The 110,826-nt window shown below is 59.2% G+C and carries 108 protein-coding genes, 1 tRNA gene, 1 other RNA gene, 3 pseudogenes and 1 riboswitch (1 of these 114 only partly in view); of the genes and pseudogenes, 59 read left to right on the top strand and 54 right to left on the bottom strand.

From position 1 onward, the window contains the following. Nucleotides 1–548: the beginning of a methyl-accepting chemotaxis protein gene (locus ACGJAX_RS01620; RefSeq protein WP_390957266.1), read on the bottom strand. 1,510 nt of this gene lie to the left of the window's left edge; 548 of the gene's 2,058 nt are visible here — the first part of the coding sequence; the start codon lies at nt 546–548; its stop codon lies off the left edge, out of view. Nucleotides 549–879: 331 nt separating this feature from the next. Between ACGJAX_RS01620 and ACGJAX_RS01615 the strand changes: the two genes are divergently transcribed. After that, nucleotides 880–2,097 (top strand): MFS transporter, encoded by a 1,218-nt coding sequence (locus tag ACGJAX_RS01615; RefSeq protein WP_390957265.1) that lies wholly within the window; start codon nt 880–882, stop codon nt 2,095–2,097. A gap of 708 nt (nt 2,098–2,805) precedes the next feature. On the opposite strand, the gene ACGJAX_RS01610 is transcribed toward ACGJAX_RS01615, so the two are convergent. From ACGJAX_RS01610 to phbB, 4 genes are all read right to left on the bottom strand, one after another. Beyond that, nucleotides 2,806–3,072, bottom strand: a complete 267-nt coding sequence (locus ACGJAX_RS01610) for a hypothetical protein (protein ID WP_390957264.1) — start codon at nt 3,070–3,072, stop codon at nt 2,806–2,808. A gap of 149 nt (nt 3,073–3,221) precedes the next feature. Further along, entirely contained in the window at nt 3,222–4,925 is a 1,704-nt protein-coding gene (gene phaC, locus ACGJAX_RS01605) for a class I poly(R)-hydroxyalkanoic acid synthase (protein WP_390957263.1), read from the bottom strand. Nucleotides 4,926–5,079: 154 nt separating this feature from the next. Then, on the bottom strand, nt 5,080–6,258 hold the full coding sequence (locus ACGJAX_RS01600) for an acetyl-CoA C-acetyltransferase (RefSeq protein WP_390957262.1): 1,179 nt from the start codon (nt 6,256–6,258) through the stop codon (nt 5,080–5,082). 64 nt (nt 6,259–6,322) lie between these two features. Continuing rightward, complete coding sequence (phbB, locus tag ACGJAX_RS01595; protein WP_390957261.1) at nt 6,323–7,069, bottom strand: acetoacetyl-CoA reductase; 747 nt, start codon at nt 7,067–7,069, stop codon at nt 6,323–6,325. A 268-nt stretch (nt 7,070–7,337) separates the two neighbouring features. On the opposite strand from phbB, the gene ACGJAX_RS01590 reads away from it, so the two are divergent. Beyond that, on the top strand, nt 7,338–8,465 hold the full coding sequence (locus tag ACGJAX_RS01590; RefSeq protein ID WP_390959782.1) for an AraC family transcriptional regulator ligand-binding domain-containing protein: 1,128 nt from the start codon (nt 7,338–7,340) through the stop codon (nt 8,463–8,465). 64 nt (nt 8,466–8,529) lie between these two features. Here ACGJAX_RS01590 and ACGJAX_RS01585 read toward each other — a convergent pair whose 3' ends face one another. Continuing rightward, a complete protein-coding gene (locus ACGJAX_RS01585) occupies nt 8,530–10,401 on the bottom strand; it encodes a DUF3141 domain-containing protein (RefSeq protein WP_390957260.1) in 1,872 nt (623 codons plus the stop codon). A 194-nt stretch (nt 10,402–10,595) separates the two neighbouring features. On the opposite strand from ACGJAX_RS01585, the gene phaP reads away from it, so the two are divergent. Continuing rightward, on the top strand, nt 10,596–11,162 hold the full coding sequence (gene phaP / locus ACGJAX_RS01580; protein ID WP_390957259.1) for a TIGR01841 family phasin: 567 nt from the start codon (nt 10,596–10,598) through the stop codon (nt 11,160–11,162). Between the two features lie 34 nt (nt 11,163–11,196). On the opposite strand, the gene phaR is transcribed toward phaP, so the two are convergent. Next, nucleotides 11,197–11,730, bottom strand: coding sequence for a polyhydroxyalkanoate synthesis repressor PhaR (gene phaR / locus ACGJAX_RS01575; RefSeq protein WP_390957258.1), 534 nt, complete (start codon nt 11,728–11,730; stop codon nt 11,197–11,199). 317 nt (nt 11,731–12,047) lie between these two features. Between phaR and ACGJAX_RS01570 the strand changes: the two genes are divergently transcribed. Next, a complete protein-coding gene (locus ACGJAX_RS01570; protein WP_390957257.1) occupies nt 12,048–12,230 on the top strand; it encodes a hypothetical protein in 183 nt (60 codons plus the stop codon). A 314-nt stretch (nt 12,231–12,544) separates the two neighbouring features. Here ACGJAX_RS01570 and ACGJAX_RS01565 read toward each other — a convergent pair. From ACGJAX_RS01565 to ACGJAX_RS01495, 15 genes and pseudogenes are all read right to left on the bottom strand, one after another. Beyond that, nucleotides 12,545–12,850 (bottom strand): annotated as a pseudogene (locus ACGJAX_RS01565) (ATP-binding protein); the annotation flags it as partial. Nucleotides 12,851–12,883: 33 nt separating this feature from the next. Next, nucleotides 12,884–13,180, bottom strand: coding sequence for a hypothetical protein (locus ACGJAX_RS01560; RefSeq protein WP_390957256.1), 297 nt, complete (start codon nt 13,178–13,180; stop codon nt 12,884–12,886). Continuing rightward, on the bottom strand, nt 13,177–14,157 hold the full coding sequence (locus tag ACGJAX_RS01555; protein WP_390957255.1) for an integrase domain-containing protein: 981 nt from the start codon (nt 14,155–14,157) through the stop codon (nt 13,177–13,179). The genes ACGJAX_RS01560 and ACGJAX_RS01555 overlap by 4 nt, the downstream gene beginning before the upstream one ends. Continuing rightward, nucleotides 14,144–14,494 carry a hypothetical protein gene (locus ACGJAX_RS01550; RefSeq protein ID WP_390957254.1) on the bottom strand — a complete coding sequence of 117 codons (351 nt, stop codon included), beginning with the start codon at nt 14,492–14,494 and terminating at the stop codon, nt 14,144–14,146. The genes ACGJAX_RS01555 and ACGJAX_RS01550 overlap by 14 nt, the downstream gene beginning before the upstream one ends. Then, the gene (locus tag ACGJAX_RS01545; protein WP_390957253.1) at nt 14,478–15,878 is read right to left on the bottom strand and encodes a DUF3987 domain-containing protein; all 1,401 of its coding nucleotides are present in this window, start codon (nt 15,876–15,878) and stop codon (nt 14,478–14,480) included. Before ACGJAX_RS01545 ends, ACGJAX_RS01550 begins: the two co-directional genes overlap by 17 nt. A 276-nt stretch (nt 15,879–16,154) precedes the next feature. Next, a complete protein-coding gene (locus ACGJAX_RS01540; protein WP_390957252.1) occupies nt 16,155–16,439 on the bottom strand; it encodes a hypothetical protein in 285 nt (94 codons plus the stop codon). A gap of 420 nt (nt 16,440–16,859) precedes the next feature. Next, complete coding sequence (locus ACGJAX_RS01535; protein WP_390957251.1) at nt 16,860–18,134, bottom strand: tyrosine-type recombinase/integrase; 1,275 nt, start codon at nt 18,132–18,134, stop codon at nt 16,860–16,862. A 193-nt stretch (nt 18,135–18,327) separates the two neighbouring features. Further along, nucleotides 18,328–19,428 carry a redox-regulated ATPase YchF gene (gene ychF / locus ACGJAX_RS01530; protein WP_090325143.1) on the bottom strand — a complete coding sequence of 367 codons (1,101 nt, stop codon included), beginning with the start codon at nt 19,426–19,428 and terminating at the stop codon, nt 18,328–18,330. A 22-nt stretch (nt 19,429–19,450) separates the two neighbouring features. Next, the gene (gene pth, locus ACGJAX_RS01525; RefSeq protein ID WP_090325142.1) at nt 19,451–20,035 is read right to left on the bottom strand and encodes an aminoacyl-tRNA hydrolase; all 585 of its coding nucleotides are present in this window, start codon (nt 20,033–20,035) and stop codon (nt 19,451–19,453) included. 169 nt (nt 20,036–20,204) lie between these two features. Continuing rightward, nucleotides 20,205–20,807, bottom strand: coding sequence for a 50S ribosomal protein L25/general stress protein Ctc (locus ACGJAX_RS01520; protein WP_090325140.1), 603 nt, complete (start codon nt 20,805–20,807; stop codon nt 20,205–20,207). A gap of 141 nt (nt 20,808–20,948) precedes the next feature. Beyond that, nucleotides 20,949–21,890, bottom strand: a complete 942-nt coding sequence (locus ACGJAX_RS01515; RefSeq protein WP_003171603.1) for a ribose-phosphate pyrophosphokinase — start codon at nt 21,888–21,890, stop codon at nt 20,949–20,951. Nucleotides 21,891–21,936: 46 nt separating this feature from the next. Beyond that, nucleotides 21,937–22,011, bottom strand: a tRNA-Gln gene (locus ACGJAX_RS01510). Between the two features lie 36 nt (nt 22,012–22,047). Continuing rightward, nucleotides 22,048–22,899 carry a 4-(cytidine 5'-diphospho)-2-C-methyl-D-erythritol kinase gene (ispE, locus tag ACGJAX_RS01505; RefSeq protein ID WP_248916523.1) on the bottom strand — a complete coding sequence of 284 codons (852 nt, stop codon included), beginning with the start codon at nt 22,897–22,899 and terminating at the stop codon, nt 22,048–22,050. Nucleotide 22,900: 1 nt separating this feature from the next. Next, nucleotides 22,901–23,518, bottom strand: a complete 618-nt coding sequence (lolB, locus tag ACGJAX_RS01500; RefSeq protein WP_390957250.1) for a lipoprotein insertase outer membrane protein LolB — start codon at nt 23,516–23,518, stop codon at nt 22,901–22,903. Nucleotides 23,519–23,522: 4 nt separating this feature from the next. After that, nucleotides 23,523–25,247 carry a tetratricopeptide repeat protein gene (locus tag ACGJAX_RS01495; RefSeq protein WP_390957249.1) on the bottom strand — a complete coding sequence of 575 codons (1,725 nt, stop codon included), beginning with the start codon at nt 25,245–25,247 and terminating at the stop codon, nt 23,523–23,525. Between the two features lie 214 nt (nt 25,248–25,461). Between ACGJAX_RS01495 and hemA the strand changes: the two genes are divergently transcribed. The 6 genes from hemA to ACGJAX_RS01465 all read left to right on the top strand — a co-directional run bounded on the left by hemA (nt 25,462) and on the right by ACGJAX_RS01465 (nt 30,832). Further along, on the top strand, nt 25,462–26,751 hold the full coding sequence (hemA, locus tag ACGJAX_RS01490) for a glutamyl-tRNA reductase (protein WP_090325133.1): 1,290 nt from the start codon (nt 25,462–25,464) through the stop codon (nt 26,749–26,751). Then, complete coding sequence (gene prfA / locus ACGJAX_RS01485; protein ID WP_390957248.1) at nt 26,748–27,830, top strand: peptide chain release factor 1; 1,083 nt, start codon at nt 26,748–26,750, stop codon at nt 27,828–27,830. The genes hemA and prfA overlap by 4 nt, the downstream gene beginning before the upstream one ends. Beyond that, nucleotides 27,831–28,661: a peptide chain release factor N(5)-glutamine methyltransferase gene (gene prmC / locus ACGJAX_RS01480; RefSeq protein ID WP_390957247.1), complete on the top strand. Its 831-nt coding sequence runs from the start codon at nt 27,831–27,833 to the stop codon at nt 28,659–28,661. Continuing rightward, nucleotides 28,655–29,410, top strand: coding sequence for a molybdopterin-synthase adenylyltransferase MoeB (locus tag ACGJAX_RS01475; RefSeq protein WP_390957246.1), 756 nt, complete (start codon nt 28,655–28,657; stop codon nt 29,408–29,410). Before prmC ends, ACGJAX_RS01475 begins: the two co-directional genes overlap by 7 nt. After that, entirely contained in the window at nt 29,403–30,194 is a 792-nt protein-coding gene (gene murI / locus ACGJAX_RS01470) for a glutamate racemase (protein ID WP_390957245.1), read from the top strand. Before ACGJAX_RS01475 ends, murI begins: the two co-directional genes overlap by 8 nt. 119 nt (nt 30,195–30,313) lie before the next feature. Then, complete coding sequence (locus ACGJAX_RS01465) at nt 30,314–30,832, top strand: acyloxyacyl hydrolase (RefSeq protein ID WP_090325125.1); 519 nt, start codon at nt 30,314–30,316, stop codon at nt 30,830–30,832. 69 nt (nt 30,833–30,901) lie between these two features. Here the strand turns inward: ACGJAX_RS01465 and ACGJAX_RS01460 are convergent, their stop codons facing one another. From ACGJAX_RS01460 to ACGJAX_RS01410, 11 genes are all read right to left on the bottom strand, one after another. After that, nucleotides 30,902–31,207: a YkgJ family cysteine cluster protein gene (locus ACGJAX_RS01460; protein ID WP_390957244.1), complete on the bottom strand. Its 306-nt coding sequence runs from the start codon at nt 31,205–31,207 to the stop codon at nt 30,902–30,904. A gap of 62 nt (nt 31,208–31,269) precedes the next feature. Continuing rightward, entirely contained in the window at nt 31,270–32,541 is a 1,272-nt protein-coding gene (locus tag ACGJAX_RS01455) for a class I SAM-dependent methyltransferase (protein ID WP_390957243.1), read from the bottom strand. After that, the gene (locus ACGJAX_RS01450; protein ID WP_390957242.1) at nt 32,528–33,343 is read right to left on the bottom strand and encodes a DUF1365 family protein; all 816 of its coding nucleotides are present in this window, start codon (nt 33,341–33,343) and stop codon (nt 32,528–32,530) included. The genes ACGJAX_RS01455 and ACGJAX_RS01450 overlap by 14 nt, the downstream gene beginning before the upstream one ends. Continuing rightward, nucleotides 33,340–34,587 carry an FAD-dependent oxidoreductase gene (locus ACGJAX_RS01445; protein WP_390957241.1) on the bottom strand — a complete coding sequence of 416 codons (1,248 nt, stop codon included), beginning with the start codon at nt 34,585–34,587 and terminating at the stop codon, nt 33,340–33,342. The genes ACGJAX_RS01450 and ACGJAX_RS01445 overlap by 4 nt, the downstream gene beginning before the upstream one ends. Next, on the bottom strand, nt 34,584–35,366 hold the full coding sequence (locus tag ACGJAX_RS01440; RefSeq protein ID WP_248916533.1) for an SDR family oxidoreductase: 783 nt from the start codon (nt 35,364–35,366) through the stop codon (nt 34,584–34,586). The genes ACGJAX_RS01445 and ACGJAX_RS01440 overlap by 4 nt, the downstream gene beginning before the upstream one ends. Next, nucleotides 35,363–35,785 carry a nuclear transport factor 2 family protein gene (locus tag ACGJAX_RS01435; RefSeq protein ID WP_248916534.1) on the bottom strand — a complete coding sequence of 141 codons (423 nt, stop codon included), beginning with the start codon at nt 35,783–35,785 and terminating at the stop codon, nt 35,363–35,365. The genes ACGJAX_RS01440 and ACGJAX_RS01435 overlap by 4 nt, the downstream gene beginning before the upstream one ends. After that, nucleotides 35,778–37,223, bottom strand: coding sequence for a deoxyribodipyrimidine photo-lyase (gene phrB, locus ACGJAX_RS01430; protein ID WP_390957240.1), 1,446 nt, complete (start codon nt 37,221–37,223; stop codon nt 35,778–35,780). The genes ACGJAX_RS01435 and phrB overlap by 8 nt, the downstream gene beginning before the upstream one ends. A gap of 13 nt (nt 37,224–37,236) precedes the next feature. Continuing rightward, nucleotides 37,237–38,178 (bottom strand): MerR family transcriptional regulator, encoded by a 942-nt coding sequence (locus ACGJAX_RS01425; RefSeq protein ID WP_390957239.1) that lies wholly within the window; start codon nt 38,176–38,178, stop codon nt 37,237–37,239. Further along, nucleotides 38,178–39,137: a DUF1722 domain-containing protein gene (locus ACGJAX_RS01420; RefSeq protein ID WP_390957238.1), complete on the bottom strand. Its 960-nt coding sequence runs from the start codon at nt 39,135–39,137 to the stop codon at nt 38,178–38,180. Before ACGJAX_RS01420 ends, ACGJAX_RS01425 begins: the two co-directional genes overlap by 1 nt. 180 nt (nt 39,138–39,317) lie before the next feature. Then, on the bottom strand, nt 39,318–39,533 hold the full coding sequence (locus tag ACGJAX_RS01415) for a TIGR02450 family Trp-rich protein (protein WP_090325111.1): 216 nt from the start codon (nt 39,531–39,533) through the stop codon (nt 39,318–39,320). After that, nucleotides 39,530–40,516, bottom strand: a complete 987-nt coding sequence (locus ACGJAX_RS01410) for an NAD(P)/FAD-dependent oxidoreductase (protein WP_047533123.1) — start codon at nt 40,514–40,516, stop codon at nt 39,530–39,532. The genes ACGJAX_RS01415 and ACGJAX_RS01410 overlap by 4 nt, the downstream gene beginning before the upstream one ends. 198 nt (nt 40,517–40,714) lie before the next feature. Here ACGJAX_RS01410 and ACGJAX_RS01405 point away from each other — a divergent pair, with 198 nt between their 5' ends. Both ACGJAX_RS01405 and hemH read left to right on the top strand, forming a co-directional pair. Next, complete coding sequence (locus ACGJAX_RS01405) at nt 40,715–41,617, top strand: TIGR01777 family oxidoreductase (RefSeq protein ID WP_390957237.1); 903 nt, start codon at nt 40,715–40,717, stop codon at nt 41,615–41,617. A 13-nt stretch (nt 41,618–41,630) separates the two neighbouring features. Next, nucleotides 41,631–42,656 (top strand): ferrochelatase, encoded by a 1,026-nt coding sequence (gene hemH / locus ACGJAX_RS01400; RefSeq protein WP_247256335.1) that lies wholly within the window; start codon nt 41,631–41,633, stop codon nt 42,654–42,656. Between the two features lie 135 nt (nt 42,657–42,791). On the opposite strand, the gene ACGJAX_RS01395 is transcribed toward hemH, so the two are convergent. Further along, entirely contained in the window at nt 42,792–44,066 is a 1,275-nt protein-coding gene (locus ACGJAX_RS01395; protein ID WP_090325106.1) for a uracil-xanthine permease family protein, read from the bottom strand. Nucleotides 44,067–44,068: 2 nt separating this feature from the next. Beyond that, entirely contained in the window at nt 44,069–44,707 is a 639-nt protein-coding gene (gene upp / locus ACGJAX_RS01390) for a uracil phosphoribosyltransferase (RefSeq protein WP_090325104.1), read from the bottom strand. A gap of 175 nt (nt 44,708–44,882) precedes the next feature. Between upp and ACGJAX_RS01385 the strand changes: the two genes are divergently transcribed. From ACGJAX_RS01385 to ACGJAX_RS01370, 4 genes are all read left to right on the top strand, one after another. After that, nucleotides 44,883–45,440: a hypoxanthine-guanine phosphoribosyltransferase gene (locus ACGJAX_RS01385; protein WP_090325102.1), complete on the top strand. Its 558-nt coding sequence runs from the start codon at nt 44,883–44,885 to the stop codon at nt 45,438–45,440. Between the two features lie 4 nt (nt 45,441–45,444). Further along, nucleotides 45,445–45,918 (top strand): WbuC family cupin fold metalloprotein, encoded by a 474-nt coding sequence (locus tag ACGJAX_RS01380; protein WP_090325100.1) that lies wholly within the window; start codon nt 45,445–45,447, stop codon nt 45,916–45,918. Between the two features lie 162 nt (nt 45,919–46,080). After that, on the top strand, nt 46,081–46,566 hold the full coding sequence (locus ACGJAX_RS01375) for a hypothetical protein (protein WP_090325099.1): 486 nt from the start codon (nt 46,081–46,083) through the stop codon (nt 46,564–46,566). A gap of 63 nt (nt 46,567–46,629) precedes the next feature. Further along, entirely contained in the window at nt 46,630–46,917 is a 288-nt protein-coding gene (locus tag ACGJAX_RS01370) for a PA4642 family protein (protein WP_090325097.1), read from the top strand. A gap of 69 nt (nt 46,918–46,986) precedes the next feature. Here ACGJAX_RS01370 and mqo read toward each other — a convergent pair whose 3' ends face one another. After that, a complete protein-coding gene (gene mqo / locus ACGJAX_RS01365; protein WP_390957236.1) occupies nt 46,987–48,495 on the bottom strand; it encodes a malate dehydrogenase (quinone) in 1,509 nt (502 codons plus the stop codon). Between the two features lie 753 nt (nt 48,496–49,248). After that, the gene (locus ACGJAX_RS01360; RefSeq protein ID WP_390957235.1) at nt 49,249–49,467 is read right to left on the bottom strand and encodes a hypothetical protein; all 219 of its coding nucleotides are present in this window, start codon (nt 49,465–49,467) and stop codon (nt 49,249–49,251) included. 204 nt (nt 49,468–49,671) lie between these two features. On the opposite strand from ACGJAX_RS01360, the gene ACGJAX_RS01355 reads away from it, so the two are divergent. Beyond that, nucleotides 49,672–50,256 carry a YajG family lipoprotein gene (locus tag ACGJAX_RS01355; RefSeq protein ID WP_090325093.1) on the top strand — a complete coding sequence of 195 codons (585 nt, stop codon included), beginning with the start codon at nt 49,672–49,674 and terminating at the stop codon, nt 50,254–50,256. Nucleotides 50,257–50,393: 137 nt separating this feature from the next. Here ACGJAX_RS01355 and ACGJAX_RS01350 read toward each other — a convergent pair whose 3' ends face one another. Beyond that, a complete protein-coding gene (locus tag ACGJAX_RS01350) occupies nt 50,394–50,600 on the bottom strand; it encodes a hypothetical protein (protein WP_090325091.1) in 207 nt (68 codons plus the stop codon). 192 nt (nt 50,601–50,792) lie between these two features. Here ACGJAX_RS01350 and ACGJAX_RS01345 point away from each other — a divergent pair, with 192 nt between their 5' ends. After that, a complete protein-coding gene (locus ACGJAX_RS01345) occupies nt 50,793–51,077 on the top strand; it encodes a hypothetical protein (RefSeq protein WP_090325090.1) in 285 nt (94 codons plus the stop codon). Between the two features lie 76 nt (nt 51,078–51,153). Here ACGJAX_RS01345 and ACGJAX_RS01340 read toward each other — a convergent pair whose 3' ends face one another. Further along, on the bottom strand, nt 51,154–52,317 hold the full coding sequence (locus tag ACGJAX_RS01340; RefSeq protein ID WP_174552487.1) for a 1-acyl-sn-glycerol-3-phosphate acyltransferase: 1,164 nt from the start codon (nt 52,315–52,317) through the stop codon (nt 51,154–51,156). Between the two features lie 142 nt (nt 52,318–52,459). Here ACGJAX_RS01340 and ACGJAX_RS01335 point away from each other — a divergent pair, with 142 nt between their 5' ends. From ACGJAX_RS01335 to ACGJAX_RS01325, 3 genes are read left to right on the top strand one after another with little or no spacing between them, the layout of a single operon-like run. After that, nucleotides 52,460–52,642 (top strand): CPXCG motif-containing cysteine-rich protein, encoded by a 183-nt coding sequence (locus ACGJAX_RS01335; protein WP_390959779.1) that lies wholly within the window; start codon nt 52,460–52,462, stop codon nt 52,640–52,642. Between the two features lie 9 nt (nt 52,643–52,651). Further along, nucleotides 52,652–52,912, top strand: a complete 261-nt coding sequence (locus ACGJAX_RS01330; RefSeq protein ID WP_090325085.1) for a putative signal transducing protein — start codon at nt 52,652–52,654, stop codon at nt 52,910–52,912. Between the two features lie 35 nt (nt 52,913–52,947). Next, the gene (locus ACGJAX_RS01325; RefSeq protein WP_090325083.1) at nt 52,948–53,571 is read left to right on the top strand and encodes an SOS response-associated peptidase; all 624 of its coding nucleotides are present in this window, start codon (nt 52,948–52,950) and stop codon (nt 53,569–53,571) included. A 58-nt stretch (nt 53,572–53,629) separates the two neighbouring features. Here ACGJAX_RS01325 and ACGJAX_RS01320 read toward each other — a convergent pair whose 3' ends face one another. Beyond that, a complete protein-coding gene (locus tag ACGJAX_RS01320; protein WP_390959777.1) occupies nt 53,630–54,334 on the bottom strand; it encodes a methyl-accepting chemotaxis protein in 705 nt (234 codons plus the stop codon). A gap of 198 nt (nt 54,335–54,532) precedes the next feature. Then, a pseudogene (locus ACGJAX_RS01315) lies at nt 54,533–54,592 on the bottom strand (hypothetical protein); the annotation flags it as partial. 1,450 nt (nt 54,593–56,042) lie between these two features. Between ACGJAX_RS01315 and ACGJAX_RS01310 the strand changes: the two are divergent. After that, a complete protein-coding gene (locus ACGJAX_RS01310) occupies nt 56,043–56,861 on the top strand; it encodes a M48 family metalloprotease (protein WP_390957234.1) in 819 nt (272 codons plus the stop codon). A 79-nt stretch (nt 56,862–56,940) separates the two neighbouring features. On the opposite strand, the gene ACGJAX_RS01305 is transcribed toward ACGJAX_RS01310, so the two are convergent. The 3 genes from ACGJAX_RS01305 to ACGJAX_RS01295 all read right to left on the bottom strand — a co-directional run bounded on the left by ACGJAX_RS01305 (nt 56,941) and on the right by ACGJAX_RS01295 (nt 59,778). Next, complete coding sequence (locus tag ACGJAX_RS01305) at nt 56,941–57,525, bottom strand: TMEM165/GDT1 family protein (protein ID WP_090325078.1); 585 nt, start codon at nt 57,523–57,525, stop codon at nt 56,941–56,943. Nucleotides 57,526–57,615: 90 nt separating this feature from the next. Continuing rightward, a riboswitch (yybP-ykoY riboswitch) is annotated at nt 57,616–57,739 on the bottom strand. 41 nt (nt 57,740–57,780) lie between these two features. Beyond that, entirely contained in the window at nt 57,781–58,779 is a 999-nt protein-coding gene (locus ACGJAX_RS01300; RefSeq protein ID WP_390957233.1) for a methyltransferase, read from the bottom strand. A 33-nt stretch (nt 58,780–58,812) separates the two neighbouring features. Continuing rightward, entirely contained in the window at nt 58,813–59,778 is a 966-nt protein-coding gene (locus tag ACGJAX_RS01295; RefSeq protein WP_390957232.1) for a 2-hydroxyacid dehydrogenase, read from the bottom strand. 91 nt (nt 59,779–59,869) lie between these two features. Here ACGJAX_RS01295 and ACGJAX_RS01290 point away from each other — a divergent pair, with 91 nt between their 5' ends. Continuing rightward, a complete protein-coding gene (locus ACGJAX_RS01290; RefSeq protein WP_090325073.1) occupies nt 59,870–60,499 on the top strand; it encodes a LysE family translocator in 630 nt (209 codons plus the stop codon). An 11-nt stretch (nt 60,500–60,510) separates the two neighbouring features. Here the strand turns inward: ACGJAX_RS01290 and ACGJAX_RS01285 are convergent. Then, nucleotides 60,511–61,272, bottom strand: a pseudogene (locus ACGJAX_RS01285) (AraC family transcriptional regulator); the annotation flags it as partial. An 85-nt stretch (nt 61,273–61,357) separates the two neighbouring features. Here ACGJAX_RS01285 and ACGJAX_RS01280 point away from each other — a divergent pair. The 7 genes from ACGJAX_RS01280 (at nt 61,358) to ACGJAX_RS01250 (ending at nt 72,515) form a co-directional block, all read left to right on the top strand. Continuing rightward, nucleotides 61,358–62,542, top strand: coding sequence for an MFS transporter (locus ACGJAX_RS01280; protein ID WP_390957231.1), 1,185 nt, complete (start codon nt 61,358–61,360; stop codon nt 62,540–62,542). 144 nt (nt 62,543–62,686) lie between these two features. Beyond that, a complete protein-coding gene (locus tag ACGJAX_RS01275; RefSeq protein ID WP_090325071.1) occupies nt 62,687–64,369 on the top strand; it encodes a fatty acid--CoA ligase in 1,683 nt (560 codons plus the stop codon). 339 nt (nt 64,370–64,708) lie between these two features. After that, the gene (locus ACGJAX_RS01270; RefSeq protein WP_247256342.1) at nt 64,709–66,646 is read left to right on the top strand and encodes a DUF1302 domain-containing protein; all 1,938 of its coding nucleotides are present in this window, start codon (nt 64,709–64,711) and stop codon (nt 66,644–66,646) included. Nucleotides 66,647–66,674: 28 nt separating this feature from the next. Beyond that, entirely contained in the window at nt 66,675–68,039 is a 1,365-nt protein-coding gene (locus ACGJAX_RS01265) for a DUF1329 domain-containing protein (RefSeq protein WP_090325068.1), read from the top strand. A 172-nt stretch (nt 68,040–68,211) separates the two neighbouring features. Beyond that, nucleotides 68,212–70,950: a LuxR C-terminal-related transcriptional regulator gene (locus tag ACGJAX_RS01260; RefSeq protein ID WP_390957230.1), complete on the top strand. Its 2,739-nt coding sequence runs from the start codon at nt 68,212–68,214 to the stop codon at nt 70,948–70,950. Between the two features lie 87 nt (nt 70,951–71,037). After that, on the top strand, nt 71,038–71,679 hold the full coding sequence (locus ACGJAX_RS01255; protein ID WP_248916544.1) for an MBL fold metallo-hydrolase: 642 nt from the start codon (nt 71,038–71,040) through the stop codon (nt 71,677–71,679). 104 nt (nt 71,680–71,783) lie between these two features. After that, nucleotides 71,784–72,515 (top strand): OmpA family protein, encoded by a 732-nt coding sequence (locus tag ACGJAX_RS01250; protein WP_090325063.1) that lies wholly within the window; start codon nt 71,784–71,786, stop codon nt 72,513–72,515. A 235-nt stretch (nt 72,516–72,750) separates the two neighbouring features. Here ACGJAX_RS01250 and ACGJAX_RS01245 read toward each other — a convergent pair whose 3' ends face one another. Beyond that, a complete protein-coding gene (locus ACGJAX_RS01245) occupies nt 72,751–73,185 on the bottom strand; it encodes a YhcB family protein (protein ID WP_090325061.1) in 435 nt (144 codons plus the stop codon). A 144-nt stretch (nt 73,186–73,329) separates the two neighbouring features. Here ACGJAX_RS01245 and ACGJAX_RS01240 point away from each other — a divergent pair, with 144 nt between their 5' ends. The 3 genes from ACGJAX_RS01240 (at nt 73,330) to zapE (ending at nt 76,524) form a co-directional block, all read left to right on the top strand. Further along, nucleotides 73,330–73,959, top strand: coding sequence for an alpha/beta hydrolase (locus tag ACGJAX_RS01240; protein WP_247256396.1), 630 nt, complete (start codon nt 73,330–73,332; stop codon nt 73,957–73,959). 24 nt (nt 73,960–73,983) lie between these two features. Beyond that, nucleotides 73,984–75,339 (top strand): tryptophan--tRNA ligase, encoded by a 1,356-nt coding sequence (locus ACGJAX_RS01235; protein WP_390957229.1) that lies wholly within the window; start codon nt 73,984–73,986, stop codon nt 75,337–75,339. A gap of 90 nt (nt 75,340–75,429) precedes the next feature. After that, entirely contained in the window at nt 75,430–76,524 is a 1,095-nt protein-coding gene (gene zapE, locus ACGJAX_RS01230) for a cell division protein ZapE (RefSeq protein WP_390957228.1), read from the top strand. A 119-nt stretch (nt 76,525–76,643) separates the two neighbouring features. Here zapE and ACGJAX_RS01225 read toward each other — a convergent pair whose 3' ends face one another. Beyond that, the gene (locus ACGJAX_RS01225; RefSeq protein ID WP_174552506.1) at nt 76,644–77,564 is read right to left on the bottom strand and encodes a GlxA family transcriptional regulator; all 921 of its coding nucleotides are present in this window, start codon (nt 77,562–77,564) and stop codon (nt 76,644–76,646) included. Between the two features lie 220 nt (nt 77,565–77,784). Between ACGJAX_RS01225 and ACGJAX_RS01220 the strand changes: the two genes are divergently transcribed. Beyond that, a complete protein-coding gene (locus ACGJAX_RS01220; protein WP_047533029.1) occupies nt 77,785–78,921 on the top strand; it encodes an acyl-CoA dehydrogenase family protein in 1,137 nt (378 codons plus the stop codon). A gap of 103 nt (nt 78,922–79,024) precedes the next feature. On the opposite strand, the gene ACGJAX_RS01215 is transcribed toward ACGJAX_RS01220, so the two are convergent. Then, nucleotides 79,025–80,065 carry an NADP(H)-dependent aldo-keto reductase gene (locus ACGJAX_RS01215; protein WP_247256347.1) on the bottom strand — a complete coding sequence of 347 codons (1,041 nt, stop codon included), beginning with the start codon at nt 80,063–80,065 and terminating at the stop codon, nt 79,025–79,027. Nucleotides 80,066–80,310: 245 nt separating this feature from the next. On the opposite strand from ACGJAX_RS01215, the gene rplM reads away from it, so the two are divergent. The 7 genes from rplM (at nt 80,311) to ACGJAX_RS01180 (ending at nt 85,199) form a co-directional block, all read left to right on the top strand. After that, nucleotides 80,311–80,739, top strand: a complete 429-nt coding sequence (rplM, locus tag ACGJAX_RS01210) for a 50S ribosomal protein L13 (RefSeq protein WP_003228062.1) — start codon at nt 80,311–80,313, stop codon at nt 80,737–80,739. Nucleotides 80,740–80,753: 14 nt separating this feature from the next. After that, nucleotides 80,754–81,146, top strand: coding sequence for a 30S ribosomal protein S9 (gene rpsI / locus ACGJAX_RS01205; protein ID WP_003228056.1), 393 nt, complete (start codon nt 80,754–80,756; stop codon nt 81,144–81,146). 268 nt (nt 81,147–81,414) lie between these two features. After that, nucleotides 81,415–82,008 carry a ubiquinol-cytochrome c reductase iron-sulfur subunit gene (gene petA, locus ACGJAX_RS01200; protein WP_034149537.1) on the top strand — a complete coding sequence of 198 codons (594 nt, stop codon included), beginning with the start codon at nt 81,415–81,417 and terminating at the stop codon, nt 82,006–82,008. Next, nucleotides 82,008–83,219: a cytochrome bc complex cytochrome b subunit gene (locus ACGJAX_RS01195; protein ID WP_247256348.1), complete on the top strand. Its 1,212-nt coding sequence runs from the start codon at nt 82,008–82,010 to the stop codon at nt 83,217–83,219. The genes petA and ACGJAX_RS01195 overlap by 1 nt, the downstream gene beginning before the upstream one ends. Continuing rightward, the gene (locus ACGJAX_RS01190) at nt 83,219–84,001 is read left to right on the top strand and encodes a cytochrome c1 (RefSeq protein WP_090325053.1); all 783 of its coding nucleotides are present in this window, start codon (nt 83,219–83,221) and stop codon (nt 83,999–84,001) included. Before ACGJAX_RS01195 ends, ACGJAX_RS01190 begins: the two co-directional genes overlap by 1 nt. Before the next feature lie 150 nt (nt 84,002–84,151). After that, on the top strand, nt 84,152–84,769 hold the full coding sequence (locus tag ACGJAX_RS01185; protein WP_007972581.1) for a glutathione S-transferase N-terminal domain-containing protein: 618 nt from the start codon (nt 84,152–84,154) through the stop codon (nt 84,767–84,769). A 16-nt stretch (nt 84,770–84,785) separates the two neighbouring features. Then, entirely contained in the window at nt 84,786–85,199 is a 414-nt protein-coding gene (locus tag ACGJAX_RS01180) for a ClpXP protease specificity-enhancing factor (protein WP_090325051.1), read from the top strand. Between the two features lie 155 nt (nt 85,200–85,354). On the opposite strand, the gene ACGJAX_RS01175 is transcribed toward ACGJAX_RS01180, so the two are convergent. The 4 genes from ACGJAX_RS01175 to ACGJAX_RS01160 all read right to left on the bottom strand — a co-directional run bounded on the left by ACGJAX_RS01175 (nt 85,355) and on the right by ACGJAX_RS01160 (nt 88,798). Then, the gene (locus ACGJAX_RS01175) at nt 85,355–85,933 is read right to left on the bottom strand and encodes a BON domain-containing protein (RefSeq protein ID WP_090325050.1); all 579 of its coding nucleotides are present in this window, start codon (nt 85,931–85,933) and stop codon (nt 85,355–85,357) included. Then, entirely contained in the window at nt 85,930–86,523 is a 594-nt protein-coding gene (locus ACGJAX_RS01170) for a phosphoheptose isomerase (RefSeq protein ID WP_007904374.1), read from the bottom strand. Before ACGJAX_RS01170 ends, ACGJAX_RS01175 begins: the two co-directional genes overlap by 4 nt. Nucleotides 86,524–86,624: 101 nt before the next feature. Further along, nucleotides 86,625–86,987 carry a YraN family protein gene (locus ACGJAX_RS01165; RefSeq protein WP_090325049.1) on the bottom strand — a complete coding sequence of 121 codons (363 nt, stop codon included), beginning with the start codon at nt 86,985–86,987 and terminating at the stop codon, nt 86,625–86,627. After that, on the bottom strand, nt 86,987–88,798 hold the full coding sequence (locus ACGJAX_RS01160; RefSeq protein ID WP_090325047.1) for a penicillin-binding protein activator: 1,812 nt from the start codon (nt 88,796–88,798) through the stop codon (nt 86,987–86,989). Before ACGJAX_RS01160 ends, ACGJAX_RS01165 begins: the two co-directional genes overlap by 1 nt. A 187-nt stretch (nt 88,799–88,985) precedes the next feature. On the opposite strand from ACGJAX_RS01160, the gene rsmI reads away from it, so the two are divergent. The 18 genes from rsmI to lpxC all read left to right on the top strand — a co-directional run bounded on the left by rsmI (nt 88,986) and on the right by lpxC (nt 108,568). Then, the gene (rsmI, locus tag ACGJAX_RS01155) at nt 88,986–89,858 is read left to right on the top strand and encodes a 16S rRNA (cytidine(1402)-2'-O)-methyltransferase (RefSeq protein ID WP_247256350.1); all 873 of its coding nucleotides are present in this window, start codon (nt 88,986–88,988) and stop codon (nt 89,856–89,858) included. Nucleotides 89,859–89,933: 75 nt separating this feature from the next. Next, an RNA gene (rnpB, locus tag ACGJAX_RS01150) (RNase P RNA component class A) lies at nt 89,934–90,287 on the top strand. A gap of 447 nt (nt 90,288–90,734) precedes the next feature. Continuing rightward, nucleotides 90,735–91,190 (top strand): division/cell wall cluster transcriptional repressor MraZ, encoded by a 456-nt coding sequence (mraZ, locus tag ACGJAX_RS01145; protein ID WP_003205355.1) that lies wholly within the window; start codon nt 90,735–90,737, stop codon nt 91,188–91,190. Beyond that, complete coding sequence (gene rsmH, locus ACGJAX_RS01140) at nt 91,187–92,134, top strand: 16S rRNA (cytosine(1402)-N(4))-methyltransferase RsmH (RefSeq protein ID WP_162493938.1); 948 nt, start codon at nt 91,187–91,189, stop codon at nt 92,132–92,134. The genes mraZ and rsmH overlap by 4 nt, the downstream gene beginning before the upstream one ends. Then, complete coding sequence (gene ftsL, locus ACGJAX_RS01135; RefSeq protein ID WP_090325044.1) at nt 92,131–92,424, top strand: cell division protein FtsL; 294 nt, start codon at nt 92,131–92,133, stop codon at nt 92,422–92,424. Before rsmH ends, ftsL begins: the two co-directional genes overlap by 4 nt. After that, nucleotides 92,424–94,163 carry a penicillin-binding protein 2 gene (locus ACGJAX_RS01130; RefSeq protein ID WP_174552505.1) on the top strand — a complete coding sequence of 580 codons (1,740 nt, stop codon included), beginning with the start codon at nt 92,424–92,426 and terminating at the stop codon, nt 94,161–94,163. Before ftsL ends, ACGJAX_RS01130 begins: the two co-directional genes overlap by 1 nt. Next, nucleotides 94,163–95,626 carry a UDP-N-acetylmuramoyl-L-alanyl-D-glutamate--2,6-diaminopimelate ligase gene (locus ACGJAX_RS01125; protein ID WP_247256351.1) on the top strand — a complete coding sequence of 488 codons (1,464 nt, stop codon included), beginning with the start codon at nt 94,163–94,165 and terminating at the stop codon, nt 95,624–95,626. The genes ACGJAX_RS01130 and ACGJAX_RS01125 overlap by 1 nt, the downstream gene beginning before the upstream one ends. Then, nucleotides 95,619–96,986 (top strand): UDP-N-acetylmuramoyl-tripeptide--D-alanyl-D-alanine ligase, encoded by a 1,368-nt coding sequence (gene murF / locus ACGJAX_RS01120; protein WP_390957227.1) that lies wholly within the window; start codon nt 95,619–95,621, stop codon nt 96,984–96,986. Before ACGJAX_RS01125 ends, murF begins: the two co-directional genes overlap by 8 nt. Next, entirely contained in the window at nt 96,986–98,068 is a 1,083-nt protein-coding gene (mraY, locus tag ACGJAX_RS01115; RefSeq protein ID WP_390957226.1) for a phospho-N-acetylmuramoyl-pentapeptide-transferase, read from the top strand. Before murF ends, mraY begins: the two co-directional genes overlap by 1 nt. A gap of 5 nt (nt 98,069–98,073) precedes the next feature. After that, on the top strand, nt 98,074–99,420 hold the full coding sequence (gene murD, locus ACGJAX_RS01110; RefSeq protein ID WP_390957225.1) for a UDP-N-acetylmuramoyl-L-alanine--D-glutamate ligase: 1,347 nt from the start codon (nt 98,074–98,076) through the stop codon (nt 99,418–99,420). Beyond that, nucleotides 99,417–100,634 carry a putative lipid II flippase FtsW gene (gene ftsW, locus ACGJAX_RS01105; RefSeq protein ID WP_090325034.1) on the top strand — a complete coding sequence of 406 codons (1,218 nt, stop codon included), beginning with the start codon at nt 99,417–99,419 and terminating at the stop codon, nt 100,632–100,634. The genes murD and ftsW overlap by 4 nt, the downstream gene beginning before the upstream one ends. Next, nucleotides 100,624–101,694: an undecaprenyldiphospho-muramoylpentapeptide beta-N-acetylglucosaminyltransferase gene (gene murG, locus ACGJAX_RS01100; protein WP_390957224.1), complete on the top strand. Its 1,071-nt coding sequence runs from the start codon at nt 100,624–100,626 to the stop codon at nt 101,692–101,694. Before ftsW ends, murG begins: the two co-directional genes overlap by 11 nt. Further along, the gene (gene murC, locus ACGJAX_RS01095; protein WP_090325031.1) at nt 101,687–103,147 is read left to right on the top strand and encodes a UDP-N-acetylmuramate--L-alanine ligase; all 1,461 of its coding nucleotides are present in this window, start codon (nt 101,687–101,689) and stop codon (nt 103,145–103,147) included. Before murG ends, murC begins: the two co-directional genes overlap by 8 nt. Then, nucleotides 103,144–104,127, top strand: coding sequence for a D-alanine--D-alanine ligase (locus tag ACGJAX_RS01090; protein WP_090325029.1), 984 nt, complete (start codon nt 103,144–103,146; stop codon nt 104,125–104,127). The genes murC and ACGJAX_RS01090 overlap by 4 nt, the downstream gene beginning before the upstream one ends. 4 nt (nt 104,128–104,131) lie before the next feature. Further along, nucleotides 104,132–104,998 (top strand): cell division protein FtsQ/DivIB, encoded by an 867-nt coding sequence (locus ACGJAX_RS01085; RefSeq protein ID WP_090325028.1) that lies wholly within the window; start codon nt 104,132–104,134, stop codon nt 104,996–104,998. A 15-nt stretch (nt 104,999–105,013) separates the two neighbouring features. Beyond that, a complete protein-coding gene (gene ftsA / locus ACGJAX_RS01080) occupies nt 105,014–106,273 on the top strand; it encodes a cell division protein FtsA (RefSeq protein ID WP_090325026.1) in 1,260 nt (419 codons plus the stop codon). A 77-nt stretch (nt 106,274–106,350) separates the two neighbouring features. Further along, nucleotides 106,351–107,544, top strand: a complete 1,194-nt coding sequence (gene ftsZ, locus ACGJAX_RS01075) for a cell division protein FtsZ (protein WP_047532942.1) — start codon at nt 106,351–106,353, stop codon at nt 107,542–107,544. A 112-nt stretch (nt 107,545–107,656) separates the two neighbouring features. Beyond that, entirely contained in the window at nt 107,657–108,568 is a 912-nt protein-coding gene (gene lpxC, locus ACGJAX_RS01070; RefSeq protein ID WP_034149517.1) for a UDP-3-O-acyl-N-acetylglucosamine deacetylase, read from the top strand. Between the two features lie 179 nt (nt 108,569–108,747). Here lpxC and ACGJAX_RS01065 read toward each other — a convergent pair whose 3' ends face one another. Next, nucleotides 108,748–110,247, bottom strand: coding sequence for a diguanylate cyclase (locus tag ACGJAX_RS01065; protein ID WP_390957223.1), 1,500 nt, complete (start codon nt 110,245–110,247; stop codon nt 108,748–108,750). A 303-nt stretch (nt 110,248–110,550) separates the two neighbouring features. Then, nucleotides 110,551–110,772 carry a hypothetical protein gene (locus ACGJAX_RS01060; RefSeq protein ID WP_390960044.1) on the bottom strand — a complete coding sequence of 74 codons (222 nt, stop codon included), beginning with the start codon at nt 110,770–110,772 and terminating at the stop codon, nt 110,551–110,553. Between the last annotated feature and the right edge of the window lie 54 nt (nt 110,773–110,826).

Here is a 110,826-nt window from a genome sequence, read left to right as displayed (position 1 = left end):
GGTGCCAGCGTCAGCCGATTATCCATGGCGATCTGCTCGCGCAAGGCTTGCAGAGCGCTCAACGCGTTGGTGAAGCGATCGTAGCCGTCCGGCCACCAACCGACGCTGCTCAGACTTTTCGAATCCAGGCCGTTGAGGGCAGTTTGCAGCGCTTGAAAACGGGTCAGGGTTTCGCCTTCCGCGCCTTCCTTTTGCAGGGCGCTGCTCAGGTCTGAAGTGGCTTGGGCGACAGCGGGTTGGACCGCGTCGAATGCGCCCATGGCGGCGAGGGTGGCCGGCGTTGGCTGGCGATTGGTTTCGGTGGCGCGCCAGCGAGCCGCACGGTCACGCTGGGCCTCCAGCAGGTTATCGAGCGCATCCAGAGCGAGTAATTGACGGACCCCGGCCCGTTCGCCGGAAATCAGGTTCAGTTTGTCGCGATAGTCCAGACCAATCATCCATAGACTGCCGGCCAGCGGCAGGATAAACAGCAGAAACAACAGCTGAAATTTGCGTGCGAAGCCAAAACGCCCCAGCAGCCGGATCCCCGGTGATAAAAAAGCCTGCATGCCCCATGACTCCTTCGGACACCACGCGCCATTGGCGTGCATCGAGGTCTTGGCGACCACGATCTGTGCCCCGTAAAAGGCCTCGAAAGTTCACCTTTGCCCGCTCTGTAGGCCGACTCTGTGGTGAAACTTCCCATTCTCGGTCCCCTTTGTAAGGGGCCGCGTTGAAGCGCAAGAGCGAGGCAAGATTCAGACCATGGCGTTGAGCTATCACTGTTTTGCCGATGAATATCGAAGTCGTTAGCAGGCTAAGGGGATGGCATTATTGCACCGAAAAATGGCACATTGGCGCACCTGCCTGTGCGCACCTACCTGTTGTCCGGAAATTCTCATGGCTATCAGCAATGCTCAGTCCGCCACTGCATCGGCGGCCACTCCTTCACAAAGCAGTCCGCTGGTGATGCGCATCATTGGCGCGGTGGCGCTGGCGCATTTGATCAACGACCTGATCCAGTCGGTATTGCCGTCGATTTACCCGATGCTCAAGGCCAACTACGGCCTGACATTCACTCAGGTCGGCCTGATTACCTTGACCTTTCAACTGACCGCTTCGCTATTGCAGCCGTGGGTCGGGTATCACACCGATCGCCATCCCAAGCCCTGGCTGTTGCCCGCCGGCACTGTGTGCACGCTGGTCGGGATTCTCATGATGTCGGTGGTCGGCAGCTTTCCATTGATTCTGCTGGCGGCGGGGTTGATCGGTATCGGCTCCTCGACCTTTCACCCGGAAGCTTCACGTGTGGCGCGACTGGCTTCGGGCGGGCGCTTCGGGCTGGCGCAATCGACCTTCCAGGTCGGTGGCAACGCGGGATCGGCCTTCGGTCCCTTGCTGGCGGCCGCCATCATCATTCCCTACGGTCAGGGGCATGTGGCCTGGTTCGGCCTGTTCGCTGTATTTGCGTTGTTCGTGCTCTACCGCATCAGCCGCTGGTACGCCAACCATTTGAACCTGTTCAAGCTCAAACAGGGCCAGGCGGCGACTCACGGCTTGTCCAAAGGCCGGGTGATCAGTGCGTTGGTAGTGCTGGGGCTGCTGGTGTTCTCCAAGTATTTCTACATGGCCAGTTTCACCAGTTATTTCACCTTCTACCTGATCGAGAAGTTCGACCTGTCGGTGGCCAGTTCGCAACTGCACCTGTTCCTGTTTCTCGGTGCGGTTGCGGCGGGGACCTTCTTTGGTGGGCCGATCGGCGACAAGATCGGGCGCAAGGCGGTGATCTGGTTCTCGATCCTCGGCGTAGCGCCGTTCACCCTGGTCTTGCCGCACGTTGATCTGTTCTGGACCAGCATTCTGAGCGTGGTCATCGGCTTCATCCTGGCTTCGGCGTTCTCGGCGATCGTGGTCTACGCCCAGGAACTGGTGCCGGGCAATGTCGGGATGATTGCCGGGGTGTTCTTCGGCCTGATGTTCGGTTTTGGCGGCATTGGCGCGGCCTTGCTGGGCCATCTGGCGGATATTCGCGGTATCGAATACGTGTACTTGCTGTGTTCGTTCCTGCCGTTGCTCGGAGTGCTGGCGATTTTCCTGCCGCGTACTCAAAAGATCTGATTCAGGCCGGGACAGCATGCACAAAAAAGCCGCGTATCAAACGCGGCTTTTTCTTGAGCGGGTGGCTACACGTTAAACCAGAAGTCATAGGGTGCAGGCATTATGAAATCTAGGTTTTGGTACGCTTCAATATGTGTCATACCCGGTTTAGCGCCCGGTTTAAGTTGCGTATGACTTTACTTTCACGGCGGTTGCGTTTCTCTCGGCACGCGGAGGAATTTGACCAACCGTCTTGGTTTGTTTGCTAACAGAATTTTGCTGGAAGTGACTAGTGGCGACGGGCCGAAATCGACCCAGAGTGCGTAAAAACGTTTTTCAGCGCGATTGGCGCCCAAAGTAGAACTGAAAATCGCGTTTCTACGTAAAATCTAGGTCTGCAAACCAGCCGATAAACTTCAGATTTGGCATAGCCATCACTCACTTCCTAATTGAAAGGATGATGACTCAATCTAAATGAATGCCAGCCCATACTCCAGCCCATACCTTGGACCCTGGCTTCCTATAGGCACGCCTGGACCACAAAAGAAAATATCTACGTCAACTTTATGTTTTTATAGAGATTTTATCGAGATCCTTGAACGTCGCTGGACTTATAAACACGCTAAAATAGCGGACTCCTTCACCGCCACATTTATACGAAAAAGCCCTGATTATTCAGGGATTTTTCGTTTCTGCGTTTCGGGAAAAAATTCCAGCCCGCGACAATGCTTACCCTGGCATCGCCCAGGATTGCAGCGTGTAGCCTCCCTGGCTCAACTCGGCGCGCACTTCTTGCAACAGGCTTTCCAGCTGCGCCGGGTCCGAATAGGTACTGCTTGGAACCTGTTTGCGACAAATACGCGTGCTGGCTCGGTCCATGACGGACAGGCTCAGTTCGCCATTACCGTCTTGCGGAGCCCATGCGACGCATTGAAAAGGTTCGAATGCCTGACCTGCAATCAAGAGTGCTTCGTTGATGCGAAACGGGGTGCTCATGGAGCTTCTCTCCTTGTACCCAAACAAATGATGTGCCGTCGGTTGGGCTTACCGGCGGCTATCTATTGCGTTTGCGTGATTTGATCTTTGTCTTTGAGATCAAGCTGCTGTGTCGCAGGCGATGTCGCGCTCTGCTCCACAGCAGTCTTTCATTGCTTCACATAACTGCCTGGAGCCGGCTCCAGAGGCGGGTATTTGTCATTGCCGGTGTGCGCAACCGCGGGTTTGCGCTCGCCGGAGTGTCCCGCCAGCCAGTTGAACCAGTCATTCCACCAGCTACCGGGTTGCTGCTCGGCATTCTTGAACCAGGTCTCCGGGTTTTTGGTGACCCGATTGTTGGTCCAGTAATGACGCTTCTGCTTGGCCGGCGGATTGACGACGCCAGCGATATGCCCGGAAGCGCCCAGTACGAAACGCTTGGGCCCGGAGAGCAGGTGGGTGCTGGCGTAGGCGCTCTTCCACGGCACGATGTGATCGTCATGGGCGGCAAGAATGTAGGCGGGAGCGTCGATTGCACGCAAATCCAGCTTGGTCCCGCAGCACTCCAGCTCGCCTGATTTCAAGTCGTTCTGCAGATAGGTGTGGCGCAGGTACCAGCAGTACATCGGCCCTGGAAGGTTGGTGCTGTCGTTGTTCCAGAACAGCAGATCCAGTGGAATCGGTTTCTGTCCCTTGAGGTATTTGTCGACGTTGTAGTTCCACCACAGCTCGTTGGGGCGCAGCAGGGAAAAGGTGTTGCCCATGTCCTCGCCACGGAACAGGCCGATGGGGCCGTTCACACCACCAATGGTGCGCTCGCGGTAGGCCACCAGTTCTTCATCGACGAAGATGTCGATCGGGCCGGTATCCAGATAATCCAGGAACGTGGCGAACAGGCTCAGGCTGGCGATCTCGCGGTCGCCACGTGCAGCCAGTACCGCCAGCGCAGTGCTCAACAGGGTGCCGCCGATGCAGAAACCCACGCAATTGATTCGCTGCTGGCCACTGATCCCGCGGGTCACTTGCAGGGCGTTGATCACTCCATGCTCGATCAAGTCATCCCAGGTGGTGCCCGCGTGTTCCTGGTCAAAGTTGCGCCAGGACACCAGAAATACGGGATGTCCCTTTTCCAGCAGGTGGCGGACCATCGAGTTGTCCGGGCGCAGATCGAGGATGTAGTACTTGTTGATCGACGGCGGTACCACGAGAACCGGCTGCTGGTATTGGGTTTCGCTCTGCGGGTAGTACTGAATGAGTTGGAAGATCTGATTCTCGAAGACGACTTCGCCGGGGGTATTGGCCAGGTCGATACCAACCTTGAAGGCGCCGCTATCGCACTGGCGCATCTTGCCTTCGTTCATGTCGCTGGCCAGATGCTGCATCCCTGTGATCAGGCTGGCACCTTGGGTCTCGACCGCACGCTGCAACGCATCAGGGTTACTGGCCAGGAAATTGCTCGGTGCGCTGGCGGCAATGGCTTGCTCCACCAGATAGCGCAGGCGTTGGCGTGCTTTCTTTTCGTCGATCAGCAGCTTGTCGAGCAGTTTCAGAAGGAAGCTGGAGTTGAGCAGGTAAAACGCGGCGAGGGAGCCGAACAGTGGCGCGCTCCAGTTACCGCTGGTGAAACGTCGATCATCGAAACTGAAGGGTTGGCCGGTCAGCAGTTTTTGGCCGAGTTGGGCCCATTCAACCTGGTAGTCCGCTTGAAGGCTGTCCAGGGTTTCGCGAGGCAGATCGAACCAGATGTCATGGTCATGCCCGGAAAACCAGGGATTGGTGCTCACCCATAGGCGCAGTTGTTGCACTGCAAAAGATGCGATGAACGGAACCTGTCCTGACCAGAAAGTTTTGAATGTATGCGCGTTATTGTCCATAAAATTCATACCGATGTGCCGGGCAGAAAAAAGCCGCGCTATGCCGGATTGCGGCGTAGCGACGGCAAGGGAGGCGGGCAACGTTGTCTGATGCCAGCCTGATGCGCGGAGCAAGGGGATCTGGTCCGCGCATTGGCTACTCGGATGCCATTGGTTAGCGTTCGATAGCCAGGCCGACGCCTTGTCCGCCACCGATGCACAAGGTGGCGAGTCCTTTCTTTCCATCACGACGGATCAGTTCGTGTACCAGCGACACCAGGATCCGTGCCCCCGACGCGCCGATCGGATGACCAAGGGCGATCGCGCCGCCGTTGACGTTGACTTTGCTGGTGTCCCAGCCCATCTCTTTGCTAACCGCCAGCGCCTGGGCGGCGAAGGCTTCGTTGGCTTCGATCAAGTCCAGGTCCTCAACGTTCCAGCCGGCCTTTTGCAGGGTCAGGCGTGTCGCCGGGACCGGGCCGATGCCCATGATCGACGGGTCTACGCCGGCGCTGGCATAGGCCTTGATCTTGGCCAGTACCGGAAGGCCCAGCGCCTGGGCTTTGGCGGCGCTGGCCAGCAGCAATACGGCCGCACCGTCGTTGAGGGTCGAGGCGTTGCCAGCGGTCACGCTGCCGTCTTTCTGGAAGGCCGGTTTGAGTTTTGCCAAGGCTTGCGCAGTGCTGTCGACACGCGGCTGCTCGTCGGTGTCGAAGGCCAGCGGTTCGCCCTTGCGCTGAGGGATCAGGATCGGGGTGATTTCGCTCTGGAAACGCCCGCCCTCGATGGCGGCGGCGGCCTTCTGTTGTGAAGCGGCAGCGAAGGCATCCTGTGCTTCACGGGAGATTTCGTACTTCTGCGCCAGGTTCTCGGCGGTGATACCCATGTGGTAGTCGTTGAAGGCGTCCCACAGACCATCCTGGATCATGCTGTCCTGCAGTTGCGCATGGCCCATGCGCAGGCCGGTACGAGCCTTGGGCAGGACATAGGGGGCCAGGCTCATGTTTTCCTGGCCGCCAGCAATGATCAGTTCCGCGTCGCCGCAACGGATGGCCTGGACGGCGAGGTGGACCGCCTTGAGACCGGAGCCGCAGACCTTGTTCAAGGTCAGGGCAGGCGTGGTGTGCGGCAAGCCAGCCTTGATAGCGGTCTGGCGTGCCGGGTTTTGCCCGGCACCGGCAGTGAGTACCTGGCCGAGGATCACTTCATCAATTTGCGCAGCTTCGACACCCGTCTGCTTCAGCAGGCGGCGAATCACTGCGGCACCCAGTTCGGTCGCAGGAATTGCAGACAAAGCACCCTGGAAACTGCCAATGGCGGTACGAGTAGCGGCAACGATTACGACTTCGTTCATGCATGACCTCATGGAAAAGACAAAATTCGACGAGCAAACCAGGGCATTCATGCCCTGGTCAGGGTTACTGCATGTTCATGCCGCCGTTTACCGAGAAGTCGGCACCGGTGCTATAGGCGGACTCATCGGACGCCAGCCAGGCCACGATCGAGGCGATCTCTTCCGGCAGGCCAAGGCGACCCACCGGGATGCCCGAGATCATGCCTTCGAGGATGTCCGGACGAATGGCCGCGGTCATGGAGGTCTTGATGTAGCCTGGGGAAACGGTATTGACGGTCACGCCCTTGCCGGAGACTTCCCGGGCCAGTGCCATGGTGAAACCATGGATGCCAGCCTTGGCGGCGGAGTAGTTGGTCTGGCCGAACTGGCCACGCTGACCGTTGATCGAGGAGATATTGATGACCCTGCCCCAACCTTTGAAGAGCATGCCTTCAATGACCTGCTTGGTGGTGTTGAACAGGCCCGTCAGGTTGGTCCCGATCACGCTGTCCCAGTCTTGCGGGGTGAGCTTGCGAAAAGACGCGTCGCGAGTGATGCCGGCGTTGTTGACCAGTACGTCGATCGGGCCGAATTGTTCACGAGCCATCTCGAAGGCCTTGCGGGTCGACTCCCAATCGGTCACGTCGCCATAGATGAACTCGAACTCGTACCCCGCCTCGCGCTGGCTGGCAGCCCAGTCGTTCTTGCGGCTGGAATCCGAACTGCAGCCGACGATTACCTTGAATCCTTCCTTGTATAGACGCTGGCTGATTGCCGTACCAATACCGCCCATACCACCCGTTACCAAAGCAATACGACTACGCGATTCCATACATCTACTCCATTTTGTGCGCTGCAGGAGTGAGGATTGTTGGTTATCGACGGGCTTTGCGGGAAGTGTTTGAAGGTGACGTTCTCCTGTCCTTCGGTGCCACGCGGGGAGGGAAGGGGATGGCAAAAACGAGGAGTACCTATACTTGGATCAACACTTAAAACTGAATGGATAGTTAATATTTCTGCAACAGAGTTGAAATATGTTCAACGCGTGTCAGCATCGGCTCCGGACAGGACGTTCGGTTCCACTGGTCATTGAGGACGCCATGTATAGGATTAGTTCAGGTTATGCCAGCGTGCTGGCGAATACATTTTTGGCCCAGGGGCTCGACCTTGCCGCTCTGTGCGACGAGGCGGGACTGGATGTCGGGTTCGTGAATAAACCAGGAGCATTCTGCGAGCGAAGCGTTATCTATCGTCTTTGGGAGCTGGCGGCCGAGGCTTCGAATGATCCCAATATCGGTTTGAAGGCCTACGGGGAATTCCATCCCAGCAGTTTCCAGATCGTGGGTTACACAATGATGTCCAGTTCGAATCTGAAAAGGGCGCTGGAACGCCTGGTTCGTTTCAGCCCGTTGATCGGTACCGGATTCAGCCTTTTCCTTGTCCAGGAGCAGCAGCATTATCGATTGGCCAGTCTTGATCATCAGCAACATGGCTCGTTCAAACCCCGGCAATACACGGATGCGGCCTTGGCTTCGCTGCTGGGTTTCTGCCGTTGGCTGGCAGGTGGCAAGTCACCGCAACCCTTGAGTGTGGAGTTCACTTACCCCGAGCCTGAAGACACGTCGCAGCATCAGCGGCTTTTTGGCTGTCCGCTGAGTTTCGGGGCGGCCTATGACAGCATCCTGTTCAATGGCCAGGAGCTCCTGACGCCATTGAGTATGGCCAATGAGGCGCTGGCCACGCTGCATGACAGTTTTGCCGTGGCTCAACTGGACCTTTTGTCCGGTTACTCCATTGTAGGCAGGATTCGCGGCCTGGTGACCGAGCGCTTGAGTCAGGGGCAAGGCCAAGGGCAATGTGACATGGAATCGATTGCGGCGGCACTGAACATCAGCAAGCGCACGTTGCAACGAGGCCTTGAGAAGGACGGCACGCAATTCAAGGATGTCTTGAATGATGTGCGCCGGCAGATGGCCGAATTCTATTTGCGCCACTCTCATTACAACCTCAAGCATGTGACTCACCTGCTCGGCTTTCATGATCACAGCAGCTTCCATAAGGCATGCGCCCGTTGGTTCGGCATGACCCCCGGACAATATCGAGCCCATGAGTCGTTGCCTGTGCTCAAGGACGTCGTGCCGCTGCGACTCATGAATTCGGTCGGTCGGCGCAGCGATCACAAGATCCCAGGCTTTGCCAGCGACTTCTCCGAACGGATGCACCGCTGATTTTTGTGAAGCTTCGTCAAGACTTGGGGGCTCCACGGGGGCCTCCTGCGGGATGACAACCGATTCACTGGGTGTTGGGGTCAAGTGCCTGGGGATTTCGTGCAGGCTGGGTGCTGCTGAGGGCGCCCAGTGCGCCGTAAATACCGTAAAAACAGATCTCTTGAGTGGCGTCACGCACATCGCGGTACGCATTCAGGGTGTCTTGCATTTGGTTGGAGAACAACTCCTGCCAGGCCAGCAACGGGTTGTCCTGGTGTACGGGGCGACGATTACGGTTGACCGTGGAAATTGTCCCGGGCAACCACCACAGCGCCGGATTCAAGCTACTCCAAAACAATTGCTGCTGATGGAAGGGGTGCGTCCTGCGCATCCATTCGGCCATGGGCTCGTTGATGATCTGACGCAGCCACGGACGTATTGATCCGTCGTAAAACGCACTGTTGATTTCAGAGGTGCGCACTACCGAAGAGAATTCGCGGTCGTCATCACGGGCCGGCTCGACGTCATCGTGGATATCGGCAATTCGTCTTGATTCGAAACGCACGCGGTATTGCACGTCATTGCTGCCTGAAGGGGCCGGTAGGTCGTCAATCAGCATTTCATGCAGCCCCGGCGGCAGCGTATTGATGGCTTCGACCGCGCCGAGCAACCCTCGGTGTTCACGCCTCGCCACCTGGCCGGAGACAAAAATACCCAAGTGGCCGATGCTGGCATGCCGCAGGTAGACGATGGTTCGTCCTGCCTCCTGCAAGGCGAGATCGCTGGAATAGGCATCGGCGATCCAGTTCAATGCCTGCTGGGGCGGGGTGATGTTGTCGCCGTAGGAACAGAACACCACCACCGGCACTTCGATCCGTTTCAGGTCGATACCGTTGCTCTTGCGGTCGGGACCACCCGACAATTGGTTGCCGATGAACAGTTCATCGACAATCGTCTCGATCTCTTCACCATTGAGCAGGGTCGGGCTGCCCCACCAGCGTTCGAAGTCGAGGAAGCGCGCAGCTTCGCTGTCGACTTGGCTGAACAGCTGGTAGTACTTGCCCCAATAGCTGTTGGCCGGGTCCAAGTTTTCGAAGTTGCTGACCAGCCAGGTACCGTCAAAACGGTCATTGCCCAAGTCGCTGCCAAGGCGAGCCATCCAGCCGCCACCCAGCAGGCCGCCGGTATAGCGCATTGGATTGCGTCCATTGACGCCGGCCCAGTATGACAAGGGGGCGCCGTTGATAATGATCAGTCCCGGGAGTTCCGGTCGTGTGGCCGCCAGTTCCATCAAGGCCCAGCCGGCCTGGCAGTTACCGATGATGATCGGCTTGCTGTTGGCCGGATGTAGGGCGCTGACGGCTTCGATGAACCGGGCCTGGGCTTCGACGATATCGGCCAGGGTTTGCCTTGGCTGTGGCGAATGGCTGAAAGAGATGAAGTAGGTGAGGTGCCCGGCTCTGAGGCTCTCACCTATTATCGAATCCTGCTTGAAGCCGCCGATTCCCGAACCATGTCCGCCGCGCGGGTCAATGATGATCACCGGCTGGCTGTTGCTGTCGATTTTTTGCTCGGGGCCGGGGAGGATCCGCAGCAGTGAAAAGTTGACCGGGCGCGGAAGGTCAGGGCCTGCGATCAAGGTTTCATGATCGAACTTGAGTAGCAGTGGATACCCGGCGCTTTCATGAGCCAGCCTGTTGTCGCCGCGCTGGCGCAGGGTGTCCCAGAACAGCAGGCAGCGTTGGCCGAGGTCGATGACATATTCCTGCCATTGAGCGGGTGTAGGTTGTCTGAGTTGACTTCGTTTCAGAGGCGCGAGGGTTTTTTTCTGGCGCTCGCGCACAGCCTCAAGGATGTTCAGCGCATTCAGGCGCTGCAGGTGACTCAGGTGTTCCCACAGGCCGCGTTGTGAGGAGGGCTGTTCATGTTGCGATGCACTAATGTCTTTCTGGCCCATGGGGATCTCCTGACGATCTGCATGCCAGGATTCTATAGCGAATATCCAAAGGAGGGTAAAGAATTTTGTGCGGCGCACAAAAAATCATTGCCAAAAGAAATTGTGCGCTGCAATATAAAGCCTAACGCGATGACCGGCAGGATCGCTATCGCGTCCTCAGGCCCGAGTTGGCCTTCCAACCAGGAGATTCAAGCATGTCTTTTTTCAACGCGGAAAAATTTCAAGACGCTCAGAAAGCCAACCTCGACCTCCTGCAGCAAATCAGCGGCAAAATCTTCTCAAGTGTTGAGCAGATGAGCCAGTTGCAGTTCAAGACCCTGCAGGCCACCACCGAAGAGCAGTTCAACGGCTTTCGCAAACTGCTTTCGGTACGTGATCCACAAGGTTTCGCTGAGCTCCAGACTTCTTTGACCCAGCCCAATGTGCAAGCCGAACGCCTGTCTGATTACAATCGCCAAGTGCAAGCGTTGATTGTCGATACTCACTCGGAAATCGCCAAGCTGGCCTCGCGTCAGGTCGAGGCGGGCACCCAGCAGGTGCGAGAGTTCGTTGAAGTGATCAGCAAGAATGCACCGGCTGGCTCCGAGCCAGTCGTGGCTGGTTTCAAATCTTCGCTGGCCAATGCCGGTGCCGTTTTTGAAAGTGCACAGAAAGCTGTAAAACAGGCTGCCGACGCTGCCCAGAGCGGTTTTGAGGCTGCGACCTCCGCGACCGCCGCAGCTGGCAAAACCGCTGCAGGTGCCAAGGCTGATAGCAAGTAAGTCTGATCAGGCTGGATACAAGATGGCGATGGGATTACTCCCCATCGCCATTTTTTTTCGGCCCGCCATCGGCACCAGGCTTGCCGGGTGGCATGCCGCCGAACATTCCGAAGAGATTCTGGGTGTTCAGGTAGAGCGCTTTTGACTGGTCGACATACTGGCGCATCAGATCCTGCATGACCGGTGCCTGCTGGTGCATGAACGCGCTCCAGGTTTCGGAGGACTGAGCGCCGGTCTGGGACTGGATGTCGATGACCGTCTGGATGCTTTTATCCAGATAGCTGCCGAGGACGCTCTGGTAGGGACCGTAGAACTGGATGATCCCCATCAGCATCTCACTCGAGAATATCGGCTGACCGCCACTTTCGGCTTCCAGAATGACCTGCAGCAAAATACTCCGGGTCAGGTCCTCGCCGGTCTTGGCGTCGACCACTTCGAACGGAATTCTATCGACGACCAATTGGCGTATATCCGCAAGGGTCAGATGACTGCTGGTGTGCGTGTCATACAGACGGCGATTCGGGTACTTCTTGATCAGACGGGTGGTGTTCCGACTGTTTTCTGTCATGCGGGGCTACTCACAGCGAGCCTGATTTGCTGGCATCTTATCCTACTCTGGGCACTGCCACTCCAATGTGTCGTTTCACCAATGAACCCATCAGGTCACTGAGCGAAGGCATTTCTGAAATTTCCCTAGGAAACGGGATCGACGTGTGGGAAGTCATGCTGGAGAGTCAATTGAATAGCTGCTTTCAGGTCTTACCACCTGAAACAAAGCATCTGTGCAAAAGGTGTTCGTTTGATGTGATCCAGGTACAAAGTGAATAAAAGCCCCCAACGCTACCCACCCAGGATGGAAAGGTACCCGCCATGCAGGAATTCACCATGAAGCAGGTCGAACTCGAAAAGGTTTATGTGGAAATCGTCAAGCTGATAGCTGAGCAGTGCAAGCTGAACGCCGAAGCGGGCAAGATGACCCGTGAAACGTTCTGGTATCCGGTGGCGGTATCCACCGGGCTCATTGGCACAGTAACCACGATTACTGCTGTGTTGGTGAAACTGCTCTGACACGACCTCGCCCATTCGTCGGGCATTCAGATGTCTGAACTAAAGGTTCGTTAATGACCAGCTAGTCTCAAAATCCTTGATGTTCGATATTTTTCGGGCAAAGGTGTTGGCGCTGATTGAAAACTGACCCCGCCGATTGAAAATTGACCCAGGGCGGATTGCTGATTTGGCATCAGCAATTGTGGATAAGCTTAGCAGTCGTGTCTCGGTGGAAGAGGCATTAAGCCCCCACCGCATGTAGGCATGTGGCAGGGTATTTTCGGTGCGGATCAAAACAGCTCATCGTCCTCGATACCATTTTCGTCCTTGCGCTTTCATTCACGCGATTTGATCTTTGTCTGGGCGACCAAGCTGCTGTGTTGCAGGCGGTAGGACTCGTTGCCCGTTTCGACGATGTGGCAGAGGTGTATCAGACGATCTAGTAACGCAGTGGTCATCTTGGCATCGCCAAACACACTCGACCATTCCGAGGAGCTGAGGTTGGTGGTGATCACCATGCTCTCGTGTTCGTACAGTTTTGAAAGCAGGTGAAATAACAGCGAGCCCCCACTCTGGTTGAAGGGCAAATACCCAAGCTCATCGAGTATCACCAGGTCTATTCGAAGCAGTCCTTGGGCAATAAATGAACGCGGACAAGTGAGACTGGAGGGCTGCTACTTACGACTAGTCGAGCGACCGATCAGCAATTCTCGGCCGTTCCTTAATCGGTTCCAGATCAATAGGGCGGTGAGCCGATAGTAATACCGGGTGGCGTCGGAATGCTCTTTCAGGTGCTGAGTGAGAAACCAGCGCACATGCTTGAGCTGCCAGGTCCAGGGATTATCGCGTTGCCATCGTTGTTGAATGGCAGCTTGTATGATTCGAGCTTGCCGTAGGTGGCGTTGTCGGGTGGACGTCGAGCCGGTCAGTACTCCGCTCAGGAACAGCGCCATATCGAAAGGTTTGCTCATGCTCGACCTCCAATGTAGGCCGACACCACATCGATCCGGTTATGTCCGAGCTCAAGGCTGATCTGTTGTCGCGCCTGCTGGTCGAGGCCGCGGTCAATGCGATAGCAGTGACCACCATTGACCGGTGCGGCGTGGCCAGTGAGCTGCTCATAACGCTCGCAGGCGTAGGCCGCGCGCAGTTCATGAAACCCCTTCAGTCCTTGTTCATGCAGTATTTCGCGGGCTGGGAGCACGGTCTGTTGCAGGAACGCGGCGTAGCTTTCGTCTCGGGCCAGCAAATTGCGGCTACCTGGAGGAGACGTATGACGAGCCAGCTGCAACGCCGCGTTCACCTCTTCAGTTGCCACCACCCATCGCGGCGCTGAAGCGCCTGAGCGTCCACCTTTGGTGCCGTCCTGGATATTGATGCGGCCGAATTGTTCGGCTTCGCGGTGGAGACGTGGCAGATCAGCGAGGATCGCTTCGCGCAAGCGCATACCGGTTGCACGGGCCAACAGGACAATCGCGGCCACCCGCTCGCGTTGCTGTTCGCCAAGCGCCTCGAGTACTCGCCGCACCTGTTGGTGATCTTGTCCACCCGGCGCGCGGGTGCGTACGCTCGAGCGCTGCTGTCCCAACGCCTGGCTCGGGCTGGCGATCCTCATGTCCTGATCACCGCGCAGCGCGGCGAGGGTGCGGTTAACGCTGCTCAGGCGGTTCTGCGCGGTAGCGATGCAGAGTTCACCTTGCTGGATCTGCTGGCGCAGGTAAGCGGCATAGTCGTGCAGCGTCTGTCGATTGATCTGGCGCGCATCGTTGTAACCGGGGCCTGCCTCTGATCGACACCAACGCACGAACGCATGCCAGCGATCGCTATGTGCTTTGACCGTGGCGAAGTGGCCGCCGGCAAACAAATCCTTGAGCGCTTGTGAGCCGGCATAGCTCAGCTGGCGGCCATAGCCAAAGTTGCGACCCTCACGCCGACTAATCAAGGCCATCGTCATCACCGTTTTCGTTTGTTTGCAGAAAGAGCAGCAAGGCTTTCCAGTGAGGGCTGAGCCTGTCCACCTGCTGCCAGTGTGTCGGGCGGATCAGGAGGGCGTTCTCGTGGTGTTGCAGCAGTGCCCCTTCCTCACGCAGTTGCTCGATCAGCCGGGCTAGGTGGGTAGGCTCCAGTGGTGGTGTGGCGACAGCGGCGACAGTGGCGACAACCCGCGTCGTTTCTGGCCTGGCGCGTGGCGACAGGGTGGCGACAGAAGCTGCGACACGCCGCGATTCAGGTTGCGATTGATGTTGCGCCTGGTAGCGGCGCACCGCGTCATTGAGGCGAAACATGGCGGACCTCGAAAGTTTTTCCGTCGCGGCTGCTCAGCCAGCGATGAGTGATCAGTACGACCAATAAAGAGGCGGTATGGTCAGCGCTCTTGCGGGCAAAACGAGGGCCGTTGCGATTGACGTCGCGAATGGTGAAGTGGGTCCAGCCTTTCTGCACCAGCCAGCGCAGCAGCCGATCCGCCTCTTCGCATCGGCTATTGACCGGCTCCTGTTCGGTCAGGCGCTGGATCTCGGCCAGGTAGTAATCCATCAACGTGGAGGCGCGTTGGATGTGTCCTTCGTCCAACGAACGGGCCTCTTCAAACATTGCCAGCACGCCCGCGATACGCAGTACATTCGCCGCCGCCTTGCTCGCAACAGGCTGGACGCCGGCCAGCTCGCCGAACTCGCCAGACTGACATTCGATGATGTCGTGAATATCGATCCAGGCACGACGGGCACGGGCAGTCAGCTCCAGCGCGGCGGGATTGAGTGAACCATCCTGGTGAAGCGACCAGGGCTGTTGCAGCAGGGTGGTGATCCGCTGTTGGTAGCGCTGGACTTTGGCATCTCGGGTCAGGTCGATCGCCTTGTAGAGCCGCTGGCCGACCAGGCGCTCGGGCCAACTGATCAGGCAACGGCCGAGGATGCCTTGGCCATTGATCACCGGGTCTTTGAACAGCTGGTTGGCCAGGTAGGGTTGCAGCATCAGATGCAGACTGAGGCGGCGGTCATAGGCCCGCAGGCTTTCCCCTGCCATGGAGCGCGCCCGGTCGATCGGGCTGCCATCCCACAGTGTGGACAAGGTGGTGATCGCCTTGAGCAGATTCTCTTTGCTCATGGTGCTGCTGCCCAAGAACTGGCCACCTTCATCATTGAACAAGCCCATGCTGGGCAAGCCATGACACAGGCTTTTGACCAGGGCCTCAATGGTCGGCTCGGCAATGATCAGTCTTGGCGGTACCGGCTCGGACAGCTCCCCGCCTTCCGCCTCCGTGTGTTTCTTTGCGGTTTTGGGTTTGGCCATGAGGCTGGTAGCGGCGCGATAGGCTTTGAGCTTTTCCGCATACAGGGTCCACTGCTGTCGTTCCCAGTCGCGCGCCGCCTTCAGTGCCAGATAGTCCACCGCGCTTTTGCGATCACCCGAGGACGCCACCGTCAGTAAGTAGAGGGACAGCGGATAAGTTCGGCCATCGAGTTGGATATTGGCATGACCCTGGCTCACCAGAGCTGCGCTGGCCAGCACCGATTGCGCGGCCATGGCACAGGGCACGCCGATTACCTCGGCCAGTCGTTCGACCGCAGGGCCCAACAGTTCCCCGAGAGCTTCGACCGGGTAGGATAATGATGCCTGCTGGTACTCCAGCAATGGTTGTGGTGGCTCGAACGCTTCGCACAGTTGCATTGCACTTCTCCTGAAATTATCGACTTCGTCCTCACTCATCCCGCCACGGTTGTTGAGTGTTATCAGGGATCAAGGCCCCTGCGACCTGTGAGGGTTGTCCACTAACGCGGGACTGACGGCTCCTTACGACCGGGAACTTGGGCATCTCATGATCTGGCCTCCTGAACACTTCCGAAGAAGTGGGCGGGTGGAGGCTGCACTGGCTGACGAGACCGGTGCCGCGAGATCCTGAGTCAGGTGAAGGCAGTGAGGTGATGACCGGGGCATGCCTGACTGTCAGTCAGGTGCAGTCCATTCCATGGGCTGCGGCACCATCATCGGCATCGCTGTGGCGAGTGAGCATTCAGTGTTTGTCACGCCGATTGTCACGAGGGGGAAAGCCGCAAAGGCCCGTGCGAGCAGGGCTGCAGCAGTGTGATAGGCGCCCGTCTCTTTAGGAGGCAAAGAGACGGGCAACAGGTTGGCGCAAGAAATGGCCAAGCGGATAAGTTGCTGCAGAGCAGCCAGGAAGGGGTATGAGTTGCCGCAGTGGGCACTCTGGAAGAAGTAGGCATCCATCATATGGGTAGTGACCGTGCGAGCCGCCGGACGCTAATCGCACTTGGGGTGAACCACCACGATGTGGCGTAGCCTTAAAGGTTCTGGCTACCTGGGTGCTCTCGAGGACAGCTCTTGTACAGTTCTGATTTAGCGCTCGATCTGCTCGCGGTCAACCGCATTTTGGGAAAACTATTGCGCCAATCGGTAGCGCTGGAAGACTTTGGAAATCGGTGGCATTACATGGCCGTGTGGTCACTCATCGGTTTTTATGTGAGCTCATGCGAGTGGGAATGCGGAGCCTTCCCGCTCGCGTGGGCTTGGCCGAGAAAGCCCCAAGAGAGAGGCTTGCAACGGCGACAGTCGCCACCGTTGTCGCCATGCTGCAGGTCAGGTATTACGCGGGTCGCCGCCGGTGTCGCCAGTAGGTAGAACAGGTATTGGCTACTGATTGGCACTGCGGCTGAGGGGCGTGATGTTGCTTTCGCCGAGAACCCATACATCAAGCATGTCTGCCCACTGCTGCATCATCTTCGTACGATCTGCCAGGTACTCCGCGTGGTTATAGGTGCGCCGAACCATATTAGGCTCGGCGTGGGCGAGTTGCCGCTCGATCCAGTCGGCGGGATAGCCCATCTCGTTGAGTCGGGTGCTTCCCGTGGTTCTGGTGGCGTGCGGGCTGTATTTACCGCTCCAGCCCAGCGCTTTGAGCATCTGCCGGAATGAAGCCGTGACCATCGGCCTGGTTCGTTCATCACGGTGGGGAAACAAGTACTCATATCTGCCCGTGATGGTATGCAGCGCTCGCAGCATGTCCATGGCTTGGATGGGCAAAGGAATAATGTGTTCCTTGCGCTTTTTCATCCGTTCAGCGGGAATTCGCCAGCGGCCGGCGTCGAAATCAAACTCATTCCATCGGGCTTCCACTGCTTCGTTCGGTCGGCATAGCGTCAGCCACATCAGGCGAAATGCAGTAATGGTTTCGTGGCGACCGCAATGTCCTTCGACATCCCTCAGGAGTTGGCCAATTTCATCCACCGTTAGCGGGCGCTTGTGCTGGGTTTTATTTGCCGGGAGTGCTCTGCGAACTGGATACACCGGATCGGTATCTGCTCGTAGCGTCGAAACCGCGAGTTCGAAGATGCCGGACATGCTGCGTTTTGCCTCTGCCGCGACCGTCAGGCCGTTTTTCTTCGCCGACGTGGTAAGCACGTCCAGGATATGCGCTGGGGTGATGCTCTTGATCGGCCATGGACCAATCTTGGGAAAGACCACGCGCTTAAGCATATCTAGCCGCCTGGTCTTGGTAATCTCTGCCCAATCCTTCAGGGCCAGCCACTCTTTCGCCACCGCTTCGAAGGTAGTGGCGCTTTCCTGTTCTCGTTTGATGCGCTCGAGTTGCCGATGCTGGGCGGGGTTGATGCCTTGCTTCACCAAGTCTCTGGCTTTAACGCGCTCGTCCCGTGCCTCCGCCAACGTGAAGCGTCGACCATTTTTTCGAGCTTGGGCCTCTGCCGGAGATTCACCTCGAGGCGCGATCGCATAGTCGCCAATCGCAAAGGTGTTCTCCTTGATAGTGTCTCCGATTCGAAGCTCAAAACGGTAGCGCCACGCTTTTGATCCATTGGTTTTTACCTCTAAGTGCAGCCCTTTTCCGTCGGTAAGCTTGTAGGGCTTGTCCTTGGGCTTTGCGGTGCGGCATTGGGTATCGGTGAGCATGGGCTGATCTCCGAATTTCCGTCGTACCCGGTTTCTAAAACCGGCTTCAGGCGTCATACCCGGTAGCGTACCCAGCAATATCTCAGATCGCAATGGCAGATGATGGTGGTCATAAGACGCAAAAATCCCCGTATCAGCCAGTGATTACGGGGATTTTTCGTCTATCGAGTTCCGTGGAAATCCACGGGGTCCATTACACGTTGAAGCGGAAGTGCATCACGTCGCCGTCCTTGACGATGTAGTCCTTGCCTTCCAGGCGCCATTTACCGGCTTCCTTGGTACCGGCTTCACCCTTGTACTGGATGAAGTCGTTGTAGGCGATCACTTCGGCGCGGATGAAGCCTTTTTCGAAGTCGGTATGGATCACGCCCGCAGCTTGTGGTGCGGTGGCACCTACGCGGACGGTCCAGGCGCGGACTTCTTCGACACCGGCGGTGAAATAAGTCTGCAGGTGCAGCATTTCGTAACCAGCGCGGATCACGCGGTTCAGGCCTGGCTCTTCGAGGCCCAGGGCTTCAAGGAACATGTCTTTCTCTTCACCGTCTTCCAGTTCGGCGATTTCCGCTTCGATCTTGTTGCAGACCGGAACAACCATGGCGCCTTCTTCTTCGGCGATGGCTTTTACCACGTCCAGGTGCGGGTTGTTTTCGAAACCGTCTTCAGCGACGTTGGCGATGTACATGACCGGTTTGGTGGTCAGCAGGTGGAAGCCCTTGATCACTGCCTTTTCGTCGGCACTCATGTTCTTCATCAGGCTGCGTGCAGGCTTGCCCAGGGTGAAGTGAGCGATCAATTGCTCCAGCAGGCCTTTCTGGACCACTGCGTCCTTGTCACCGCCCTTGGCGTTGCGCGCGACTTTCTGCAGTTGCTTCTCGCAGCTGTCTAAGTCGGCGAAGATCAGTTCCAGGTCGATGATTTCGATGTCGCGTTTCGGGTCGACGCTGTTGGAGACGTGAATCACGTTCTCGTCTTCGAAGCAGCGGACCACGTGGGCGATGGCATCGGTTTCGCGGATGTTGGCCAGGAATTTGTTGCCCAGGCCTTCACCTTTCGACGCACCGGCCACCAGGCCAGCGATGTCGACGAATTCCATGGTGGTCGGCAGGATGCGCTTCGGATTGACGATCGCGGCCAGGGCTTCCAGGCGCGGGTCCGGCATCGGCACGATACCGCTGTTGGGCTCGATGGTGCAGAAGGGGAAGTTCTCGGCCGCGATACCGGATTTGGTCAGGGCGTTGAACAGGGTGGACTTGCCGACGTTAGGCAGGCCGACGATGCCGCAATTGAATCCCATGGTGTTTCCCCTCGGATAAGAGTCAGGCCTTCTGGCTGTGCAGGTTTTTCATCGCGCGGTTCCATTCACCGGCGAGGATATCCGGCAGCACGCCGAGGGCAAAGTCGATGCTGGCATCGAGTTTTTCCTGTTCGGCGCGTGGCGCACGACCCAGGACGAAATTTGAAACCATACTGGCAACGCCCGGGTGGCCAATGCCAAGCCGCAAGCGGTGAAAGGTATTCTGATTGCCCAGTTGCGCGATGATGTCGCGCAACCCGTTGTGACCGCCATGGCCGCCGCCCTGTTTGAGCTTGGCGACGCCCGGAGGCAGGTCGAGTTCGTCGTGCGCCACCAGGATCTCTTCGGGCTTGATGCGGAAGAATCCGGCGAGTGCCGCTACGGCCTGGCCGCTGCGGTTCATATAGGTGGTGGGAATCAGCAGACGAACATCCTGACCCTGATGCGTATAGCGCCCGGTCAGGCCGAAATATTTGCGATCGGCCACAAGGTTCACGCCTTGTGCGCTCGCGATGCGCTCAACAAAAAGGGCCCCTGCGTTATGCCGGGTCTGTTCGTATTCAGCGCCTGGATTTCCCAGACCAACGATCAGTTTTATGGCAGTCACGATAGGGGCCCTTCTTTGGAGTGGTGGATAACATCGCCGCCATCAGGGAGTGCGGCGAAAGTGGACGAAAATTGCTCATTTACCATTATGTAAACTCCGCGTTCTCGCCCGCTTTCTCGCTACGCTCTAGTCCGCGATGTTTCCGGTCACTCCGGCGAACAGAGTGAAATTACTCTGCTGCGCCTTCTTCGGTAGCTTCTGGAGCAACACGTGGAGCGTGAACGTTGGCAACAGCCAGGTCGTTACCGTGAGCCAGAGCAACGAACTCAACGCCTTTAGGGGCGGTGATGTCGGACAGGTGAATGATCGAGCCGACTTCAGCGTTAGCCAGGTCAACTTCGATGAATTCAGGCAGGTCTTTTGGCAGGCAGGACACTTCGATTTCAGCAACAACGTGCGAAATCTCGCCGCCTTTCTTCACCGGAGCAGCTTCGTTGATGAAGTGCACTGGAACGGTAGCGGTCAGCTTCTGGCCGGCAACTACGCGTACGAAGTCAGCGTGCATCACGTGGCCTTTGGCCGGGTGACGCTGCAGAGCCTTGATGATTACGTTTTGCTTGGTGCCGCCAACGTTCAGCTCGATGATGTGGCTGTAAGCCGCTTCGTTTTCGAGCAGTTTGGCAACTTCTTTAGCCAGCATGCTGATGGATTCAGGGGCTTTTTCGCCACCGTAAACTACAGCTGGAACCAGGCTTGCGAGACGACGCAGGCGGCGGCTCGCACCTTTCCCCAGGTCGGAACGCACTTCAGCATTCAGAGTAAAATCGTTCATGTTGTATCTCCAAAATAACCACATTCGCCCCAGCGTTTGCGACCAGCGCTAAAGGCGATATGGGCAAAAAAGCCCCGCCCCGACAGGAATGCCGGGGCGGGGCGCTTTTCGTCAACGAGATGTTCGAGAAGGGCAGGGCCCTTAGCGGAACATCGCGCTGATCGATTCTTCATTGCTGATGCGGCGGACCGCCTCGGCAACTACCGGTGCGATATCCAGTTGACGGATACGCGCACAGGCTTGTGCAGCAGCGGACAGCGGGATGGTATTGGTCACCACCAGCTCGTCCAGCACGGAATTTTCAATGTTTTCGATCGCCCGACCCGACAGCACAGGGTGCGTGCAGTAGGCGAAAACCTTGGCAGCGCCATGCTCTTTCAGGGCCTTGGCCGCGTGGCACAGGGTGCCGGCGGTATCGACCATGTCATCGACCAGAATACAGGTACGCCCTTCGACATCACCGATGATATGCATCACTTCAGAGTGATTGGCTTTCTCACGGCGTTTGTCGATGATCCCGAGATCCACGCCCAGGGATTTGGCAACGGCACGTGCACGCACGACGCCACCAATGTCCGGGGACACGATCATCAGGTTTTCGAAGCGCTGATCTTCAATGTCATCCACCAGAACCGGGGAGCCGTAGATGTTATCTACCGGAATATCGAAGAAACCCTGGATTTGGTCAGCATGCAAATCAACCGTGAGAACACGGTCGATGCCGACTACGGTAAGCATGTCAGCCACGACTTTCGCGCTGATAGCTACACGTGCGGAACGCGGACGGCGATCCTGACGGGCATAACCAAAGTAAGGAATAACAGCAGTGATACGAGTAGCTGAGGAGCGGCGGAAGGCATCGGCCATCACTACCAGTTCCATCAGGTTATCGTTGGTCGGAGCGCAAGTCGGCTGAATAATGAAAACATCTTTACCGCGGACGTTTTCATTGATCTCGGCTGTAATTTCGCCGTCGGAAAATTTACCGACAGAAATGTCACCGAGAGGGATATGCAGCTGACGTACGACACGCCGAGCCAGATCGGGGTTAGCGTTCCCCGTAAAGACCATCATCTTGGACACGCGCAGTACCTGAAGGCTGAGGGTAACCTGGATGAGTATAGGAAAATGGCAGGGGCGGCTGGATTCGAACCAACGCATGGCAGGATCAAAACCTGCTGCCTTACCGCTTGGCGACGCCCCTGTATCTGTTGCAACGATTACCCAGTAATCGATTCCTTTAGAGCAGACTTTGCAGCTTGCGATGCAACATCGAAATGTTGCTTCCTTTTGCTACAAACCCTGTAAGGGTCTCTGTAAGAAGGGCCGAGACTTTATCAGCTTCAGCTTTGCTTGGGAAGCCCCCAAACACACAACTTCCAGTTCCGGTGAGTTTTGCTTCGGTAAAATTACCTAACAAATTCAATGCGTTACGTACCTCTGGATAACGCCTTGATACTACCGGCAAGCAGTCATTTCGACTGTTTCCCTTGGGAACGGGGCGCACTTTAATGGGCGGCGAGTTACGTGTCAACAACGGATCGGAAAAAATTTCTGCCGTACTTACAGATACTTGCGGCACGAGCACGAGATACCACGGTTCTTCCGGGTCTACCGGGGTCAGTTTCTCGCCCACGCCCTCGGCGAAAGCGGCGTGACCACGGACGAAAACCGGGACGTCGGCACCTAGCGTCAGACCCAGGGCGGCCAGCCGATCCTCATCCCAGCCCAATTGCCAGAGGTGATTCAGGCCCAGCAGGGTGGTTGCGGCATTCGAGCTGCCGCCACCGATCCCGCCGCCCATGGGCAGGATTTTATCGATCCAGATATCGATGCCGAGCGAGCAACCGGATTGCTCCTGAAGTTTTTTCGCCGCTTTGACGATCAGGTTGCTGTCATGGGGGACGCCTTCGAACTCGGTGTGCAGGCGAATGACACCGTCATCGCGCACGGCGAAGGTGATTTCGTCGCCATAGTCCAGAAATTGAAACAGCGTCTGCAATTCGTGATAGCCGTCTGCGCGGCGACCGAGAATGTGCAGCATCAGGTTGAGCTTGGCCGGGGAGGGCAGGGTCAGGCGAGTGGCAGACATGTCATTGCCCCAGCTTGCGCGGTTGCCAGGCCTTGATCACCAGGGTGACATCAAGGTCGGTGCCGTGCAGTTTGATGCGCTCGGGCAACCAGTAGCCGTTTTGCTCGGTGTAGGCGGTGTACTCGACTTGCCAGCCATCCTGCTCGAGATTGGCCAGGCGGCTGTCGCCATCGAGTGTCAGGCGGCTTTTGCTGTCCGGAGCCGGGAGTCCGCGGACCCACCAGGCCAGATCGGACACCGGCAACTTCCAGCCCAGCTGTTCTTCAAGCAGGACTTCCGGACTCGGCGCTTCATAGCGGCCCTGGTTGGCGACTTCCAGAGAGACTTTGCCCGGCCGCCCGGTCAGGCGTGCCGCACCGCGACCCAGGGGGCCGGAAAGGCGGATGTCGTAGTAATCCTGGCGTTGCAGCCAGAACAGCGTGCCACTACCTGAATCCTTGGGTGCGCGAATGCCGATCTTGCCGTCGATCTGCCAGCCGTCGAGACCGGTCAGTTGTTGCTTGTGCTCGCGCCATTGGGCGGGGTTGCCATGGCCCTCGACGGATTCGCGGGCACCGAAGCCCGCGCAACCGGCGAGCAGGGCGATGAAACTGAAAACGATGATGTGGCGCAAAAACATAATCTTAAAGAGTCTCTGATCCGGTCAGGCGTTTGATGGTGCCGCGCAGGGTTGGGCTGTCAGGCTGTTCCTTGAGGAATTTTCCCCAGATTTGTTTGGCTTCGCGTTGCTTGCCATTGGCCCATAGCACTTCGCCCAGGTGCGCGGCGACTTCCTGATCTGGGAAACGCTGCAGCGCCTGGCGCAGCAGGCGTTCGGCTTCGTCGAGGTTACCCAGGCGGAAGTTGACCCAGCCGAGGCTGTCGAGGACCGCCGGGTCTTCCGGGCTGATCTGGTGGGCCTGTTCGATCAGGGCCTTGGCTTCGGCGTAACGGGTCGTACGATCGGACAGGGTGTAGCCCAGGGCGTTCAGCGCCATGGCGTTGTCCGGATCGCGCTTGATGATCAGGCGCAGGTCTTTTTCCATCTGCGCCAGGTCATTGCGCTTTTCCGCTTGCATGGCGCGGGTGTAGAGCAGGTTCAGGTCGTCCGGGTATTTCTGCAGGGCTTTTTCCAGGACGCTCCAGGCTTTGTCACCCTGTTTGTTGGCGGACAGGGCTTCGGCCTCGATCAAATACAGCTGGATCGCATAGTCCGGCTGCGCGTCGCGTTCGGCCGCCAGGCGGCGTTGTGCTTCGGCGGTCCTGCCGTTGTTCATCAGGATATCGGCCTGGCGCAATTGTGCCGGCAGGTAATCATTGCCCGGGCCCACCTGGCCATACTCGACCAGTGCACCCTGTGGATCGTTGCGCTCTTCAGCGATGCGGCCAAGATTGAGGTGCGCGGAGTCGACGTGGCTTTCCCGGGCGATCAGGTCTTCAAGGTAGCCCTTGGCCTCGTCCCAGGCCTTGGCTTCCAGGCACACGAGCGCCAGGGAATAACGCAATTCATCGTCTTCCGGGTATTGCTGGACCAGGCTCGAGAACTCGGCTTTGGCGTCGTCCATCCGGTCCTGTTCAACGAGCATGCGCGCGTAGGTCAGGCGCAGGCGTTTGTCGTCCGGGTATTTCTTGATGCTTTTTTGCAGCAGCGGCAAGGCCTCGTCACCGCGATCGAGGGTTTGCAGCAGGCGCGCGCGCAGCAGAATCGGGGCTATTTCGCCTTCATCAGGCGGATTGTTTTCCAGCAGGGTCAGCGCGCCTTTGGCGTCGCCATCCTGCTGCATCAGCAAAGCCTTGCCGAAAATCAGCTGACTATTGTTCGGGTGGCGTTGCAATAAACGGTCGAAACTCTTCATCAGACCGTTACGCGTGTCCTGGTCGGTATCGGCGGCGGACAGGGCGAGGAAGTCGAAGTGGGTGTCGCCCTTGCCTTGCAGGACTTTCTCCATATAGACCATGGAGTCGTCATAGCGCCCTGCACGTGCCAGTTGTACGGCCGCGGCACGTTGCGCCTCGAGGTCGTTCGGGGCGTTTTTGGCCCAGATCAGCGAGGTATCCAGGGCGGCCTGATCGGCGCCCAGGTACTCGGCAATACGGAATGCCCGCTCGGAGATGCCCGGATCCTGGGTGTTGATGGCCTGGGTCACGTAGTTGTCCAGGGCAATGTCGAAACGATTGCGCTGGCCAGCCAGTTCGGCGCTCAGCAGGCTGAAGACCGTGTCTTCGCTGAATGAGCTGTAAACCTTGGGCTTTTCAGGTGCCGGAGTGCTGTCTTCGACCGGCGACGTACCGTCCGACGATACGGGTGCCAAGACCTGGCAGCCGCTGAGGAAGACAAAAGCGAGGAGCAACGCGGAGGATCTATTCATATAGGAAGAGGACGACTAACCTGCGGTCGGATCATCATGACACAAGCCTTGGGCCAAACATAACCGGCCTGCCATTTTCGCATGTGCGCACCTGTAAACGAGAACCGCTCGCAGTACGGGTGGAAGCCTGCCATGGCAATAGATATCGAATAGTTGTTCTGATTCCGTCGAAGTAGGACAATTGCCGGCTTCACGTCACCATCAGCGACTTTGAATGGCCTTCCTTGCACTCGGTATTAACCACAAGACTGCTTCAGTAGACGTCCGCGAGCGCGTGGCCTTTACCCCTGAGCAGCTGGTGGAGGCCTTGCAGCAGCTCTGCCGACTCACCGACAGCCGCGAAGCTGCGATCCTCTCCACCTGCAATCGCAGTGAGCTCTATATAGAACAGGATCACCTGTCGGCGGATATCGTTCTGCGCTGGCTGGCCGAATACCATCATTTGAGCCTCGACGAGCTGCGCGCGAGCGCCTATGTGCACGAAGATGATGCGGCAGTTCGTCACATGATGCGGGTGGCTTCCGGGCTCGATTCGCTGGTGCTGGGTGAACCGCAGATTCTCGGCCAGATGAAATCGGCCTACGCCGTGGCTCGGGAGGCCGGCACCATTGGCCCGTTGCTCGGACGCCTGTTCCAGGCCACGTTCAATGCCGCCAAGCAAGTGCGCACCGACACCGCCATCGGTGAAAACCCGGTCTCCGTGGCGTTTGCCGCGGTCAGCCTGGCGAAACAGATTTTCAGCGACCTGCAACGCAGCCAGGCCTTGCTGATTGGCGCCGGCGAGACCATCACCCTGGTCGCCCGCCATCTGCATGACCTCGGCGTAAAGCGAATAGTGGTCGCCAATCGCACGCTGGAGCGGGCGAGTACATTGGCCGAGCAGTTCGGCGCCCATGCGGTGCTGCTGTCGGACATCCCGGCGGAACTTGTGCGCAGTGACATCGTCATCAGCTCCACTGCCAGCCAATTGCCGATCCTTGGCAAGGGCGCCGTGGAAAGCGCCCTGAAGCTGCGCAAGCACAAACCCATTTTCATGGTGGATATCGCCGTTCCCCGGGATATCGAACCAGAAGTCGGCGAGTTGGACGACGTTTATCTGTATAGCGTCGACGATCTCCATGAAGTGGTCGCCGAAAACCTCAAGAGCCGGCAAGGCGCTGCCCAAGCGGCGGAAGAGATGGTATCGGTCGGCGCCGAGGATTTCATGGTCCGCCTGCGCGAATTGGCGGCGGTGGACGTACTCAAGGCCTATCGTCAACAAAGCGAACGCTTGCGCGACGAAGAATTGCAAAAGGCCCAGCGCCTGCTGGCCAACGGCGCGAGTGCCGACGATGTGCTGCTGCAACTGGCCCGTGGCCTGACCAACAAACTCATGCACGCACCGAGCGTGCAGTTGAAAAAGCTCTCTGCCGAAGGTCGCCTCGATGCGCTGGCGATGGCCCAGGAACTCTTTGCCCTCGGTGAGGGCTCATCGGAAAGCTTTTCGGATAAAAAACCGCAATGAAAGCGTCACTGCTCAATAAGCTGGACATCCTCCAGGACCGTTTCGAGGAATTGACCGCCTTGCTTGGCGATGGCGAGGTCATTTCCGATCAGAACAAATTCCGCAGCTATTCCAAGGAGTACGCGGAAGTCGAGCCGATTGTCGACACCTATAAACAGTTGCTCAAAGTACAGGGTGACCTCGAAGGTGCCCAGGCATTGCTCAAGGACAGCGACCCGGACATGCGCGAAATGGCCGTGGAAGAAGTCCGCGAAGCCAAGGAACGCCTGGTCGAACTGGAAGCCAGCCTGCAACGCATGCTGCTGCCCAAGGATCCGAATGACGGTCGTAACGTCTTCCTGGAGATCCGGGCGGGTACTGGTGGTGACGAAGCGGCGATTTTCTCCGGCGACCTGTTCCGCATGTATTCGCGTTACGCCGAGCGTCGCGGTTGGCGGGTGGAAATCCTTTCGGAGAACGAGGGCGAGCACGGCGGCTATAAAGAGGTCATCGCCCGTGTGGAAGGCGACAACGTCTACGGCAAGCTGAAATTCGAATCCGGTGCGCACCGCGTGCAACGGGTCCCGGCTACCGAATCCCAAGGACGCATCCATACCTCGGCGTGCACCGTAGCGGTATTGCCCGAGCCGGATGAACAGGAAGCGATCGAGATCAACCCGGCCGACCTGCGGATCGACACTTATCGCTCCTCCGGTGCCGGCGGCCAGCACGTCAACAAGACCGACTCGGCGATCCGTATCACCCACTTGCCGTCCGGTATCGTGGTCGAGTGCCAGGAAGAACGATCCCAGCACAAGAACCGTGCACGGGCGATGTCCTGGCTGTCGGCCAAGCTCAACGATCAACAGGCCAGCGCCGCCGCCAATGCCATCGCCAGCGAGCGTAAATTGCTGGTGGGCTCGGGTGATCGCTCCGAACGCATCCGCACCTACAACTTCGCCCAGGGCCGGGTCACCGACCATCGGGTCAACCTGACGCTGTATTCCCTCGACGAAATCCTCGCCGGCGGCGTCGATGCCGTGATCGAGCCGTTGCTGGCCGAATATCAGGCCGACCAACTGGCGGCGATAGGTGAGTAAATGACGATCATCGCCAGTTTGTTGCGCGCTGCCGATCTGCCCGACTCGCCCACGGCGCGTCTGGATGCAGAATTGTTGCTGGCGGCGGCGTTGGGCAAGTCCCGTAGTTTTCTGCACACCTGGCCGGAGCGCATCGTTCCGAGCGAAGCGGCGCTGGTGTTCGCCGAATACCTGCAGCGCCGTCGCAGCGGTGAGCCGGTGGCCTACATTCTGGGCCAGCAAGGTTTCTGGAAGCTCGATCTGGAAGTGGCGCCACATACGCTGATCCCGCGTCCGGACACCGAGCTTTTGGTGGAAGCCGCGCTTGAATTGTTGCCAGCTACACCGTCCAGGGTCCTCGACCTCGGCACCGGCAGTGGTGCCATCGCCCTGGCCCTGGCCAGCGAGCGTCCGGCCTGGAAGGTCACCGCCGTCGATCGCGTGCTCGAAGCCGTGGCCCTGGCCGAACGCAATCGTCAGCGCCTGAATTTGAACAACGCCACGGTGCTGAGCAGTCATTGGTTCAGCGCCCTGGAAGGTCAGCGGTTTGATCTGATCATCAGCAATCCACCCTACATCGCGGCGACCGATCCGCACCTGGCGGAAGGCGACGTGCGCTTCGAACCGGCCAGTGCCCTGGTGGCTGGAGTCGACGGGCTCGACGATTTGCGCTTGATCGTCGCCCAGGCACCGGAGCATCTGGCAGCCGGTGGCTGGCTGATGCTGGAACACGGATACGACCAGGCCGAGGCGGTGCGTGATTTGCTGCTGACCCGTGGCTTTGAAGACGTCCACAGCCGTACCGATCTGGGCGGTCATCAACGCATCAGTCTGGGGCGTCTGCCATGCTGAATGATCAGGAATTGCTGCGCTACAGCCGGCAGATTCTGTTGCACCACGTCGACATCGACGGTCAGTTGCGCTTGAAAGACAGTCGCGTGCTGATTATCGGTCTTGGTGGTTTGGGTGCGCCGGTAGCGCTGTATCTGGCAGCGGCGGGTGTCGGCCAGTTGCATCTGGCGGACTTCGATACGGTCGACCTGACCAATCTGCAACGCCAGATCATTCACGACACCGACAGCGTCGGCATGAGCAAGGTCGATTCGGCGATCAAGCGCCTGACGGCAATCAATCCCGAGGTTCAACTGGTCGCCCATCGTACGGCGCTGGATGAAGACTCCCTGGCGGCGGCCGTTGCAGGTGTGGACCTGGTCCTTGACTGTTCCGACAATTTCTCCACCCGTGAAGCGGTCAATGCCGCTTGCGTGGCCGCCGCAAAACCGCTGGTCAGCGGCGCAGCGATTCGCCTTGAAGGGCAGTTGTCGGTGTTCGACCCGCGTCGTCCGGAAAGTCCGTGCTACCACTGTTTGTACGGGCATGGCAGCGAGGCCGAACTGACCTGCAGCGAGGCCGGAGTGGTCGGTCCGCTGGTGGGGCTGGTCGGTAGCCTTCAAGCCCTTGAGGCACTCAAGCTGCTGGCGGGTTTCGGCGAGCCGTTGGTGGGGCGCCTGTTGTTGATCGACGCCTTGGGCTCGCGTTTCCGTGAGTTGCGCGTCAAGCGGGACCCGGGTTGCAGCGTTTGTGGGCCAAAGCATGCGTGAAGCGCCGATTGGCGTGTTCGACTCCGGCGTCGGTGGGCTTTCGGTGCTGGCCGAGATCCAGCGTTTGTTGCCCAACGAGTCACTGCTGTACGTCGCCGATTGCGGCAATATTCCTTACGGCGAGAAAACCCCGGAATTCATCCGACAGCGTTGCAGCGTCATGGCCGGTTTCTTTCAACGGCAGGGCGCCAAGGCCCTGGTGCTGGCCTGCAACACGGCCACCGTCGCGGGGGTTGCCGACCTGCGACGCGATTATCCGCAATGGCCTATCGTCGGCATGGAACCGGCCGTCAAACCGGCGGCTGCCGCGACCCGCAGTGGCGTGGTCGGCGTGCTGGCCACGACCGGCACATTGCAGAGCGCCAAGTTCGCGGCGTTGCTCGACCGTTTCGCCACGGATGTGCGCGTGATCACCCAGCCTTGCCCTGGGCTGGTGGAGCTGATTGAAAAGGGGGATTTGCACAGTCCCGCATTGCGTCAGCTGTTGGCAGGTTACGTCGAGCCCTTGCTTGCCGAAGGGGCTGACACCATCATCCTGGGCTGCACCCATTACCCTTTCCTGAAGCCGATGCTCAAGCAGATGATCCCCGATGACATCAGCTTGATCGACACCGGTGCTGCTGTTGCGCGCCAACTTCAGCGTTTGCTGGCCGAGCGCAATTTGCTCGCTGAAGGACCTGCGCGTGGGGCGCAATTCTGGACCAGTGCCGATCCCCTTCACTTCACAAATATTTTGCCGATACTGTGGAATACCGCTGGCGTTGTGCAAAGATTCAACGAGTAAAACGTTGTGGGACAAGCGAATAATTGGGGTGAACTTCTAATAAATCGCCGACTTCTATAGCTGTGAGTGTCGAGCACCAAAAAAAACCAAACGTAATCGTTCGGAAAAGGAAGTTTCTAATGAAGCGTCTATTCTGCTTGGCCGCGATTGCGGCCGCACTGATGGGGCACAGTTTTACCGCACAAGCGGCAGGCGTGGAGTTCGGGGTCGGCGAGACCAGCGACTCGACCATGACTTATCGATTGGGCATGCAGTTCGATTGGGACAAGAGTTGGTGGCAGAGCGACGTCGGTCGCCTGACCGGTTACTGGAACGGTGCCTACACCTATTGGAATGGCCGCAAGAGTGCCAGCAACAATAGTCTTTCGTTCTCGCCAGTGTTCGTTTACGAGTTTGCCGGGGAGAGCGTCAAACCTTACGTCGAACTGGGGGTGGGCGTGGCGTTTTTCAACCATACCCGGGTCGAAGACAATCACATTGGCAGTGTTTTCGAGTTTGAAGACCGCTTGGGATTTGGTCTGCGTTTTGCCGGCGGGCATGAAGTCGGGATTCGGGCAATTCACTATTCCAACGCGGGGATGACCAACCCGAACGACGGCGCCGAGAGTTACGCGTTGCACTATACGATGCCGTTGTAAGGATCACTGCTTAGACAGTTTGGCCAATGCCCTGTGGGAGCAAGCTCGCTCCTGCAGGGGAGAGCACTTTCAGCGATACGCCGTGGAAATCCCCCGGCGCTCATCGATGCATTCCGGCGCACCCATCTCGAATTCCCGGCAGATCAGCGGGCGTTTTTCATAGATGGTGCACATCATCGTGTTGCGATCCAGCGCCGCACACCAGCCGTCATCCAGGCGCAGCATGACTTCCCCGCCCCAGTCATCGGTGTCGATGAAGCGTTCGGGCACACCAGTGTCGGTGATCAGCATGACTTCGAGCTGGCAGCAGCAGGCTGCGCAGCTCGAACAAGTGACCGCCGGCTCCGCGATTTGCGTGTGGGGGATGATTTTCATGTCGCGCAGTGTAAGTCAGTCACCCGCTGCTGTGTGAACGCTCAGACGGGACGTCTCAGTCATCAAGCGTCGAAGCGACCCAATAGCGGCTCGGTGATTGCCGATGGCTTGGCCAGCAGCAGTTGTGCGGTGCCGATGGTGCGCTCCATAAAGCCGCCTTCGCAGTAGCACAGGTAAAACTCCCACAGCCGCAGGAAATAGTCGTCATAACCCAGCTCACTCAGGCGACCCTGGGCGCGGCGAAAATTCTCGCGCCACAAGCGCAAGGTTCGCGCGTAATGCAGGCCGAAGTCTTCCATGTGCAGCAGGTTCATGTCGGTGTCGCGACTGACGATCTCCAGCATCTTCTGCACGCAGGGCAAGGCACCACCGGGGAAGATGTAGCGTTGAATGAAGTCGACGCTGTTCTTGGCCTGTTCATAGCGCTGGTCGCGGATGGTGATGGCTTGCAGCAGCATCAGGCCGTTGCTCTTGAGCAGGTGAGCACACTGTTTGAAATAAGTCGGCAAGAAGCGATGACCGACGGCCTCGATCATCTCGATCGACACCAGTTTGTCGTATTGGCCGGTGAGGTCGCGGTAGTCCTTGAGCAACAACGTGACCTGGTCTTGCAGCCCCAGGGCATCGATGCGCTGTGCGGTGAAGGCGTATTGCTCCCTGGACAGTGTGGTGGTGGTGACTTTGCAGCCATAGTGCTGCGCCGCGTACAGCGCCATGCTGCCCCAGCCCGTGCCGATCTCCAGCAAGTGATCCGTTGGCTTGAGGGCCAGCTTCTGGCAAATCCGCTGCAGTTTGTTCAACTGCGCTTGCTCCAGGCTGTCCTCGTCGGTCAAAAACTGCGCCGCCGAATACATCATCGTCGGGTCGAGAAACTGTTCAAACAGGTCGTTGCCCAAGTCGTAGTGGGCGGCGATGTTTTTCTGCGAGCCCTTGCGGGTATTGCGATTGAGCCAGTGCAGGCCCTGAATCAGCGGCCGGCCGAGTCTCGCCAGGCCACCTTCGAGGCCATCGAGCACTTCAAGATTACTCACGAACACCCGGACCACCGAGGTCAGGTCCGGCGAACTCCAGTAGCCCAGGATGAATGCTTCGCCCGCCCCAATCGAACCGTTGCTGGCCACCAGTCCCCACGCCGCGGCATCGAGGATATGGATCTCCCCCACCAAGGTATTGCTGGCACTGCCGAACACATGGCGTACGCCGTCTTCGACCAGCACCAACTGGCCGTGCTTGAGTTGGTTCAATTGCCGAAGCACGCCGCGGCGCAACAGCGATCCGGTCAGGCCGTGGGTGCTGAACAAGTTGGCTTTGGCCGAGACGCTAGAGGCTTTCATGATGGCGATCCTTGGGCAGGGTGGTGGCGGTCTGAAAGTTGCCGTCGGCCGCCTGATGGGCAAACAACGGCACGCGCTTGAGCAGCAGGCGCAGGGCTTGCCAATAAATGGCCAGGGCCGTTTTTGCGGTCATCCACGGAAAGCGCCGAAGGTAACGGTGCAGACTGGCGCGATCGAGGGTTTCGCGTTCGAGCGTGAGTGTGGCGTCGAACAGTTTTTCTTCGCCCTGCCAGTCGGCCATGTGCACGCCAAGTCTTTTGGCCACGGGGCTGAAGCTCATGCGGTACTGGATATCGCGCGGCAGGAAGGGCGAAACGTGAAAAGCCTTGGGCACGGCGAAGTGTTGATGAAAATCCGACAGGTCCTGCGGTGCCCTGGCGGGCAGTACGTAGTGATAGCGCTCGCGCCATGGCGTGTTGCTGACTTCGCAGACAATGGCCGCCAGTTGCCCGTCAGCTTCATGGCAATAGAAAAAACTCACCGGATTGAACGACAAGCCCCAACTGCGCGGTTGGGTCAGCAGGCAGACCGAACCTTGCGGCACATGGCCGATGGCTTCGCTGACCTGTTGGCGCACGGCGTCGATCAGGCGCATGCCGTTGCCGGTATAGGCCTTGAGGTAATCGCTTTCACGGAATGAGAACGGCGCAAAGCGGCTTACCCCCGCGAATCGTGACAAGCCGAGAACGGCGTCCTGTTCATCGAGGTCCAGGTACAACAGGCCGATCCGATAGCGGAATGCGTGGTGCCGGGGGGCAAAGCGCCGATGGGCGATCCAGCCGCTGTAAAGGGCGCTGTTCACAGGGTTTCTCCAAAAGCGCGGGCCACATGCAGGGCGCTGACCACGCCGTCTTCATGGAAACCGTTGGCCCAGTACGCGCCGCAGTACCAAGTGTGCTGCTGCCCGTCCAGTTCGCCCCGGCGTGCCTGTGCCGCCACCGCCGCCAGGCTGTATTGCGGATGGGCGTAGGTGTATTTGGCGAGCACTTTGAGCGGATTGATGGCGGCGCTCTGGTTGAGACTGACGCAGAACGTCGTCTCGCTCTGGATGCCTTGCAGGATATTCATGTCGTAGGTGACGGCGGCCCGTGTATGGCCAGGGCCGCCGAGACGAAAATTCCAGCTGGCCCACGCGAGTTTTCGCTGTGGAAGCAGGCGCGTGTCGGTGTGCAGCACCACCTCATTGTCGGCGTAGGGCAGGGCGCCGAGGATCGACTGCTCGGCTTCGCTCGGCGCTGCCAACAGTTGCAAGGCCTGATCGCTGTGGCAGGCGAACACCACCTTGTCAAAGCGCTCGCTCCCGGCAGGGCTGTGGATAACCACGCCATCTGCATCGCGCTCGACCCGTGTGACAGGACAGTTGAGGCGGATTTTCTCGCGAAAGCTGGCGGTCAACGGCGCGATGTAGGCGCTGGAGCCGCCTTCGATGACTTGCCATTGCGGGCGATTGTTCACCGAGAGCAAGCCGTGATTCTTGAAGAACCTGACGAATGATTGCAGCGGGAAAGCCAGCATGTCAGCCATGGGCATCGACCAGATCGCCGAGCCCATCGGCACAATGTAATGCAGGATGAAGCGCTCGCCATAGCCGCCGGCTTTCAAGTAATCATCCAGTGTGGTGTCGGGTTTGATTCGCTGTACTTCGAGGTCGCGCAGGGCTTGTTTGTTGAAGCGCAGGATGTCCCGCAGCATGCTCCAGAACCCCGGCGACAACAGGTTGCGGCGCTGGGCGAACAGGCTGTTGAGATTGTTGCCGTTGTACTCCAGGCCGGTATCGGGGTCGGTGACCGAGAAGCTCATTTCCGTGGGCTTGAAACCCACGCCGATCTGGCCCAGCAGACGAATGAAATTCGGATAGGTCCAGTCATTGAATACGATGAAACCGGTGTCCACCGCATAGGGCCGGCCATCGACGGTTACGTCCACGGTGTGGGTATGTCCGCCGACCCAGTCACTGGCCTCGAACAGGGTGATCTCGTGACGGCGGTTGAGTAGATACGCACAGGTCAGCCCCGAGATACCGCTGCCGATAATTGCAATCTTCACAGCTGATCCTTGATCGGCGGATGGCTGCGTACCATGCGTTTGCCGATCGCCAACTTCATCCGGCCGGGCAACTTCGACAATGGCCAGAGAGCGGCCATGAACAACGCCGGAAACGCGATTTCCAGCGGTCGATCCTTGAGCTTGGCGAAGATGTGCCGCGCGGCTTTATCCGCTGGCCAACTGAGGGGCATGGGGAAATCGTTTTTTGCTGTCAGCGGGGTGTCGACGAAGCCGGGGCTGACCACGGTGACTTCGATGCCTTCCGGCGCCAGATCGATACGCAGCGATTCGAACAGATAACGCATCCCGGCCTTCGAGGCGCCATAGGCTTCGGCCCGGGGCAGCGGCAGGTAAGTCACGGCACTGGCCACACCCACCAGGTGCGGCGCAGTGCCTGCCCGCAACAGTGGCAGCGCGGCTTCGATGCAATAGCTGCTGGCAAGCAGGTTGGTGCGCACCACATGCTCGATGATCGAGGCGTCGAACTGCTTGGCGTCCACATACTCGCAGGTGCCGGCATTGAGGATCACCGTATCCAGCGAGCCCCAGTCCTGGGCAATCTGCTCGCCGATTTCACGCACGGTCTGACTGTTGGTCAGGTCGCCGGCGACCACCAGCACTTGTCCGGGATAGCGTGCAGACAGAACTTTCAACGGCGCCACAGAACGTGAACTGACAGCCAGGTGCGCGCCGGTCTTGAGGATCTCTTCGGCCAGCGCGGCTCCAATACCGCTGCTCGCGCCAGTCAGCCAATATCTTCGTGGAGGTGTAAGGCTCATCCCATTCTCCTTTTCAGCCAGGCAATCGCCCGGCCCAATATCGGTAGATGTTCGTAAAGCATTGCCCCGGCATCGAAGTAATCCCGGTGGCAATAAACCTTGTCGCGCCAGCGCAAGTGGGAACAACCGTCGACCCGGATCAACCGGCCGCCCGCCAGGCGCGGATGGCGGTAACTCATGACCCAGCGCAAATAGCCTTCGCCTTCAGCGATCTGGTCGAAGCCATGAAAGTCGAAGCGCAGTTCGTTGACGTTGGCGTAAAGCTCGGCGAAGTAGGCGCGCAGTTGTCCGAGACCTTGCACTTCGTGCAACGGATCGGTGAAGCGCACATCGTCGGTGTACAGCTCGCCGAGGCGTTGCAGATTGTCTTTGTCCAACTGTGCAAACTGCCGGGCAAACTGGCGCAGAAAGCTACTCATCGTGAGCTCCGGCGGTCTGGCGCGACGGCAGGTTCTTGAATGCCGCCAGGGCGCGAGCACGGGAAGCATTCAGGTCGACGATGGGGCGCGGATAATCCGCTACACCGAACAGGCCGCCGAGTTGCGCCGGGTTGTGCACCTCCTTTTTGTTCAGCCCGGCCAGTTCCGGCAACCAGTGCTTGATGAACACACCGTCGGCGTCGAACTTTTCCGACTGGCTCAGCGGGTTGAAAATCCGGAAGTAGGGCGCCGAGTCGGTGCCGGTCGATGAGCTCCATTGCCAGCCGCCGTTGTTCGCAGCCAGATCGCCATCGATCAGGTGACGCATGAAAAAGCGTTCACCCTCACGCCAGTCGATCAGCAGGTTCTTGGTCAGGAACATCGCCACCACCATGCGCAGGCGGTTGTGCATCCAGCCGGTTTCCAGCAACTGGCGCATGGCCGCGTCGACGATGGGCAGGCCGGTGCGCGCCTCTTGCCAGGCCGCCAGTTCTTCCGGGGCGTTGCGCCAGGCCAGGGCTTCGGTTTCCGGGCGGAAGGCACGATGACGAGAGACCCGTGGATAGCCCACCAGAATGTGTTTGTAGAACTCGCGCCATAGCAGCTCATTGATCCAGGTGACGGCGCCGACCTTGCCGCTTTCGAATTCGCCCTGATTGCTTTGCAGCGCCGCATGCAGGCATTGGCGAGGGGAAATCACCCCGGCCGCAAGGTACGCCGAGAGTTGGCTGGTGCCAGGTTTTGCCGGGAAATCACGCTCGCTCTGGTAGTAGTCGATCTGGGCATCGGCGAAGGTGTCGAGGCGGCGGCGGGCTTCGACTTCACCGGCCGGCCACAATGCGCGCAAGCTTTCGCTGGGGGTGTCGAAACCCTGGATCTGTGCGGGAATCGCGTCGCTGAAGATGTTCAGCGGCGCTTGAGCCATGGGCGCGCTGACCAGGCGTGGCAATGATCGATGCAGGCGTTCGTAGCAAACCTTGCGGAACTGGCTGAAGACCTGGAAGTAGCTGCCCGTTTTGGTCAGCACAGTGCCTGGCTTGAACAGCAGTTGATCCAGGTAACTGTGGGCGTCAATGCCTTGGGCCTTGAGCAGATCGGCCACCGCGGCGTCACGGCGGGTTTCATGCAGGCCGTACTCTTCGTTGAAGTGCACGGCGTCGATTTTCAATTGCCGGCACAGATCCAGCAGCACCTGGGGGGCATCGTCCCAGCGCGGGGCGTTGCGGATCAGCAGTGGAATGTTCAGTTCGGCCAAAGCCTTGCTCAGCGTCTTCAGGTTACGTAACCAGAAGTCGACTTTGCACGGCGCGTCATCGTGCTCCAGCCATTGCTGCGGGCTTGGCAAATACACCGCCACGCAGGGGCCAGCCGCAGCGGCGGCCGAGAGCGCGGTGTTGTCATTCACGCGCAAGTCACTGCGCAACCAGATCAATTGCATGGGAGTGCCCGCATTAGATAAGCCCGCGCTGAACCAGTACTTGATGAGCCGTCAAAGGATCTTCAGCCACATACAGATCAGCGATCTCTGATGTTTTTACGGACAACTCGGCGTGGTGGATGCATACCGTTGGTCCGGCAATCATTTTTGGGCAGCTGACGCCATTGAAAAGTTTCGGCAGCTGCGAAGGATTGATGGCTTTGCTGGAATACAGCAGTACGCCACGGGGTTGCAGGTGATCGACCGCCAGCGCCAGTTCGCCGGCGGGCAGGGGCCAGTCGAACACTTCCACCGGGCAATCGGCGCTGCTGATCAGCCACGCGGTCAGCCACAGGTGAGGTTCCAGGGGCAGGTCCGAGTGATTGATCAACAGCAGCGGCGCGGTGTGTAGCTGACGATTGTTATGGTAGATGCGCGCGCCGAATTTGCTGCGCAGCCAGGAGTAAACAAACACCCGCTCCATTTGCGCGCCGAACTGGCCTTGCCAGCGTTGTTCCAGATCGGTGAGCAATGGCATCAGCAGTTGTTCGCACAAGGTCCGTGGCGGATACAGGGCCATGACCTGATTGACAGTGTCGTCCAGCGTGCGCTCGGACAAAGTCGCAACGGCTTGCAACAAGGTCTGGCGAAGACGCTGCCAATCGTTCTCGGTGGACTCGCTGAATTCTTGCGGGGTGTCGAGCAATTGCTTGACCTGGCTGACGGCTACGCCGCGATTGAGCCAGGTGAGGATGGTCAGGATGCGTTGCACATGTTCGGCTGAAAACAGTCGATGCCCCTTGGGCGTGCGTTGCGGCACGATCAGGCCATAGCGTCGCTCCCAAGCGCGCAAGGTGATGGCGTTGACCCCGGTTTGCCGGGCCACTTCACGGATCGGCAGCCAGCCTTCGTCCAGGGCTTTCTTGAAATCGGCGCCGAGGTCTTCACTGGCGCTGCTGTCGAGTGGGGCTTTCATCAGATGGCATTTCGCAGGCTGAGGTTTTCCGGGTGCGGTTGCAGGTAAACCTGCTGCGCGATGTACGGGTCAGGGTGCTGGCGGAAGTGGTGTTTGAGCAGCGTCAGCGGCACCACCAGTGGCACGATGCCGTGACGGTACTGGCCGATGATGTGTTGCATTTCCCGCTTGTCCTCGGCACTGATCGCCTGTTTCAAGTAGCCGCTGATGTGCTGCAGCACATTGGTGTGGGTGCGGCGGGTGGCGCATTTTTTCAGGGCCGCCATCAACTCGCTGAAGTAGCGCGAGCCAAGTTCTTTCGGGTCGGTGCGGCCCATGCTGCCCAGCAGATTGCCCAGGGTTTTGTATTGCATCGGGTTGTGGGCCATCAGCAGGTATTTGTAGCGTGAGTGAAATTCAGTGAGGCCGCGTCGAGTCAGGCCTTCTTGCAGCAATTGCTGCCAGGCGCTGTAGGCGAACACACGGGTGATAAAGTTTTCGCGCAGTACCGGGTCATTGAGTCGGCCGTCTTCTTCTACCGGTAAATCCGGATGCAGGGCGCAAAACGCACGGGCATAGATGCCCTGGCCACCCCCATCGACCGGCGCACCATTTTCGCGGTAGACCTTGACCCGCTCCAGTCCGCAGGACGGTGACTTCTGCATGAAGATGTAGCCGCTGATGTCGCGCAGCTCTGCGGCCATCTGCCGGCCGTAATCGGCCAATGGCCGGGTGACGTTGATCTCGCGGTTGATCGTCCCGACGGCTTCGGGTTGATTCGGATCACCGACCAGCCGGATCGGCTCCCGGGGAATGCCCAGGCCAATCGCGACTTCCGGGCAGACCGGCACGAAATCGAAGTAGTCGGTGAGGACGCGGCTGCACAAGCGCGATTCCTTGTGCCCGCCGTTGTAGCGTACCTCTGCGCCGGTCAGGCAAGCGCTAATGGCGATTTTCGGTTTGGCAGGCGACTGGAGCATCGGAGCACCTCGGAATCTAAACCTATACAGACTTCATAATCTGTACAACATAGGTTCATCATAGGTTCAAAGGTGTACAAGTCAAATAGTTTGTATAAGTTTTGGTCGAGGGGGCAGAAATCCTCTGCGCGCTGGCTCACAGCTGGGAGGTTGGAGGTGTCGCTGCCATCGCCCCAGGGTCTAGTTCCAGCCCAATTTCCAGCTGTCGCTATTTTTCAAGACCTGCCAGTCGTACCACTCACTGCGTTTGGTCAGCACCGCTTGTAACTCCACTTTCAGCACTGTCCCTTCGTCGTCACGCAACAGTTCAGTCACCAGGAAGTGTTTTTCGCGGTTTTGCGGATGGGCTGCTGTCCATTTCGACAGCAGCAATTTGCTCGGGTTGATGCGGTTCACTGCAGATGCTCATGCAAGCGGCGGGCGGCTTCCTGGCCGCTGAGCCAGGCGCCTTCGACGCGGCCGGACAGACACCAGTCGCCACACGCGTACAGGCCCAGATCGGCATCGGCGAGGGTGCCCCACTCATGGCTGCTTGCCGGGCGGGCATAGAGCCAGCGGTGGGCGAGGCTGAAGCTGGGGGCGGGCATCGCACTGTGCAACAGTTCGGCGAAGGCACCGTGCAATTGCTCGATCACCGCTTCCTTGGGCAGGTCGATGTGCTGGCGACTCCAGGCGCTGGTGGCATGCAACACCCAGGTGTCGAGTGTGTTGTCGCGTCCTGGTTTACTGCGGTTGCGTGCCAGCCAGTCCAGCGGACTGTCCTGTACGAAACAGCCTTCCATGGGGGTGTCCAGCGGGGTTTCGAATGCCAGGGCGACGGCCCAGGTAGGGTCCATTTTCACCCCGGCGGCAGCGCCGGCAAGCTTCGGTGCCGAGGCGAGCAAGGCGGTTGCCTGAGGCGCCGGCGTGGCGATTACCACATGGCTGAAGGGGCCATGGGTGAAGCCCTCGGCGTCCTGCAGGTGCCAGTGTTCTTCGCCGCGATAGACCTCGGTGATGCGGCAGGCGAAATGCACTTCCAGGTCACCCAGCAGGGCGCGGGTTATGGCGCTCATGCGCGGCGTGCCGACCCAGCGCGTCTGTTCGTCCGGCGACAAGTTGAGCTGTCCGCCGTGGAAGGTGTAGAGCTGGGGTGTCCACTCGGCGACCCAGCCATTGGCCTGCCAGCGTTGCACTTCGGTGACGAAGCGGCGATCGCGAGCGGTGAAGTATTGCGCGCCCATGTCCAGGGCACCTGCGTCGCTGCGCTTGCTCGACATGCGTCCGCCACTGCCGCGGCTTTTATCGAAAAGTTGAACGACATGCCCTGCGTCTGTCAGGGCTTGTGCGGCTGATAACCCGGCTATGCCGGTGCCGATGATTGCGATAGGTACAGTCATAAGGGCCTCGTTTACCTTTCTGTACAGACTACGCCGGGGTTTAAACCTGTACAATATTGTTTTTTGGTATAACTTTTAGCGTTCTCGTTCTGACAGCTTGGCCTATTGTTAAACACAGAGCCTGCCCGATACCAAAAGATCCCTTGCTTATAAAAATAGACTAGTGATCAGGGTAAAACGCCACGCGAGGAAGATGTCATGCACATATTGCTGACCGGCGGTACTGGTTTGATAGGACGTCAGCTCTGCCAACTCTGGTCGAGACAGGGTCATCGCTTGACTGTCTGGAGTCGCAGGCCTGAAAAAGTCGCGAAAATCTGTGGCGCTCAAGCGCGTGGAATCGCAAGGCTCGAAGATCTGGGTGATGCTCCCGTCGATGCCATCGTCAACCTCGCCGGTGCACCGATCGCGGACCGTCCATGGACTCACAAGCGCAAGGCCTTGTTGTGGAGCAGCCGTATTACTTTGACCGAAAGCCTGCTGGCCTGGATCGAGAGCCGCGAACAGAAACCTCAGGTTCTGATATCGGGGTCGGCGGTGGGTTGGTACGGCGATGGCGGCGAGCGTGAACTGACCGAGGACTCGCCACCGGTCAGCGAAGATTTCGCCAGTCAGCTGTGCATCGCCTGGGAGGAGACCGCTCAGCGCGCCGACGCGTTGGGTGTTCGTGTGATCCTCATCCGCACCGGGCTGGTGCTGTCGGCCGAGGGCGGTTTTTTGTCGCGGTTGTTGCTGCCGTTCAAATGCGGGCTGGGCGGCCCGATTGGCAGCGGTCGGCAGTGGATGCCGTGGATTCACATCAACGACCAAATCGCCTTGATTGATTTTCTTCTGCACCGCAACGACGCCAGCGGTCCATATAATGCCTGCGCACCGAAGCCGGTGCGCAATCGCGAATTTGCCAAAACCCTGGGCAGCGTGCTGCACCGCCCGGCGTTCATGCCGATGCCGGCCTTTGCGTTGAGGGTCGGCCTGGGCGAGTTGTCGATGTTGTTGCTGGGCGGTCAGCGAGCCACACCGGTTCGTTTGCTGCAGGCGGGTTTCACTTTCCAGTTCACTGATTTGCGCGCGGCCCTGGATGATTTATCCAGCCGCCTCTGAAATAGGATGTTGCATGACGGATCACGCGTTGCTTCTGGTCAACCTGGGCTCACCCGCCTCCACCTCGGTGGCGGATGTACGCAGCTACCTCAATCAGTTTCTGATGGACCCGTATGTGATCGACCTGCCATGGCCGGTTCGGCGTCTGTTGGTGTCGCTGATCCTGATCAAGCGCCCTGAGCAGTCGGCCCATGCCTATGCTTCGATCTGGTGGGAGGAAGGCTCGCCACTGGTGGTGATAAGCCGTCGCCTGCAACAAGCCATGACTGCCCATTGGAAGCACGGGCCTGTTGAGCTGGCGATGCGTTACGGCGAACCGTCCATTGAGTCGTCGCTGTTGCGCCTGGTGGCGGCGGGTCACCAGCGAATCACGTTGGCGCCGCTATATCCGCAGTTTGCCGACAGCACCACCACCACTGTGATCGAAGAAGCCAAGCGGGTGGTGCGCGAGAAAAAACTCAACGTTCAGCTGTCGGTGCTCCAGCCGTTTTACGATCAACCGGAATACCTCGATGCGTTGGTGGCCAGTGCCAAGCCTTATCTGCAACAGGATTACGACCACCTGTTGTTGAGCTTTCACGGCCTGCCTGAGCGGCACCTGACCAAGCTCGATCCGACCGGCCAGCATTGCTTCAAGAATGATGATTGCTGCAGGAACGCTTCGCCGGCCTCCCTGACGACCTGTTACCGCGCTCAATGCCTGCGTAGCGCGGCTGAATTTGCCAAGCGCATGGGCCTCCCGGATGGCAAGTGGTCGGTGTCGTTTCAATCGCGACTGGGCCGGGCGAAATGGATTGAGCCCTACACTGAAGCGCGCCTCGATGAACTGGCCAAAAGTGGAGTGAAGAAGGTGCTGGTGATGTGCCCGGCCTTCGTCGCCGACTGCATCGAGACGCTGGAGGAAATCGGTGATCGCGGACGAGAGCAATTCCTCGAAGCGGGAGGGGAGGAATTGGTGCTGGTGCCGTGTCTCAACGATGATCCGCAGTGGGCGCGAGCGTTGAGTGCGTTGTGTGAAAGAGCGCCATTGGCGCTATAGGAATACAACCTGTGGCGAGGGAGCTTGCTCCCGCTTGAGTGCGTAGCACTCACAAAATCTTCATCGACTGCGAGAGTTTTGGGGCCGCTTCGCGACCCAGCGGGAGCAAGCTCCCTCGCCACAGGGGTTAATCTGTTACAACAGCGGCTCATTCGCCTTCTTGTGCTTCCAGCTGTCGTTGCCCGGAAGGATCAGGTTCAGCGCAATCGCCACCACCGCGCACAGCGCGATGCCTTTGAGGCCGAAGTCATCGGGACCCGTGCCGGTTCCGATCAGTACGCCGCCAATCCCGAACACCAGGGTCACCGAGACAATCACCAGGTTGCGTGCTTCGCCCAGGTCGATTTTGTGGCGAATCAGCGTGTTCATGCCCACGGCTGCGATCGAGCCGAACAACAGGCAGAGAATCCCGCCCATTACCGGCACCGGAATGCTTTGCAGCAGCGCGCCGAACTTGCCGATGAACGCCAGGCTGATGGCGAAGATCGCCGCCCAGGTCATGATTTTCGGGTTGTAGTTCTTGGTCAACATCACTGCGCCGGTCACTTCGGCGTAGGTGGTGTTGGGCGGACCGCCGAACAGACCGGCAGCGGTGGTGGCAATGCCATCGCCGAGCAGGGTGCGGTGCAGGCCGGGTTTCTTCAGGTAATCGCGACCGGTCACGCTACCCACGGCGATCACGCCGCCGATGTGTTCGATGGCCGGGGCCAGGGCCACCGGAACGATGAACAGAATCGCCTGCCAGTTGAACTCCGGCGCAGTGAAGTGGGGGAGGGCGAACCATGGAGCCGCAGCAATCTTCGCGGTATCGACCACGCCGAAGTAGAACGACATGCCGAAACCCACCAGCACGCCTGAAATGATCGGTACCAGGCGGAAAATGCCTTTGCCGAACACGGCGACGATCAGGGTGGTCAGCAACGCTGGCATCGAGATCATCATCGCCGTCTGGTAATGAATCAGTTCAGAACCGTCGCCGGCCTTGCCCATGGCCATGTTGGCGGCAATCGGCGCCATGGCCAGGCCGATGGAGATGATCACCGGGCCGATGACCACGGGCGGCAGCAGGCGGTCGATGAAACCGGTGCCTTTGATCTTCACCGCCAGGCCGAGGAAGGTGTAGACGAAACCGGCCGCCATCACGCCGCCCATGGTCGCGGCCAGGCCGAACTGGCCTTTGGCGAGGATGATCGGGGTGATGAAGGCAAAGCTCGACGCCAGGAACACCGGCACCTGACGCCCGGTGACGATCTGGAACAGAATCGTCCCCAGGCCGGCGGTAAACAGCGCCACGTTCGGGTCCAGGCCGGTGATCAGCGGCATCAGCACCAAAGCGCCGAAGGCCACGAACAGCATCTGTGCGCCAGACAGCACCGTGCGCCAGAGCGGATCGTTGAACTCATCCTGCATGGTCAAGCGTCCTTCTGCTTGGTGCCGAAGATCTTGTCACCGGCATCGCCCAGGCCCGGAATGATGTAACCGTGCTCGTTCAATTTCTGATCGATGGAAGCGGTATAGATGGTCACGTCAGGGTGAGCTTTCTCGACCGCCGCGATGCCTTCCGGCGCGGCAACCAGCACCATGGCGCGGATGTCCTTGCAGCCAGCCTTTTTCAGCAGGTCGATGGTGGCGACCATCGAGCCGCCAGTGGCGAGCATCGGGTCGATGATCATCGCGAGCCGTTCGTCGATTTCGGGTACGAGTTTCTCCAGGTAGGTGTGGGCTTCGAGGGTCTCCTCGTTGCGAGCCACGCCCACGGCGCTGACTTTGGCGCCCGGAATCAGGCTCAGCACGCCTTCGAGCATGCCGATGCCGGCGCGCAGGATCGGTACTACAGTGATTTTCTTGCCGGCGATTTTCTCGACCGACACGGTGCCGCACCAACCTTCGATATCGTAGGTTTCAAGCGGCAGGTCTTTGGTGGCTTCATAGGTCAGCAGTGCGCCGACTTCCTGAGCGAGCTCACGGAAATTCTTGGTGCTGATGTCTGCGCGGCGCATCAGGCCAAGTTTATGACGGATCAGCGGATGGCGGATCTCGAGGATGGGCATGGGAAAGGCTCCGGCGGCGGGCAAAAAAACCGGCCTAGATTAATCTATCCGAGGGTGTTGTCCTATAGACATACAGTACGTTAGTCCACAAAGGCTTGATCTGGCCGTGCGGGATGCGTACCTTTGCCCGCTTTTCCTCACTTCGTCCCCCCCGTTACCACCCCAGGAGAGCGCCATGTCCGCTGATCTCGAGCATATCCGTCAAGTCATGCGAGAGGCTGACTGCCTGTACACCGAAGCTGAAGTCGAGGCGGCCATCGCCCGCGTCGGTGCGCACATCAATGAGCAACTGGCCGACAGCAATCCGGTGGTGTTCTGTGTGATGAACGGCGGGCTGATTTTCGCCGGCAAACTGCTGACCCATCTGCAGTTCCCGCTGGAAGCGTCCTACCTGCACGCCACCCGCTATCGCAACGAAACCAGCGGCGGCGAGCTGTTCTGGAAGGCCAAGCCGGAAGTGTCGTTCATCGACCGTGACGTGCTGATCATTGATGACATCCTCGACGAAGGCCACACCCTGGGCGCGATCATCGACTTCTGCAAACACGCTGGCGCGCGTAAAGTGCACACTGCCGTGCTGATCGACAAGGACCATGACCGCAAGGCGCGTCCGGACCTCAAGGCCGATTTCGTCGGTTTGCCGTGCATCGACCGTTACATCTTCGGCTACGGCATGGACTACAAAGGCTACTGGCGCAACGCCAACGGGATTTTTGCCGTTAAGGGTATGTAAGACCATGACCAAGACGAGCTTTCTTGATCAAACGCTGTTCGCTGAGCTGGCCGAGAAAGCCGCGGCCAATCCTCGCGGGCGCCAACATCATAATTTTCACCAGATGGAAGAGGCTTGCCACCGCATGGCGGTGGGCTTGCAGCCCGCCACCTATATTCCGCCTCACCGGCACCTGGGGGAAAACAAGGCTGAAACCTTGCTGGTGCTCAAAGGGAAACTGGGCTTGTTGATCTTTGACGAATCTGGCGCAGTGCTGAGCAGGTCGGTCTTGCAAGCCGGTGGAGATTGCGTCGGCGTGGACCTGCCAACAGGTGTGTTCCACGGTCTGGTAGTGCTGGAGCCCGACAGCCTGATGTTCGAATGCAAGGCCGGCCCTTACCGCCCGGTCGGTGAAGGTGAGCTGGCCCACTGGGCGCCGCGTGAAGGCGAGCCGGGTGTCGCGGAGTATCACGCCTGGATGCGTGCGCAGTTCGACTGAACCATGATCTGTAGGAGCGAGCCTGCTCGCGATGGAGTGTCAGTTACATAGATGTTGTCTGACACACCATCGCGAGCAGGCCCGTTCCAACAAGAGATGAGTCCAGCCATCCAGTCCTGTTAGCTCATGCTAGAGTGCTCAGCCCCGATTCCGGAGCCTGTCATGAGCCGTTCGATCCGTTGCTGCGCCGCCCTGTTGCTGACCCTCAGCCTTCCCCTGGCCGCCGCCCCGGCGCCGATGCACGCGCAATTCTTGCCACCGGACGACCTGTCGCTGCGCGACGCCGATCCTGAGCAGCAGCAATTGATGCAGGTCACGGACTATTCAGTGGTGCTTGGTGCTCAACGCCAGTCCAACCAGCAACCGATTCCGGTCACCTCACAGCTGTCGATCCGCCTCAAGGGCAAGTCCTTGAACAAGGGCGCCACGATCAATCAGGTGCTGGTCTACTTCGATGGCGAAAGCAAAAGCCTGAAAAAACCGGTCTACGACGACAAGAGTAAAACCCTGACGCTCTATTACCCGCTGGCTCAGTACCGGGTGGTGATGGACTTGCTGCGCAATGACACGGTGTATTGCCAGTTCCTCAGTTACGCCAACGGCCATATCTGGGCCGACCTGCACACCGGTAGTGTTCGTCCGCGTTGAGTGCCAGGCCCGCGCAGGGGTAAACTGCCTGCCCCGTGAAATGTCTGCGAGCTGGAGTCGGCAATGCGTAAAGATAAGAAACAAGTGATTGGTGACGAGATCGGCGATGAGCAGATCAAGTTGTTCCTCGATTTCGAACCGGTCGACGCCACTTCGCCTTCGTTGCACAAACTGGTGAAAGCCTACCGTGGTCTGCGTATCGATGATTTCGAGCGTTTTCTGAAGTTCTTCGCCGAAGCCGGCCTGGACCTGAATGGCAAGGATGAGCACGGCAATGATTTTGTCGCCCTGATCAAGGATCAGCGCAACGCATCGGACTACATCGAGCTGATCGAGAAAGCTCGCGGCTGACCGCTTTTCAAAGGCATAAAAAAACGCCCCGCTCTCAATGAGAACGGGGCGTTTTTTTATGGGGTTCAATCAAGCGTAGCTTTCGGTTTCGCTGCTTGCCTGAACCAGTTCCAGCGCGACGTTGTTCTGCGTGTTGATCTTGCGATACAGCGCAGCGTCGGTTTCCAGGACTTTTTCACGGGCCGGGAAGATTTCTGCCAGTTTGGCAGCCCATTCGCCTTTGGCTTTGCCCGGGAAGCATTTTTCGATCAGCTCGAGCATGATCGAAACGGTCACCGAGGCACCCGGCGAAGCGCCGAGCAGGGCGGCCAGGGAGCCGTCCTTGGCTGCGACCAGTTCGGTACCGAACTGCAGAACGCCGCCTTTTTTCGGGTCTTTCTTGATGATCTGCACCCGTTGGCCGGCCACTTCCAGGCGCCAGTCTTCGGCTTTTGCTTCAGGGTAGAAGCGACGCAGGGAATCCAGACGCTGTTCCATCGATTGCATCACTTCGCTGACCAGGTATTTGGTCAGGTCCATGTTGTTCTTCGCCACGGCGAGCATCGGGCCGATGTTGCCGGCGCGAACCGACATCGGCAGGTCCATGAAGGAACCGTGCTTGAGGAACTTGGTGGTGAAGCCGGCGTAAGGTCCGAACAGCAGAGACTTCTTGCCATCGACGACACGGGTGTCCAGGTGCGGCACGGACATCGGTGGCGAACCCACGGCAGCCTGGCTATAGACCTTGGCCTGGTGATGCTTGACCACTTCCGGGTTGTCGCAACGCAGCCATTGGCCACTGATCGGGAAGCCGCCGAAGCCTTTGCTTTCTTCGATGCCCGAAGCTTGCAGCAGTGGCAACGCCGCGCCGCCGGCACCGAGGAACACGAACCTGGCATCGACATCACGGGAATTGCCGCTGTTGACGTCCTTGATGCTGACGGTCCAGCCGCCGTTATTGCGCTTCAGGCCGGTCACACGCTTGCAGTACTTGACCTGGGCATCGGGTGCGCTGGTCAGGTGCTTGAGCAACTGGTTGGTCAAGGCGCCGAAGTTGACGTCGGTACCATTGATCACTCGGGTGGCGGCGAGGGTTTCGCCAGGGTCGCGCCCAGGCATCATCAATGGCATCCACTCTGCCATTTTAGCCTTGTCTTCGGTGTACTCCATGTCGGCGAAGGCGTGGTGCTTGCTCAGCACCTTGAAGCGCTCCTTGAGGAAGGAAACGCCACTTTCACCCTGCACGAAACTCAGGTGCGGAACCGGGCTGATGAACGATTTGCACGAGCCGAACGTGCCTTTTTTGGTCAGGTACGACCAGAATTGCTTCGACACCTCGAACTGGGTGTTGATGTGCACGGCCTTCTTGATGTCGACGGTGCCATCGGCAGCCTGCGGCGTGTAGTTCAACTCGCACAGACCAGCGTGACCGGTACCGGCGTTGTTCCACGGGTTGGAACTCTCCGCGGCTCCGGAATCCATCAGCTCGACGACTTCCAGCTTGATCGCGGGGTCGAGCTCTTTGAGCAGCACCGCAAGGGTGGCACTCATGATGCCGGCCCCAACCAGTACTACGTCGACTGCTTCGTTATGCGCCATTTAACGCGTCTCCAAAATCTGCAGCACCAAATTGACGGCATGGCTGCCAGGAGTGACGGGGCATGTCTATGTGGCCCCAGGTACCCATGGCAGGATCGCCATGTCCGAATCTTCGCAATTTTTCGCAACTTCGACGGACGCTACCTGCCGGGTCTAGTCAGAGTCCCATGAACTCATTTCAACGTGCGGCTGGCAATTCGACTTATGGTCGATACATCCGTTTGTGCAACCAAATCCGTAGCGGACAGGCTTCAGGCTCCGGTGTTCGAGGAATACTCGGTCCTGTGTCGTTGGGCTGTTGTAGACGCTAATGGTGCATGTTCAGACGCAAAACTATTCATTTGCTCGCCACACTCTTGTGAAGTTGTGAAAACCCGTTTTTTTCACGCTCTTTTGAAGACGTGAACCTCAAAAAGGGCTGTCCCAGCCTGGCACCGTGCCCGGATGATGTGCCGCCAGGGAATACACGGCAGGCAAAACGGGCAAACAGCTCAGTAACCGAGCGTAATGACAGCTCTGCAGATTCGCGAAAAGAGGGGGGCTGCCAAAGGAACAGCAAGCGCGCCAGCTTCACTCGATCTGTGTGGGCGGCTCTCTGTGGGCGGTGCGGGGTGTCAATACCAGGGCATTGACGATGCTGCGAGGCCCGATCAGGAGACGTCCTTATAATCGGGGGGAGATTGTAGCGAAGAAACGCAGGGAATTGGTCGTGTTTAATGACTTTTATTAGGCGTCTGGTCAGGTGGTTAGCAGTTATTGCACCCGTGAACGGGATTGAGGCTGGTCGATGCGGGCACCAGCGGGCAGCGGTTGGTGCAGCCAGCAAAGGCGGATTTCTTCGATTTCGACCCAGCCATCGCCCATGGGCTGGAGGCTGCATTGCTTGAATGCCTGGCAATGGCCCTGGCTGTCGAGCAGGGCGAAGCTGCGGTGGCGCGGGCGTGGTGCGAACAGTGAAACGAGAACGCGCATGGTCAATTACCTTATGGACGGCTACCGATCAAGGTGACAGTTCGTCATGACGCGCAGGTGAATGGCGGGTGAAGGATGCGTGACAGGAACCGCGCTCTGAAGGGTTTGTCAGAGATTTCAGTAATCGTTGCCTGACCCTAGTTAGCCGCAGTGGCGCACCGCTATACTGCCGGCCTGTTTGTGCCTGATTCTGGAGAGAAGAGCATGTTGCAACGCCTGTTGTTCGGTTTGATTACTGTGACCAGCCTCACGCTGGTCGGCTGCGCCCACAGTCCGCAACAACTGAGTCCGGAACCCAAGCTCACGGCGCAACTGGCGCCGGTAGGCCATGGTCAGCCGGTGGTGGTGCGTGTGGTGGACGGCCGTCCGTCGCCGACCCTGGGCACCCGTGGTGGCCTGTACCCGGAAACCAGCGCGATTACCGTGCAGGGCCAGCAGATCCTGCCGAAGTTGCAGGCTCAGGCTGAAGCCGCCGTGCGCCTGCTGGGCTTCACCCCGACAGCCAATGCGATGAATGCGCCACAACTGACCGTGACCCTGACCGAACTGAAGTATCAGTCGCCCAAAGAAGGCATGTATGTGACCGAGGCGACCATTGGCGCGACGTTCCGCTCCGATGTGCAGAATGCCAACCGTCGCTACAGCGGTCGTTATGGTTCATCCCTGGACCAGCGTTTCGGCATGGCGCCGAACCAGGAAACCAACACCAAGCTGGTCAGCGACGTGTTGAGCGATGCCTTGACCCGACTGTTCAAGGACCCGACCGTCGGGCAGATTCTCGGCGAGTAATGCGAGCCCTGTAGGAGCGAGCCTGTCGAATCGTCGCACCGTCGCGATGGTCGTCAACGATTACGCGGGAAATCTGATACCCCGCGGCATCCTCAAGCCCATCGCGAGCAGGCTCGCTCCTACAAAGGAAACAGTTCTCAGGCCGCTTGCGAGTAAAACTCCAGCACACTCACACCCGTCAGCAAATCCGCTTCGGGCAAGTCCGCGTGTTGATGGCCGCCGAGCGCGCAGTACACCAGCCAATGGCGGTCCTGAACGTTGAAGGCGAGGCTGCCGACGAGGGTTTGTTGTTCGTCGCTGTGATTGATGAGGTAGAGGCGATCCTGGTTTTCGGCGTGCAACATGACGCAGTCCCTGTCGGTTTCGAGGGGCGACAGACTGACGTATTCAGATGACGGCCCCATGACGCAGGACAACCATTGGTCGAATGCTTGTTATTTGTCGGAAAGGCAGGGCAGGCGCAGAGGCTTTCGGTAGAATCCGCGCCGCAGTCGCCGGTTCGGCGTCCGTCACACCGGTTTTGCCAGAGGTTTGTCATGTCGTTGCATTTGATGACGCTGTTTACCACCCATCCCGCCAAATTGATCAATCTGCTGGCCTTGCTCTTTGCGTGCCCTGGCGGATGGCTGCTGCACGCAGCCCGTCGCCGTGAGCTGCGCGCGATCGCCAGCCTGCAAGCGCAGAGCCAGAGCCGTCGCGTCGATGAGCCCATGCTATTGCTCGATGGTGCGACGCTGCGCATGAACCGGTTTTTCTACGCCTTCGGTTTTGCCTGCCTGGGGTTGGCGTTGCTGGTGTCGTGGATCAGCACTCGAGTCTGAACCTGATGTAACCCGGTAGTAATCAGAAAACAAAAACGGCGCCCCAAAGGCGCCGTTGTCGTCTCTGCGAATGGCCTTACAGCGGCAACCCGGCCTTCACGCGGTACTGATTGCGTACCGGCGTCGCATATTGCAGCACCAGGAACGGGCGATGCTCTTCGGGGCAAGCGTCCAGGCGCTGTTGCCATTGCTCCTGGGCCTTGGCCAGTTCGGCGGCCGGGAATATCTCGGCGGCGCTCGGCACATGCAATTGCGGGTCGGCGTCCTTCCATTGCGCATAGGCCAGGTAGTGCACCGGGAACAGGCGGTAGCCGCCGAGGATTTGCTTGTCCATTTCGACAGCCAGTTGCTTGGTGTCCTCGAACAGTTCAGTGATCGGCGCGGCAAAGTTCACATGGACCCGGCCTTTGTAACCGGTAATGCCTTTGGCGATGCTGACGTCGTCCTCCCCCGGCGCCTTGGTGTAGCTGCCGGTGGTGGCGCGGATATAAAGCTCGCGGGCCTTGGCCAGGTCGCATGGGTCGTATTCGTAGCTAATCGACACTGGTGTGAGGTTCAGCGAGCGGATGACTTCGCCGAACGGCTCGTCCTTGCGGCTCATGTGGAACATCTTGAGGATCGCCGACTCGGTACGGTCGTCGCCGTCCTTGGCCCGGCCCTCGGCCTGGGCGATCCAGATCGAGGCGCAATCGTTGCGGATCGAATGATTGATGTACGCCGAGAGCAACTGGTAGGCCGCCATCTTCTCGCGGCGACCGGTGATCGAACGGTGCACGATGAAGCTCTTGTTCAGACGCATCAGGTCGCTGACGAAGGGCTTTTGCAGCAGGTTGTCGCCAATGGCGATGCGTGGGGTCGGCAGGCCGGCGTGGTACACGGCGTAGTTGACGAAGGCCGGGTCCATCACGATGTCGCGGTGGTTGGCAATGAACACATAGGCGCTGCCGGACTTGAACTGCTCGACGCCGGTGTACGTCACGCCGTCCGTGGCCCGCTCGATGGTGTGGTCGACATACACCTCGACTTTGTCCTGCAAGGAGGCGACCGAATTGACACCGGCGAACTCACGACGCAGCCGATGAGCTATAAGAGGTTTGAGCGCCCAGCCTAAAGCGCCAGCAAAACGCGGGAAGCGGAAGTGGGTGAGGATATCTAGAAACGCCTTGTCGCCGAGCAGCCGTGCCAGTACTGCCGGGACTTCGCTGTCGTCGTAAGGTCGGATGGCATCGAATTCGCCCATCATGCTCTCTTGTTAGAAACGGCTAGGGTAAGTAAAGGTTTTGATCGAAAACCGGCGGGACACGGTCTGAAAAAGTAGTCAGACAAAAATGGCCCTGCAAATAGACCGGCGATTATACGCACAAGTCACCTGGGAGACCGCGATGCTGGAAACCGAGCATTATCAATGTCCGTATTGTGGTGAAGATTGCGAAGCGGTTCTGGACTTGTCTGGCGGCGATCAGGAGTACATCGAGGACTGTCCGGTGTGTTGTCGGCCGATTGTGTTCACACTGCAAACCGATGGTCAGGAATGGATGCTCGACGTGCATGCAGAAGACGAGTGAGAGCCCTTTATGCAGCGCATCTATGAACCGGAAAACCTGATGGAAGGCGAGTTGCTGCAAAGCATGCTGGCCAGCGAAGGCATCGAAGCGCATCTGGTCGGTCGCGATCTGGTGGGTGGCAGCGGCGAGCTGCCAATCTTCGGCCTGCTGGGGTTGGCGGTGGAGAACGATCAGGCGCAATACGCCCGGGAGCTGATCACCGCGTACAATGCCGCGCTGCCGCTGTCCGGCGATGAACCGGAAAGCTTTCCCGGCACGCTGGTCTGTTAGGCTGGCGTTCGTTTGATCAAGAGTCGTGCTGCCCCATGTGTGGACGTTATGCCCTGTTTCGCTGGAATCCCGCCTTCGCGGCCCTGCCCGGTTTTCCCGCCGATCAGCAGGCGCAGTGGAACATTTCCCCCAATGATTCAGTGTTGATGCTGCGTGCGGGCGCGGATGGCCAGCGTGAACTGGCCCGTGCCCGTTGGGGGCTGACGCCGCCCTGGCTGACCGATCTGTCGCGCACCCCGGCCCATGCCCGCGCCGAAACCGTTGCTGAACAGCCGATGTTTCGCCAGGCCCTGCGCGAACGCCGCTGCCTGTTGCCGGCCAACGGTTTCTATGAATGGCGTGGCACCACGCGCAAGCGCCCGTACTGGTTGACGCCGGGGGAGGGCTCGTCGTTGTTTTTCGCGGCCATCTGGGAGGCGTATCCGGTGCAGGAACAGGTGTGGTTGAGTACGGCCGTGATTACCCAGCCCGCCGCCAGTCAGCGCCGACCGCTGATTCTCGATGCGGCGGGGCAGGACCTCTGGCTCGATCCGGAAACGCCGCTACATGCCTTGCAGGCGTTGCTGGCCAGCGAACCCGCGGCATTGCGCGAACGGGTGCTGGCGAACATGGTCAATGATCCGAAGCTCAATGGGCCGGAGTGTTTGACGCCGGGTTGAGTTCTTTGGCGACTGGACCGGCCCCATCGCTGGCTTGCCAGCGATGGGCTGCCTCGAATCAAACCCTGAACTGATTGATCAACCGCCGCTGTTGTTCGGCCAGTTTGGTCAGGTCCGCACTGGCCGCGCTCGATTCATCCGCGCCGCCGGCCACTTCATTGGCCACCTGGCCGATGTTGATCACGTTACGGTTGATATCGTCGGCCACCGCGCTTTGCTCCTCGGCGGCGCTGGCGATCTGGGTGTTCATGTCGTTGATCACCGACACCGCTTTTGTAATGGTTTCCAAGGCCTCTGCCGCTTTCGCCGCGTGTTGCACGCTTTCGTCGGTGCGGTTCTGGCTGTCTTCCATGACCCGCACCACGTCCCGAGTGCCTTGCTGCAGCTGTTGAATCATGGCCTGGATTTCTTCCGTGGCTTTCTGGGTCTTCTGCGCCAGATTGCGCACTTCGTCAGCCACCACCGCAAATCCTCGGCCCTGTTCACCGGCCCGTGCCGCTTCAATGGCGGCGTTCAAGGCCAGCAGGTTGGTTTGTTCGGCAATGCCGCGAATGGCCGTGAGGATCGCGTTGATGTTTTCACTGTCCTTGGCCAGGGTCTGCACGACGCCGACCGCGCGGCCGATTTCCAGTGCAAGCGCGCCAATGGAGGTCGAGGTGTCGCGGACGATTTGCATACCCTGACTGGCAGCCTGATCCGCATGACTGGCGGCCTGTGCAGCCTGGGTCGCGTTGCGTGCCACGTCCTGGGCGGTGGCGGTCATTTCGTGCACCGCGGTGGCGACTTGATCGATCTCGGCCATCTGCTTGTGCACCCCGGTGTTGGTGCGAATGGCGATGTCGGCGGTGTGTTCCGACGAATCGCTGACGCTCTGCACCGAGGCCACCACCTGAGTGATCATCGCCTGCAACTTGGCCAGGAAGGTGTTGAAGCCTTTGGCGATCGAGCCCAGTTCGTCAGCACGGTCGCTGGTCAAGCGGCGGGTCAGGTCGCCTTCGCCCTGGGCAATATCGTCGAGCATGGCGACCATTTGCTTCAGTGGGCGGGCAATGCCGTGGCCCACCAGCCAGATCACCAGCAAGCCGATACCGGCAATCAGCAAGCCAACCATGGCCATGCCGAAGGTGTCGGATTTGCGTTGGGTGTTGAGGTCAGCCTGCAGTTTTTGCAGGTCGGCCATCACCGCGTCCAACGGCAATTGCAGCATCAGGGTCCAGCGGGCATCGGTCTGGCCAATGCCGAAGGGCAGGTACAACTCGATCCGGCCCTGGGCCTTGTCGACGGTATAGGTCACTTCGCCTCGCTTGAGATTGGCCATGTTGGCAATCTGCTTGCTGTCGAGAATGTCGCTGACCTTTTCGCCGAACTTGCTCGGGTCCTTGGTGTAGGCAACGATTCGGCCGTTGCCGCCGATCAGGGCCATTTCACCGGCACCGCTGTAGAGCTTCTGGTTGGCGCCCAGGAGCATTTCCTGGATGAAGTTCACCGAGAGGTCGGCGCCGACGATGCCCTGGAAGGCGCCGTTGAGCATGATCGGTTCGATAAAGGAAGCGAGCATGACGATTTTGTCGCCGACCTTGTAGGGCGCCGGATCGATCACGCAGGATTTTTTGGTTTCTTTCGAACACAGGTAGTACTCGCTGGCGCGCACACCGGTGGACAGGGTTTTCTGGTCGTCGACGTCCACCAGTTTGTCCAGGCCGAGGCTACCGTCCTCATTGCGGAACCACCAGGGCAGGAAGCGCCCGTTGGCGGCGTCGATGCCGACCACTTTGGTGCCGACGTAGGCCGCATCATTATGGTCGAGGGCGTTGGGTTCCCAGCCAATGTAGGTGCCGAGAATCTTCGGGTTTTTGCTGACGTTTTCCTTGATCAGGCTGATCAGCTGCTCGCGGCTGAGGCTCAGTGCCGGCTGTCCATCGGCTCCGGGCGTGCCGATCAAGGCGTTGACTCGCACCAGTCCGCCGGCAATAAGCAGCGGCGCTTCGAGTTCGCGTTGAATCTGGCTGACCTGGGTCTGCGCAAGGGACGTCAGGCGTTGTTCGATCACCTGTTCGAATTGCGCCTGGGTCCGCTGCTGGACCATGTCTTGCGTCCGTGCCCCGGAGAACAGTGCGTAAACGACCAGCGCTGCCACGACACTTAGAACAATGGCACCGGCAAGGGCTGCCACGGAAAACTGGATTGACTTGAATTTCATGGGGGCTCCGCACGCGAGAAGACGACTGCGGTGGTGTATCGGCAGGAGGTCGAGCGGGCATTAGAAGCCGTTGCTGAAATGACTGTTTTGGCGTGGTCGAGGTCGTAAATGAATCAGGGCGAACCCTGAAAGGCCGTGGCATGTGTCGGTTTGTGAATTTTTTCCTGCAAGGGGGAGCGCTTTGCACGAAATCGGCGTCTTACATCTGTTGTATCTGGCGTCGATACATTTGCGCGCATAGGATACGGGCATGTTTTCACGGAGTTTTTTGATGAACAAGACATTGGTGTTGTGTGGGCTGAGCGCGAGTCTGCTGCTTGCCGGGTGTCAGTCGGTCAACACGACCAACGGTGGAGCTGTGGGTGTTGAGCGCAAGCAATACATGTTCAGCATGTTGTCCACCGATGAGGTCAATCAGATGTACGCCCAGTCTTATCAAAAGACGGTAGGCGAGGCGAGCACCCAGGGTGTGCTGGACAAGACCAGTAACGATGCCAAGCGCATTCAAACGATCTCCAATCGGCTGATTGCCCAGGCTCCGGTGTTTCGTCCGGATTCGGCCCAGTGGAAGTGGGAAGTCAATCTGATCAAGAGCGATGAGCTCAACGCCAACTGCGGGCCAGGTGGCAAGATCATTTTCTACACGGGTCTGATGGACAGCTTGAAGCTGACCGACGACGAAATCGCCGCCATCCTCGGCCATGAAATCGCCCATGCCCTGCGCGAGCACGGTCGCGAAGCGATGTCCAAGGCCTATGGCATCGAAATGGCCAAGCAGGGCGCCGGTGCCTTGCTCGGATTGAGTCAGGACAGCCTGGCGCTGGCCGATACTGTGGCCAACTACGGCATGACCTTGCCCAACAGCCGCGCCAATGAAAACGAGGCGGACTTGATTGGCCTTGAGCTGGCTGCGCGGGCCGGTTACAACCCGAATGCCGCGATCACCCTGTGGAACAAGATGAGCAAGGCTTCGGAAGGTGCTCCACCGGAGTTCATGAGCACCCACCCGGCGTCGTCGAGTCGTATTGCGTCCTTGCAGGCGGCCATCCCGAAGGTCATGCCGCTTTACGAGCGGGCCAAGAAGTCCTGATTGGATTCAGCAAAAGCTGCACGTTTTCAACTTTTGTGGCGAGGGAGCAAGCTCCCTCGCCACAGTCCCTTCTAACGCGTCAAACCCAGCCGCTGCTCTGCATCGCCTTGTACACCGCCACAATGGCGAGGATGAAAAAGGCCGAGGCGGCGAGTCGACGGATCAGCGTCAGCGGCAATTTGTCTGCGGCAAAGTTACCCGCCAGCACCACCGGCACGTTGGCAATCAACATGCCCAGCGTGGTGCCGATGATCACCAGCCACAGCTCCGGATATTGCGCGGCGAGCATCACCGTCGCGATCTGAGTCTTGTCGCCGATTTCGGCCAGGAAGAAAGCAATCAGCGTTGTCAGGAACGGCCCGAACTTGCGGGCGGTGCTGGCTTCGTCGTCATCCATCTTGTCCGGCACCAGGGTCCACAGTGCGGTGGCGGTGAAGCTCGCCGCGAGGATCCAGTGCAGCAGCGTATCCGAGAAGAAACTCCCCACCCAGGCGCCTACCGCGCCGGCTGCTGCGTGGTTGGCCAGGGTCGCGGCGATGATCCCGGCGATGATTGGCCAGGGTTTGCGGAAGCGAGCGGCAAGAATGAGCGCGAGCAGTTGCGTCTTGTCGCCGATTTCGGCCAAGGCAACGATTGCGGTAGGTACGAGTAGTGAATCCAGCATCAGGGGTTTTCCTAAGGGGCGGGTCGACACGGCTATGACACGTACAGCCTTCCCGCCCCGGGTAAGGTGTTCGTGTCATAGGTCTTGTCAAACCCCGGCGATCCATCTGATGTGGACGCTTGGGTCGCATACGCCATGGTCTGAGGACCAAGTATGTTGACGCATGCCGGACGAGCGTGGCGCTCGTGGGAGACTACTCCCCTAGGACGGAGCGGATTCTGCCTAGGCAAAATCCATTCGGCAAGCAGAAATTTCTTATCCGCGTTTGGCCCGGTAGATTCGGAAACCCTGTCCTTCGGCCTTGATCGCGCACACACCCAGATGCTCTTCGATCAGTGGTTGATACTTCAGGAAGCTGTTCGCCACCAGGCGCAGTTCGCCACCGTTTTTCAGATGTTTGGCTGCTTTTCGCAGCAGGTTTTCGGTGGCGAAGTAATCGGTATGAACGCCGACATGGAACGGTGGATTGCTCAGAATCGCACTCAGACCCATGGGGGCGGCGTCGATGCCGTCACCGGTAATGACGTCTGCTTCCAGACCATTGGCAGCCAGGGTCAAGCGACTGCTGGCGGCGGCGAACGCGTCCACGTCCAGCAAAGTGACCTGGTTGTGCGGATAACGACGCTTTACCGCAGCCCCCAGCACGCCCGCGCCGCAACCGAAATCCAGCAAATGACCGCTGGGCAGTTTATCCAGGTGCTCGAGCAACAGCGCGCTGCCGCGATCCAGGCGACCATGGCTGAACACGCCCGGCAGACTGATGACCTTGAGCGGGCCTTCCGCCAGCGGCAATTCGTATGCCTGGACCAGGCTTTCCAGCGGCTTGGCCGCCGGTGCATTGGCCACGGTGACTTGCCAGAGCTGACAATGCCGCGCGCTGTCGAGTTTGCGCGGCTTGCCGAACGGATTCAGTTGCTTGGCCGCCCCCTCGATACCGCTTTTTTTCTCGCCGACCAGAAACACCTCACGACCTTCCAGGCGCGAAGCCACGGCGTTGAGGATGTAATCGGTCAGGTCCTTGGACTTGGGCAGAAACACCACCGCGCTGTCAAACTCGCGCTGCGGGACATTCACGCCAAAATGGCTGCGCTCGGCAAAACGCGCATCCAGGGCCGCCTGGTCGCCGGCGTGCCAGCACCAGCCATGGGCGGCCGGCAGGCGACCGAGCAAGTCGTCGGCGGGCAAACCGGCCAGCAACACCGAACCCTGGAATAACTCAGCCTGACGAAGCAGTACTTCACTGCGCGGATCCATAACTGCTCCTGTGAAAAAAAGTGCCGCAGTTTATCAACTGACGACCCGCAGCGCCTTACCGCTGAAGTACGCCAGAGCGTTTTCCGTGACTTGACCCACGATTCGTTGCCGCGCTTCGCGACTGCCCCAGGCGTTGTGCGGGGTAACGATCAGCCGCGGGATGTCGTGGGCCAGCAGTGGATTGCCATGGGTCGGCGGCTCGACGCTCAGTACGTCGGTGGCGGCGCCACCCAGGTGGCCGTTACGCAGCGCATCGGCCAGCGCTTGCTCGTCGATCAGACCGCCACGGGCGGTGTTGACCACGAATGCGCCGGGTTTCATCAAGGCCAGTTCGCGGGCGCCGATGAAATGGCGCGTGTGTTCATTGAGTGGGCAGTGCAGGGTCAATGCGTCGATTTGCGGCAACAGTTCTTCCAATGGCAAGCGATCCGGCCGGGCAGGGCGCCCCGGAATCTGCCCCAACAGCACGCGCATGCCAAAGGCCTCGGCCAGTCGCGCCACCGCGCCGCCGAGTTCGCCGTGACCGAGCAAACCGAGGGTTTTGCCCTCCAGTTCGACAATCGGGTAGTCCAGCAGGCAGAACTGTTTGGCCTGTTGCCAGCGACCTTCGCCGACAGCTTTCTGATAGTCCGCCAGGCGCGTGGCCAGGTTGAGCAGCAACATGAGGGTGTGTTGGGCCACGGACGGCGTGCCGTAGCCCTGGCAATTGCACACGGTAATCCCGCGGGCACGGGCCGCAGCGAGGTCGACATTGTTGGTGCCGGTGGCGGTGATGAGGATCAACTTCAGCTCGGGGCTGGCGGCCATGGCGGCGGCGTCGATCATGATTTTGTTGGTGATGGCCGCTGTGGCGCCCTTTAGGTGGTCGATCACCTGATCAGGGAGGGTCTGGGCGTACAGTTGCAAGTCACTGAAACAATCGCGTAACGGATTGAGATCGAGATCGCCCAGATCCAGGGACGGGTGATCGAGGAAAACGGCGCGGCGAATGTTCGTCATCAACTGTACCTTTTGTGCATTGAACTGAAGGCGTAATCTGCCGAGCCTACCAGATGAAACAATCAGTTACGCTTGTCCAAAAGGAGCCCCCATGTACTGGACAGAGTTCTTGACCGTCGCCCTTATTCACCTGCTGGCCGTGGCCAGTCCCGGCCCGGACTTTGCCGTGGTGGTGCGTGAGAGTGTGACCCACGGTCGTCGCGCCGGCACCTGGACGGCGCTTGGCGTCGGCACCGCGATTTTCCTGCACGTCGGCTATTCGCTGCTGGGCATCGGTCTGATCGTGTCCCAGTCGATCATGCTGTTCAATGCCCTGAAATGGGCCGCCGCCGCTTATCTGTTGTACATCGGTTTCAAGGCTTTGCGGGCGCAGCCAGCCAAACCGGTGGCGGATGATCTGCACAAGGAAGCCGGTGAGCGCACGGCCCGTGGCGCCTTTACTTCAGGTTTCGTGACCAATGGTCTCAACCCGAAAGCCACGCTGTTTTTCCTGTCGCTGTTCACCGTGGTAATCAATCCTCACACGCCGCTGATGGTACAAGCCGGCTACGGGATTTACCTGGCCGCCGCGACGGCGACCTGGTTCTGCCTGGTGGCGATGCTGTTCAGCCAGCAGCGTGTGCGCGCCGGTTTCGCCCGCATGGGTCACTGGTTCGATCGCACCATGGGCGCGGTACTGATCGCAATCGGTGTGAAGCTCGCATTTACCGAGATGCACTGATCCTGCGTGGCGCCGAGTTCGCTCAGCTTGTTCAGGGTGTTCAGGTATTGCCGGGGATTTTCTCCCAGCAAACGACGGAACATCGCGCTGAACGCGCGGGCGCTGCCGTAACCCAGGTCCTGCGCCACGCTCTGCACGCTTTCCCCGGCGAGCAGGCGGGGCAGGGCTTCCATCAAGCGCAGTTGCTGGCGCCAGTCATTGAAAGTCATCTTGAGCTGTTGCTGAAACAGTCGTGCCAGAGTGCGTGAACTGGCGCCGACCTGCTGCGCCCAGTCCTCCAGCGTGTTGAGGTGATCAGGTTTTTGCAGCAGTGCCAGACAGATGCTCTGCAAGCGCCGATCCTCGGGCATGGGTATGTGCAGCGCAAGGTTTTCCAGGCTGGCCAGCTCTTGCAGCATCAGTTGCTGAATCAGAGGATTTTCAGCGTGCTGCGGGCCTTGCACTGCCCGCACGATCAGCTCGCGCAGCAGCGGCGTGACCGCCAGGACACAGCACTGCTGCAGGTTCGCCGGCGACAGTTCGGCGTCGATGAAGAGCGAGCGCATGCGCACCTCCCCGGACATGAAAATCTCATGTTCCACCCTTGGCGGAATCCACACGGCGCGGGTCGGTGGAATGATCCACGCACCCTGCGCCGTCACCACTCGCATCATCCCGCACACGGCATACAGTAACTGCGCTTCGCGATGTTGATGAAGTTCCTGGTGTGCGCCATCCACGTAATCTCGCGGATAGGCACTGACCGGCCCGTGCTGGAAATGGCTGATTAACATGTCAGATCCGATGACTTTGTTGTCAGGAATGCGCTTTTTCGCCAACTTAGCATAGGTCGCTCACTCCAACGTAAAGCGTGCCGCGATGAACCAGTCCAGAAACGTAATCCGCTACATCAATGCCGCCCATGTGATCGACCACATGTTCATGCTCATATTTCCCGCCGCGGTGCTCGGCATGACGCAAGCGTTTGCCCTCGATTTCGCGGCGCTGATCGGCTTGTCCCTGGGCGGATTCATCGCCTTTGGCGCTTGTTCCTTGCCGGCCGGCTGGCTGGGGGATCACTGGAGCCGACGGCGAATGATGCTGGTTTTTTTCTTCGGCATTGGCGCTTCAGCGATTTTTACCGGCTTGAGTCACAGCGCGCCGATGTTGGTGCTGGGTCTGACGCTGATCGGTATTTTTGCAGCGATCTACCATCCGGTGGGCACCGCGATGCTGGTGGCCTACGCACAAAACCGTGGCCGGGAGATCGGCATGAATGGCATGTGGGGCAACCTGGGCGTGGCGTTTTCAGCGCTGATCACCGGGCTGCTGGTGGCGCATTTCGGCTGGCGTGCGGCGTTCATTCTGCCGGGTGTGGTGGCGATGGTACTGGGTGTCGGGTTCGCCTTGCAGGTGCGTGAGGAGCCCGTCCCCAAGCGTCCCCACACGCTGCTCAAAGGTGCGGGCGGCCAGCGAATCTCCATGGCGTTGGTGTTCGGCGTGCTGGCATTGGCCACGGCGACCGGCGGCGTGGTGTTCAACGCGACGACGATGACTTATCCGAAACTGTTCCAGGAGCGGTTGCACGAGTTGTTCGCTTCGCCGCAAACCTTGGGTGTCGTGGTCAGCCTGGCTTACGCCTTTGGCGCCGTGGCTCAGTTGAGCATTGGCCGGGTATTGCATCGCGTCAGTCTCAAGTGGCCGTTCGTGGTGCTGACGATGTGCCAGGCGCCGCTGCTCTTCGCACTCGCCTATGGCGAAGGCTGGGGCGTGATTGCGTTGGGGGCAGCGTTCATGTTCGTGGTGTTCGGCCAAGTCACGGTCAACGATGCGATGGTTGCCAATTTCGTTGCGCCTCAATGGCAATCACGGGTCTTTGCGTTGCGTTACTGCCTGTCTTTCGGTGCCAGCGCCACCGCCATCCCTCTGATCTCTTACGTCGAACCGCTCCAGGGATTGGTCGGGCTCTATTTGATTTTGGCGGCGATTGCGGCATTGACCTTCGTCGCGGCCCTGGTCTTCCCGCGCACGCCCTCGGAGGCTTTGGCAGGACAAACGGCCTGAGCGCTGTGCATACCGACAAATGCTGGCGCAACGCTAGCATTTGTGCGGCTCTGCAAATCATTCCTTTGGCTGATTTGACTGGCGATCAAGGGCACTAAAGTGCTTACTTTCAGCCACGACCGTGCAGTCAGAAAAGGGATTCTTATGTTGCAGACTCGCGTTATCCCCCCAGCCGAAGGCGCTTACCAGTATCCGCTGCTGATCAAACGGTTGCTGATGTCCGGTGCGCGTTATGAGAAAACCCGCGAGATCGTTTACCGCGACCAGTTGCGCTACAGCTATCCGACCCTGATCGAACGGGTCGCGCGGTTGGCCAATGTGCTGACAGAGGCCGGGGTCAAGCCCGGGGACACCGTGGCGGTGATGGATTGGGACAGCCATCGTTATCTGGAATGCATGTTTGCCATTCCAATGATCGGCGCGGTGATCCACACCATTAATGTGCGCCTGTCGCCGGAACAGATCCTCTACACCATGAATCACGCCGTGGACCGCTTTGTGCTGGTCAACAGCGAGTTCGTGGGGCTGTATAACGCGATTGCCGGGCACCTGACCACGGTCGAGAAAACCCTGTTGCTGACCGACTTGCCGGAAAAGACCGCCGACCTGCCGAACCTGGTCGGCGAGTACGAGCAGCTCCTGGCGGCCGCGAGCCCGCGGTACGACTTCCAGGATTTCGACGAAAACTCGGTCGCCACCACCTTCTACACCACCGGCACCACCGGCAATCCCAAAGGCGTGTATTTCACCCATCGACAACTGGTGCTGCACACCATGGGCGTGTCGACCATCATGGGCGCGATCGACAGCGTGCGCCTGTTGGGCACCAATGACGTGTACATGCCGATCACGCCGATGTTCCATGTGCACGCCTGGGGTCTGCCTTATGTGGCGACGATGCTGGGGCTCAAGCAGGTTTATCCCGGTCGCTATGACCCGGAGTACCTGGTGGAGCTGTGGCGCAAGGAAAAGGTCTCGTTCTCGCACTGCGTGCCGACCATTCTGCAGATGGTCCTCAATGCCAAGGGGGCGCAAAACACCGATTTTGGTGGCTGGAAAATCGTCATCGGCGGCAGTGCACTCAATCGTTCCCTGTACGAAGCAGCGAAGGCCAAAGGCATTCAGTTGACCGCCGCTTACGGCATGTCGGAAACCGGGCCGCTGGTCTCGTGCGCACACCTCAACGACGAATTGATGGCCGGCACCGAAGACGAGCGCACGACTTATCGGATCAAGGCTGGCGTGCCTGGGCCGCTGGTGGAGGCGGCGATCGTCGACGCTGAGGGCAATTTCCTGCCCGCCGATGGCGAGACCCAAGGCGAATTGGTGTTGCGTGCGCCCTGGCTGACCGAGGGTTATTTCAACGAGCCGCAGAAGGGCGCTGAGCTCTGGGCCGGCGGCTGGTTGCACACCGGTGACGTGGCGACCCTGGACAGCATGGGTGTGATCGACATTCGTGACCGGATCAAGGACGTGATCAAGACCGGCGGCGAGTGGGTGTCCTCCCTCGACCTCGAAGACCTGATCAGTCGCCATGCGGCGGTACGCGAAGTAGCAGTGGTCGGCATCGCCGATCCACAGTGGGGCGAGCGCCCGTTTGCCTTGCTGGTGGTCCGCGAAGGCCATGTGATCGATGCCCGGGAACTCAAGGAGCACCTCAAGCCGTTCGTGGAATTGGGGCACCTGAGCAAGTGGGCGATCCCGAGTCAGATCGCCCTTGTTACTGAAATTCCCAAGACCAGCGTCGGCAAGCTCGACAAGAAGCGAATTCGCGTCGATATCACCGAATGGCAAGCTAACAACAGTACCTTCCTTTCCACGCTTTAAGCGTCTTCTGGCGTGCCCAAAAGGGCACGCCAGCCCCACCAAGCAAGCGCTTGGCTTGTCAAATCAGATATTTCAGCCATCCTTGCCGTGCCGACGGGCGTCGGCCTGGCAAAAGGACTGTTCCAGAGTGGCTGGCAGCTGCAAATCACACTTTAGAGGGATCAAGCTGTACTACCTGCTGGCTATAGTCCGCTCAAGGATTTTTAAGAACGGAGCAAACGCACAAACCGGGGCGATGCAATTTTGGAATGACTTTGGGATGCCTTGGCTCCCCGTCATCCTCAACGTTTTTAGAAGTGCTCACTGCCATAACAATAAAATGCACATGGAGTAGCGTCGATGACATCAGTAAACCAGTTCTGGCGCCGGGCGAAACTGCCTCTGGCCGTCAGTCTTGCCTCTACGCTCGCCGGGCCAGCATTCGGCGTCAGTTTCAACGTTGGTGAAATCGAAGGTCAGTTCGACTCGTCCCTGTCCATTGGTGCCAGTTGGTCTACCGAGCAGCCGAACAAGAATCTCATCGGCGTCAACAACGGTGGCCGTGGCCTGTCCCAGACTTCCGATGACGGTCACCTGAACTTCAAGAGCGGGGAAACCTTCTCGAAGATCTTCAAAGGCATCCATGACCTGGAACTGAAATACGGCGATACCGGTGTCTTCGTCCGTGGCAAATACTGGTACGACTTTGAATTGAAGGACGAGAGTCGTCCATTCAAGGACATCAGCGACGATGGCCGCAAGGAAGGCGCCAAATCCGCTGGCGGAGAGATCCTCGACGCCTTCGTTTATCACAACTATTCCATTGCCGATGAGCCAGGTTCCGTGCGCTTGGGCAAGCAGGTGGTGAGCTGGGGTGAAAGTACTTTCATCGGCGGCGGCATCAACTCCATCAACCCGATCGACGTGTCCGCATTCCGTCGTCCGGGTGCCGAGATCAAGGAAGGCCTGATCCCGGTCAACATGTTCTACGTGTCCCAGAGCATCACCGAGAATCTGTCGACCGAAGCGTTCTATCAGCTGGAGTGGGATCAGACCGTTGTCGACAACTGCGGGACCTTCTTCTCGCAACCGGACGTGATCGCCAATGGCTGCGACAACAACCTGGCGGTTCTGCGTACTCAACAAGGCCTGAACGGAGCGCTGGCGGCGGCGGGCCTTCCGGCTTCGTTGCGTAATGCCAGTATCAACACCCTGGCGGCAAACGGCGTGACCTGGGGCAACCCGGATGAAGGCGTGATCGTTCGTCGTGGTGCGGATCGTGATGCTCGTGACAGCGGTCAGTTCGGTGTGTCTTTCAAGTACATGTTCGACCCGCTGGACACCGAATTCGGCGCCTATTTCATGAACTACCACAGCCGTAACCCGATTTTCAGCGGGCAGGGTGCACCGGCCAGCGCCTACAGTGCGGCAGGCCTGGTGGGCAAGTTGGTGGGATCGGGCGTACCACTCTCCGTGGCGCGTAACCTGGCTCCGACCTTGCTGCCGCTGCAGGTTGCGGGTAACTCCAGCTACTACGTCGAATATCCTGAAGACATTCGCCTGTATGGCTTGAGCTTTTCCACCACGTTACCTACAGGCACTGCCTGGAGTGGCGAATTCAGCTACCGGCCGAATGCTCCGGTTCAGCTCAACACCACCGACATCCTCTATTCCGGCCTGACACCGCTCAACCCTAGCGTGTCCTTACTCCAAGGGACACCTGGGCAGGATCAACAAGGCTATCGCCGCAAAGAAGTGAGCCAGATTCAGACGACGTTCACTCACTTCTTCGACCAAGTGATGGGCGCTGAGCGACTGACCCTGGTTGGCGAAATCGGTCTCACCCACGTTGGTGGTCTGGAGAGCACTTCCAAAGCACGTTACGGCCGTGATCCGAGCTATGGCCCTGGCCCGCTGCCGAATGGCCAATGCGTGGCGTTGAACACGTCTACCCTGGCAGGCGGCCCACAAAACAACGTCAGCCGTTACTGCGAAAACGATGGCTTCACCACCGCGAACTCGTGGGGCTACCGCGGCCGTGCCATCTGGGAATACAACGACGTATTCGCCGGGGTGAACCTCAAGCCGAACATCGCTTGGTCCCATGACGTGAGCGGTTACTCCCCGGGCCCTGGCGGCAACTTCGAGGAAGGCCGCAAGGCGGTCAGCCTGGGTGTCGATGCCGAGTACCAGAACACCTACACCGCGAGTCTGGCCTACACCAACTTCTTCGACGGCAAGTACACCACCGTGGATGACCGCGACTTCGTTGCGCTCAGCCTCGGCGTGAACTTCTAAGCACTGTATTTTCAGGACGAACGCACATATGAAAATAACAAAGAGTCTGTTCCGCGCCGGTGTTTTGGGGCTTTCGCTGCTGGCGACCAGTGTCATGGCAGCCGTCCCGGCAGCCGAGGCGGATAAGCTGGGCAAGAGCCTGACCCCGATGGGTGCTGAAATGGCGGGTAACGCCGACGGCTCGATCCCGGCCTGGAAACCCCTGCCGAAGAACGCCGGTACCGTCGACAGCAAAGGTTTCCTGTCCAATCCGTACGCCAGCGAAAAACCGCTGTTCACCATCACGGCGCAGAACGTCGAGCAGTACAAGGACAAGCTCTCCCCGGGCCAGTACGCAATGTTCAAGCGCTACCCGGAAACCTTCAAGATGCCGGTTTACCCGTCCCATCGTGGTGCTACCGTGCCGGATGACGTGTTCGCCGCCATCAAACGCAACGCCACCAACACCAACCTGGTGTCCGGAGGCAACGGCCTGGAAAACTTCGAAACCGCAGTGCCGTTCCCGATTCCGAAAAGCGGCGTTGAAGTCATCTGGAACCACATCACTCGCTATCGCGGTGGCAGCGTAACCCGTCTGGTCACCCAGGCTACGCCACAGCCGAACGGCTCGTTCAGCCTGGTGTACTTTGAAGACCAGTTCGTATTCCGAGACAAAATGAAGGACTACGACCCGAAAAACCCGGGCAACATCCTGTTCTACTTCAAGCAGAAAGTGACCGCTCCGGCACGTCTGGCCGGTGGTGTGCTGTTGGTGCATGAAACCCTCGACCAGGTTAAGGAACCGCGTTCGGCGTGGGTCTACAACGCCGGTCAGCGCCGTGTGCGTCGTGCACCGCAAGTGTCCTATGACGGGCCGGGTACTGCAGCCGACGGCCTGCGTACTTCCGACAACCTGGACATGTACAACGGTGCGCCGGATCGTTACGACTGGAAGCTCGAAGGCAAGAAAGAGATGTACATCGCCTCCGACGCCTACAAACTCGACGATCCGAACCTGAAGTACGCCGACATCATCAAGGCCGGTCACATCAATCAGGACCTGGCGCGTTACGAGCTGCGTCGCGTCTGGCATGTGGTTGCCACCTTGAAGGAAGGTCAGCGCCATATTTACGCCAAGCGTGACTTCTACATCGACGAAGACACCTGGCAAGCAGCGGTCATCGACCACTACGACGGTCGTAACCAACTGTGGCGCGTTGCCGAAGCCCATGCCGAGAACTACTACGACAAGCAAGTGCCGTGGTATGCGCTGGAAGCCTTGTACGACCTGCAATCGGGCCGTTACCTGGCGCTGGGCATGAAGAACGAAGAGAAGTCGGCGTATAACTTCGGCTTCCAGGCCACCACCAGCGACTTCACCCCGGCGGCATTGCGTCAGGATGGTGTTCGCTAAGGCATAAAAAAGAGGCCGCATCCTCTGGAAACGCCCCGACTGGTTCGGGGCGTTTTTTTATTCGTAGACTTTTTGTAGCCATTTGTAGCAATTACCTTCATTACCTCATCGTTTACCGCTAGTCTGCGGACATCTGCAACGCCGCCATCCGTAATTCAAACAAGAGCCGGCCATGACTGATCTGTCCCCACCACCAGGTCCTGCAAGCGTTGCCGTCGCCACGCTGGCCGGGCGTTTTTTCCGTCCGCCATTGCCCGACGGCCATGTGCTGCGGCCTCGTCTATGCGAGCGTCTGAGTGCAGGGCTAAATGGCAGGCTGTTACTGGTCAGTGCACCGGCGGGGTTCGGTAAAAGTTCGTTGGCGGTGGAGTTCTGTCAGTCGCTGCCGGCCCATTGGCAAAGCCTTTGGCTCGGATTGAGTCCGCGCGACAGTGACCCGGGTCGATTCCTCGAGCGCTTGCTCGAAGGCCTTCAAGACTATTTTCCGCAGCTGGGCAGGCAGTCCCTCGGGCTGCTGAAGATGCGTCAGCGACATCAGCCGTTTGCATTCGAAGAATGGCTGGATGGCTTGCTCGATGAGCTGGCCGTACACCTTTCGACAGCGACGCCGCTGTTACTCGTGCTCGATGACTATCATCTGGCCCAGGGGCCGGTGCTTGATCGCTGCTTGCAGTTTTTCCTCAACCATTTGCCCGATGGCTTGCTGGTGATGGTCACCAGTCGCCAGCGCCCTGACTGGCATCTGGCGCGGCTGCGCTTGTCGCGGCAACTGCTCGAATTGCATGAACAAGACTTGCGCCTGACCCACGATGAAGCCTTGACCCTGCTTGACCGTCACAGCAGTACTTTGCGCGGTGAGGCGCTGGAAAGCCTGATCCAGCGCAGCGAAGGTTGGGTTGCCGGCTTGCGCTTCTGGTTGCTGGCGGCCTCGGAGGCAGGCAGTCATGGCGCATTGCCCCAGGCGTTGCATGGCGGGGAGGGGCTGATTCGCGATTACCTATTGGAAGAAGTCATCGATTGCCTGCCCGCCGAGGTTCAGTCATTCCTGTACGACACGGCGCCTCAGGAACGTTTTTGCAGTGAGCTGTGCGACGCCATTCGCGACGCTCATGACAGCGCCGAGATCCTGCGTTTTCTGGCTGCACACCAGGTTTTCCTGGTGCCGCTGGACGAACACGGCCATTGGTATCGTTATCACCATTTGTTTTCCGATCTGCTGCGCACGCGGCCTACCGCACAGACAGTGGTGCCGGCCGCGAGCCTGCACCTGCGTGCCTGTCGCTGGTTCAATGCCCAGGGCTTGCTCGACGAAGCGGTGGAGCAGGCCTTGCGCGCCGGACATCTGGACGTGGCGGCGAACCTGGTACAAAACCTTTCCGAAGAGCAATTGCTGGCCGAGCAGAACGTCGGCATGTTGCTGCGCTGGAAAATGGACTTGCCCGACAGCCTGCTGATCAGCACGCCGCGCCTGATCGTGCTTTACAGCTGGGCGTTGGGGCTGGCCTGTCAACTGGATGCGGCCGAGGAACTGTCGAGCCATTTGAGCCGCTTCCTGCCGGCCCCGTCGGCCACTGCACAGAAATCCATGCTGGCGCAGTGGTTGGCGCTGAGCGGGATCATCGCTCGCGGGCGCGGCAACCGCGAGCTCACGCTGCTCTATTGCAGCGAGGCGCTGGAAAGCCTTCCGTGCAAACGCTACGGACAGCGTTTGATGTGCCTCTCGACCCTGTCCAACCTGGCCATCGCCGATGGCGACTTGTGGCGCGCGCGCGAGCTGAATCGGGATTCCCTGGAATTGGCGCAGCGGGTTGGCAACCCGTTGTTCGAAGCGCTGGCTCACTACGACCGCGCCCGAGTGCTGCAGGCGCGCGGAGAAATCCTTCGTTCGCTGGAGGAAGTCCGGCAAGGCCTGCAGCGTCTGCAAGGGCTATCCGCGCAACGCCTTTATGCGGTTCGCGCCCGACTGACCTTGTACGAAGGGTTTCTGCTGGCGCTGCGCCTGCAACCACAGGCGGCGAGAGGGCGATTGCAGGTCGGTTTGAACGAGGCGCGTGCCTGCCGCGACATCAGCGTGTTGATCGGCCACTGCGTGATCGCGCGGCTGGAAGGCAGCAGTGGCGAATTCGCCAAAGCCTTTGCCGAGCTCGCCGAGGCCGAACGTCTGATGCACATCTGGGACGTGCCGCCCATTTACTATCTGGCGATGATCACGCAGGTCAAATGTGAACTCTGGCTGGCCCAGGGCCGCACAGATCTGGCCGAAGCCTGGCTGGCGCGATTGAGTCAGACCTATAACGGCGAACACCCTGCCGCGCCCCCGGAGTTCCATCCGCAACTGCCGCTGCATATCGAGCTGCAACAAGCGTTGCTGGACGTCATCCAGGCCCAGCCGATGCTGGCTGAGGGGCGTTTGAATGTGCTGCTCGAACAGGGGCAGCAAAGCGGTCGGCAAATGCTCAGTGCGATGGCGCTGGCGCAAAAAACCTCGCTGCTGCTGAGCACCGGGCGCGAGCCCGAGGCACGCAAGGCCTTGGGTCAGGCGCTGGAGGCCGCCGCCGGTGGCGTACTGCAACCGTTCGACAGGTTGTTGGCCGAGCATCCGGACTGGCTGCGCGCGCAGCTTCAACTCAGCGCACCTTCCACTGTTTCCCAAGACCTGGCCGAGAAACTTCCGACGCCGGTGATCCGCCCGGCGCTGGAATCCACTGCTGCGGCAGAGCAACTCAGTACTCGGGAACTGGCAGTCCTGCGACTGATCGCCCAAGGCTGTTCGAATCAGGAAATCAGCGATCAGCTGTTTATTTCCCTGCACACGGTCAAAACCCACGCCAGCCACATCAACAGCAAGCTCGGGGTGGAACGGCGTACGCAGGCAGTGGCGAGGGCGAAGGAGTTGGGGGTGTTGGGTTAAGGGTGAAACTAAAGTTACGCAGGGCGGTAAATTGCCGGGCACCGATTTGTGCGACCATTACCCATCCCTGTTGATTGAGCCTCCCCGATGTCCCAGCCAACCACCCTCATCCGCGAAACCTTCCCCGTCGGCCCTTTGCAGTGCAACTGCACGATCATCGGCGATCCGGTAACGAAAAAGGCCATTGTCGTCGATCCGGGTGGCAACCATGAGCTGATCCTGGCTCGGCTCGATGCACTGGGCCTGAAAGTGGTCAGCATCATCCACACCCACGCTCATCTCGATCACTTCCTGGCTTCCGGTCAGTTGAAGGAGAAAACGGGCGCCACCTTGCACCTGCACAAAGAGGATCAGTTCCTCTGGGACAACCTGGAGATGCAGTGCCAGATGTTCGGCGTGCCCTACACGCCGGTGCCGTCGCCCGACCGCTGGCTGGCCGACGATGAAGAGTTGGCCTGCGGTTGCGGTGTGGCGTTGCACACGCCCGGTCACACGCCGGGTTCCATGAGCTTCTGGTTTTCCGAGGCGAAGCTGCTGATCGCCGGCGACACCCTGTTTCGTCGCGGAGTAGGGCGCACGGATTTGTGGGGCGGCGATCAGGCAACCATCGTGCGCTCGATCAAACAGCGTCTGTACACACTCGACGAGGAAGCCACCGTAGTCGCCGGCCACGGTCCCGACACCCGACTCGGCGATGAAATGCGCGAAAATCCTTTTGTTCGGGCTTGAATTGTAACGGGCGGAATTTTTGTCCGGCGAGACGATCCAACGCCCGCAATGGTTCGATGCTTAAGTTCGTTGCACCACAGAATGTAAAAAAGTAGGAGCTCTACATGTTCACCACGCGTCCTTTGATTATTGTTGCTACTGCCGTGGCGCTGTTGTCTGGTTGTGCATCGCCCAACCCGTACAACGACCAGGGCCAGGCGGATAGCGGCTCCACGGGCATGAGCAAAACCGCTAAATACGGTGGTCTCGGCGCTCTGGCCGGTGCTGTGGCGGGTGCTGCCATCAACCACGATAACCGTGGCAAAGGGGCATTGATTGGCGCAGCTCTGGGCGGTGCTTCCGCTGCGGGTTATGGCTACTACGCGGACCAGCAGGAGAAAAAACTGCGGGCCAGCATGGCCAACACAGGTGTTGAAGTGCAGCGTCAAGGCGATCAGATCAAGCTGATCATGCCGGGCAATATCACGTTCGCCACTGATTCGGCGAACATCGCTCCGAGCTTCTACCAGCCGCTGAACAACCTGGCCGGCTCGCTGAAAGAGTTCAACCAGAACCAGATCGAAATTGTCGGCTACACCGACAGCACCGGCAGCCGCCAGCACAATATGGACCTGTCCCAGCGTCGCGCGCAGAGTGTGGCGACCTACCTGACTTCGCAAGGCGTCAGCGGTGCCAACCTGAGCGCCCGTGGCGCTGGTCCGGATAACCCGATCGCCAACAACGGTGACGTCAACGGCCGTGCACAGAACCGTCGTGTCGAGGTCAACCTCAAGGCGATTCCGGGTCAGCAGTATGGCAGTCAGCAGCAACCGGGCACGGTTCAGCAATACCCTTGATCGTCTGATTGAACCCCAGGCGTGAAAGAGCCGCCCGATCCTAAACAGATCGGGCGGTTTTTTTTGTCATTGATTCCGGCCCCATCGCGAGCAGGCTTACACACAGTTCAAATGCGGCCCTTTTGTGAGAGCGAGCCTGCTCGCGATGGGGCAGACCAGGCAAAGACGAGTTCAAAAACAAAAAAAGCCCCCGGACAATCGCTCGTCCGAGGGCTTTTTCACGTCTGAGACCTGATTACTTCTTCAGGCCGTAATGCTCGTCGAGCATGCCCGGTGCGTTCGGGGCTTTAGGCGCGTAGTCGCGTGGAGGTTCCTGATTGCGCGGCGGCGTCAGGCGTTCCCGTGGAGCCTGCACCGCGTCGGCGTGCAGGGAGGCCAGCAAGCGTTGGCGGGTCTGCTCGTCCAGGGCCAGGCGATTGGCACCCTCGGCGAGATGATCCTGCACTTCCTGATAGCTCTGAGTCAGTTTCTTGACCAGTGTTGCAGTGCTGTTGAAGTGGGTCACCACCTCATTCTGATAATTGTCGAAACGTTCCTGAATATCGTCCAGCTGACGTTGCGTGCTGCTAGGCGCGGCATTCGGCGCCAGGCGAGCGATCAGGAATCCAATGGCGACACCCACAACCAGGGCAAGAGTCGGCAACAACCAAACTAAGAGCGAGTGTTCCACGAGTCCTTCCTCTATAAACGGCTTTGCTTTACGTTAACGGCTCGAACCTGCGCTGTATACCGCGATTCGCTCGCAATAGACAGTTGCAGACAATCTGCTAGACGAGTCGACCCGATTCGAGGTCACGGAGTTCCTTCCTTGCTGATGCGTGAAACCCCTGTAGTGATTGATGGCCCGGTCGGTCAACTGGAAGCACTTTACCTGGACAACGAGCAGCCGCGAGGCCTGGCGCTGATCTGCCATCCGAACCCGGTGCAGGGCGGCACCATGCTCAACAAAGTGGTCTCGACCCTGCAGCGCACCGCGCGCGATGCCGGTTTGATTACCCTGCGTTTCAACTACCGTGGCGTCGGTGCCAGCGAAGGCTCGCACGACATGGGCACCGGTGAGGTCGATGATGCCCAGGCCGTGGCCACGTGGTTTCGGGCCAAACACCCGGATTTGCCGCTGAACCTGTTCGGATTCTCCTTCGGCGGTTTTGTTGCGGCAAGTCTGGGCGGACGCCTGGAAGCGCAGGGTGAGCGGCTCAAACACGTGTTCATGGTTGCGCCGGCGGTCATGCGCCTGGGCGATCAGCACTCGTTGCCGCAACAGGGCGAACTGACCCTTATTCAGCCGGAAACCGACGAAGTCATCGATCCGCAGCTCGTTTACCAATGGTCCGACAAGCTCGAACGTCCCCATGAGCTGCTGAAAGTGGCAGAATGCGGACACTTTTTTCATGGCAAGCTGACCGATCTCAAGGATCTGATCCTGCCGCGTCTTTCGAATTGATTGCAGTCTGACAAGCGATTACCCATGACGACTCGTACCCGTATCCTCACCGGCATCACCACCACCGGCACGCCGCACCTGGGCAACTACGCCGGCGCCATTCGCCCGGCGATCCTTGCCAGCCGTGACAGCAATGCCGATTCGTTCTACTTCCTGGCGGACTATCACGCCCTGATCAAATGCGATGACCCGCTGCGCATCCAGCGCTCGCGTCTGGAAATCGCCGCGACCTGGCTGGCCGGTGGCCTGGATGTGGACCGCGTGACCTTCTATCGCCAGTCCGACATCCCGGAAATCCCTGAACTGACCTGGCTGCTGACCTGCGTCGCCGCCAAGGGCCTGCTCAACCGTGCCCACGCTTACAAGGCCTCGGTGGACAAGAACATCGAGACCGGCGAAGACCCGGACGCCGGTATCACCATGGGCCTGTACAGCTACCCGGTGCTGATGGCGGCGGACATCCTGATGTTCAACGCGCATAAGGTGCCGGTCGGTCGCGACCAGATCCAACACGTGGAAATGGCCCGGGATATCGGTCAGCGCTTCAACCACCTGTTCGGCCAGGGCAAAGAGTTCTTCACCATGCCCGAGGCATTGATCGAGGAAAGCGTTGCCACGCTGCCAGGCCTCGACGGTCGCAAGATGTCGAAAAGCTACGACAACACCATTCCATTGTTCAGCAGCGCCAAAGAGATGAAGGACGCGATTTCGCGGATCGTCACCGACTCCCGTGCGCCGGGCGAAGCGAAAGATCCGGACAATTCGCACTTGTTCACCCTGTTCCAGGCGTTTGCCACGCCGGCGCAATCCGACGAGTTCCGCAGCGAACTGCTGCAGGGCCTGGGTTGGGGCGAGGCGAAGAATCGCCTGTTCCAGTTGCTGGACAATGAGTTGGGCGAGTCACGCGAGCGCTATCACCAATTGATCGAGCGCCCGGCAGACCTGGAAGACATCCTGCAACACGGCGCGAAAAAAGCCCGTGCGGTGGCGACACCTTTCCTCAATGAGCTGCGTGAAGCGGTTGGCCTGCGCTCTTTCGTCGCCCAGACCCAGGTGGCGGCGAGCACCAAGAAAAAAGCGGCGAAAGCCGCGCGCTTTGTCAGCTTCCGCGAAGACGACGGCAGTTTCCGCTTCCGTCTGCTGGCGGCCGATGGCGAACAGTTGCTGCTCTCGCGCAATTTCGCTGACGGTAAAACCGCTGGCCAGGTGACCAAGCAGCTGCAATCGGGCCAGCCACTGGACGTGCGCAATGAAGACCTGAGCTTCGGCGTCTGGCTGGAAGGCGAGTGTGTCGCCCAGAGCCCAGCCTTCGCTGACAGCGCTGCGCGCGATGCTGCAATCGAAGCATTGCGGATCGCTCTGACGCCTGTTCAGGAATAATCAGCGGCACGGCCCGACCAAGGGCTGATTGCCATTCCCACGGGCCATCGCTACAGTGACGGCCCGTTTTTGTTGCCTTGCTAACGAATTATGACGCCCCTAGAACGATATCAAGCTGATCTGAAACGCCCGGAATTCTTCCATGACGCTGCGCAGGAAACGGCTGTGCGTCATTTGCAGCGCCTGTACGACGATCTGGTCGCGGCCGAGCAGAACAAACCGGGCCTGCTGGGCAAACTGTTTGGCAAGAAGGATCAGACCCCGGTCAAGGGCCTGTACTTCTGGGGCGGCGTGGGTCGCGGCAAGACTTACCTGGTCGACACCTTCTTCGAAGCGCTGCCGTTCAAGGAAAAGTCCCGCACTCACTTCCACCGCTTCATGAAGCGCGTGCACGAAGAGATGAAAACCCTGGGCGGCGAGAAAAACCCGCTCACAATCATCGCCAAGCGTTTTTCCACCGAAGCCCGAGTGATCTGCTTCGATGAGTTCTTCGTTTCCGACATCACTGACGCCATGATCCTTGGCACCTTGATGGAAGAACTGTTCAAGAACGGCGTGACCCTGGTCGCGACCTCGAACATCGTGCCGGACGGTCTGTACAAGGACGGCCTGCAGCGCGCGCGTTTCCTGCCGGCCATTGCGCTGATCAAGCAGAACACCGAGATCGTCAACGTCGACAGCGGTGTCGATTACCGTCTGCGTCACCTCGAACAAGCGGAGCTCTTCCACTTTCCGCTCGACGAAGCGTCCCACGAAAGTCTGCGCAAAAGCTTCCGTGCGCTGACGCCAGAGTGCACGGCAGCGATCGAGAACGACGTGCTGATGATCGAAAACCGCGAGATCCGTGCCCTGCGCACCTGCGATGACGTGGCCTGGTTCGACTTCCGCGAACTGTGCGACGGCCCGCGCAGCCAGAACGACTACATCGAACTGGGCAAGATCTTCCACGCCGTGTTGCTTAGCGGTGTCGAACAGATGAGCGTCACCACCGACGACATCGCTCGACGGTTCATCAATATGGTCGACGAGTTCTACGACCGTAACGTGAAACTGATCATTTCTGCCGAAGTCGAGCTCAAGGATCTCTACACCGGCGGTCGCCTGAACTTTGAGTTTCAGCGTACCCTCAGCCGTCTGCTGGAAATGCAATCCCACGAATTCCTGGCCCGCGCGCACAAGCCGTAGGACGGTTCGGAAAACAAAAAGGGCCTGCACATGCAGGCCCTTTTTTATGCCTTCAGACTCGCCACAAACCCCGTGGGAGCGAGCTCGCGTCCACATTGGATTTATGTTGAAGCCTGGACCTAAGCCGCCTGCTGAAACTGCTGCCGATACTGGTTCGGCGACAGCTCCGTGTGCTGGCGGAACAGGCGGGCGAAAAAGCTCGCATCGTCGTAGCCGACTTCATAGCTGATGGTCTTGATGCTCTTGCGGCTGCCGGACAGCAGGCCCTTGGCGGTTTCGATGCGCAGGCGTTGCAGGTAGTGCAGGGGCTTGTCGCCGGTGGCGGTCTGGAAGCGGCGCATGAAGTTGCGGATGCTCATGCCGTGTTCGCGGGCGACGTCTTCGAAGCGGAACTTGTCGGCAAAGTGTTCTTCGAGCCAATGCTGGATCTGCAGGATGATCACGTCTTGATGCAGCTTCTGCCCGCCGAAGCCGATGCGGCCCGGTGAGTAGCTGCGCTGGACTTCATAAAGAATGTCCCGTGCCACGGCCTGGGAGACATTGGCGCCGCAGAAACGCTCGATCAGATAGATATAGAGATCGCACGCCGATGTGGTGCCGCCGGCGCAGTACAGGTTGTCGGCGTCGGTCAGGTGTTTGTCCTGGTTGAGCTGGACCTGTGGAAAGCGTTCGGCGAAGGCGTTGAAGAAGCGCCAGTAGGTGGTTGCTTCCTTGCCATTGAGCAGTCCGGCCTCGGCCAGCCAGAACACTCCGGTGGCCTCGCCGCAAAGCACCGCGCCGCGGGCGTGTTGCTGGCGCAGCCAGGGCAGTACCTGTGGATAACGTTTGCTCAGGGTATCGAAATCGTCCCAGAAGGCGGGGATGACAATGATGTCGGCATTTTCCAGACCACCGTCTACCGGGATCTTCACATCGCTGAATGTGTTGACCGACTGGCCGTCGGGGCTGACCAGGCGTGTTTCGAACGCGGGAGTCAGGCCGTGGCCGAGCTGTTTGCCGTAGCGCAGGCTGGCGAGGTGGAAGAAATCCTTGGCTTGCATGAGGGTGGAAGCGAAAACCCGGTCGATGGCCAGGATGCTGACGCGCCGCAGGGGCGTGGAGGCTTGGTTAGACATAATTCAACTTTATTTTTATAGGGGAAAGTGGTCACCAGACGGCTGGATCGTCTTATTTTTTGTCGGATGTGTCCAGTGTTCTGTATCGGAAGTGAGGCTTAGTCTCTGAAGGTTGATTCCTGCTAAATACCCAGAAAGGTGCCGCATGATTCCCAGAACCCTGTTCAGTTCCGAGCACGAACTTTTTCGCGACAGTGTACGAACCTTCCTTGAAAAAGAGGCGGTGCCGTTCCACGGACAATGGGAAAAGCAGGGCTACATCGACCGCCAACTCTGGAACAAAGCAGGGGAGGCGGGAATGTTGTGCTCGCATCTGCCGGAGGAGTACGGCGGGTTGGGCGCAGACTTTCTCTACAGTGCGGTGGTGATCGAGGAGGTTGGGCGCCTGGGGTTGACCGGCATCGGTTTTTCCCTGCATTCGGACATCGTGGCGCCGTACATCCTGCATTACGGCAGTGAGATGCTGAAGCACAAATACTTGCCGAAACTGGTCTCCGGGGAGCTGGTTACGGCCATCGCCATGACCGAACCAGGGGCCGGATCCGACCTCCAGGGCGTCAAGACCACTGCGGTGCTGGATGGCGACGAGTACGTGATCAACGGCTCGAAGACTTTTATCACCAATGGCTTTCTCGCTGACTTGGTGATTGTCGTTGCCAAGACCGATCCCAAGGCCGGCGCGAAGGGCACCAGCCTGTTTTTGGTGGAAGCCAATACGCCAGGCTTTGAAAAGGGCAAGCGCCTGGAGAAGGTCGGCATGAAAGCCCAGGACACGTCCGAACTATTTTTCCAGGACGTTCGGGTGCCCAAGGAAAATCTGCTGGGCCAGGCCGGGATGGGTTTTGCTTACCTGATGCAGGAATTGCCCCAGGAGCGCCTCACCGTGGCCATCGGCGGCTTGGCTTCCGCCGAGGCTGCATTGCAATGGACGCTGGAGTACACCCGCGAACGCAAGGCGTTTGGCAAGGCGATTGCGGACTTCCAGAATACCCGCTTCAAACTGGCGGAAATGGCGACAGAAATTCAGATTGGTCGTGTCTTTGTGGATCGCTGCCTGGAATTGCATCTGCAAGGCAAGCTCGATGTGCCAACAGCCGCGATGGCCAAATACTGGGGCACCGACCTGCAATGCAAGGTCCTCGACGAGTGCGTGCAGTTGCATGGTGGTTACGGCTTTATGTGGGAATACCCGATCGCCCGGGCGTGGGCGGATGCGCGGGTGCAGCGGATCTATGCCGGGACCAATGAAATCATGAAGGAGATTATTGCCCGGTCGCTTTGATCTGAGTTGGCAGGCCAGACGCCATCGCGGGCAGCCACACTCCCACAGGCTCCAGGATTCCTGTGGGAGTGTGGCATCGCCCGCGATGAGATCTAAAGGTCAATCAAGGCGCAGGATTCGGGTGATCCTTATGGATCGCTTCGATCCCTTCCAGCACTTCCTCTGACAGCTTCAGATCGAAGCTGGCAATGTTGCTCTCCAGTTGCTCCAGGGTGGTCGCGCCAATGATGTTGCTGGTCACGAACGGCTGTTGCGTCACGAACGCCAGGGCCATTTGCGCCGGGTCCAGGCCGTGTTCGCGAGCCAGCGCCACATAACGGCTGCAGGCAGCTTCCGACTGTGGGTTGAAGTAGCGGCTGAAGCGGCTGTATAGGCTCAGGCGACCTTTTGGTGGACGCGCGCCCCCTTCGTATTTGCCCGACAGGAACCCGAACGCCAGCGGTGAATAAGCGAGCAGGCCGCACTGTTCACGAATGGCGATTTCCGCCAGGCCGACCTCGAAACTGCGATTGAGCAGGTTGTAGGGGTTCTGGATCGATACCGCGCGCGGCCAGCCACGGGCTTCGGCCAGGGCGAGGAAGCGCATGGTGCCCCAGGGTGTTTCGTTGGACAGGCCGATGTGGCGGATCTTGCCGGCCTTGACCTGCTCGTCCAGTGCTTCGAGGGTGTCTTCCAGGGGCGTCAGATTGGCTTCGATCTTGTGCTTGTACCCCAGTTGACCGAAGAAATTGGTGCTGCGCTCCGGCCAGTGCAACTGGTACAGGTCGATGTAATCGGTCTGCAGGCGCTTGAGGCTGGCGTCCACGGCTTCAGTGATGTGCTGTCGATTGTGCCGCAGGTTCTTGTCGCGGATGTAGTCGATGGTATTGCCCGGACCGGCGATCTTGCTGGCCAGGATCCAGTCGGCACGGTCGCCGCGGCTTTTGAAATAATTGCCGATGTAGCGTTCGGTGGTGGCGTAGGTTTCGGCCTTGGGCGGCACCGGGTACATCTCGGCGGTGTCGATGAAGTTGATCCCGGCACTCTTGGCCCGTTCAATCTGTGCGAAGGCTTCAGCTTCGCTGTTTTGCTCGCCCCAGGTCATGGTTCCGAGGCAGATGGCACTCACGTTTAGATTGGTCCGGCCTAGCTGGCGATAGTCCATCGGGTGCTCCTTGGGCAAAACAATCATAAAAGCAGGTTGAATTATTTTTCGCAATCTGCATAATTGCGCACCTCTTTCTGCAGTGGAAGTGATGCCCCGCCGCCGAAGAATCTTGCCGTTGAACGGACGCGCCGACCCGAGCCCCCGAAAGCGTCTGTATCCGGCTGCCTTTGACTTGTCAAAGTACGCACTATTCAGTAAGATCCGCCGTCTAATTTACAGGGCGGCCCCTGAGGCTATAAAGAATGAAAACTTTTACTGCTAAACCGGAAACAGTAAAGCGCGACTGGTTTGTCGTCGACGCTGCTGGTCAGACCCTGGGTCGTCTGGCCACCGAAATCGCGAGCCGTCTGCGTGGCAAGCACAAGCCTGAGTACACTCCTCACGTTGACACCGGCGACTACATCGTCGTAATCAACGCTGAGCAGATCCGTGTTACCGGTGCTAAAACCACTGACAAAATGTACTACTCCCACTCCGGTTTCCCGGGCGGTATCAAGTCGATCAACTTTGAAAAGCTGATCGCCAAGGCCCCTGAGCGCGTGATCGAGACCGCGGTCAAAGGCATGCTGCCTAAGAACCCGCTGGGTCGCGACATGTACCGTAAGCTGAAAGTCTATGCGGGCGCTGCACACCCTCATACTGCTCAGCAGCCCCAAGAACTGAAGATTTAACGGAATAGTTCATTATGTCGGCGACTCAAAATTACGGCACTGGCCGTCGCAAGACCGCAACCGCACGCGTTTTCCTGCGTCCGGGTACTGGTAACATCTCCATCAACAACCGTTCGCTGGATAATTTCTTCGGCCGTGAAACTGCCCGCATGGTAGTTCGTCAGCCGCTGGAATTGACTGAGACTGTCGAGAAGTTCGACATCTACGTCACCGTGATCGGTGGTGGTGTAAGTGGTCAAGCTGGCGCAATCCGCCACGGCATCACTCGCGCTCTGATGGATTACGACGAGACTCTGCGCAGCGCTCTGCGTAAAGCCGGCTTCGTAACCCGCGATGCACGTGAAGTTGAACGTAAGAAAGTTGGTCTGCGTAAAGCGCGTAAGCGTCCGCAGTACTCGAAGCGTTAATTCGCTTCCACGTTCAAAAAAGAACGCCCAGTTTCCTCACGGAGCTGGGCGTTTTTTTATGTGTGCGATTTATCAAAGAATTGCGCTGTGACAACTTGCCACACGCGTAGAGCCCCTATACTACAAGGCTTGGGAGTGGTGCCCTCAGGTAATTACCTTGTCAGAATTGGGGGTTTTCATTACCATTCGGCAAAATTTTTATAAGTACATAGATTTACTTAGTAGATGCCTGATTTAACAGGCCACAAAGCTGATGGGAGAGGACTGAATGAGCAATGACGGCGTGAATGCAGGCCGGCGTCGCTTCTTGGTAGCAGCCACATCCGTGGTGGGTGCTGCAGGAGCGGTGGGGGCTGCGGTCCCGTTCGTGGGGTCATGGTTTCCCAGTGCCAAGGCGAAAGCCGCAGGTGCACCGGTGAAAGTGAATGTCAGCAAAATCGAGCCAGGCCAGCAGATGATTGCTGAGTGGCGCGGCCAGCCGGTGTTCATCGTCCGCCGTACGCAGGAAATCCTGGGGAATCTGAAGAAGATCGAGGGCCAGTTGTCTGACCCTACCTCCAAGAACTCGACTCAACCAACCTATGTTGATCCGGAAACCCGTTCGATCAAACCTGAGGTTCTGCTGCTGATCGGTATCTGCACGCACCTCGGTTGCTCGCCGACTTTCCGTCCGGAAGTCGCTCCCGCAGATCTTGGCAAAGATTGGGTAGGTGGCTATTTCTGCCCATGCCACGGCTCCCACTACGACCTGGCTGGCCGCGTCTACAAGTCGCAACCTGCGCCTTTGAACCTGCCAGTTCCCCCGCATTCCTATGAGACCGATGACATCATTGTCGTTGGCGTCGATACGGAGAAAGCGTGATGAGCAAGTTCATGGATTGGGTTGATGCGCGCTTTCCCGCGACCAAAATGTGGGAAGACCATCTCAGCAAGTACTACGCCCCGAAGAACTTCAACTTCTTCTACTTCTTTGGTTCCCTGGCGCTGCTCGTTCTGGTCAACCAGATCGTTACCGGTGTCTGGCTGACCATGAGCTACACCCCGTCGGCGGAAGAAGCGTTTGCTTCCGTCGAATACATCATGCGCGACGTCGAGTACGGCTCGATCCTGCGTCTGCTGCACTCCACCGGTGCTTCGGCGTTCTTTATCGTGGTCTATCTGCACATGTTCCGTGGCTTGCTCTACGGTTCGTATCAGAAACCGCGTGAGCTGGTGTGGGTCTTCGGCATGCTGATTTACCTGGCGCTGATGGCTGAGGCTTTCATGGGCTACCTGCTGCCGTGGGGTCAGATGTCCTACTGGGGTGCCCAGGTGATCATCTCGCTGTTCGGTGCGATCCCGGTCATCGGTAACGACCTGACCCAGTGGATCCGCGGTGACTACCTGATTTCCGGCATTACCCTGAACCGCTTCTTCGCCCTGCACGTGGTTGCCTTGCCAATCGTGATTCTCGGCCTGGTGGTGCTGCACGTTCTGGCATTGCACGAAGTCGGTTCGAACAACCCGGACGGCGTGGACATCAAGAAGCACAAGGACGAAAACGGCGTGCCGCTGGACGGTATTGCCTTCCACCCGTACTACACCGTGAAAGATATCGTCGGCGTGGTGGTGTTCCTGTTTATCTTCTGTTCGATCGTGTTCTTCTTCCCGGAAATGGGTGGCTACTTCCTCGAGAAGCCGAACTTTGAAGTGGCAAACGCCTTCAAGACTCCCGAGCACATCGCTCCGGTCTGGTACTTCACACCGTTCTACGCCATCTTGCGCGCCGTTCCGGACAAGCTCTTCGGCGTTATCGCAATGGGTGCGGCCATCGCCGTGCTGTTCGTCCTGCCGTGGCTGGACCGTAGTCCGGTCAAGTCGATGCGCTACAAGGGCTGGCTGAGCAAAATCTGGCTCTGGGTGTTCTGCATCGCGTTCGTGATCCTGGGTGTGCTGGGCGTTCTGGCTCCGACCCCTGAGCGCACGCTGCTGTCGCAGGTATGTACCATCCTGTACTTCGCCTACTTCATTCTGATGCCGTTCTACACCAGGCTCGAGAAGACCAAACCGGTTCCGGAAAGGGTGACTGGCTGATGAAAAAGCTATTTGCTGTACTTATTCTTGCGGCTATGCCGGTACTGTCCTTCGCGGCCGAACACGGTGGTCCAGAGCTGGAAAAAGTCGATATCGACGTTTCCGACAAAGCGGCCATGCAGGACGGCGCGCGTACGTTCGCCAACTATTGCATGGGTTGCCACAGCGCCAAGTTCCAGCGCTATGAGCGTGTCGCTGATGACCTGGGCATACCTCATGAGCTGATGCTCGAGAAGCTGGTGTTCACAGGCGCCAAGATCGGCGACCACATGAGCATCGGCATGCAGCCTGCTGACGCCAAGACCTGGTTCGGTGCGGCGCCGCCCGATCTGACGCTGGTTGCACGCGTTCGTGGTACTGACTGGCTTTATGGTTACCTGAAGTCGTTCTACGAAGATCCGGCGCGCCCTTGGGGTGTGAACAACAAGGTCTTCCCGAATGTCGGCATGCCTAACGTCCTGGTCGGCCTGCAAGGCCGTCAGGTTGTCGGTTGCAAACAGGTTCAAATCGTTGAAGACGGCAAGAAGCAATTTGATCCGCTGACCGGTACGCCGCTGACACATGAAGCGTGCGATCAGCTGACCATCCTGCCGAAAACGGGTGCTTTGACCGAAGAGCAGTTCGATGAGAAGGTCAAGAATCTGGTAACCTTCCTGGCTTACTCGGCTAACCCGGTTAAGCTGCAACATCAGCGCATCGGTACGTATGTATTGCTGTACCTGGCTTTCTTCTTCGTGTTCGCATACCTGCTCAAGCGCGAATACTGGAAAGATGTGCACTGATAAAGCTTTAAGCAATTGCTGTTAATCGCGCGCGCCCAAGGGCGTCTCTGAAGGTGTAACGAGCCTGGTCATCCAGGCGTTACGGGAGACGCCCTATGGGCGCGCTCGTTTTTCCGCTTCCGATAATTTCTACAAGCGAGGAGGACCGCCATGGGCGTGACCAATCGGTTGGCCTGTTACTCCGACCCCGCCGACCACTATTCCCACCGAGTGCGAATCGTACTGGCAGAGAAGGGTGTAAGCGCCGAGATCATTTATGTGGAAGCTGGCCGTCAGCCGCCTAAACTGATCGAAGTGAACCCTTATGGCAGCTTGCCCACCCTGGTCGATCGTGACCTGGCGTTGTGGGAATCAACGGTGGTGATGGAATATCTGGATGAGCGTTACCCGCACCCGCCACTACTGCCAGTTTATCCGGTGGCGCGTGCCAACAGTCGTTTGTTGATTCATCGTATTCAGCGTGACTGGTGCGGTCTGGTGGATCTGATCCTGGATTCGCGGACCAAAGAGGCAGCTCGAGCCGTAGCGCGTAAAGAGCTGCGCGAAAGTCTGACAGGCGTGTCGCCGTTGTTCGCCGACAAGCCGTTTTTCCTCAGTGAGGAGCAAAGCCTGGTGGATTGCTGCCTATTGCCAATACTCTGGCGATTGCCGATTCTGGGTATAGAACTGCCGCGGCCAGCCAAGCCGCTGCTTGATTACATGGAGCGCCAGTTTGCGCGTGAGGCTTTCCAGGCAAGTCTGTCTGGTGTCGAACGCGATATGCGCTAAGGCTTAAGGAGCCGCTATGAACTCCAGTCGACCTTATCTGGTCCGCGCGCTCTACGAGTGGATTGTGGATAACGATTGCACCCCGCACATGCTGGTCAACTCCGAGTATCCGTCGGTGCAGGTGCCGCAGGGTTTTGCCAGTGATGGACAAATTGTCCTGAATGTATCGCCGCAGGCCGTGCGCCATTTGCACATGGATAACGAAGCGGTCAGTTTCGAGGGGCGCTTCGGTGGCGTGCCACACACGCTATACGTGCCTATCGCATCGATCCTGGGTATTTACGCCCGGGAGAACGGCCAGGGCATGGTGTTTGATCTGGAATCGCCTATGGAAGACGAGGATGAGATCGAGCCGGATGACGACCTCCCGCCACCCGACAGCGAGCCGCCGCGTCCTAGCGGCCGACCAAGTTTGAAGGTAGTGAAATAAAAAAAGGGTGATCCGCAAGGATCACCCTTTTTTTATTTCACCGCCTTCAAACGATGTAGGAGCGAGCCTGCTCGCGATGGGTGTGAACGATAACGCGGGCTGTCTGAATGAACGTATTCACCGGCGTTTTTCGCGAGCAGGCTGGCTCACAGGTCTTAATCGATGTACTCGAACAGCTTCACAATCTTCTGCACACCAGAAACGCCTTGCACCAGATTGGTTGCCTGAGCGGCTTCCTGTTTGGTCAGCAGGCCCAGCAGGTAGACGATGCCATTTTCCGTGACGACCTTGATACGTGAGCCGGGGATGTTCGGGTCAGTAAGCATCTGAGTCTTGATCTTGGAAGTCAGCCAGGTGTCGTTCTGGCGGGCAAGGAAGCCGGAGGGTGGCAGAATCTGCAGTTCGTTGTGGACTGTCTTCACCCGTTGAACAGCGGCGGCGGCCTGTTCGGCCTTGGCCTTGAGGTCTGCGCGCGGGGTTTGTCCGGCAAGCAGTACCACGCCGTTGAAGCTGGTGACGACGATATGGGAATCGTTGTCCAGGGCCGGATCGGCCTTGGCGATGTTCACACCGACCTTGGTGTCGATCAGGGAGTCATCGATCTTGCTGCCGAAGGTGCGGGTGCCGCGGTCATCTTCAATCGGTGCTTCACGGCTGGCACTTACCACCGAGGTGCAGCCGCTGATGCCGAGGCACAGGGTCAGGGCCAGTAGGCCGAGGCGATTAGGGGTCATTCTTCACTCCCGAACAGTTGGCTGTCGATCAGATCGCATAGGCAATGGATCGCCAGCAGGTGGACTTCCTGGATACGTGCGGTGACATTGGCCGGAACGCGAATCTCCACGTCCTCGGGTAGCAGCAGCGATGCCATGCCGCCGCCATCGCGACCCGTCAATGCTACGACAATCATTTCGCGATCATGTGCGGCCTGGATCGCTTGAATAATGTTTGCCGAGTTGCCGCTGGTGGAAATCGCCAGCAGCACGTCGCCCGGCTGACCAAGGGCGCGGATCTGCTTGGAGAATATTTCGTTGTAGCTGTAATCGTTGGCGATTGAGGTGATCGTCGAGCTGTCAGTGGTCAGCGCAATGGCTGGCAGGCTTGGTCGCTCACGCTCGAAGCGGTTCAGCAGCTCGGACGAGAAGTGCTGGGCATCGCCAGCAGAGCCGCCATTGCCGCAGGAGAGCATTTTGCCTTCGTTGAGCAGGGCGTTGACCATCACCTGGCTGGCTTGCTCGATGTGCGGTGCAAGTACGTCCATCGCCTGTTGCTTGGTGTCGATACTGGCCTGAAAAAGCTGGCGAATTCGGGATTGCATGTCCATCTGTGTGACCTTAATGAGCGCGGCTGTCCGGCACGTGAATGTGCAGCCCGCAAAGCAAAGAGCAAAAGTGTTGTCGGGTGTCCGGTTCGGAGCTTAAGCGATCAGCTGTCGAAGGCATTCTGCAACCAGTTCAACTGATCGAGTTTACTGTCGATGGCAACCACGTCGAAACGGCAAGGGGAATTGGCCCAGCGCGACTCGCACTGAAGAAAATACTGCGCGGCAAAAATCAGTTTCTGCCGTTTGCGCTCATCGATGCTATCGAGCGCGCCACCCCATTGAGTGTTTTTTCTGTAGCGAACTTCAACGAATACTACTGTATCGCCATCAAGCATGACCAGATCAAGCTCGCCGCGTTTACACAACCAGTTCTGCGCCAGCAGGCGCAGACCTTGTTGTTGGAGATGCTCGAGCGCATGGCGCTCGGCATCTTTACCGCTTTGCTGGCGTGACCTGTCAGGCATCAGCGCGGGGTGTCCGGCAGACGTTGAATCTGGCCATTGACGAACTGGGCCCATGGCAACTGTCTTACGACGCGCTGGTTCTGAGTGATGCCCAGGCTGCCCGATTGACCTTCGACACGGCTCTCCGGCAAGGCCTTGAGTTGCCCCAGACGTGGAGCCAGGCGATAGGCATCGACGCCCATGGCGTAAAGGCGCCCCAGGCTTCCGGCCGCTTGTGGCCATTGTGCGGTGACCTGGCGGCGCAGTGGATCATTGGCATCCAGCAGCCATGGGGTTTCGCAGAAACGGATGCCGTTCATGTCGTTGTACTGGTTCACATCGCCACTGGCGCTGAAAACGTGGGAAGTGGCGTAAACCGGAACATCACCCGCGTACTGGAAGTTCAGGGTCGGTTTGATTTGTTGGGCCTGTTGTGGCGTGGCAGCCAGGAAGATGAACTCGATGTCCTGGCGCCGGGAAGGCTGGGCGCTGACCTGGGAGCCAATGGTGCTTTGCAGGCTCTTGGCGCGACCTTCGCTCTGACGCAGCTGGAACATGTCGGCAATTTGCTGGGCCAGTTGCACCGGCTGGTCGACGCGTTCGGTGACGACGATGCTGCCTCCGTTAGCTTGCCAGTCCTGGCTGAAAGCCTTGAGTACGCGATCGCCCCATTCACCTTTCGGCACCATGATGGCAGCACGATGCAGGCCATCGGCGCGAGCGCGGCGCGATACTTCGCGTGCCTCGTCTTCCGCTGCAAGACCAAACTGGAACAGTTGGGCAGGACCTTGTTCACCTTCGCTGTAGTTCAGCGCCAGTGTGGTGATCGGCAGTTGTGGGCGAGTGCTGAGCTGTTTGACCAGCGGCTTTTCCAGCGGACCGACGACCAGTTGCACGCCGTCGGCCTGGGCCTTGCGATAGAACTCGTCAAGGGAGGTCAGGTGCGAGCTGTCATAGAACTCGATGGCTGGCGGCTTCTGCCCGGCTTGTTGGGCCTGGTAATGGGCAGCCATGAAACCTTCGCGCAATGCCTTTCCGACCGAAGCCAATGGACCGTCCTGTGGCAGCAGCAGGGCGATTTTGCCAAGGGGCTGACTGGCCAGCTCCTTGAGATTGGTCAATGGCAGAGGCAGCTGGATAGCGGCCGGGTGTTTCGGGTTCTGGGCGCGCCAGTTGTCGATTGCGGCCTGTTGTTGTTCCAGGGTGCCGGCCGATTTTACGGCCAGTGCCAGTGCCATCCAGCCGCCGAGGTCGTCGGTGGTGGTCGGTTGCAATTGATCGGTGGGCAACGAAGCGATCAGTGCCCAGATGGCTTCGTGGTTTTTGCGGGCTGCGTCACCGGTCAGCATCGGTGCGATAAAAACGCGTTCCCGTGCTGCGGCGAGCGTCTGGCCATCGGCTTCAAGGGCCCGGGCGTGAACGGTGCCAGTGCGTACCTGCTGTTCGGCGGGCATTTCACTCAGGCGTTGCAGGCTTGGGTGGCTCAAGGCGGTCAGCGCCGCCTTGGGCTGGTTACGGGCCATGGCCAGCTCAGCCGCCAGGGTGTTGGCGAAGATCTGTTGTCCCGGCTTGAGTTGTTCGACCGGAACCTGTTGCAGGATCTGCGCGGACTGGCCGGCATTGCCCTGACGATAGGCCATGTCCGCCGCGCTCAGGCGAAGCAGGGCGGCGTCTTCCGGATTTTTGCTTTGGGCTGCCTTTTCAAGCAATTGCTCGATACTGGCATCCGGGGTCCGAGGAAGTTCGCCAAGGCTGGAGGAGGGCGAGCTGGCGCAAGCCGCCAGCAAGGCAGCGAGGCAGAGGGCAGTAAACAGCCGCAGGCAAGCGATCATGTAAGCGTTCCTGATACTCGATCAAATTAGCGTGGAATTGTACCCAAGCACTGGCCGGGGCGCGATGTTACTGGCGTGAATCGATCAATTTAGCTCGTAGAAATGTTGCGGCAAGGCACAAAAGGCTGAAAAAGCGAGCGTCGCTACGCGTTACAATGTCGGCTTTATCGATTGTGAGGTGTGCGCTTTGACTGCTCCAGGTGCTTTGAATTCCGCTGCTGGCTCGCTTTATGTGGTGGCGACGCCCATCGGCAACCTGGACGACATCAGTGCGCGAGCGCTGAAGATCTTGCGCGAGGTCGCGCTGATCGCCGCCGAAGACACCCGGCATTCCCAGCGCTTGATGCAGCACTTCGGTATCCCGACGCCGCTGGCCGCTTGCCATGAGCACAACGAGCGGGATGAAGGCAGCCGCTTTATTACCCGGCTGCTGGCCGGTGACGATGTGGCGCTGATTTCCGATGCGGGGACACCGCTGATTTCCGATCCAGGCTATCACCTGGTGCGTCAAGCCCGTGCGGCAGGCATTAATGTAGTGCCGGTGCCAGGCGCCTGTGCGTTGATCGCGGCACTGTCGGCGGCGGGGTTGCCATCGGATCGTTTCATTTTCGAGGGGTTTCTGCCGGCCAAGGCCGTGGGGCGGCGCGCACGCCTTGAACTCATTAAAGAGGAGCCGCGCACGCTGATTTTTTACGAAGCGCCGCACCGTATCCTTGAATGCCTGCAGGACATGGAGCTGGTATTTGGCGGTGAGCGTCCGGCATTGTTGGCGCGGGAACTGACAAAGACCTTTGAAACACTCAAAGGCTTGCCATTGGCCGAGCTGCGTGAGTTCGTCGAGTCGGACAGCAATCAGCAGCGCGGCGAATGCGTCGTGCTGGTGGCGGGATGGACGGCTCCGGAAAGCGAGGATGCTGTCAGCAGCGAGGCGATGCGCATCCTCAATCTGTTGCTCGAAGAAATGCCGCTCAAGCGTGCTGCGGCATTGGCGGCGCAAATTACCGGCGAGCGCAAGAATGTGCTGTACCAGGTCGCGCTGGATAAACAAAAGGGCGAGTAAAACCCGACGCAATGGGGTGGCTAAAGGCTTTTAGCGCTTGTTCTTCCGGCGCTCTGCCGTTAACCTTCGCGGCGGAGAGTCGATCGGACAGTCGCTGCCCTCTATGAAAATTAGGGGGGGGAGGAAAGTCCGGGCTCCATAGGGCGAAGTGCCAGGTAATGCCTGGGAGGCGTGAGCCTACGGAAAGTGCCACAGAAAATAACCGCCTAAGCGCTTCGGCGCCGGTAAGGGTGAAAAGGTGCGGTAAGAGCGCACCGCACGTCTGGCAACAGTTCGTGGCTAGGTAAACCCCACTTGGAGCAAGACCAAATAGGGTCCCAAGGCGTGGCCCGCGCTGGGACCGGGTAGGTTGCTAAAGATGTCCAGTGATGGCCATCGTAGACGAATGACTGTTCAAGACAGAACCCGGCTTACAGATCGACTCTCCACCTTTTTTCTATCCTCTGCTTAAATCATTTAGCAGGGTGCGGGTGATGGCATTCTTGTCATAGAGTGTCGTCGGGATCCGGAGTTAGGTGATATCAATTAGCCTGCGCTGGTGATGATCGCCGAAACTCGAAGCAGCATCGTTTTTCCCTCCTTTCAGAATCGTCGGCAGAAGCACTTTCGTAATACCGAAAAAATCTTACTCTTAATAAATTACTTTAACTTCTGAACGCAGCCTTCTGTGCTGATTCAAGTTATCGGGCAGTTTCATCTGCCGGATTCTTGTTCTCCCTCCTTTTATGCTCCTAAATCTCAGTTCTGTAAGGGTTTTCCTTTAATGCGCGCCTTGACGGTGTGGTGGGCGCATTCCTATAGTGTGCGCAAGTGGCGGAAAGTGGCATGAAGTGGGTTTTTTGAGCGCAAAAAGCTAATATTTGGAGAAACGCTGACGTGTTTCGCGGAGCCAACGCTATCAGTCTCGATGCAAAGGGCCGTCTCGCCATGCCGAGCCGGTACCGTGACGAGCTCGTTTCGCGTAGTTCCGGTCAGTTAATTGTCACAATTGATGCCGTTGATCCGTGCTTGTGTGTTTACCCCCTCGACGAGTGGGAAATTATTGAAACCAAACTGCGCGCACTGCCTTCGCTTCGCGAAGAGAACCGCCGCCTGCAACGTTTACTGATTGGTAATGCCGTCGACCTCGAGCTCGATGGCAGTGGTCGTTTTCTGGTTCCGCCGCGTCTTCGTGAATATGCCAAGTTGGATAAGCGCGCGATGTTGGTAGGCCAACTGAACAAGTTCCAATTGTGGGACGAGGATGCCTGGAACGCGGTTTCTGCCGCGGACCTGGCTGCTATTCAACAACCGGGCGCCATGCCTGATGAACTGCGTGATTTGATCCTGTGACTATTGATAGCGGCTTTAACCACATCACCGTACTGCTTGACGAAGCCGTCGAGGCTCTCGCCGTACGTCCTGATGGCTGCTATCTGGACGGTACGTTCGGGCGCGGCGGGCACAGTCGGTTGATCCTCAGCCAGCTCGGTCCCGATGGCCGGTTGCTCGGGTTCGATAAAGATCCTCAAGCGATTGCCACCGGGCAGACGCTAGCGGCCGAAGACGGCCGCTTTGTCGTTGTGCAGCGCAGCTTTGCCGAGCTTGGTTCGGAGGTTGCCGATCGTGGCCTGCACGGTAAGGTCAGCGGCGTATTGCTCGACCTGGGTGTGTCTTCGCCGCAACTGGACGACCCGGAGCGTGGCTTCAGTTTCCTCAATGACGGTCCTCTGGACATGCGCATGGATCCCTCTCGCGGGATCAGCGCCGCCGAATTCGTCAATACCGCGCCGGTGGAAGAAATTGCCCGTGTGTTCAAGGAATACGGCGAAGAGCGTTTCTCCGGTCGCATGGCCCGTGCCGTGGCCGAGCGTCGCGATATCAAACCGTTCGAGCGAACGGCCGACCTGGCTGAAGTCCTCAAGGTCGCCAACCCGGCGTGGGAAAAGGGCAAAAACCCGGCAACCCGTGCTTTCCAGGGCTTGCGTATTCACGTCAACAACGAATTGGGCGATCTGGAAGCTGGCCTCGAAGCCGCTCTGGACTGCCTGGAAGTGGGCGGTCGTCTGGTCGTAATCAGCTTCCACTCGCTGGAAGATCGCATCGTCAAACTGTTCATGCGCAAACTGGTGAAAGGCGAAGCCGACAACCTGCCGCGCAACCTGCCGGTTCGGCATGTCGCTTTCGAACCGAAAATCAAAGTCCATGGCAAAGCGCAGACGGCCTCCGACGCCGAACTCAAAGCCAACCCACGCTCCCGTAGCGCTGTCATGCGCGTGGCGGAGAAGCTGCGGTGAGCAAGCTATTCGCCAAGCCACTGCCCGGCGGAAGCTTCTTCATGCTGCTGCTGTTTATCGCCGTGCTCGTGTCGGCGATCGGCGTGTCCTATAGCGCGCACTGGAATCGTCAACTGCTCAACTCGCTCTACAACGAGTTGAGCGTGCGGGACAAGGCCCAGGCCGAGTGGGGACGGTTGATTCTTGAGCAGAGCACCTGGACCGCGCACAGCCGAATCGAAGTGCTGGCGACCGAACAACTGAAGATGCACATTCCCGGTGCCGCCGAAGTGCAGATGGTGGCGCCATGATGAAACTCGAAGGTGCACTCTTCCCATGGCGGTTCCGCGTGGTCCTGGGTTTGCTCGGTATCATGGTGGCGGCGATTTGCTGGCGCATTATCGATCTGCAAGTCGTCGACCGTGACTTCCTCAAGGGTCAGGGAGACGCGCGCAGCGTTCGTCATATCCCGATTCCAGCTCACCGTGGTTTGATTACCGACCGTAACGGCGAGCCTCTGGCCGTCAGCACGCCGGTGACCACCCTGTGGGCCAACGCCAAGGAAATGCAGCTGGCCAAAGAGAAGTGGCCTGCACTGGCCGCGGCCCTGGGTCAGGACCCGAAAGCCCTGGCCGAGCGCCTTGAGGCTCAAGCCAATAAAGAATTCATCTATCTGGTGCGCGGGCTGACGCCTGAGCAAGGCCAGGCTGTGCTCGATCTGAAGGTGCCGGGTGTTTACGGTATCGAAGAGTTTCGTCGCTTCTATCCGGCCGGTGAAGTGACCGCGCATATGGTCGGTTTTACCGATATCGATGACCACGGTCGGGAAGGTGTCGAGCTGGCCTATGACGAATGGCTGGCCGGCGTTCCCGGCAAGCGCCAGGTCATCAAGGATCGGCGCGGCAGGTTGATCAAGGATGTCCAGGTCACCAAAAACGCCAAGGCCGGAAAGCCCTTGGCGTTGTCCATTGACCTGCGTCTGCAATACCTGGCGAACCGTGAATTGCGCAACGCTATCATCGAGAATGGCGCGAAAGCCGGCAGCCTGGTGATCATGGATGTGAAGACCGGCGAGATTCTCGCCATGGTCAACCAGCCGACCTATAACCCGAACAACCGCCGCAACCTGCAACCGGCGATGATGCGTAACCGCGCGATGATCGACGTGTTCGAACCGGGTTCGACCATGAAGGCGATTTCCATGAGCGCGGCCATTGAAACCGGGCGCTGGAAACCGAGCGATACCGTCGAGGTTTACCCGGGCACTTTGCAGATTGGTAAATACACCATCAAGGACGTCTCCAAGACCGAAGGTCCGGTGCTGGATATGACCGGCATTCTGATCAACTCCAGTAACGTCGGCATGAGTAAGGTCGCGTTCGATATCGGCGGCGAGACGATTTTCCGGCTGGCGCAGAAAGTCGGTCTCGGCCAGGACACCGGCCTGGGTTTCCCGGGCGAGCGCGTCGGCAACCTGCCGAACTACCGCGAATGGCGCAAGGCCGAGACCGCCACGCTGTCCTACGGCTACGGTATTTCGGTAACGGCGATCCAGCTGGTTCACGCCTTCTCGGCCCTGGCCAACAACGGCCGCCTCGCGCCGCTGACCCTGATCAAGACCGACAAGGCGCCGCAAACCACCCAAGTGCTGCCTGAAGCCGTGGCGAAAACCATGCAGGGCATGCTGCAGCAAGTGATCGAGGCCCCGCGCGGCGTGTTCCGTGCGCAGGTGCCGGCGTATCACGTGGGCGGCAAGTCGGGTACTGCGCGTAAAACGTCGGTCGGTACCAAAGGCTACGCCGAGAACTCCTATCGCTCGCTGTTCGCCGGCTTCGGCCCGATGAGCGATCCGCGTTACGCCATTGTGGTGGTGATCGATGAACCGACCAAGGCCGGCTACTTCGGTGGTTTGGTATCGGCACCGGTATTCAGTCGCGTCATGTCCGGCACCTTGCGCCTGATGAACATCACCCCGGACAACCTGCCACCTACTCAACAAGCGAACGCAACGCCGGTCGTTCCACTGAAAGCCAATGGAGGGCGCGGCTGATGTCTCTTAGCCTGAACAAGATTTTCCCTCACGCTGGCCACGATCTGCTGATTCGTGAATTGGCGCTGGACAGTCGCAACGTACGCGCGGGCGATCTGTTCCTCGCGGTACCGGGCGGCAAATTCGATGGTCGTACGCACATCGCCGACGCTCTGGCGCGTGGCGCTGCCGCCGTGGCTTACGAAGTGGAAGGCGCCACCGTGCTGCCGATCACTGAAGTGCCATTGATTCCGGTCAAAGGCCTGGCGGCGCAACTTTCGGACATCGCCGGACGATTTTATGGCGAGCCGAGTCATCATCTGAACCTGATCGGCGTGACCGGCACCAATGGCAAGACCAGCGTGACTCAGCTGGTTGCCCAGGCGCTGGACCTGCTCGGTCAGCACTGCGGCCTGGTTGGCACCCTCGGCACCGGTTTCTACGGTGCGCTGGAAAGCGGCCTGCATACCACGCCGAATCCTATCGCCGTACAAGCCACTCTGGCGGACCTGAAAAAGGCCGGGGCCAAAGCCGTGGCGATGGAAGTTTCTTCCCATGGTCTGGATCAGGGCCGTGTGACGGCATTGGCGTTCGATGTGGCAGTGATGACCAATCTGTCCCGAGATCACCTGGATTACCACGGCACCATGCAGGCCTACGGCGAAGCGAAGGCCAAGCTGTTTGCGTGGAATGACCTGAAATGCCGGGTGGTCAACCTCGATGACGAATTCGGCCGGCAACTGGCCGCCGATAAACGCGAGTCGCGGTTGATTACCTACAGCCTCGAAGACTCCAGTGCTTATTTGTATTGCCGCGAAGCGCAGTTCGACGACGAAGGCGTGCGCGCCACGTTGGTCACGCCGCAAGGCGAGCATCATTTGCGCAGCGCCCTGCTCGGTCGCTTCAACCTGAGCAACGTGCTGGCAGCGGTGGGCGCTTTGCTCGGGCTGGATTATGCGCTGGACGAAATCCTCAAGGTGCTGCCAAAGCTGGAAGGCCCGGCCGGGCGCATGCAGCGTCTGGGTGGAGGCTCGCAGCCATTGGTCGTGGTCGATTACGCCCATACCCCGGACGCATTGGAAAAAGTATTGCTGGCCCTGCGTCCGCATGCCAAGGGCCGGTTGCTGTGCCTGTTTGGCTGTGGCGGCGACCGTGATCGCGGCAAGCGTCCGTTGATGGCTGAAGTGGTCGAGCGCCTGGCCGACGGCGTGCTGGTGACCGATGACAACCCGCGCACGGAAGACCCGGCGCTGATTTTCGACGACATCCGCGCCGGTTTCACGGCTGTCGATAACGTGACGTTCGTTGCCGGCCGTGGCCAGGCCATTGCCCAACTGATCGCCAGCGCCTCGGCAGATGACGTGATCGTGCTGGCCGGTAAAGGTCATGAGGACTATCAGGAAATCAACGGCGAGCGTCACGCCTTCTCTGATCTGGTCGAGGCCGATCATGCCTTGACCGCGTGGGAGGTGGCCCATGCTTAAGGCCTTGAAACTGAGTGAACTGACTGGCGCGCTGAATGCTCGTCTGGTCGGCGCCGATGCCAGCTTCGACGGCGTCAGCATTGACAGTCGCGCGATCAAGCCCGGGCAACTGTTTATTGCGCTGACAGGTCCGCGCTTCGATGGTCATGACTACCTGAATGATGTCGCCGGCAAAGGCGCCGTGGCAGCGCTGGTCGAGCACGAAGTCGCCGACAGCGCGCTGCCGCAATTGGTGGTCGCAGATACCCGTCGGGCGTTGGGTCAACTGGGTGCGTTGAACCGTGCGGCCTTCACACATCCCGTCGCAGCCATCACCGGTTCCAGCGGCAAGACCACGGTCAAGGAAATGCTCGCGAGCATCCTGCGCACACGCGGTTCGGTGCTGGCAACCCGTGGCAATCTGAACAACGACCTCGGCGTGCCGCTGACCTTGCTCGAACTGGCGCCGGAACACAGCGCTGCCGTGATCGAACTGGGTGCTTCGCGCCTGGGCGAAATTGCTTACACCGTCGGCATGACCAAGCCGCACGTGGCCATTCTCAACAATGCCGGGACCGCCCACGTGGGTGAGTTCGGCGGGCCGGAAAAAATCGTCGAGGCCAAGGGTGAGATTATTGAAGGGCTGGATGCCGATGGCGTCGCCGTTCTCAATCTGGACGACAAGGCTTTCGACATCTGGAAGGCTCGCGCCGCTGGTCGCAAAGTGCTGACGTTTGCCCTGAGCAATGTCAACGCGGATTTCCATGCGAGTGACCTTGGTCGTGATGCTCGCGGCTGCCCAGCGTTCAATTTGCACAGCCCTGAAGGCGTGGAACGCGTCCAGCTGAACCTGCTTGGCACCCATAACGTCGCCAATGCCATGGCCGCCGCGGCTGCCGCCCATGCCTTGGGCGTGTCGCTGTTCGGCATTGCGACGGGTCTTGGCGCGGTACAGCCGGTCAAGGGACGGACTGTCGCGCAACTGGCCAGCAATGGCATGCGCGTAATTGATGACACTTACAACGCGAACCCCACCTCCATGTGCGCGGCGGTTGATATACTGGCCGGCTTTTCCGGTCGCACCGTTCTGGTGCTCGGAGATATCGGCGAGCTGGGCGAATGGGCGGAGCAGGGGCACCGCGATGTGGGCGAATACGCCCGAGGCAAGGTTTCTGCGCTATACGCCGTCGGGCCGATGATGGTCCACGCCGTCAACGCCTTCGGCCCACAGGCCTATCACTTCAGCACGCAGGCTGAATTGATCAACGCCCTGGGTGCCGAGCAAGACACAAACACCACCTTTTTGATCAAGGGTTCGCGCAGCGCCGCGATGGAAAACATCGTTGCCGCTTTGTGCGGGACCAGTCTGGAGAAACATTAATGCTGCTGCTGCTAGCGGAGTATCTGCAACAGTTCTACAAAGGCTTCGCGGTCTTTCAGTACCTGACCCTGCGCGGGATTCTCGGTGTACTGACCGCGTTGGTTTTGTCGCTGTGCTATGGCCCGTGGATGATCCGCACCCTGCAGAACCGTCAGATCGGTCAGTCCGTTCGCAACGATGGTCCACAATCGCACCTGTCAAAATCCGGCACCCCGACCATGGGCGGTGCACTGATTCTTTCGTCCATCGCCGTCAGCACCCTGCTGTGGGCTGACCTGACCAACCGTTATGTCTGGGTTGTGTTGCTGGTGACGTTGCTGTTCGGAGCCATTGGCTGGGTCGACGACTACCGCAAGGTGATCGAGAAAAACTCCCGCGGCCTCCCTAGCCGCTGGAAGTATTTCTGGCAGTCGGTATTCGGCCTGGGCGCAGCAATCTTCCTTTATATGACTGCCGCCACTCCGGTGGAAACCACCCTGATCCTGCCGATGCTCAAGGACTACAGCATTCCGCTGGGGGCTGGTTTCATCGTGCTGACCTACTTCGTGATCGTCGGTTCGAGTAACGCGGTCAACCTGACCGATGGCCTCGACGGCCTGGCGATCATGCCGACGGTGATGGTGGGCGGTGGCCTGGGCATCTTCTGCTACCTGTCGGGTAACGTGAAGTTCGCCGAATACCTGCTGATTCCCTACGTACCGGGCGCGGGCGAGTTGATCGTGTTCTGCGGCGCGTTGATCGGTGCGGGCCTGGGTTTCCTCTGGTTCAACACCTATCCGGCCCAGGTCTTCATGGGCGACGTTGGTGCTCTGGCGCTGGGCGCGGCCCTGGGCACCATCGCCGTGATCGTCCGTCAGGAGATCGTCCTGTTCATCATGGGCGGCGTGTTCGTGATGGAGACCCTGTCAGTCGTCATTCAGGTTGCCTCTTTTAAACTGACCGGTCGCCGCGTATTCCGCATGGCGCCGATTCACCACCACTTTGAACTCAAGGGCTGGCCCGAGCCGCGCGTGATCGTCCGTTTCTGGATCATCACCGTGATTCTCGTGCTGATCGGCCTTGCCACCCTGAAGCTGAGGTAGAACGAGTGTCTCTGATCGCTTCTGACCACTTCCGCATCGTTGTCGGCCTCGGCAAGAGCGGCATGTCCCTGGTTCGCTTCCTGGCGAATCGGGGCGTGGCCTTTGCAGTGGCCGATACGCGGGAAAATCCACCGGAACTGGCCACGCTCAAGCGTGACTATCCGCACGTGGAAGTGCGTTGTGGCGAGCTGGACGTGGAATTCCTGTGTCGTGCCGACGAACTTTACGTGAGCCCCGGCCTGGCGCTGGCGACTCCGGCCCTGCAGGCCGCCGCTGCCCGTGGCGTAAAACTGTCCGGCGACATCGAGCTGTTCGCGCGTAACGCGAAGGCGCCCATCGTCGCCATCAGTGGCTCCAACGCGAAAAGCACCGTGACCACCCTGGTCGGCGAGATGGCCGCAGCGGCCGGCAAGCGTGTCGCCGTCGGCGGCAACCTCGGCACACCGGCGCTGGACCTGCTCAGCGATGACATCGAGCTGTACGTGATGGAGCTGTCGAGCTTCCAGCTGGAAACCACCGATCACCTCGGCGCTGAAGTGGCGACCGTGCTCAACGTCAGCGAAGACCACATGGATCGCTACAGCGGTCTGCCGGCGTATCACCTGGCCAAACACCGGATTTTTCGTGGTGCCAAACAGTTCGTGGTCAACCGTCAGGACGCCTTGAGCCGTCCCCTGATGGGCGAGGGGCAGCCGTGCTGGACCTTCGGTCTGAGCAAACCCGATTTCAAGGCCTTCGGTATCCGTGAGGAAGACGGCGAGAAGTACCTGGCTTTCGAATTCCAGAACCTGATGCCGGTGCGCGAGCTGAAAATTCGCGGCGCCCATAACCAGTCCAACGCCTTGGCGGCCTTGGCGCTGGGTCACGCCGTCGGCCTGCCATTCGACGCCATGCTGTCGAGCCTGCGCACTTTCGCCGGCCTTGAGCATCGCTGCCAGTGGGTCCGCGATCTCGACGGCGTGAGTTATTACAACGATTCCAAGGCCACCAACGTCGGCGCTGCACTGGCCGCGATTGAAGGTCTGGGCGCGGACATCGACGGTAAACTTGTGCTGATCGCCGGTGGCGATGGCAAGGGTGCCGAGTTCAAGGACCTGCATAATCCAGTGGCGTCCAATTGCCGCGCCGTGATCCTCATGGGCCGCGACTCCGACAAGATCGGCCAGGCCATCGGCGACGCCGTGCCACTGATTCGAGTCAGCTCGCTGATCGAAGCGGTCGAGCAATGCCGTGCTGTCGCCCAACCGGGCGATGCCGTGCTGCTGTCTCCGGCCTGCGCCAGTTTTGACATGTTCAAGAACTACGAAGACCGTGGTCACCAGTTCGTCCGCGCCGTGGAGGAACTGGCATGAGCATGAGAAACATCATCAAGCCTTATCCATCGCCGATCATCACCGGGCGTGGCATCGACCTCGATTTTCCGATGCTCGCCGGCTGCCTGGGCTTGCTCGGTCTGGGGTTGATCATGATTGCCTCGGCGTCGACCGAAGTCGCGGCGGCGCAATCGGGCAGTGCCCTGTATTACATGATTCGTCACCTGATCTACGTCGTGCTGGGTCTTGGCGCCTGCGTCATCACCATGATGATTCCGATCGCGACCTGGCAGCGCCTGGGCTGGCTGATGCTGCTGGGGGCGTTCGGTTTGCTGGTGATGGTGATCGTCCCGGGCATCGGTCGCGAAGTGAACGGTTCTATGCGCTGGATCGGCTTCAGCTTCTTCAACGTTCAGCCTTCCGAGATCGCCAAGGTGTTTGTGGTGATCTACCTCGCCGGTTACCTGGTGCGTCGCCAGAAAGAAGTGCGCGAAAGCTGGATGGGTTTCTTCAAGCCGTTCATCGTGCTGCTGCCGATGGCGGGACTGTTGCTGATGGAGCCGGACTTCGGTGCCACCGTCGTGATGATGGGTGCTGCGGCGGCGATGCTATTCCTCGGCGGTGTCGGGCTGTTCCGTTTTTCCCTGATGGTCGTGCTGGCCGTGGGGGCGGTGGTGCTGTTGATCAAGATGCAGCCGTATCGGATGGCGCGTCTGACCAACTTTGCCGACCCGTGGGCCGACCAGTTCGGTGCCGGTTATCAGTTGTCCCAGGCATTGATCGCTTTTGGTCGTGGTGAATGGTTGGGCGTCGGCCTGGGCAACAGCGTGCAGAAACAGTTCTACCTGCCGGAAGCCCACACTGACTTCGTGTTCTCGGTCCTGGCCGAAGAACTGGGTGCCGTGGGTTCGTTGTGCACCGTGGCACTGTTCGTATTCGTCTGTATTCGCGGCATGTACATCGGCTTGTGGGCCGAAAAGGCCAAACAGTTTTTTGCTGCTTACGTGGCCTATGGTCTGTCGTTCCTGTGGATCGGTCAGTTCCTGATCAACATCGGCGTGAACGTCGGCCTGCTGCCGACCAAAGGCCTGACGCTGCCGTTCCTCAGTTATGGCGGCAGTTCGTTGGTGATTTGCTGTGCCTGTCTCGGCTTGTTGCTGCGCATCGAGTGGGAGAGTCGAACCCACCTGGGCAGCGAGGAGATGGAGTTCCACGAGAGCGACTTCGCCGAGGAGCCGAACCATGGGCGCTAATGTCTTGATCATGGCCGGCGGCACCGGTGGCCACGTGTTCCCGGCGCTGGCCTGTGCGCGTGAATTCCAGTCTCGCGGTTACACCGTGCACTGGCTTGGCACGCCGCGTGGCATTGAAAACGATCTGGTCCCGGCGGCCGGCATTGAGCTGCATCGGATCAATGCCAGCGGTCTGCGTGGCAAGGGCAAGCTGTCGCTGCTCAAGGCGCCGTTCATGTTGCTCAAGTCGGTATGGCAGGCGCGGGCGATCATTCGTCGGTTGCGACCCGTCTGTGTCGTCGGTTTTGGCGGTTATGTGACCGGTCCTGGTGGTGTTGCAGCCAAACTGGCCGGCGTGCCGGTGATCGTTCACGAGCAGAACGCCGTTGCCGGTACCGCCAATCGGTTGCTGATGCCGTTGGCCGCCCGGGTCTGTGAAGCCTTCCCTGACACCTTTACCCTGTCGGGCAGCCGTCGGACCACTGGTAACCCGGTGCGCACCGAGCTGTTCCTCGAAACACCGCGACCGGCCCTGGCCGGTCGCAAGGCGCGTTTGCTGATCCTGGGCGGAAGCCTGGGCGCAGAGCCGTTGAACAAGTTGCTGCCTGAAGCCTTGTCGCAAGTCGCCGTCGACTTGCGTCCGGAAGTGTTCCATCAGGCCGGCAAAAACCACGATGAAGTGACTGCAGAGCGCTATCGCGCGGCTGGCGTCGAGGCGCAAGTGCAGCCCTTTATCAAAGACATGGCCCAAGCCTATGGCTGGGCCGACCTGGTGGTATGTCGCGCAGGTGCGCTGACCATCAGTGAACTGGCCGCCGCCGGACTGCCCTCGATGCTGGTGCCCTTGCCCCACGCGATCGACGATCACCAGACCCGCAACGCCGAATATTTGGCCCGGGAAGGTGCTGCCTTCCTGATGCCGCAAAGAACGACCGGCGCAGCGGATCTTGCCGCGCGCCTGACAGAGGTCCTGATGCAACCACAACGACTCAACGATATGGCTACCGCGGCCCGCCGCCTGGCCAAACCCGATGCCACCCGTAGCGTGGTCGATACCTGCCTGGAGGTGGCCCATGGTTGAGAATCAGAAAGCCATGCCACAACCGGAAATGCGCCGCATCCGTCGAATCCACTTCGTCGGGATCGGCGGCGTGGGCATGTGCGGGATCGCCGAAGTGTTATTGAACCTGGGCTATGAAGTGTCCGGTTCCGACCTGAAAGCATCCCCAGTCACTGAGCGCCTGGAATCGTTTGGCGCGCATATTTTCATCGGCCATCGCGCCGAAAACGCGGCTGCCGCCGATGTGTTGGTGGTGTCGAGCGCGGTGAACACGTCCAACCCGGAAGTCGCCACCGCGCTGGAGCGCCGGATTCCGGTGGTGCCTCGGGCGGAAATGCTGGCCGAGCTGATGCGCTATCGCCACGGCATCGCCGTCGCCGGTACCCACGGCAAGACCACCACCACCAGCCTGATTGCTTCGGTGTTCGCGGCCGGTGGCCTGGACCCGACGTTCGTGATCGGCGGTCGTCTGAATGCCGCGGGCACCAATGCCCAGCTCGGTACCAGTCGTTACCTGATTGCCGAAGCCGACGAGAGTGACGCGAGCTTCCTGCACTTGCAGCCGCTGGTGGCCGTGGTTACCAACATCGACGCCGACCACATGGCGACCTACGACGGTGATTTCAACAAACTGAAGAAAACCTTCGTCGAGTTCCTTCACAACCTGCCGTTCTATGGTTTGGCGGTGGTGTGCCTGGACGATCCGGTGGTGCGTGAAATCCTGCCGCTGGTCAAACGTCCGGCCGTCACCTACGGCTTTGGCGATGACTGCGACGTGCGCGCGATCAATGTGCGCCAGCAAGGCATGCAGACCTTCTTTACCGTGCTGCGTCCCGATCGCGAGCCGCTGGACGTCTCGGTCAACATGCCGGGTAACCACAACGTGCTGAATGCACTGGCCACCATCTGCATCGCGACTGACGAAGGCGTCAGCGATGAAGCCATCGTCCAGGGCCTGTCCGGGTTCCAGGGCGTTGGTCGACGCTTCCAGGTCTACGGCGAACTGCCGGTAGAGGGCGGCAATGTGATGCTGGTGGACGATTACGGTCACCACCCGACCGAAGTCGCGGCAGTCATCAAGGCGGTACGCGGTGGCTGGCCGGAGCGTCGCCTGGTGATGGTTTACCAGCCGCACCGCTACAGCCGCACGCGCGACCTGTACGACGATTTCGTCAATGTACTGGCCGACGCCAACGTGCTGCTGCTGATGGAAGTCTATCCGGCCGGCGAAGAGCCGATCCCGGGCGCCGACAGCCGCAAGCTATGCAACAGCATCCGCCAGCGCGGACAGCTTGATCCGATCTACATCGATCGCGGCGTTGACCTCGCGCCTATCGTCAAGCCGCTGCTGCGCGCCGGCGACATCCTGCTGTGCCAGGGGGCCGGTGATATCGGTGGCCTTGCACCAAAACTGTTGAAGAGTGAGTTGTTCGCTGGCGCCGTTGCGGCGTCGGTCGAGGGGAAGTTGAAATGACTGCTGCGTACGCCAACCTCGTCTCCACTGTTGCGCCGAAAGACTTCGGCCGGGTCGCCGTACTGTTCGGTGGCAAGAGTGCCGAGCGCGAAGTATCCCTGAAGTCGGGCAACGCGGTTCTCGATGCGCTGCAAAGTGCGGGTGTGGACGCGTTCGGGCTTGACGTGGGCGATGACCTTCTGCAGCGGCTGATGAGCGAAAAAATCGACCGCGCCTTCATCATCCTCCACGGTCGTGGCGGTGAGGACGGCAGCATGCAAGGCCTGCTCGAATGCCTGGGCATTCCGTACACCGGCAGTGGCATTCTCGCTTCGGCACTGGCCATGGACAAGCTGCGCACCAAGCAGGTCTGGCACAGCCTGGGCATTCCGACGCCGCGTCACGCGGTACTGAGCAGCGAGGCCGATTGTATTTCGGCAGCGACGGAACTGGGCTTCCCTTTGATCGTCAAACCGGCCCATGAAGGTTCAAGTATCGGGATGGCCAAAGTGACTTCCGCGTCCGAATTGATTGACGCCTGGAAAGCGGCCAGTACCTACGATTCGCAAGTGTTGGTCGAGCAATGGATTCAAGGTCCGGAGTTCACCATCGCCACCCTGCGTGACCAGGTGTTGCCACCGATTGCCCTGGGCACGACGCACAGTTTCTACGACTACGACGCCAAGTACATCGCCAACGATACCCAGTACCGCATTCCGTGCGGGCTGGACAGCGCCAAGGAAAAGGAACTCATGGACCTCACGGCGAAAGCCTGTGAGGCGCTGGGGATCGCCGGTTGGGGCAGGGCGGACGTGATGCAGGACGCCGAAGGGCAGTTCTGGTTCCTGGAGGTCAACACGGCACCGGGCATGACCGATCACAGTCTGGTTCCGATGGCGGCCCGTGCCGCCGGTCTGGATTTCCAGCAACTGGTTCTGGCCATCCTGGCTGAGAGCGTTGTCGGCAACACGGCCGGCAACCCAGAGTCGACGCGAGGTTAAGACCATGCAAGGCGCACAGCTAAGACATCAGCCACCCGCTCCCGGCCGCAAGCCGGTGCCGCGGGGTGCCAGCCGAATGGTGGCCAAAGAGCCGATGTCCGTGCGCCTGCCGAAAGCCAATTTTGGTTTTCTCAAAGCCTTGTTCTGGCCGGTGCTGCTGGTCGCATTGGGGTTCGGGACTTACGAAGGCGCGCAGCGTTTGTTGCCGTACGCCGACCGGCCGATCACCAAGATCAACGTGCAGGGCGACTTGAGCTACATCAGCCAGCAAGCGGTGCAGCAGCGGATCGCCCCGTACGTGGCGTCGAGCTTCTTCACCATCGACCTGGCGAGCATGCGCACCGAGCTGGAACAAATGCCATGGATTGCCCACGCCGAAGTGCGTCGGGTGTGGCCGGATCAAGTGGTGATCCGCCTGGAGGAACAACTGCCGGTAGCCCGCTGGGGCGACGAGTCGCTGTTGAACAACCAGGGTCAGGCGTTCACCCCGCGTGAACTGGCGAACTACGAACACTTGCCTCAGCTGTTTGGCCCACAACGGGCTCAACAGCAAGTGATGCAGCAATACCAGGTGTTGAGCCAGATGCTCAGGCCGCTGGGTTTTTCGATTGCACGCCTGGAGCTGCGTGAACGTGGCAGCTGGTTCCTGACCACCGGCCCCGGCAGTGCGGGCCCCGGGATCGAGCTGCTGCTGGGACGCGGCAACCTGGTGGAAAAGATGCGCCGCTTCATTGCCATCTATGACAAGACGCTCAAAGAACAGATTACGAACATTGCGCGCATCGATCTGCGCTACGCCAACGGCCTCGCTGTTGGCTGGCGGGAACCTGTAGCGCCCACGACAGCCCAACCCGCTGTCGCGAAGAATTAAGAAGAGGCAGGACCCATGGCAAACGTGCAAAGCGGCAAAATGATCGTCGGTCTCGATATCGGCACCTCCAAGGTGGTGGCGCTGGTGGGCGAGGTTTCTGACGACGGCACGCTGGAAATCGTCGGGATCGGTACCCATCCGTCCCGTGGCCTGAAGAAAGGCGTGGTGGTGAACATCGAGTCCACCGTGCAGTCGATCCAGCGCGCGATCGAAGAAGCACAACTGATGGCGGGTTGCCGCATTCACTCGGCATTCGTCGGTGTGGCGGGTAATCATATCCGCAGCCTGAACTCCCACGGCATCGTGGCGATTCGTGATCGCGAAGTGAGCTCTGCCGACCTCGAGCGCGTACTCGACGCTGCCCAGGCCGTGGCGATCCCGGCTGATCAGCGCGTGCTGCACACCCTGCCGCAGGATTACGTGATTGATAACCAGGAAGGCGTCCGCGAGCCATTGGGCATGTCCGGCGTACGTCTGGAGGCCAAGGTTCATGTGGTCACCTGCGCCGTCAACGCCGCACAGAACATTGAAAAGTGCGTTCGCCGCTGCGGTCTGGAAATCGACGACATCATTCTCGAGCAACTGGCTTCGGCCTACTCGGTACTGACCGACGACGAGAAAGAACTGGGCGTATGCCTGGTCGACATCGGCGGCGGCACCACCGACATCGCCATCTTTACCGAAGGCGCAATCCGGCACACCGCGGTGATCCCGATTGCCGGCGATCAGGTGACCAACGACATCGCCATGGCGTTGCGCACCCCGACCCAGTACGCCGAAGAAATCAAGATCCGCTACGCCTGCGCCCTGGCCAAACTGGCTGGCGCCGGTGAAACCATCAAGGTGCCAAGCGTTGGCGACCGTCCACCTCGCGAGCTGTCCCGTCAGGCCCTGGCCGAAGTGGTCGAGCCGCGTTACGACGAACTGTTCACGCTGATCCAGGCCGAACTGCGCCGCAGTGGCTACGAAGACCTGATTCCGGCCGGCATCGTGCTGACCGGTGGTACGTCGAAAATGGAAGGCGCCACCGAACTGGCCGAGGAAATCTTCCACATGCCGGTGCGCCTGGGCGTGCCGCATGGCGTGAAAGGCCTCGATGACGTGGTCCGCAACCCGATCTATTCCACCGGCGTTGGCCTGTTGATGTACGGCCTGCAGAAGCAATCCGACGGCATTTCGTTCTCGGGCATCGGCAGCCGCGACAGCTACAGCAACGAAGAGCCGAAAGGCGCCTTGCTCGATCGCATCAAGAGCTGGGTCCAGGGCAATTTCTAAGATTTACCGCAGCACCGTTACACCGTTGTAGATACAGGCAGTAGGCGAAAAACTAGAGAACGTAAAGGAGAGGGAAAATGTTCGAACTCGTAGACAACATCCCCGCAAGCCCGGTTATTAAAGTTATCGGTGTTGGCGGTGGCGGCGGCAACGCCGTGAATCACATGGTCAAGAGCAACATTGAAGGCGTTGAGTTCATCTGCGCCAACACTGATGCCCAGGCGCTGAAAAGCATCGGCGCGCGGACCATCCTTCAACTGGGTACCGGCGTGACCAAAGGTCTGGGCGCTGGCGCCAACCCTGAAGTAGGTCGTCAGGCCGCTCTCGAAGATCGTGAGCGCATTGCCGAAGTCCTGCAGGGCACCAACATGGTGTTCATCACCACTGGCATGGGCGGTGGTACCGGTACCGGTGCTGCGCCGATCATTGCTGAAGTGGCCAAGGAAATGGGGATCCTCACCGTTGCGGTGGTGACCCGTCCGTTCCCGTTCGAAGGTCGCAAGCGCATGCAGATCGCCGACGAAGGCATCCGTCTGCTTTCCGAAAGCGTCGACTCGTTGATCACCATTCCCAACGAGAAGCTGCTGACCATCCTCGGTAAAGACGCCAGCCTGCTGTCGGCTTTCGCCAAGGCTGACGATGTACTGGCCGGTGCCGTTCGCGGTATCTCCGACATCATCAAGCGTCCTGGCATGATCAACGTCGACTTCGCCGACGTACGTACCGTGATGAGCGAAATGGGCATGGCGATGATGGGCACTGGCTGCGCCAGCGGTCCGAACCGTGCGCGTGAAGCGACTGAAGCCGCCATTCGCAACCCGTTGCTCGAAGACGTGAACCTGCAAGGTGCACGCGGCATCCTGGTGAACATCACGGCCGGTCCTGACCTGTCCCTGGGTGAGTACTCCGACGTGGGTAGCATCATCGAAGCCTTCGCTTCCGAGCACGCAATGGTCAAGGTCGGTACCGTTATCGATCCGGACATGCGCGACGAGTTGCACGTGACTGTGGTTGCCACCGGTCTGGGCGCAAAAATCGAGAAGCCTGTGAAGGTCATCGACAATACCGTTCACACCTCAATGGCTTCGCAGCCGCAACAACAAGCCCCTGCTCGTCAGGAAGCTCCAGCGGTGAACTACCGTGACCTGGACCGTCCGACCGTCATGCGCAACCAGGCTCAGGCCGGTGCTGCGACTGCCGCGAAGATGAATCCGCAAGATGATCTGGATTACCTGGATATCCCGGCATTCCTGCGTCGTCAGGCCGATTGATGAAATGTATCAGGGCTATGAAGGTGATTGGTGTTCAGCAAAGGCGTGGTCTGCTATCATCGCCAGCCTTTGTTGATACCAGTTCGCAATTTGCGCTGAAGCGGCCCAAGCCATGATTAAACAACGCACACTGAAAAATATTATCCGTGCCACAGGTGTAGGTCTGCACTCTGGTGAGAAGGTCTATCTGACCCTCAAGCCTGCGCCTGTCGACACCGGCATCGTGTTTGTTCGTGCCGACCTGGACCCTGCGGTGCAGATCCCGGCCCGCGCGGAAAACGTTGGTGAAACCACAATGTCGACCACGTTGGTCAACGGTGACACCAAAGTGGATACGGTGGAGCACTTGCTCTCGGCCATGGCTGGCCTGGGCATCGATAACGCCTACGTCGAGCTCTCCGCGTCCGAAGTTCCAATCATGGATGGTAGCGCTGGACCCTTCGTATTTCTGATTCAATCGGCAGGCCTGGAAGAACAGGACGCCGCCAAAAAGTTCATCCGTATCCTGCGGGAAGTGACAGTGGAAGACGGCGACAAGCGCGCCACTTTCGTCCCTTTCGAAGGCTTCAAGGTGAGCTTCGAGATCGATTTTGATCACCCGGTTTTCCGTGACCGCACACAAAGTGCAAGCGTGGATTTTTCCAGCACTTCGTTCGTAAAAGAAGTCAGCCGCGCCCGTACCTTTGGTTTCATGAGTGACATCGAGTACCTGCGCAAGCACAACCTCGCACTCGGCGGCAGCGTTGAAAACGCTATTGTGGTCGACGCGGATGGAGTACTGAACGAAGACGGCCTTCGCTATGAAGACGAATTCGTGAAGCACAAGATCCTCGATGCAATTGGTGACCTCTACCTGCTGGGCAATAGCCTGATTGGTGAGTTCAAGGGCTTCAAGTCCGGACATGCATTGAACAACCAGCTGCTGCGCAAGTTGATTGAGCAGACAGATGCTTGGGAAGTCGTGACTTTCGAAGACGCCAGCACTGCACCGATCTCTTACATGCGCCCTGTAGCGGCCGTGTAAGAAAAAAACCTCTCTAGTTTTTAGAGGCTACCTTCGGGTAGCCTTTTTTTATGCCTCGAATTGCGTTGGTGTCTGAGCGGGCCTCATCGCGGGCAAGCCCGCTCCCACAGGGATTTTCTTCGTTCACAAATCCTGTGTGCGGGCTTGCCCGCGATGCGGCCAGTCGGCACGACGAAGACTCAGGCAACCACCACACGATTGCGCCCCCCTTCCTTGGCCTGGTACAGCGCCTTGTCGGCCGCAAACAACAGCAGTTCCAGGCTGTTGTCGCTCGCCGTTGTCCAGGTGCTGATGCCAATGCTCACCGTCATTGGCGCATCGTCATCGCCCACCAGGGGCAACTGTTCGACCTGCGCTCGAATGCGCTCGGCGATCTGCCGCGCGCCTTCGTTGTCGGTTTCGGCCAGGATCACCGAAAACTCCTCGCCGCCATAACGGGCCACCAGGTCGGTCGGGCGATGCACATTGGCGCTTATGACGGCGGCCAGCGAACGCAAGGCCTCGTCACCGCCCTGGTGTCCATGGCGGTCGTTGAAGGACTTGAAGTGATCGGCATCGATCATCAGTACCGACATGGGCTTGCCGGAGCGCTGGGCGCGAAACCATTCATGGCGCAGGGTCTGGTCGAGCGTCCGGCGATTGGCCACGCCGGTCAAGGCATCGGTGGCGGCCAGTTGCGCCAACTCCTGCTCGGCGAACTGACGCAGGCGCAATTCGCGGCAGAGTAACCAGGTCAGCCACAGCAAACCGATGCACAGGACGCCAGTGGCACCGCTGATAACGATGGCCGTGCGCCTCCAGGTGGCGAACACCTGATCGCTGGACAGAGCGACAATCACGGTCAAAGGCAGGTTGCCGACCCGACTGAAGGTGTACAGGCGTTGCTCGTTGTCGACGCTTGACACACCGTCGAAACTGCCACTGCCTTCACGCAGCATCCGCACGACATTGGGACGACCGGCGAAGCTTTTGCCGATGGAGTTGTCCTCCAGGTACGGCTTCTGTGCCAAAAGAACGCCGTCGTCATTAATGATGGCCAGTGTGTTATCGGTGCCGATGTCCAGGCTGCTGAACAACTGATCGAAGTAAGCCAGGCGCATCGACGCCACCGCGACCCCCATAAACTCACCCGTGGACGAGGAAATGCGCCGGCTGAAGCTGATTTGCCATTCATCGCTGTACGCGCAGTCGCAACGAGGCTTGTACGGCTGGCTGATGAACATGCCGGTGTCCCGGTTGTAGGCATGGGCGAGGAAGTAATCGCGATCGGCGAAGTTACCCGGCTTGGGGTCGATCAGCGAAGAGTCGGCGAGCACGTCGCCGTGCTTGTCGAGCAACAGAATGTCGCCCTTGTAGCGTGCGGTGGTGGAGCGGTCGAAGAGCACCAGGTGACGGATCTGCGCCGAAACCTGTTTGAGATCGTCTCGTTGCGCGGCGGCGATCAGACCCTGCAAGGTCAGGTCGTAGAGTTCAACCGTGCGCAATACGTCGGCGTCGATCAATTGCGCGACAGTGGTCGCGCCACGTGCTGCTGACTGTTGGGCATTGGCGCGTTCGCGGATCAGCAGGAAGGTCACGATGCCGAGAATCGCGATGACCGTCAGGCTGCTGCCAAGGATTACCAGTAGCTCAGGCCGTCCGGCACTGCCTGAATGATGTGGGGGGCGGCGTTCAGTCATGAGGCTGATATCTGCTGGAATGACTGAGTAAGCGTAGCCCCATAACCCAGGCAGCCAGAAAAAATGCCGACACCTGCAGGAGCGAGCCTGCTCGCGAAAAATCCAGCAACGCCGCAGTAAATCCGGTTTTACGCGTTTTTGTTCACGACCCTCGTGAGCAGGCTCGCTCCCACAAGGGGAGGGCAGTCATCGTTGCAGCCAATGCAATAAAAAAAGCCGCTGATAGCAGCGGCTTTGAAGACAACTTTTCAAAGGGAAGAGCCGATGAAAAGCGTCGAGGGAAACAGGAGTGATGCGTGGCAATCAGCTGTCTTTCAGGGCCTGCTGCTCGTTTTGGGTGCTCGATGCCTGAGGGGACTGGGCTTCCTGGGCTTTCGCGGTCATCTCGCTCTGACGTTCTTCAAACGCGGCGCCGCGTGCGGAATTCTGTGCGACGAATGCGTGCGACTCTTCAGCCATGGCGAATGGAGACACGAACAAAGAGGACAAAACGAAAGCGCTGGCAATACCCATACTGTTGGACATCTTTAAAACCTTCTTGCTTGGCAAGTGCTGTTTGGTGCGGGCAAAGATAAGGAT

This window comes from Pseudomonas moorei, assembly GCF_042846945.1.
GTDB lineage: Bacteria > Pseudomonadota > Gammaproteobacteria > Pseudomonadales > Pseudomonadaceae > Aquipseudomonas > Aquipseudomonas moorei.
Note: the sequence above shows the minus strand (reverse complement) of the source record. Positions and strands in the feature narration are given on the sequence as shown.

Excerpts from the sequence above, each read along its gene's own strand:
- ACGJAX_RS01615 (WP_390957265.1), top strand. The coding sequence starts at position 880 with ATGGCTATCAGCAATGCTCAGTCCGCCACTGCATCGGCGGCCACTCCT.
- ACGJAX_RS01610 (WP_390957264.1), bottom strand. The coding sequence starts at position 3,072 with ATGAGCACCCCGTTTCGCATCAACGAAGCACTCTTGATTGCAGGTCAG.
- phaC (WP_390957263.1), bottom strand. The coding sequence starts at position 4,925 with ATGGACAATAACGCGCATACATTCAAAACTTTCTGGTCAGGACAGGTT.
- ACGJAX_RS01600 (WP_390957262.1), bottom strand. The coding sequence starts at position 6,258 with ATGAACGAAGTCGTAATCGTTGCCGCTACTCGTACCGCCATTGGCAGT.
- phbB (WP_390957261.1), bottom strand. The coding sequence starts at position 7,069 with ATGGAATCGCGTAGTCGTATTGCTTTGGTAACGGGTGGTATGGGCGGT.
- ACGJAX_RS01590 (WP_390959782.1), top strand. The coding sequence starts at position 7,338 with ATGTATAGGATTAGTTCAGGTTATGCCAGCGTGCTGGCGAATACATTT.
- ACGJAX_RS01585 (WP_390957260.1), bottom strand. The coding sequence starts at position 10,401 with ATGGGCCAGAAAGACATTAGTGCATCGCAACATGAACAGCCCTCCTCA.
- phaP (WP_390957259.1), top strand. The coding sequence starts at position 10,596 with ATGTCTTTTTTCAACGCGGAAAAATTTCAAGACGCTCAGAAAGCCAAC.
- phaR (WP_390957258.1), bottom strand. The coding sequence starts at position 11,730 with ATGACAGAAAACAGTCGGAACACCACCCGTCTGATCAAGAAGTACCCG.
- ACGJAX_RS01570 (WP_390957257.1), top strand. The coding sequence starts at position 12,048 with ATGAAGCAGGTCGAACTCGAAAAGGTTTATGTGGAAATCGTCAAGCTG.
- ACGJAX_RS01560 (WP_390957256.1), bottom strand. The coding sequence starts at position 13,180 with ATGAGCAAACCTTTCGATATGGCGCTGTTCCTGAGCGGAGTACTGACC.
- ACGJAX_RS01555 (WP_390957255.1), bottom strand. The coding sequence starts at position 14,157 with ATGGCCTTGATTAGTCGGCGTGAGGGTCGCAACTTTGGCTATGGCCGC.
- ACGJAX_RS01550 (WP_390957254.1), bottom strand. The coding sequence starts at position 14,494 with ATGTTTCGCCTCAATGACGCGGTGCGCCGCTACCAGGCGCAACATCAA.
- ACGJAX_RS01545 (WP_390957253.1), bottom strand. The coding sequence starts at position 15,878 with ATGCAACTGTGCGAAGCGTTCGAGCCACCACAACCATTGCTGGAGTAC.
- ACGJAX_RS01540 (WP_390957252.1), bottom strand. The coding sequence starts at position 16,439 with ATGATGGATGCCTACTTCTTCCAGAGTGCCCACTGCGGCAACTCATAC.
- ACGJAX_RS01535 (WP_390957251.1), bottom strand. The coding sequence starts at position 18,134 with ATGCTCACCGATACCCAATGCCGCACCGCAAAGCCCAAGGACAAGCCC.
- ychF (WP_090325143.1), bottom strand. The coding sequence starts at position 19,428 with ATGGGATTCAATTGCGGCATCGTCGGCCTGCCTAACGTCGGCAAGTCC.
- ACGJAX_RS01520 (WP_090325140.1), bottom strand. The coding sequence starts at position 20,807 with ATGAACGATTTTACTCTGAATGCTGAAGTGCGTTCCGACCTGGGGAAA.
- ispE (WP_248916523.1), bottom strand. The coding sequence starts at position 22,899 with ATGTCTGCCACTCGCCTGACCCTGCCCTCCCCGGCCAAGCTCAACCTG.
- lolB (WP_390957250.1), bottom strand. The coding sequence starts at position 23,518 with ATGTTTTTGCGCCACATCATCGTTTTCAGTTTCATCGCCCTGCTCGCC.
- ACGJAX_RS01495 (WP_390957249.1), bottom strand. The coding sequence starts at position 25,247 with ATGAATAGATCCTCCGCGTTGCTCCTCGCTTTTGTCTTCCTCAGCGGC.
- hemA (WP_090325133.1), top strand. The coding sequence starts at position 25,462 with ATGGCCTTCCTTGCACTCGGTATTAACCACAAGACTGCTTCAGTAGAC.
- prfA (WP_390957248.1), top strand. The coding sequence starts at position 26,748 with ATGAAAGCGTCACTGCTCAATAAGCTGGACATCCTCCAGGACCGTTTC.
- prmC (WP_390957247.1), top strand. The coding sequence starts at position 27,831 with ATGACGATCATCGCCAGTTTGTTGCGCGCTGCCGATCTGCCCGACTCG.
- ACGJAX_RS01475 (WP_390957246.1), top strand. The coding sequence starts at position 28,655 with ATGCTGAATGATCAGGAATTGCTGCGCTACAGCCGGCAGATTCTGTTG.
- murI (WP_390957245.1), top strand. The coding sequence starts at position 29,403 with ATGCGTGAAGCGCCGATTGGCGTGTTCGACTCCGGCGTCGGTGGGCTT.
- ACGJAX_RS01465 (WP_090325125.1), top strand. The coding sequence starts at position 30,314 with ATGAAGCGTCTATTCTGCTTGGCCGCGATTGCGGCCGCACTGATGGGG.
- ACGJAX_RS01460 (WP_390957244.1), bottom strand. The coding sequence starts at position 31,207 with ATGAAAATCATCCCCCACACGCAAATCGCGGAGCCGGCGGTCACTTGT.
- ACGJAX_RS01455 (WP_390957243.1), bottom strand. The coding sequence starts at position 32,541 with ATGAAAGCCTCTAGCGTCTCGGCCAAAGCCAACTTGTTCAGCACCCAC.
- ACGJAX_RS01440 (WP_248916533.1), bottom strand. The coding sequence starts at position 35,366 with ATGAGCCTTACACCTCCACGAAGATATTGGCTGACTGGCGCGAGCAGC.
- ACGJAX_RS01435 (WP_248916534.1), bottom strand. The coding sequence starts at position 35,785 with ATGAGTAGCTTTCTGCGCCAGTTTGCCCGGCAGTTTGCACAGTTGGAC.
- phrB (WP_390957240.1), bottom strand. The coding sequence starts at position 37,223 with ATGCAATTGATCTGGTTGCGCAGTGACTTGCGCGTGAATGACAACACC.
- ACGJAX_RS01425 (WP_390957239.1), bottom strand. The coding sequence starts at position 38,178 with ATGAAAGCCCCACTCGACAGCAGCGCCAGTGAAGACCTCGGCGCCGAT.
- ACGJAX_RS01420 (WP_390957238.1), bottom strand. The coding sequence starts at position 39,137 with ATGCTCCAGTCGCCTGCCAAACCGAAAATCGCCATTAGCGCTTGCCTG.
- ACGJAX_RS01410 (WP_047533123.1), bottom strand. The coding sequence starts at position 40,516 with ATGACTGTACCTATCGCAATCATCGGCACCGGCATAGCCGGGTTATCA.
- ACGJAX_RS01405 (WP_390957237.1), top strand. The coding sequence starts at position 40,715 with ATGCACATATTGCTGACCGGCGGTACTGGTTTGATAGGACGTCAGCTC.
- hemH (WP_247256335.1), top strand. The coding sequence starts at position 41,631 with ATGACGGATCACGCGTTGCTTCTGGTCAACCTGGGCTCACCCGCCTCC.
- ACGJAX_RS01395 (WP_090325106.1), bottom strand. The coding sequence starts at position 44,066 with ATGCAGGATGAGTTCAACGATCCGCTCTGGCGCACGGTGCTGTCTGGC.
- upp (WP_090325104.1), bottom strand. The coding sequence starts at position 44,707 with ATGCCCATCCTCGAGATCCGCCATCCGCTGATCCGTCATAAACTTGGC.
- ACGJAX_RS01385 (WP_090325102.1), top strand. The coding sequence starts at position 44,883 with ATGTCCGCTGATCTCGAGCATATCCGTCAAGTCATGCGAGAGGCTGAC.
- ACGJAX_RS01380 (WP_090325100.1), top strand. The coding sequence starts at position 45,445 with ATGACCAAGACGAGCTTTCTTGATCAAACGCTGTTCGCTGAGCTGGCC.
- ACGJAX_RS01375 (WP_090325099.1), top strand. The coding sequence starts at position 46,081 with ATGAGCCGTTCGATCCGTTGCTGCGCCGCCCTGTTGCTGACCCTCAGC.
- ACGJAX_RS01370 (WP_090325097.1), top strand. The coding sequence starts at position 46,630 with ATGCGTAAAGATAAGAAACAAGTGATTGGTGACGAGATCGGCGATGAG.
- mqo (WP_390957236.1), bottom strand. The coding sequence starts at position 48,495 with ATGGCGCATAACGAAGCAGTCGACGTAGTACTGGTTGGGGCCGGCATC.
- ACGJAX_RS01360 (WP_390957235.1), bottom strand. The coding sequence starts at position 49,467 with ATGCGCGTTCTCGTTTCACTGTTCGCACCACGCCCGCGCCACCGCAGC.
- ACGJAX_RS01355 (WP_090325093.1), top strand. The coding sequence starts at position 49,672 with ATGTTGCAACGCCTGTTGTTCGGTTTGATTACTGTGACCAGCCTCACG.
- ACGJAX_RS01350 (WP_090325091.1), bottom strand. The coding sequence starts at position 50,600 with ATGTTGCACGCCGAAAACCAGGATCGCCTCTACCTCATCAATCACAGC.
- ACGJAX_RS01345 (WP_090325090.1), top strand. The coding sequence starts at position 50,793 with ATGTCGTTGCATTTGATGACGCTGTTTACCACCCATCCCGCCAAATTG.
- ACGJAX_RS01340 (WP_174552487.1), bottom strand. The coding sequence starts at position 52,317 with ATGGGCGAATTCGATGCCATCCGACCTTACGACGACAGCGAAGTCCCG.
- ACGJAX_RS01335 (WP_390959779.1), top strand. The coding sequence starts at position 52,460 with ATGCTGGAAACCGAGCATTATCAATGTCCGTATTGTGGTGAAGATTGC.
- ACGJAX_RS01330 (WP_090325085.1), top strand. The coding sequence starts at position 52,652 with ATGCAGCGCATCTATGAACCGGAAAACCTGATGGAAGGCGAGTTGCTG.
- ACGJAX_RS01325 (WP_090325083.1), top strand. The coding sequence starts at position 52,948 with ATGTGTGGACGTTATGCCCTGTTTCGCTGGAATCCCGCCTTCGCGGCC.
- ACGJAX_RS01320 (WP_390959777.1), bottom strand. The coding sequence starts at position 54,334 with ATGACCGCCACCGCCCAGGACGTGGCACGCAACGCGACCCAGGCTGCA.
- ACGJAX_RS01310 (WP_390957234.1), top strand. The coding sequence starts at position 56,043 with ATGAACAAGACATTGGTGTTGTGTGGGCTGAGCGCGAGTCTGCTGCTT.
- ACGJAX_RS01305 (WP_090325078.1), bottom strand. The coding sequence starts at position 57,525 with ATGCTGGATTCACTACTCGTACCTACCGCAATCGTTGCCTTGGCCGAA.
- ACGJAX_RS01300 (WP_390957233.1), bottom strand. The coding sequence starts at position 58,779 with ATGGATCCGCGCAGTGAAGTACTGCTTCGTCAGGCTGAGTTATTCCAG.
- ACGJAX_RS01295 (WP_390957232.1), bottom strand. The coding sequence starts at position 59,778 with ATGACGAACATTCGCCGCGCCGTTTTCCTCGATCACCCGTCCCTGGAT.
- ACGJAX_RS01290 (WP_090325073.1), top strand. The coding sequence starts at position 59,870 with ATGTACTGGACAGAGTTCTTGACCGTCGCCCTTATTCACCTGCTGGCC.
- ACGJAX_RS01280 (WP_390957231.1), top strand. The coding sequence starts at position 61,358 with ATGAACCAGTCCAGAAACGTAATCCGCTACATCAATGCCGCCCATGTG.
- ACGJAX_RS01275 (WP_090325071.1), top strand. The coding sequence starts at position 62,687 with ATGTTGCAGACTCGCGTTATCCCCCCAGCCGAAGGCGCTTACCAGTAT.
- ACGJAX_RS01270 (WP_247256342.1), top strand. The coding sequence starts at position 64,709 with ATGACATCAGTAAACCAGTTCTGGCGCCGGGCGAAACTGCCTCTGGCC.
- ACGJAX_RS01265 (WP_090325068.1), top strand. The coding sequence starts at position 66,675 with ATGAAAATAACAAAGAGTCTGTTCCGCGCCGGTGTTTTGGGGCTTTCG.
- ACGJAX_RS01260 (WP_390957230.1), top strand. The coding sequence starts at position 68,212 with ATGACTGATCTGTCCCCACCACCAGGTCCTGCAAGCGTTGCCGTCGCC.
- ACGJAX_RS01255 (WP_248916544.1), top strand. The coding sequence starts at position 71,038 with ATGTCCCAGCCAACCACCCTCATCCGCGAAACCTTCCCCGTCGGCCCT.
- ACGJAX_RS01250 (WP_090325063.1), top strand. The coding sequence starts at position 71,784 with ATGTTCACCACGCGTCCTTTGATTATTGTTGCTACTGCCGTGGCGCTG.
- ACGJAX_RS01240 (WP_247256396.1), top strand. The coding sequence starts at position 73,330 with ATGCGTGAAACCCCTGTAGTGATTGATGGCCCGGTCGGTCAACTGGAA.
- ACGJAX_RS01235 (WP_390957229.1), top strand. The coding sequence starts at position 73,984 with ATGACGACTCGTACCCGTATCCTCACCGGCATCACCACCACCGGCACG.
- zapE (WP_390957228.1), top strand. The coding sequence starts at position 75,430 with ATGACGCCCCTAGAACGATATCAAGCTGATCTGAAACGCCCGGAATTC.
- ACGJAX_RS01225 (WP_174552506.1), bottom strand. The coding sequence starts at position 77,564 with ATGCAAGCCAAGGATTTCTTCCACCTCGCCAGCCTGCGCTACGGCAAA.
- ACGJAX_RS01220 (WP_047533029.1), top strand. The coding sequence starts at position 77,785 with ATGATTCCCAGAACCCTGTTCAGTTCCGAGCACGAACTTTTTCGCGAC.
- ACGJAX_RS01215 (WP_247256347.1), bottom strand. The coding sequence starts at position 80,065 with ATGGACTATCGCCAGCTAGGCCGGACCAATCTAAACGTGAGTGCCATC.
- rplM (WP_003228062.1), top strand. The coding sequence starts at position 80,311 with ATGAAAACTTTTACTGCTAAACCGGAAACAGTAAAGCGCGACTGGTTT.
- rpsI (WP_003228056.1), top strand. The coding sequence starts at position 80,754 with ATGTCGGCGACTCAAAATTACGGCACTGGCCGTCGCAAGACCGCAACC.
- petA (WP_034149537.1), top strand. The coding sequence starts at position 81,415 with ATGAGCAATGACGGCGTGAATGCAGGCCGGCGTCGCTTCTTGGTAGCA.
- ACGJAX_RS01195 (WP_247256348.1), top strand. The coding sequence starts at position 82,008 with ATGAGCAAGTTCATGGATTGGGTTGATGCGCGCTTTCCCGCGACCAAA.
- ACGJAX_RS01190 (WP_090325053.1), top strand. The coding sequence starts at position 83,219 with ATGAAAAAGCTATTTGCTGTACTTATTCTTGCGGCTATGCCGGTACTG.
- ACGJAX_RS01185 (WP_007972581.1), top strand. The coding sequence starts at position 84,152 with ATGGGCGTGACCAATCGGTTGGCCTGTTACTCCGACCCCGCCGACCAC.
- ACGJAX_RS01180 (WP_090325051.1), top strand. The coding sequence starts at position 84,786 with ATGAACTCCAGTCGACCTTATCTGGTCCGCGCGCTCTACGAGTGGATT.
- ACGJAX_RS01175 (WP_090325050.1), bottom strand. The coding sequence starts at position 85,933 with ATGACCCCTAATCGCCTCGGCCTACTGGCCCTGACCCTGTGCCTCGGC.
- ACGJAX_RS01170 (WP_007904374.1), bottom strand. The coding sequence starts at position 86,523 with ATGGACATGCAATCCCGAATTCGCCAGCTTTTTCAGGCCAGTATCGAC.
- ACGJAX_RS01165 (WP_090325049.1), bottom strand. The coding sequence starts at position 86,987 with ATGCCTGACAGGTCACGCCAGCAAAGCGGTAAAGATGCCGAGCGCCAT.
- ACGJAX_RS01160 (WP_090325047.1), bottom strand. The coding sequence starts at position 88,798 with ATGATCGCTTGCCTGCGGCTGTTTACTGCCCTCTGCCTCGCTGCCTTG.
- ACGJAX_RS01130 (WP_174552505.1), top strand. The coding sequence starts at position 92,424 with ATGAAACTCGAAGGTGCACTCTTCCCATGGCGGTTCCGCGTGGTCCTG.
- ACGJAX_RS01125 (WP_247256351.1), top strand. The coding sequence starts at position 94,163 with ATGTCTCTTAGCCTGAACAAGATTTTCCCTCACGCTGGCCACGATCTG.
- murF (WP_390957227.1), top strand. The coding sequence starts at position 95,619 with ATGCTTAAGGCCTTGAAACTGAGTGAACTGACTGGCGCGCTGAATGCT.
- mraY (WP_390957226.1), top strand. The coding sequence starts at position 96,986 with ATGCTGCTGCTGCTAGCGGAGTATCTGCAACAGTTCTACAAAGGCTTC.
- ftsW (WP_090325034.1), top strand. The coding sequence starts at position 99,417 with ATGAGCATGAGAAACATCATCAAGCCTTATCCATCGCCGATCATCACC.
- murG (WP_390957224.1), top strand. The coding sequence starts at position 100,624 with ATGGGCGCTAATGTCTTGATCATGGCCGGCGGCACCGGTGGCCACGTG.
- murC (WP_090325031.1), top strand. The coding sequence starts at position 101,687 with ATGGTTGAGAATCAGAAAGCCATGCCACAACCGGAAATGCGCCGCATC.
- ACGJAX_RS01090 (WP_090325029.1), top strand. The coding sequence starts at position 103,144 with ATGACTGCTGCGTACGCCAACCTCGTCTCCACTGTTGCGCCGAAAGAC.
- ACGJAX_RS01085 (WP_090325028.1), top strand. The coding sequence starts at position 104,132 with ATGCAAGGCGCACAGCTAAGACATCAGCCACCCGCTCCCGGCCGCAAG.
- ftsA (WP_090325026.1), top strand. The coding sequence starts at position 105,014 with ATGGCAAACGTGCAAAGCGGCAAAATGATCGTCGGTCTCGATATCGGC.
- ftsZ (WP_047532942.1), top strand. The coding sequence starts at position 106,351 with ATGTTCGAACTCGTAGACAACATCCCCGCAAGCCCGGTTATTAAAGTT.
- lpxC (WP_034149517.1), top strand. The coding sequence starts at position 107,657 with ATGATTAAACAACGCACACTGAAAAATATTATCCGTGCCACAGGTGTA.
- ACGJAX_RS01065 (WP_390957223.1), bottom strand. The coding sequence starts at position 110,247 with ATGACTGAACGCCGCCCCCCACATCATTCAGGCAGTGCCGGACGGCCT.
- ACGJAX_RS01060 (WP_390960044.1), bottom strand. The coding sequence starts at position 110,772 with ATGTCCAACAGTATGGGTATTGCCAGCGCTTTCGTTTTGTCCTCTTTG.